This is a genomic window from Egicoccus sp. AB-alg2 (assembly GCF_041821065.1).
Lineage (GTDB): Bacteria > Actinomycetota > Nitriliruptoria > Nitriliruptorales > Nitriliruptoraceae > Egicoccus.
Genome location: NZ_JBGUAX010000005.1, coordinates 1 through 114,008, shown reverse-complemented (window position 1 = coordinate 114,008; position 114,008 = coordinate 1). Strand labels below are relative to the sequence as shown.

Annotated in this window: 102 protein-coding genes and 1 tRNA gene (1 of these 103 running past the window's edge); 54 read left to right on the top strand and 49 right to left on the bottom strand. The window is 73.4% G+C overall.

Annotated features, from left to right (window positions below; genetic code table 11):
- On the bottom strand, positions 1-976 hold the 5' portion of the coding sequence (locus tag ACERM0_RS10450) for a GuaB1 family IMP dehydrogenase-related protein (protein ID WP_373678535.1). Its footprint begins 461 nt before the window's first position; the window shows 976 of its 1,437 coding nt (coding positions 1-976); the start codon lies at positions 974-976; its stop codon lies off the left edge, out of view.
- A gap of 142 nt (positions 977-1,118) precedes the next feature.
- Here ACERM0_RS10450 and ACERM0_RS10445 point away from each other — a divergent pair, with 142 nt between their 5' ends.
- Complete coding sequence (locus ACERM0_RS10445; RefSeq protein WP_373678534.1) at positions 1,119-2,105, top strand: hypothetical protein; 987 nt, start codon at positions 1,119-1,121, stop codon at positions 2,103-2,105.
- A gap of 6 nt (positions 2,106-2,111) precedes the next feature.
- Here the strand turns inward: ACERM0_RS10445 and ACERM0_RS10440 are convergent, their stop codons facing one another.
- The 9 genes from ACERM0_RS10440 to ACERM0_RS10400 form a co-directional block, all read right to left on the bottom strand.
- On the bottom strand, positions 2,112-2,783 hold the full coding sequence (locus tag ACERM0_RS10440) for a hypothetical protein (protein WP_373678533.1): 672 nt from the start codon (positions 2,781-2,783) through the stop codon (positions 2,112-2,114).
- A 58-nt stretch (positions 2,784-2,841) separates the two neighbouring features.
- Positions 2,842-3,438 carry a DUF4126 domain-containing protein gene (locus ACERM0_RS10435; RefSeq protein WP_373678532.1) on the bottom strand — a complete coding sequence of 199 codons (597 nt, stop codon included), beginning with the start codon at positions 3,436-3,438 and terminating at the stop codon, positions 2,842-2,844.
- A gap of 2 nt (positions 3,439-3,440) precedes the next feature.
- The gene (locus ACERM0_RS10430) at positions 3,441-4,313 is read right to left on the bottom strand and encodes a hypothetical protein (protein WP_373678531.1); all 873 of its coding nucleotides are present in this window, start codon (positions 4,311-4,313) and stop codon (positions 3,441-3,443) included.
- A gap of 9 nt (positions 4,314-4,322) precedes the next feature.
- A complete protein-coding gene (locus tag ACERM0_RS10425; RefSeq protein ID WP_373678873.1) occupies positions 4,323-5,693 on the bottom strand; it encodes a flotillin family protein in 1,371 nt (456 codons plus the stop codon).
- Between the two features lie 77 nt (positions 5,694-5,770).
- Entirely contained in the window at positions 5,771-6,310 is a 540-nt protein-coding gene (locus ACERM0_RS10420; protein WP_373678530.1) for an NfeD family protein, read from the bottom strand.
- Positions 6,311-6,380: 70 nt separating this feature from the next.
- Positions 6,381-7,574, bottom strand: coding sequence for a sorbosone dehydrogenase family protein (locus ACERM0_RS10415; RefSeq protein ID WP_373678529.1), 1,194 nt, complete (start codon positions 7,572-7,574; stop codon positions 6,381-6,383).
- A gap of 24 nt (positions 7,575-7,598) precedes the next feature.
- Positions 7,599-8,939 carry a M20/M25/M40 family metallo-hydrolase gene (locus ACERM0_RS10410; RefSeq protein ID WP_373678528.1) on the bottom strand — a complete coding sequence of 447 codons (1,341 nt, stop codon included), beginning with the start codon at positions 8,937-8,939 and terminating at the stop codon, positions 7,599-7,601.
- 131 nt (positions 8,940-9,070) lie between these two features.
- The gene (locus ACERM0_RS10405) at positions 9,071-9,427 is read right to left on the bottom strand and encodes a phage holin family protein (RefSeq protein WP_373678527.1); all 357 of its coding nucleotides are present in this window, start codon (positions 9,425-9,427) and stop codon (positions 9,071-9,073) included.
- Between the two features lie 39 nt (positions 9,428-9,466).
- On the bottom strand, positions 9,467-11,710 hold the full coding sequence (locus ACERM0_RS10400; RefSeq protein WP_373678526.1) for a putative bifunctional diguanylate cyclase/phosphodiesterase: 2,244 nt from the start codon (positions 11,708-11,710) through the stop codon (positions 9,467-9,469).
- A 153-nt stretch (positions 11,711-11,863) separates the two neighbouring features.
- On the opposite strand from ACERM0_RS10400, the gene hrpB reads away from it, so the two are divergent.
- On the top strand, positions 11,864-14,413 hold the full coding sequence (gene hrpB / locus ACERM0_RS10395) for an ATP-dependent helicase HrpB (RefSeq protein ID WP_373678525.1): 2,550 nt from the start codon (positions 11,864-11,866) through the stop codon (positions 14,411-14,413).
- On the opposite strand, the gene ACERM0_RS10390 is transcribed toward hrpB, so the two are convergent.
- The gene (locus ACERM0_RS10390; RefSeq protein ID WP_373678524.1) at positions 14,400-15,659 is read right to left on the bottom strand and encodes an LCP family protein; all 1,260 of its coding nucleotides are present in this window, start codon (positions 15,657-15,659) and stop codon (positions 14,400-14,402) included. The genes hrpB and ACERM0_RS10390 overlap by 14 nt on opposite strands.
- Positions 15,660-15,787: 128 nt before the next feature.
- Positions 15,788-16,465 (bottom strand): histidine phosphatase family protein, encoded by a 678-nt coding sequence (locus ACERM0_RS10385; protein ID WP_373678523.1) that lies wholly within the window; start codon positions 16,463-16,465, stop codon positions 15,788-15,790.
- Between the two features lie 117 nt (positions 16,466-16,582).
- Between ACERM0_RS10385 and ACERM0_RS10380 the strand changes: the two genes are divergently transcribed.
- Both ACERM0_RS10380 and ACERM0_RS10375 read left to right on the top strand, forming a co-directional pair.
- On the top strand, positions 16,583-16,963 hold the full coding sequence (locus tag ACERM0_RS10380) for a response regulator (protein WP_373678522.1): 381 nt from the start codon (positions 16,583-16,585) through the stop codon (positions 16,961-16,963).
- Positions 16,960-17,283 carry an Hpt domain-containing protein gene (locus ACERM0_RS10375; RefSeq protein WP_373678521.1) on the top strand — a complete coding sequence of 108 codons (324 nt, stop codon included), beginning with the start codon at positions 16,960-16,962 and terminating at the stop codon, positions 17,281-17,283. Before ACERM0_RS10380 ends, ACERM0_RS10375 begins: the two co-directional genes overlap by 4 nt.
- Positions 17,284-17,322: 39 nt before the next feature.
- Here ACERM0_RS10375 and ACERM0_RS10370 read toward each other — a convergent pair whose 3' ends face one another.
- The 3 genes from ACERM0_RS10370 to ACERM0_RS10360 are packed head-to-tail and all read right to left on the bottom strand — an operon-like array spanning position 17,323 to position 19,824.
- Entirely contained in the window at positions 17,323-18,387 is a 1,065-nt protein-coding gene (locus ACERM0_RS10370) for a ferrochelatase (protein WP_373678520.1), read from the bottom strand.
- 11 nt (positions 18,388-18,398) lie between these two features.
- Positions 18,399-18,860, bottom strand: coding sequence for a hypothetical protein (locus ACERM0_RS10365; protein WP_373678519.1), 462 nt, complete (start codon positions 18,858-18,860; stop codon positions 18,399-18,401).
- A 31-nt stretch (positions 18,861-18,891) separates the two neighbouring features.
- Positions 18,892-19,824, bottom strand: a complete 933-nt coding sequence (locus ACERM0_RS10360; RefSeq protein ID WP_373678518.1) for a DMT family transporter — start codon at positions 19,822-19,824, stop codon at positions 18,892-18,894.
- A gap of 108 nt (positions 19,825-19,932) precedes the next feature.
- On the opposite strand from ACERM0_RS10360, the gene ACERM0_RS10355 reads away from it, so the two are divergent.
- The 5 genes from ACERM0_RS10355 to ACERM0_RS10335 all read left to right on the top strand — a co-directional run bounded on the left by ACERM0_RS10355 (position 19,933) and on the right by ACERM0_RS10335 (position 26,957).
- Positions 19,933-20,898 (top strand): alpha/beta fold hydrolase, encoded by a 966-nt coding sequence (locus ACERM0_RS10355; protein ID WP_373678517.1) that lies wholly within the window; start codon positions 19,933-19,935, stop codon positions 20,896-20,898.
- A 151-nt stretch (positions 20,899-21,049) separates the two neighbouring features.
- A complete protein-coding gene (locus ACERM0_RS10350; RefSeq protein ID WP_373678516.1) occupies positions 21,050-21,712 on the top strand; it encodes a Crp/Fnr family transcriptional regulator in 663 nt (220 codons plus the stop codon).
- Entirely contained in the window at positions 21,709-23,253 is a 1,545-nt protein-coding gene (locus tag ACERM0_RS10345) for a hypothetical protein (RefSeq protein ID WP_373678515.1), read from the top strand. Before ACERM0_RS10350 ends, ACERM0_RS10345 begins: the two co-directional genes overlap by 4 nt.
- Positions 23,254-23,368: 115 nt before the next feature.
- On the top strand, positions 23,369-24,046 hold the full coding sequence (locus ACERM0_RS10340; protein ID WP_373678514.1) for a response regulator transcription factor: 678 nt from the start codon (positions 23,369-23,371) through the stop codon (positions 24,044-24,046).
- Positions 24,030-26,957 carry an ATP-binding protein gene (locus tag ACERM0_RS10335; RefSeq protein WP_373678513.1) on the top strand — a complete coding sequence of 976 codons (2,928 nt, stop codon included), beginning with the start codon at positions 24,030-24,032 and terminating at the stop codon, positions 26,955-26,957. Before ACERM0_RS10340 ends, ACERM0_RS10335 begins: the two co-directional genes overlap by 17 nt.
- Positions 26,958-26,983: 26 nt before the next feature.
- Here the strand turns inward: ACERM0_RS10335 and ACERM0_RS10330 are convergent, their stop codons facing one another.
- Positions 26,984-27,790, bottom strand: a complete 807-nt coding sequence (locus ACERM0_RS10330) for a hypothetical protein (protein WP_373678512.1) — start codon at positions 27,788-27,790, stop codon at positions 26,984-26,986.
- Positions 27,791-27,965: 175 nt separating this feature from the next.
- Between ACERM0_RS10330 and ACERM0_RS10325 the strand changes: the two genes are divergently transcribed.
- Together ACERM0_RS10325 and ACERM0_RS10320 are read left to right on the top strand one after the other, a co-directional pair.
- A complete protein-coding gene (locus tag ACERM0_RS10325; RefSeq protein WP_373678511.1) occupies positions 27,966-29,117 on the top strand; it encodes a response regulator in 1,152 nt (383 codons plus the stop codon).
- An 85-nt stretch (positions 29,118-29,202) separates the two neighbouring features.
- Positions 29,203-29,595 carry a hypothetical protein gene (locus tag ACERM0_RS10320; protein ID WP_373678510.1) on the top strand — a complete coding sequence of 131 codons (393 nt, stop codon included), beginning with the start codon at positions 29,203-29,205 and terminating at the stop codon, positions 29,593-29,595.
- Between the two features lie 2 nt (positions 29,596-29,597).
- Here the strand turns inward: ACERM0_RS10320 and ACERM0_RS10315 are convergent, their stop codons facing one another.
- The 3 genes from ACERM0_RS10315 to ACERM0_RS10305 are packed head-to-tail and all read right to left on the bottom strand — an operon-like array spanning position 29,598 to position 32,346.
- Positions 29,598-30,536, bottom strand: coding sequence for a DUF58 domain-containing protein (locus tag ACERM0_RS10315; RefSeq protein WP_373678509.1), 939 nt, complete (start codon positions 30,534-30,536; stop codon positions 29,598-29,600).
- Entirely contained in the window at positions 30,533-31,639 is a 1,107-nt protein-coding gene (locus ACERM0_RS10310; RefSeq protein WP_373678508.1) for a hypothetical protein, read from the bottom strand. Before ACERM0_RS10310 ends, ACERM0_RS10315 begins: the two co-directional genes overlap by 4 nt.
- Positions 31,636-32,346 (bottom strand): Crp/Fnr family transcriptional regulator, encoded by a 711-nt coding sequence (locus ACERM0_RS10305; RefSeq protein ID WP_373678507.1) that lies wholly within the window; start codon positions 32,344-32,346, stop codon positions 31,636-31,638. The genes ACERM0_RS10310 and ACERM0_RS10305 overlap by 4 nt, the downstream gene beginning before the upstream one ends.
- Before the next feature lie 327 nt (positions 32,347-32,673).
- Between ACERM0_RS10305 and ACERM0_RS10300 the strand changes: the two genes are divergently transcribed.
- A complete protein-coding gene (locus ACERM0_RS10300; protein WP_373678506.1) occupies positions 32,674-33,723 on the top strand; it encodes an AAA family ATPase in 1,050 nt (349 codons plus the stop codon).
- Complete coding sequence (locus tag ACERM0_RS10295) at positions 33,720-34,688, top strand: VWA domain-containing protein (protein WP_373678505.1); 969 nt, start codon at positions 33,720-33,722, stop codon at positions 34,686-34,688. Before ACERM0_RS10300 ends, ACERM0_RS10295 begins: the two co-directional genes overlap by 4 nt.
- A 25-nt stretch (positions 34,689-34,713) precedes the next feature.
- Here the strand turns inward: ACERM0_RS10295 and ACERM0_RS10290 are convergent, their stop codons facing one another.
- The 3 genes from ACERM0_RS10290 to coaA all read right to left on the bottom strand — a co-directional run bounded on the left by ACERM0_RS10290 (position 34,714) and on the right by coaA (position 39,877).
- Positions 34,714-36,678, bottom strand: a complete 1,965-nt coding sequence (locus ACERM0_RS10290; RefSeq protein WP_373678504.1) for a LysM domain-containing protein — start codon at positions 36,676-36,678, stop codon at positions 34,714-34,716.
- 185 nt (positions 36,679-36,863) lie between these two features.
- Positions 36,864-38,540 carry a hypothetical protein gene (locus ACERM0_RS10285; protein ID WP_373678503.1) on the bottom strand — a complete coding sequence of 559 codons (1,677 nt, stop codon included), beginning with the start codon at positions 38,538-38,540 and terminating at the stop codon, positions 36,864-36,866.
- A gap of 395 nt (positions 38,541-38,935) precedes the next feature.
- Positions 38,936-39,877 carry a type I pantothenate kinase gene (gene coaA, locus ACERM0_RS10280; RefSeq protein ID WP_373678872.1) on the bottom strand — a complete coding sequence of 314 codons (942 nt, stop codon included), beginning with the start codon at positions 39,875-39,877 and terminating at the stop codon, positions 38,936-38,938.
- 251 nt (positions 39,878-40,128) lie between these two features.
- Here coaA and ACERM0_RS10275 point away from each other — a divergent pair, with 251 nt between their 5' ends.
- A complete protein-coding gene (locus ACERM0_RS10275; protein WP_373678502.1) occupies positions 40,129-42,474 on the top strand; it encodes an HD family phosphohydrolase in 2,346 nt (781 codons plus the stop codon).
- On the opposite strand, the gene ACERM0_RS10270 is transcribed toward ACERM0_RS10275, so the two are convergent.
- A complete protein-coding gene (locus ACERM0_RS10270; RefSeq protein WP_373678501.1) occupies positions 42,424-42,708 on the bottom strand; it encodes an Lrp/AsnC family transcriptional regulator in 285 nt (94 codons plus the stop codon). The two genes, ACERM0_RS10275 and ACERM0_RS10270, sit on opposite strands and share 51 nt — an antisense overlap.
- 48 nt (positions 42,709-42,756) lie before the next feature.
- Between ACERM0_RS10270 and ACERM0_RS10265 the strand changes: the two genes are divergently transcribed.
- The 9 genes from ACERM0_RS10265 (at position 42,757) to ACERM0_RS10225 (ending at position 53,365) form a co-directional block, all read left to right on the top strand.
- Complete coding sequence (locus ACERM0_RS10265) at positions 42,757-43,125, top strand: MGMT family protein (protein ID WP_373678500.1); 369 nt, start codon at positions 42,757-42,759, stop codon at positions 43,123-43,125.
- A 94-nt stretch (positions 43,126-43,219) separates the two neighbouring features.
- The gene (locus ACERM0_RS10260; RefSeq protein ID WP_373678871.1) at positions 43,220-43,621 is read left to right on the top strand and encodes a VOC family protein; all 402 of its coding nucleotides are present in this window, start codon (positions 43,220-43,222) and stop codon (positions 43,619-43,621) included.
- 389 nt (positions 43,622-44,010) lie between these two features.
- Positions 44,011-45,168: an RNA polymerase sigma factor RpoD/SigA gene (locus tag ACERM0_RS10255; RefSeq protein WP_373678499.1), complete on the top strand. Its 1,158-nt coding sequence runs from the start codon at positions 44,011-44,013 to the stop codon at positions 45,166-45,168.
- A 159-nt stretch (positions 45,169-45,327) separates the two neighbouring features.
- Positions 45,328-46,653, top strand: a complete 1,326-nt coding sequence (locus ACERM0_RS10250) for a YibE/F family protein (protein WP_373678498.1) — start codon at positions 45,328-45,330, stop codon at positions 46,651-46,653.
- A 132-nt stretch (positions 46,654-46,785) separates the two neighbouring features.
- Positions 46,786-47,676, top strand: coding sequence for a bile acid:sodium symporter family protein (locus ACERM0_RS10245; RefSeq protein WP_373678497.1), 891 nt, complete (start codon positions 46,786-46,788; stop codon positions 47,674-47,676).
- Positions 47,677-47,797: 121 nt separating this feature from the next.
- Positions 47,798-49,153: an acyltransferase gene (locus ACERM0_RS10240; RefSeq protein WP_373678496.1), complete on the top strand. Its 1,356-nt coding sequence runs from the start codon at positions 47,798-47,800 to the stop codon at positions 49,151-49,153.
- 227 nt (positions 49,154-49,380) lie between these two features.
- Complete coding sequence (locus tag ACERM0_RS10235; RefSeq protein WP_373678495.1) at positions 49,381-50,517, top strand: sigma-70 family RNA polymerase sigma factor; 1,137 nt, start codon at positions 49,381-49,383, stop codon at positions 50,515-50,517.
- Positions 50,517-52,220 (top strand): D-alanyl-D-alanine carboxypeptidase/D-alanyl-D-alanine-endopeptidase, encoded by a 1,704-nt coding sequence (gene dacB / locus ACERM0_RS10230; protein WP_373678494.1) that lies wholly within the window; start codon positions 50,517-50,519, stop codon positions 52,218-52,220. Before ACERM0_RS10235 ends, dacB begins: the two co-directional genes overlap by 1 nt.
- A gap of 167 nt (positions 52,221-52,387) precedes the next feature.
- Positions 52,388-53,365: an NAD(P)/FAD-dependent oxidoreductase gene (locus ACERM0_RS10225; protein ID WP_373678493.1), complete on the top strand. Its 978-nt coding sequence runs from the start codon at positions 52,388-52,390 to the stop codon at positions 53,363-53,365.
- 68 nt (positions 53,366-53,433) lie between these two features.
- On the opposite strand, the gene ACERM0_RS10220 is transcribed toward ACERM0_RS10225, so the two are convergent.
- Positions 53,434-53,670 (bottom strand): hypothetical protein, encoded by a 237-nt coding sequence (locus ACERM0_RS10220; protein WP_373678492.1) that lies wholly within the window; start codon positions 53,668-53,670, stop codon positions 53,434-53,436.
- A 145-nt stretch (positions 53,671-53,815) separates the two neighbouring features.
- On the opposite strand from ACERM0_RS10220, the gene ACERM0_RS10215 reads away from it, so the two are divergent.
- Positions 53,816-54,850 (top strand): LacI family DNA-binding transcriptional regulator, encoded by a 1,035-nt coding sequence (locus ACERM0_RS10215; protein WP_373678491.1) that lies wholly within the window; start codon positions 53,816-53,818, stop codon positions 54,848-54,850.
- A 21-nt stretch (positions 54,851-54,871) separates the two neighbouring features.
- On the opposite strand, the gene ACERM0_RS10210 is transcribed toward ACERM0_RS10215, so the two are convergent.
- Entirely contained in the window at positions 54,872-55,768 is an 897-nt protein-coding gene (locus ACERM0_RS10210) for a DNA-3-methyladenine glycosylase (protein WP_373678490.1), read from the bottom strand.
- A gap of 154 nt (positions 55,769-55,922) precedes the next feature.
- Here ACERM0_RS10210 and ACERM0_RS10205 point away from each other — a divergent pair, with 154 nt between their 5' ends.
- Positions 55,923-56,522, top strand: coding sequence for a lytic transglycosylase domain-containing protein (locus ACERM0_RS10205; protein WP_373678489.1), 600 nt, complete (start codon positions 55,923-55,925; stop codon positions 56,520-56,522).
- Positions 56,523-56,588: 66 nt separating this feature from the next.
- On the opposite strand, the gene ACERM0_RS10200 is transcribed toward ACERM0_RS10205, so the two are convergent.
- Complete coding sequence (locus tag ACERM0_RS10200) at positions 56,589-57,221, bottom strand: peroxiredoxin (RefSeq protein WP_373678488.1); 633 nt, start codon at positions 57,219-57,221, stop codon at positions 56,589-56,591.
- A 171-nt stretch (positions 57,222-57,392) separates the two neighbouring features.
- A complete protein-coding gene (locus ACERM0_RS10195; protein WP_373678487.1) occupies positions 57,393-58,400 on the bottom strand; it encodes a 5'-3' exonuclease H3TH domain-containing protein in 1,008 nt (335 codons plus the stop codon).
- A 95-nt stretch (positions 58,401-58,495) separates the two neighbouring features.
- Here ACERM0_RS10195 and ACERM0_RS10190 point away from each other — a divergent pair, with 95 nt between their 5' ends.
- Both ACERM0_RS10190 and ACERM0_RS10185 read left to right on the top strand, forming a co-directional pair.
- Entirely contained in the window at positions 58,496-59,278 is a 783-nt protein-coding gene (locus ACERM0_RS10190; RefSeq protein ID WP_373678486.1) for an SDR family NAD(P)-dependent oxidoreductase, read from the top strand.
- Positions 59,275-59,757, top strand: a complete 483-nt coding sequence (locus ACERM0_RS10185) for a hypothetical protein (protein WP_373678485.1) — start codon at positions 59,275-59,277, stop codon at positions 59,755-59,757. The genes ACERM0_RS10190 and ACERM0_RS10185 overlap by 4 nt, the downstream gene beginning before the upstream one ends.
- Before the next feature lie 69 nt (positions 59,758-59,826).
- On the opposite strand, the gene ACERM0_RS10180 is transcribed toward ACERM0_RS10185, so the two are convergent.
- The 3 genes from ACERM0_RS10180 to ACERM0_RS10170 all read right to left on the bottom strand — a co-directional run bounded on the left by ACERM0_RS10180 (position 59,827) and on the right by ACERM0_RS10170 (position 63,611).
- Entirely contained in the window at positions 59,827-60,342 is a 516-nt protein-coding gene (locus tag ACERM0_RS10180; protein WP_373678484.1) for a GNAT family N-acetyltransferase, read from the bottom strand.
- 58 nt (positions 60,343-60,400) lie between these two features.
- Positions 60,401-62,974: an AAA family ATPase gene (locus tag ACERM0_RS10175; protein ID WP_373678483.1), complete on the bottom strand. Its 2,574-nt coding sequence runs from the start codon at positions 62,972-62,974 to the stop codon at positions 60,401-60,403.
- 67 nt (positions 62,975-63,041) lie between these two features.
- Complete coding sequence (locus tag ACERM0_RS10170; RefSeq protein WP_373678482.1) at positions 63,042-63,611, bottom strand: OsmC family protein; 570 nt, start codon at positions 63,609-63,611, stop codon at positions 63,042-63,044.
- Positions 63,612-63,825: 214 nt separating this feature from the next.
- On the opposite strand from ACERM0_RS10170, the gene ACERM0_RS10165 reads away from it, so the two are divergent.
- A complete protein-coding gene (locus tag ACERM0_RS10165) occupies positions 63,826-64,137 on the top strand; it encodes a hypothetical protein (RefSeq protein ID WP_373678481.1) in 312 nt (103 codons plus the stop codon).
- A 7-nt stretch (positions 64,138-64,144) separates the two neighbouring features.
- On the opposite strand, the gene ACERM0_RS10160 is transcribed toward ACERM0_RS10165, so the two are convergent.
- Positions 64,145-65,104 carry a DMT family transporter gene (locus ACERM0_RS10160; protein ID WP_373678480.1) on the bottom strand — a complete coding sequence of 320 codons (960 nt, stop codon included), beginning with the start codon at positions 65,102-65,104 and terminating at the stop codon, positions 64,145-64,147.
- 33 nt (positions 65,105-65,137) lie between these two features.
- Between ACERM0_RS10160 and ACERM0_RS10155 the strand changes: the two genes are divergently transcribed.
- Entirely contained in the window at positions 65,138-65,680 is a 543-nt protein-coding gene (locus ACERM0_RS10155) for a DUF2087 domain-containing protein (RefSeq protein WP_373678479.1), read from the top strand.
- Between the two features lie 18 nt (positions 65,681-65,698).
- Here the strand turns inward: ACERM0_RS10155 and ACERM0_RS10150 are convergent, their stop codons facing one another.
- From ACERM0_RS10150 to ACERM0_RS10140, 3 genes are all read right to left on the bottom strand, one after another.
- Positions 65,699-66,976 carry a transglycosylase SLT domain-containing protein gene (locus ACERM0_RS10150; RefSeq protein ID WP_373678478.1) on the bottom strand — a complete coding sequence of 426 codons (1,278 nt, stop codon included), beginning with the start codon at positions 66,974-66,976 and terminating at the stop codon, positions 65,699-65,701.
- A gap of 93 nt (positions 66,977-67,069) precedes the next feature.
- A complete protein-coding gene (locus ACERM0_RS10145; RefSeq protein WP_373678477.1) occupies positions 67,070-68,194 on the bottom strand; it encodes a sigma-70 family RNA polymerase sigma factor in 1,125 nt (374 codons plus the stop codon).
- Positions 68,195-68,379: 185 nt separating this feature from the next.
- Positions 68,380-70,131, bottom strand: a complete 1,752-nt coding sequence (locus ACERM0_RS10140) for an ABC-F family ATP-binding cassette domain-containing protein (RefSeq protein WP_373678476.1) — start codon at positions 70,129-70,131, stop codon at positions 68,380-68,382.
- A gap of 53 nt (positions 70,132-70,184) precedes the next feature.
- Between ACERM0_RS10140 and ACERM0_RS10135 the strand changes: the two genes are divergently transcribed.
- The 4 genes from ACERM0_RS10135 (at position 70,185) to ACERM0_RS10120 (ending at position 76,871) form a co-directional block, all read left to right on the top strand.
- Positions 70,185-72,266, top strand: coding sequence for an ABC-F family ATP-binding cassette domain-containing protein (locus ACERM0_RS10135; protein ID WP_373678475.1), 2,082 nt, complete (start codon positions 70,185-70,187; stop codon positions 72,264-72,266).
- A 103-nt stretch (positions 72,267-72,369) separates the two neighbouring features.
- Positions 72,370-73,221, top strand: a complete 852-nt coding sequence (locus ACERM0_RS10130) for a hypothetical protein (RefSeq protein ID WP_373678474.1) — start codon at positions 72,370-72,372, stop codon at positions 73,219-73,221.
- A gap of 322 nt (positions 73,222-73,543) precedes the next feature.
- Positions 73,544-74,725, top strand: a complete 1,182-nt coding sequence (locus ACERM0_RS10125) for an acetyl-CoA C-acyltransferase (protein WP_373678473.1) — start codon at positions 73,544-73,546, stop codon at positions 74,723-74,725.
- A gap of 40 nt (positions 74,726-74,765) precedes the next feature.
- Positions 74,766-76,871, top strand: a complete 2,106-nt coding sequence (locus ACERM0_RS10120; protein ID WP_373678472.1) for a 3-hydroxyacyl-CoA dehydrogenase NAD-binding domain-containing protein — start codon at positions 74,766-74,768, stop codon at positions 76,869-76,871.
- Between the two features lie 69 nt (positions 76,872-76,940).
- Here ACERM0_RS10120 and ACERM0_RS10115 read toward each other — a convergent pair whose 3' ends face one another.
- Positions 76,941-77,855 (bottom strand): hypothetical protein, encoded by a 915-nt coding sequence (locus ACERM0_RS10115; protein ID WP_373678471.1) that lies wholly within the window; start codon positions 77,853-77,855, stop codon positions 76,941-76,943.
- A 272-nt stretch (positions 77,856-78,127) separates the two neighbouring features.
- Positions 78,128-79,420, bottom strand: a complete 1,293-nt coding sequence (locus ACERM0_RS10110; RefSeq protein WP_373678470.1) for a citrate synthase — start codon at positions 79,418-79,420, stop codon at positions 78,128-78,130.
- Between the two features lie 310 nt (positions 79,421-79,730).
- On the opposite strand from ACERM0_RS10110, the gene ACERM0_RS10105 reads away from it, so the two are divergent.
- Positions 79,731-80,285: a YceI family protein gene (locus ACERM0_RS10105; protein ID WP_373678469.1), complete on the top strand. Its 555-nt coding sequence runs from the start codon at positions 79,731-79,733 to the stop codon at positions 80,283-80,285.
- A gap of 100 nt (positions 80,286-80,385) precedes the next feature.
- On the opposite strand, the gene ACERM0_RS10100 is transcribed toward ACERM0_RS10105, so the two are convergent.
- The 4 genes from ACERM0_RS10100 to ACERM0_RS10085 all read right to left on the bottom strand — a co-directional run bounded on the left by ACERM0_RS10100 (position 80,386) and on the right by ACERM0_RS10085 (position 86,948).
- Positions 80,386-80,883, bottom strand: coding sequence for a MarR family winged helix-turn-helix transcriptional regulator (locus tag ACERM0_RS10100; RefSeq protein WP_373678468.1), 498 nt, complete (start codon positions 80,881-80,883; stop codon positions 80,386-80,388).
- Positions 80,884-81,006: 123 nt separating this feature from the next.
- The gene (locus tag ACERM0_RS10095; RefSeq protein ID WP_373678467.1) at positions 81,007-81,852 is read right to left on the bottom strand and encodes an Fpg/Nei family DNA glycosylase; all 846 of its coding nucleotides are present in this window, start codon (positions 81,850-81,852) and stop codon (positions 81,007-81,009) included.
- A gap of 138 nt (positions 81,853-81,990) precedes the next feature.
- Positions 81,991-82,167: a DUF1931 domain-containing protein gene (locus ACERM0_RS10090; protein ID WP_373678466.1), complete on the bottom strand. Its 177-nt coding sequence runs from the start codon at positions 82,165-82,167 to the stop codon at positions 81,991-81,993.
- A gap of 119 nt (positions 82,168-82,286) precedes the next feature.
- Positions 82,287-86,948: a DEAD/DEAH box helicase gene (locus ACERM0_RS10085; protein WP_373678465.1), complete on the bottom strand. Its 4,662-nt coding sequence runs from the start codon at positions 86,946-86,948 to the stop codon at positions 82,287-82,289.
- A gap of 142 nt (positions 86,949-87,090) precedes the next feature.
- Here ACERM0_RS10085 and ACERM0_RS10080 point away from each other — a divergent pair, with 142 nt between their 5' ends.
- From ACERM0_RS10080 to ACERM0_RS10060, 5 genes are all read left to right on the top strand, one after another.
- Positions 87,091-88,458, top strand: coding sequence for a deoxyribodipyrimidine photo-lyase (locus ACERM0_RS10080; protein ID WP_373678464.1), 1,368 nt, complete (start codon positions 87,091-87,093; stop codon positions 88,456-88,458).
- A gap of 49 nt (positions 88,459-88,507) precedes the next feature.
- Positions 88,508-89,224 carry a PIG-L deacetylase family protein gene (locus tag ACERM0_RS10075; RefSeq protein WP_373678463.1) on the top strand — a complete coding sequence of 239 codons (717 nt, stop codon included), beginning with the start codon at positions 88,508-88,510 and terminating at the stop codon, positions 89,222-89,224.
- 196 nt (positions 89,225-89,420) lie between these two features.
- Positions 89,421-90,185: an SDR family NAD(P)-dependent oxidoreductase gene (locus ACERM0_RS10070; protein WP_373678462.1), complete on the top strand. Its 765-nt coding sequence runs from the start codon at positions 89,421-89,423 to the stop codon at positions 90,183-90,185.
- Positions 90,186-90,240: 55 nt separating this feature from the next.
- A complete protein-coding gene (locus ACERM0_RS10065; protein WP_373678461.1) occupies positions 90,241-91,353 on the top strand; it encodes an adenylate cyclase regulatory domain-containing protein in 1,113 nt (370 codons plus the stop codon).
- A 49-nt stretch (positions 91,354-91,402) separates the two neighbouring features.
- Positions 91,403-92,857, top strand: a complete 1,455-nt coding sequence (locus ACERM0_RS10060) for a wax ester/triacylglycerol synthase family O-acyltransferase (protein ID WP_373678460.1) — start codon at positions 91,403-91,405, stop codon at positions 92,855-92,857.
- A 21-nt stretch (positions 92,858-92,878) separates the two neighbouring features.
- On the opposite strand, the gene ACERM0_RS10055 is transcribed toward ACERM0_RS10060, so the two are convergent.
- Positions 92,879-93,823 (bottom strand): hypothetical protein, encoded by a 945-nt coding sequence (locus tag ACERM0_RS10055; RefSeq protein WP_373678459.1) that lies wholly within the window; start codon positions 93,821-93,823, stop codon positions 92,879-92,881.
- Between the two features lie 166 nt (positions 93,824-93,989).
- Here ACERM0_RS10055 and dut point away from each other — a divergent pair, with 166 nt between their 5' ends.
- Entirely contained in the window at positions 93,990-94,445 is a 456-nt protein-coding gene (dut, locus tag ACERM0_RS10050) for a dUTP diphosphatase (protein ID WP_373678458.1), read from the top strand.
- 61 nt (positions 94,446-94,506) lie between these two features.
- A tRNA-Gly gene (locus tag ACERM0_RS10045) sits at positions 94,507-94,583 on the top strand.
- A gap of 55 nt (positions 94,584-94,638) precedes the next feature.
- On the opposite strand, the gene ACERM0_RS10040 is transcribed toward ACERM0_RS10045, so the two are convergent.
- The 4 genes from ACERM0_RS10040 to ACERM0_RS10025 form a co-directional block, all read right to left on the bottom strand.
- The gene (locus ACERM0_RS10040; protein ID WP_373678457.1) at positions 94,639-95,097 is read right to left on the bottom strand and encodes a hypothetical protein; all 459 of its coding nucleotides are present in this window, start codon (positions 95,095-95,097) and stop codon (positions 94,639-94,641) included.
- An 89-nt stretch (positions 95,098-95,186) separates the two neighbouring features.
- The gene (locus tag ACERM0_RS10035; protein WP_373678456.1) at positions 95,187-96,455 is read right to left on the bottom strand and encodes a polysaccharide deacetylase family protein; all 1,269 of its coding nucleotides are present in this window, start codon (positions 96,453-96,455) and stop codon (positions 95,187-95,189) included.
- 184 nt (positions 96,456-96,639) lie between these two features.
- Complete coding sequence (locus ACERM0_RS10030; protein ID WP_373678455.1) at positions 96,640-97,497, bottom strand: LLM class flavin-dependent oxidoreductase; 858 nt, start codon at positions 97,495-97,497, stop codon at positions 96,640-96,642.
- An 80-nt stretch (positions 97,498-97,577) separates the two neighbouring features.
- Positions 97,578-97,991 (bottom strand): TIGR03668 family PPOX class F420-dependent oxidoreductase, encoded by a 414-nt coding sequence (locus ACERM0_RS10025; protein ID WP_373678454.1) that lies wholly within the window; start codon positions 97,989-97,991, stop codon positions 97,578-97,580.
- A gap of 146 nt (positions 97,992-98,137) precedes the next feature.
- Here ACERM0_RS10025 and ACERM0_RS10020 point away from each other — a divergent pair, with 146 nt between their 5' ends.
- The 5 genes from ACERM0_RS10020 (at position 98,138) to ACERM0_RS10000 (ending at position 101,521) form a co-directional block, all read left to right on the top strand.
- Entirely contained in the window at positions 98,138-98,425 is a 288-nt protein-coding gene (locus ACERM0_RS10020) for a hypothetical protein (RefSeq protein ID WP_373678453.1), read from the top strand.
- 138 nt (positions 98,426-98,563) lie between these two features.
- Positions 98,564-98,812, top strand: a complete 249-nt coding sequence (locus ACERM0_RS10015) for a hypothetical protein (RefSeq protein ID WP_373678452.1) — start codon at positions 98,564-98,566, stop codon at positions 98,810-98,812.
- Position 98,813: 1 nt separating this feature from the next.
- Positions 98,814-99,977 carry a cupin domain-containing protein gene (locus tag ACERM0_RS10010; protein WP_373678451.1) on the top strand — a complete coding sequence of 388 codons (1,164 nt, stop codon included), beginning with the start codon at positions 98,814-98,816 and terminating at the stop codon, positions 99,975-99,977.
- Complete coding sequence (locus ACERM0_RS10005; RefSeq protein WP_373678450.1) at positions 99,974-100,867, top strand: sucrase ferredoxin; 894 nt, start codon at positions 99,974-99,976, stop codon at positions 100,865-100,867. The genes ACERM0_RS10010 and ACERM0_RS10005 overlap by 4 nt, the downstream gene beginning before the upstream one ends.
- Positions 100,868-100,909: 42 nt before the next feature.
- Positions 100,910-101,521 (top strand): alpha-ketoglutarate-dependent dioxygenase AlkB, encoded by a 612-nt coding sequence (locus ACERM0_RS10000; RefSeq protein ID WP_373678449.1) that lies wholly within the window; start codon positions 100,910-100,912, stop codon positions 101,519-101,521.
- A 6-nt stretch (positions 101,522-101,527) separates the two neighbouring features.
- Here ACERM0_RS10000 and ACERM0_RS09995 read toward each other — a convergent pair whose 3' ends face one another.
- On the bottom strand, positions 101,528-102,361 hold the full coding sequence (locus ACERM0_RS09995) for a class I SAM-dependent methyltransferase (RefSeq protein WP_373678448.1): 834 nt from the start codon (positions 102,359-102,361) through the stop codon (positions 101,528-101,530).
- Between the two features lie 135 nt (positions 102,362-102,496).
- Here ACERM0_RS09995 and ACERM0_RS09990 point away from each other — a divergent pair, with 135 nt between their 5' ends.
- Genes ACERM0_RS09990 through ACERM0_RS09975 form a run of 4 tightly spaced genes read left to right on the top strand, consistent with a single transcriptional unit; the run spans position 102,497 to position 106,293 of the window.
- Entirely contained in the window at positions 102,497-103,270 is a 774-nt protein-coding gene (locus ACERM0_RS09990) for a hypothetical protein (protein ID WP_373678447.1), read from the top strand.
- Between the two features lie 44 nt (positions 103,271-103,314).
- On the top strand, positions 103,315-104,505 hold the full coding sequence (locus tag ACERM0_RS09985; RefSeq protein ID WP_373678446.1) for an acyl-CoA dehydrogenase family protein: 1,191 nt from the start codon (positions 103,315-103,317) through the stop codon (positions 104,503-104,505).
- Between the two features lie 13 nt (positions 104,506-104,518).
- Positions 104,519-105,676, top strand: a complete 1,158-nt coding sequence (locus ACERM0_RS09980; RefSeq protein WP_373678445.1) for an acyl-CoA dehydrogenase family protein — start codon at positions 104,519-104,521, stop codon at positions 105,674-105,676.
- On the top strand, positions 105,673-106,293 hold the full coding sequence (locus ACERM0_RS09975; RefSeq protein WP_373678444.1) for a TetR/AcrR family transcriptional regulator: 621 nt from the start codon (positions 105,673-105,675) through the stop codon (positions 106,291-106,293). Before ACERM0_RS09980 ends, ACERM0_RS09975 begins: the two co-directional genes overlap by 4 nt.
- A 111-nt stretch (positions 106,294-106,404) precedes the next feature.
- Here ACERM0_RS09975 and ACERM0_RS09970 read toward each other — a convergent pair whose 3' ends face one another.
- From ACERM0_RS09970 to ACERM0_RS09960, 3 genes are all read right to left on the bottom strand, one after another.
- Positions 106,405-108,249, bottom strand: a complete 1,845-nt coding sequence (locus ACERM0_RS09970) for an LVIVD repeat-containing protein (RefSeq protein ID WP_373678443.1) — start codon at positions 108,247-108,249, stop codon at positions 106,405-106,407.
- 303 nt (positions 108,250-108,552) lie between these two features.
- A complete protein-coding gene (locus tag ACERM0_RS09965) occupies positions 108,553-109,107 on the bottom strand; it encodes a hypothetical protein (protein ID WP_373678442.1) in 555 nt (184 codons plus the stop codon).
- 232 nt (positions 109,108-109,339) lie between these two features.
- Positions 109,340-110,140: a helix-turn-helix domain-containing protein gene (locus ACERM0_RS09960; RefSeq protein ID WP_373678441.1), complete on the bottom strand. Its 801-nt coding sequence runs from the start codon at positions 110,138-110,140 to the stop codon at positions 109,340-109,342.
- A gap of 153 nt (positions 110,141-110,293) precedes the next feature.
- Here ACERM0_RS09960 and ACERM0_RS09955 point away from each other — a divergent pair, with 153 nt between their 5' ends.
- From ACERM0_RS09955 to ACERM0_RS09940, 4 genes are all read left to right on the top strand, one after another.
- A complete protein-coding gene (locus ACERM0_RS09955; protein ID WP_373678440.1) occupies positions 110,294-110,551 on the top strand; it encodes a hypothetical protein in 258 nt (85 codons plus the stop codon).
- Between the two features lie 58 nt (positions 110,552-110,609).
- Positions 110,610-112,346: a phospho-sugar mutase gene (locus ACERM0_RS09950; RefSeq protein ID WP_373678439.1), complete on the top strand. Its 1,737-nt coding sequence runs from the start codon at positions 110,610-110,612 to the stop codon at positions 112,344-112,346.
- Positions 112,347-112,442: 96 nt separating this feature from the next.
- Positions 112,443-113,465, top strand: coding sequence for a class II fructose-bisphosphate aldolase (gene fbaA, locus ACERM0_RS09945; RefSeq protein ID WP_373678438.1), 1,023 nt, complete (start codon positions 112,443-112,445; stop codon positions 113,463-113,465).
- A gap of 98 nt (positions 113,466-113,563) precedes the next feature.
- Positions 113,564-113,908, top strand: coding sequence for a metallopeptidase family protein (locus ACERM0_RS09940; protein ID WP_373678437.1), 345 nt, complete (start codon positions 113,564-113,566; stop codon positions 113,906-113,908).
- Positions 113,909-114,008: the final 100 nt, after the last annotated feature.

Sequence of the window (114,008 nt, the reverse complement as noted above, 5' to 3'; positions counted from 1 at the left end):
GCGCTTCGCGGGCGCAGGCGAGCACGGCCGAGAACTGCGGCCGGCCGACGCCGGTCATCATCCGGGTGGTGCACATCGCCCCGGGTCCGACCCCGACCTTGGCGATGTCGGCACCCGCCTCCACCAGGTCGGCGACGCCCTGCTCGGTGACGACGTTGCCGGCGACCACCGGAACCGCCGGGTCCAGCGCACGCACGGCCTTCAGCGCGTCCAGCATGCGGCTCTGGTGGCCGTGGGCCGTGTCCAGCACCAGCACGTCCACCCCGAAGGCGAGCAGCCGGGCCGCCTTGTCGCCCGCGTCCCCGCTGACGCCCACGGCCGCGGCGATGCGCAGCCGCCCGCCGCGGTCGAGGCTGGGGCGGTAGAGGGTGGAACGCAGCGCCCCGGTGCGGGTGAGCAGGCCCACCAGCGCACCACGGCCGTCCACGACCGGAGCGAGCCGGTGGCGTGCCTCCGCCAGCCGGTCGAAGGCGGTCCGGGGATCGACCGTGTCGGGCAGGGTCATCGGTGACGGCGACATCACCCGGCCCACCTGCATGAAGCGGTCGACGTCGTCGAGGTCGACGGCCGTGACGACCCCGACCGGTGCGCCGTCCTCGACGACGATCACCGCACCGTGGGCCCGCTTGTTGATCAGCTGCAGCGCGTCCCCGACCGTGTCGGTGGGCGCCAACGTGATGGGCGTCTCGAGCACGGGGTGACGCGACTTCACCCACGCGACGACGTCCTCCACGATGTCCAGCGGGATGTCCTGGGGCAGCACCGCCAGGCCGCCGCGCCGGGCGAGCGTCTCCGCCATGCGCCGGCCCGACACCGCGGTCATGTTGGCCGCCACCAGCGGCACCGTCGTGCCGGTGCCGTCGGCACTGGCGAGATCGACGTCCAGGCGTGAGCCGACGTCGGAGCGGCCGGGCACGAGGAACACGTCCTCGTAGGTCAGGTCGGTGGTCGGCTCTCGGTCGTCAAGGAAGCGCACGTCGGTTCCCCTCGTCGCGCGTGCTCGCGCCGCGTCGTACGGCCATCCGACGATAGCGGCCGGGACGCACGGCCAGAGGTCGACGCCGCGCCGCCGGCACCGAGCCGCTTGGCTGCCGGTCGCCCCGTTCGCAGGACCGTCGATGCTGATCGCGCTGGGTGCCGCCATGGCGGTGTTCGTGCTGCGCGACGCGATCCGGACCACGATCAACCTCAGTGAGAAGCGGGGGCCGATCGCCACGCTGGTCCTGAAGACGGGTCGTCGGATCACGGAGATGCTGCCTCGCCGCTTCAAGACCACGGCCGGGCTGGCGATCACGATCGCCGTCGTCGTGTCGTGGACGCTGGGACTCTGGCTGGCCTGGTTCGTCGCCCTGCTCGACCCGGCCGTGGAGATCGTCCGCAGCGGCGACGACGCACCGCTGGGCCTCCTCGACACGCTCTACGTGGCCGGCTTCTCCATCTTCACGCTGGGCACCGGCGACCTCGAGGCGGACAACACGGCGGGCCGTCTGGTGACGGTCGTGGCCAGCGGCACGGGCCTGTTCACCGTGACGCTGGAGGTCACCTACCTGTTGTCGCTGACCTCCGCCGCGGCCCACGAGCGCAGCACCGCGCGCCAGACCTACGCGCTGGGGCACGATGCCGCGCAGATCGTCGCGCGCGCTTTCGACGGTCGCACGTTCGCGCAGGTCGAGCCGCTGCTGCAGCAGTTGGCCCGCGACCTGTCGACGCTGGCCGAGCAGCACCGCACCTTCCCGGTCCTGCACGACGTGTTGCCGAGCAGTCGCGAGCTGGCGCTCGGGCCGTCCCTGCTGGCCCTGTCCGACGCGGCGGACGTGATGCACTTCGCCGCACCCGAAGCGTGCGCGATCAACCGGCTCACCTACCAGCAGCTGACCGAGGCCATCGACGGCGTCCTGGCCGGCCTCCCGCCCGGCCGCCGACCCCCGGAGCCGCCCGCCGCCGCCCCGGCCGGTGCGCTGTTGCGGCAGGCCGGCTGTGAGGAATCGCGCCCCATGCCCGACGACGAGGCCGTCGCCGATCGGCGACGCGGCCTGTACGCCCTCGCCAGCGAAGAAGGCTGGGAGTCCGCCGCCGATGACGCCATCGCCATCGACGGCCGGTGAGAACCGTCAGGCGGAGCGACGCATCGTGGCGTACTCGGTCTCCGCCCGGTCGCGCAGGTCGTTCAGCGCCGCGCGCATGATGTGACCGACGAACGGCCTGATCACCGTCCAGTAGCGGCGGAAGCGTCGCGCCGAGTCCGGGTCCGGCGTCGCGGTGCGCGCCTCGTAGGAGGCCAACGTCCGGGTCCGGCCGTAGGGGCGCAGCGAGAAGTTGGCCGCGATCCGGCCCCAGCCCGGCGTCTGGAACGCCGCGAAATCCTCGGGCCGCATCGTCGAGACGTCATACCACTCGATCTCCGGCTGCCAGAAGCGCCCCACGGCCCCGAAGGCGATCTCGCGACCGGCGACCTCGCCGAGCGACAGCCAGCCGTCGAGGTTGCCGACCTCCTCGCCGCGCAGCTTGAGCGACGGCGGTGGCGGCGGCAGGGGCCGCTCGCGGCCGAAGACGGTGGACAGCCGCGCCGGCAGCTCACGGGCCCGGAAGGCGGCGTCCATCAACGGGGTGTGCACCTTCGTCAGGTCGAGTTCGCCCAGCACACGCCACGTCGTCGGCACGTCCGCGTCGACCACCAGGTGCTCGAGGATCGTCGTGTCGAACCGCGGCAACCAGCGGTCGATGAGCAACTCCTCGGGCGGTGGGCCGGCGGCGGCCTCGAAGGGCAGGTCGGCATCGGACATGCGGGTACCTCGCAGCGCTGGGCAGCGCACCCAGCGTCGACCGGCCCCCGTGCCGGCGCTAGGGACGAACTTCCCGGTCCCCACGACGTTGCTCGCGCCAACGCCGCCACGTCCGCCGCGCCAGGCGCAGCACCAGCAGCGCGACGACCGTGCCGACCACCAGCAGCACGCCGACCGTCACCAGCGCCAGCACTGGGTTGGTGACCGCCAGCCAGACCACGAACGCCACGATGCCGTCCTCGCCCAGGCTCACGGCGGTGTTCGTGAAGGGCTCCGGCGAGGTGTTCACCGCCGCGCGGGTCGTCGCCTTCGTGAGGTGGCTGACGGTCGCGAGTCCGCCGGCCGCCACGGCCGAGCCCGCCTGCTGCCACGCCGTCGCGTCCCCGGTCAGCAGCAGCGCGACACCGACCGCGCCCAACGGCCGGATCGCCGTGTGCACGACGTCCCAGGCGTCGTCGAGGTACGGGATCTTGTCGACGACGAACTCCACGAGGAACAGCGCCCCGGCGATGGCCAGCACGTCGGTCCGTAGGAACACCGCCGGGACGTCGGCGCCAGCGAAACGGCCGAAGAGGCCCAGCAGCACGATGACGGCGTAGAGGTTGAGGCCGGACGCGTAGCCGACCCCGGCGACGAGCCCGGCCAGCCCCTCCACGGCTAGGCCCGCCGAGCGGCGCGGCGGGCGAGGCGGCGCGCGGTCGCCGGCGTCAGCGCCGGCCGCACCGCCTCGAGGTCCAGTCGTCCGGCCGCGACCAGCGCCGCCGCGACCCGATCGCGGTCGCCGGGCCGGTCGAAGATCGCCAGCAACGGCTGCGGGTCCACCTCGTCCAGTGCCCCGGCCTCCAGCAGCCGCATGGCGGCGCGCCGCCGTTGCCAGCCGGCGGGGACGGCGGCGACCAGGTGCAAGGCGTCCGTGTCGGTGTCGACGAGGTCCTCGACGCGCCGCAGGCGGGCGAGCGCGTGGCGCGCCTCGTCGAGGGCCGCGACCCGACGGTCCCCGACCACCGACGTCGTCGACAGCGGCTGCGGAGCCGGGAGCGGCTCCGGGGCAGGCAGCGGCTCGGGGGTGGGGAGCGGCTCGGGGGTCGGCAGTGGCTCCGGGGACGGCAACGGTTCGGGCTCGGAGGTGCGGGCGGGCGTGTCGGGCCACGCGTCGGTCGTGTCGCTGACCGGGGCGGCGGCGCGCGGCTGCGACGGCGAGGGAGAACCCGGCGGGGGAGGCGGCAGCTCATCTCCACCCGCCGCGGCCACGCGGGCCAGCACGCCGAGCGTGTCGTCCTGGCCGAGGTCGAGCAGCGCGTCGACCGTCGGCCGCACCGCGGCGTCGCCGCTGGCGGGCAGGTGACCCGTGACCCGGTCGGCGACCGTCACGGCGCCTTGCTGTGCCAGCGCCCGGCCGAGCTCGCGTCGCTCGCCTTCCGACAGTCCGCGCAACAGGACCGCGCCCTCGGCCGCGACCCGGGTCCGGTCGAGCCGACCATCCGTCAGCTGCCAGCGCTGCAGGAGCTCGGCCAGGTCGTCCAGTGGCATCAGGGCGTCCTACATCTCGTCGTCGTGTCGGTCGCCGCCGAGCCGTGCCAGCAGCGCCTTCAGGTCCAGACCGGTCAGGTCCGAGCCGATCTGGATGCCCTGCTCGACGTTGTTGGCCACGTTCTTCGTCAGGTCCGAGGCACCGTCGGTGGAGATGACCGTGATCTTGTCGATCGCGCTGATCGGCTCCGAGGCGGCACTGACCAGGTCCGGCAGGATCTGGGTGAGCAGGTCGATGACGGCCGCGTCGCCGTACTGCTTGAACGCGTCGGCGTTCTTGCGCCGGGCCTCGGCCTCGGCCTCACCCTTGGCGCGGATGGCCTCGGCGTCGGCGCGACCCTCGAGCTCGACCGCCTCGGCCATGCGGGCACGGCGGGCCTTCTCCGCCTCGGCGTCCAGGATGGCGGCGTTCTTGCGGGCCTCGGCGTCCTGCTCGATGCGGTAGCGCTCGGCGTCGGCCGGCTTGCGGATCTCCGCGTCCAGCTGCCGGTCGCGCAGCGTGGCTTCCTGCTCGGCGACCAGCTGCTGCTCCTGGATGACCTCGCGGTTGCGGGCGGCCTCGCGCAGCGGCCCGGCCGCGGCGGCCTGCGCCTGCGCCTCGTCGATCTCGGCCTTGATCTCGGCCTTGCGCAGCTCGAGCTGGCGCTGCTGGACGGCGATGGCCTCGTCGGCGCGCAGGCGCTCCTCCTCGGCGGCCTGGTGGGCGCGTGCCTCGGCGATCTTGGCGTCCTGCTCGACCCGGGCCGCCTCGGGACGACCGAGGTCCTGCAGGTAGTCGCCCTCTGACTGGATGTCCTGGAGCTGGAAGGTGTCCAGCGTGAGACCCTGGTTGGTCAACGACACCTCGGCCTCCTCGGCGACGGCGGAGGCGAACCGGGCGCGGTCCTTGATGATCTCCTCGATCGTCAGACGACCGACGATGGCGCGCAGCGAGCCGGCGAGGACCTCCGTGGTGAAGGTCTCCACCTCCTTCTGCTGCGTCAGGAAGCGCTGCGAGGCCGCCCGGATGGCGTCCTCGTTGCCTCCGACCTTCACGACCGCGACGCCGTCGAGGTCCGCCTTGATGCCCTGCGCCGACACGGCACCGCGGATGCTGACCGAGATGCGGCGGCTGGACAGGTCCATCACGTGCAGGCGCTGCACGAACGGCAGCACGAACACGCTGGCGCCCATGATGACCTTCTGGCCGCTCATGTCGTGGGAGACCTGCCCGGTCTCCGGGTTCTTGACCGGCGAGCCCTTGCGGCCGGTGATGATGTACGCCTCGTTCGGGCCGGCGACCTTGATCCGGCTGACGATCAGGTAGGCGACGAGGATCAGCAGGGTGACGGCGCCGATGATGGCGGCCACCAGCGGTGAGTTGAAGATGAAGTCGAGCATCACGGCCCTCGGAGGGATCGTCGTTGCGGGGGTGGCGTCGGGCGGCGGCGGGCGGGTGGCGCCGGCCGTCGCGATGGTCAGTCGCTGGCGCGCTCGACCTGCACGGCGGAGGCGGAGAGCACGGCGGTGACCCGCACGGGGGAACCCGCCGGGATCGGCTCGAGGGCGCGAGCGTTGTACTTGTGCTGGCTGCCGTGATGGCGCACGGTCACCTCACCGAACCCGTCGGCGGGGATGGCGGTGATGACGACGCCGGCCGAGCCGGCCAGGCCGCTGGTGCTGACCGTGTCGTCGGTGGGCATGTTCACGAGCGAGCGCATCATCGCCAGGGCGATGCCACCGACGACCAGACCGCTCGCGAGCCCGCCGAGGGCCCCCAGCGCGGCCCCGGCGCCCGTCGCGTAGACGATGAGCGCGGCACCGAACCCGAAGCTGGCGAGGAACGAGCCCAGCACCGGCGCGCTGAAGATGCCCCCACCGACGTCGATGTCCAGCCCGCCGAACAGCCCCTCGAACACCTCGCCGAGGAGGAGTGACAGCAGGACCAGCGCCAGCCCCACGGCGCCGATCACGATGAACGCGGTCACCGCGTCCCCCCTCAGTGCGAACTCCAGCATGAGGGCGGACCCTAGCCAGCCCGCCGGCCTCCGTGTCGGCGACGGGCCCGCGGACCCGGACCTCGCGCGGTCAGGGCCCCAGGCGCAGGAGGCGGTCGTCGTCGGGGCCGGGGTCGCCCCGCCCGTCACGGTTGGTCGTCAGGAGCCACACCGCACCGTCCGGGGCGACCACCGCGGTGCGCAGGCGTCCGTACTCGCCGGCGTACAGCTCCTCCGCGTCGGTCACCTCCTCGCCGTCGAGGCCCAACCGCCACAGCCGCTCGCCGCGCAGGGCGGTGACCAGCAGATCGCCCTCCCACTGGGGGATCGCACCGTCGCGCAGCACCGTGGCACCCGACCACGACGCCTCGGGCGGCTGGGCGACGAACGCGGCGTCGACGTAGCCCTCGACGCCGGGGGCGCCGGTGACCTCGGGCCAGCCGTAGTCGGCGCCCGGCTCGATGAGGTTGATCTCGTCGTCGACGTCGGGACCGAGTTCGGCGGCCCACAGCCGCTCGTCCGCGTCGAACGCCAGGCCCTGCACGTTGCGGTGCCCCGACGACCACACGGGGGAGCCATCGTACGGGTTGTCGTCGGGCACCCGGCCCTCGCGGTCGACGCGCAGGATCTTGCCGGCCAGCGAGTCGAGGTCGGGGGCCAGCGCCGGGTCGCCGGCATCGCCCGTGGCGACGTAGAGGAGGCCGTCGGCACCGAGGGCGAGGCGGCCGCCGTTGTGGGTCGCGCCCTTGGGGATGCCGGTGACGACCGGCTGCTCCTCACCGCCGTCGACGTCGTCGAGGCGGACGACCCGGTTGCCGTCGTCGGCGGTGTAGTGGACGAACAGGGCCTCGCCGTCGCTGGCGAGCCCCAGCAGCCCGCCCTCGCCCGTGGGATCAACGTCGAAGGTGCGGACCTCGTCGACACCGCCGTCCTCGCCGACCTCCAGCAGCCGGCCGGTGTCGCGCTCGGTCACCAGGACCCGCCCGTCGTGCGCCACCACGTCCCACGGCGCCTCGAGCCCGGTGGCGACCACCTCGACGGTTATCTCGACCGGTTCCTCGGCGCCCGCCGCGTCGTCCGCCGCCTCGTCGGTGGGCTCGCCGGCCGGCTCGTCCTCGGGCGTGGCGCCGTCGCCGGCGGGCGGGTCGTCGCCGTCGGCCGGGTCGGTCGGCTCGGGCTCGGGCGCTGGTGCTTCCGCGGCCGGAGGCTCGTCGGTGGTGTCGCAGCCCGCCAGCGCCGGCAGCGCGGCGAACAGGACGGCGGCCGTTCGCAGCGGCGCTCGCATGGGAGGCTCCCGTCGAGGCGTTGGTCAGGTGAGCAGGTCCCCGGCGACGTCGAGCCACAGTTGCGTCGACAGCCCGAGCGAGGCCACGTCGACGCGCTCGTCGTGGCCGTGGAAGCGGGACTGGAACTCCTGCAGCGTGGCCTGGGCGCTGAACAGCCCGGCGCCGTAGCTGGGGACCCCGCGGGCCCGGAAGAAGGCCGCGTCCGTGCCGCCGACGATCATCCACGGCAGCACCTCGGCGCCCGGGTGGGCCGCCTCGGCCCGGCGCCGCAACGTGTCCCACATCGGCGTACCGACCGGCGAGGCGGACGCGGGCCGGTCCTTCACGACCGGCGAGACCTCCACCCGGCCGGCGAGGTCACCCAGCGCCTCGGTCAGCATCACGTCGACCTCGTCGCTGGTGACCCCCGGCAGCGTGCGGATGTCGACCTCGAGCTCGACGCGGTCCGGAATGATGTTGGTCTTGTCGCCACCACGGATGACGTTGGGGCTGAACGTGGTGTGGGTCATGGCGTGGCAGTAGCGGGCCAGCTTCGGGTCCATCGCCGCGAGCGCGTCGCGCAGCCGGCCGGGGTCGAGCAGCGCGTCGCGCTGTTCGTCGGGCAGCGCCATCGCCTCGACCAGTCCGCGCCAGAGTTCGCCGAGCTCCGCCGTGGGGGAGTAGGCCTGCAGGCGGCGCACCACCTCGGCGGCCACCAGCAGGGCGTTGTCGGCACCGTAGGGCATCGAGCCATGGCCGGGGGTGCCGCGCACGGTGATCCGCCGCCAGCCGATGCCCTTCTCCGCCACCGTCATGACCACCTTGGTGCCCGACGGCATCGGGGCCGGGATCCCGCCGTTCTCCGTCAGCACGTAGTCGCAGGCGACGTCGTCCCACGCGTTCGCGACGATCCAGTCGGCGCCCCAGGTACCGCCGGCCTCCTCGTCGGCGACACCGAGGTACTTCAGCGTGCCCTTGAGCGGACGTCCGCGGCGGTGCAGCTCGCGGACCGCGACCGCCATCGACGCCGTCAGGTTGAGCATGTCGACGGCGCCGCGGCCCCACACCTCGCCGTCGATGAGCTCGCCGCCGAACGGGTCCTCGCGCCAGTCGTCGGGGGACACCGGCACGACGTCGGTGTGGCCCATCAGCAGCACCGTGGGCGCGGTCGGGTCGCTGCCGGGCAGGGTCGCCAGCACGCTGCGCCGGCCCGGGAAGGGCTCGTAGTGGGCGAGCTCGAGACCGTCGAGGTAGTCGGTCAGCAGGTCGCTGTTGCGGACCTCACCGCCGGAGCTGGGCGCCCCGTCGTTGACGCACGCGTTGCGGATGAGGTGCTGCAGCAGCTCCACCGTCTGCCCGGTGAGGGCCGGATCGACCGACGTCACCTACGGGCCTCCCATGTTCGGCGTGGCCCGAGCCTAGAGGCCGCGGCGGTCGGTCACCGCGGGCCGAGGCGGCCGGCGGGACGGGCCGAAGGGGTCGGCGGGACGGGCGCGGTCGAGGCCGCGGCCCGGCGTCAGCGCGTGCCGGTGACGGTCTCCAGCCCCCAGCTGACCAGCGACACCACCAGGGCGCCGAGGAACGTCCAGCCGAACCCGTCGCTGCTGAGGCCCAGGTCGAGGGCGTCGGACAGCGCGATGACGATGGCGAGCACGGCCGCGTTGACGACCAGCAGGAACAACCCCAGCGTCAGGATCACGAGCGGCAGCGACAGGAGGCTGAGGATCGGCTTCACGATCACGTTGACGACGCCGAGCAGCAGGGCGATCCCGAGCAGCGCCAACCACGTGCCGGTGAACTCCAACCCGTCGAGCAGGGCGACGGCCACCCACAGCGCCGCCGCGTTGATCAGGATCCGCAAGAGCGCGCCCACGGCCGCTTCCCTTCGTCTCGTCCCCGCCGCCCGCGCACGCTAGCGGGCGACCCCGCGGGCGTCTGCGAGAACCGCCGGCTCGGTGCCCGCCGTGCCGACCAGGCCGGCCACGGCGTCCGCCGTCACCGGACGTGAGAACAGGAACCCCTGCCCGTGGGTGCAGTCGAGCTGGCGGAACTGGGTCAGCTCGGCGTCGTGCTCGATGCCCTCGGCGACCGTGAGCAGGTCCAGGGACCGCCCCAGGTCGACGATGGCCCGGGCGAGGGCGGGGCTCTGCCGGCCCGAGGCGACCGAGTTCACGAAGGAGCGGTCGATCTTCAGCACGTCGACCGGGAAGCGGTGCAGGTACGCGAGCGACGAGTAGCCGGTCCCGAAGTCGTCGACCGCGATCCGGATCCCCAGTCCCTTCAGCTGGGTCAGGGTGGCGATGGTCGACTCCGTGTCGGTCACCAGGGCCGATTCGGTGAGCTCCAGCGTCAGCGCCTCGGCCGCCAGTCCGGCGTCCGTCAACGCCTCGCGGACGTCGGCGACGAGGTCGCTGTCGGTGAGCTGGCGCATCGACACGTTCACGCTGACGGTGAGGTCGGCGGCGCCGGGCAGACTGCGGCGCCAGTCGGCCAGCTGCCGGCAGGCCTCGCGGAGCACGAACCGGCCGATCGGGACGATCAGGCCGCTCTGCTCGGCCAGCGGGATGAACCGGTTCGGCGGCACGGGCCCCCGCCGCGGGTGGGTCCACCGCAGCAGGGCCTCGAACCCGCAGATGCGCTGGTCGGACAGCGCGACGATGGGCTGGTAGTGGATCGCCAACTCGTCGCGCTCGACGGCGGCGGCCAGGTCCGCCTCCAGCTCCAGGCGCTCGACCACCCGCACGTGCATGGAGGTCTCGAACACCTCGAAGCGGTCGCGGCCGCTCTCCTTGGCCAGGTGCATCGCGATGTCGGCGTTGCGGAGCACCTCGGCGGGTTGGACGCCGTCCTCGGCGTGGGCGATGCCGATGCTGGCGGTCAGCTGCACGCGACGACCGTCGGCGTCGATCGGCCGGGCGACGGCGGCGAGGATCCGCTGGGCGACCTTGGCGGCGTCGACCGGGCTGTCGTCGTGCTCGAGCAGGACGGCGAACTCGTCGCCGCCCATGCGGGCGACCGTGTCGGCGGCGCGGACCACGTCGAGCAGCCGGTAGGCGACCGTCCGCAGCACGGCGTCGCCGACGACGTGTCCGCGGACGTCGTTGATCGTCTTGAACCCGTCGAGGTCGACGAAGAGCACCGCGAACGAGCCGCCCAGCCGGTTGGCCCGTGCGACGGTGTGGTCCAGCCGGTCGAGCAGCAGGGCCCGATTGGCCAGCCCGGTGAGCGGGTCGTGGATCGTGCGGTGCTCGAGCTGGCGCTCGAGGTCCTTGCGTTCGGACACGTCACGGCTGTTGACCACGAAGCCGCGCACCTGCGGGTCGTCGAGCAGGTTGCGGCAGTTGGACTCGACCGGCACCCAGGACCCGTCGGCGGCGAGCAGGCGGCACTCGACCAGCCCCGACCGTCCCGGGTGGGCGAGCAGGTCGCGGACGAAGTCGACCGTGGTGGCCCGGTCGTCGGGATGGACGAGGTCGAGGTAGCGCCGGCCGAGCAGTTCGCCGGGGCCGTACCCGAAGAGGCGCTCGGCCGACGGGGACTGGTAGACCACCGCGGCGTCGCTGATCACGAGGGTGACGTCGCTGGCGGTCGCCAGCAGGGCACGGACGCGGGCCTCCTCCTCCACGAGGCGCTCGTGGGCCTCCTCGCCGGCGCGGGAGAGCCGCACGATGCGCAGGCCGATCAGCCACGTGGTGAGCAGCCCCAACGCTGCCAGGCCGTGCGCGACGTCGGCCGGCAGCAGCGTGGGGGCCAGGCCCACGGCGACCGCGGCCTGGCCGACCGCGATCGCGAGGCTGGCCCAGGCGAGGACGACCGTGCCGGCCCGGGCACCCGAGTAGCGCACGGTGTCGGCGACCGGTAGCAGCAGCAGCGCGGCGAGCGTGGGACCGGTCCCGGACGCGTACAGCAGCAGCGCGAACGCCGACACCTGCAGCGCCCCTCGCGCGTGCACGCCCCGCATGCCCGCGTCCCGTCCCCAGAACGCGTACGCGCTGACGCTGACGAGCACCGCGCCGGCCAGCAGCACGAGCAGGGCCGGCAGGCTCAGGCGGGTGGCGCCCGACGCGCTCGCCACCGCCACCACCAGCGCAGCCCCCACGAACTCGGGTGCATGGACACGCAGACGTCGTCGGATCCCGTCCGTCGTCGCTCCCACGACGCCTCCTCGGCTGTCGGCTCGTCCGCGTCCCCCGTGGGCGCACCGCAGCCCGGCGCGCGCCCCCTCGCACCCGTCGGCCGGTCGTCCGTGGCACTGAAGTGTTTCGGGACGGCTTTCGATCGCGGCTGTGGCGTGGTTAGCGTCGTGTCGATGTCGTGTGCCCCCGCTCCGTCCGGTGACCTCCCCGTCGAGGCCGTGCTGCCCGCGATCCGTGACGGCCTCCACACCGCCGGTGCCGTGGTGCTGGAGGCGCCGCCCGGGGCCGGCAAGACCACGCGTGTCCCGCTCGACCTGCTGCAGGCGGGGCTCGACGGCCGACTCGTCCTGCTCGAGCCGCGACGGGTGGCCGCGCGGGCAGCGGCGCAGCGTCTGGCCGCGCAACTCGGCGAAGGGGTCGGGGCGACGATCGGGCTCACCACCCGTGACGAGCGCCGCGTGTCACGGGCCACGCGTGTCGAGGTCGTGACCGAGGGGGTGCTGCTGCGCCGCCTCCAGCGCGATCCGGCGCTCGAGGGCGTCGGCACGCTGTTCTTCGACGAGTTCCACGAACGCAACCTGGAGTCGGACCTGGCGCTCGCGTTCGCGCTGGAGTGCCGCGCGGCCCTGCGCGACGACCTGCGGCTGCTGGTCGCCTCGGCCACGCTCGACGGCGGACGGGTCGCGCGCCTGCTGCGTGCCGGCGGCTCGCCCGCGCCGGCCCAGGTGCACACCGAGGGCCGGCAGTATCCCGTCGAGGTCCAGCACCGGCCGCGGCCCGCGCCCGGCGGGCTCGCAGACGCCGTCGCCGACACGGTGGCCGAGGTCCTGAGGGACGCGCCTGGCGACGTGCTGGTGTTCCTCCCCGGCGTCGCGGAGATCCGCCGTACCGCCCGCGCCCTGGCGACGCGCGCCCTGCCCGTCCGTGCCGAGGTCCGCCCCCTGCACGGGCGCCTGCCGCCCGACGAGCAGGACCGGGCGCTTGCGCCGCCCTCCCACGGGACCCGCAAGGTCGTGCTCGCCACCGACCTGGCCGAGTCGAGCCTCACCATCGAGGGCGTCCGCGTCGTCGTCGACGCCGGACTGGCCCGCGAGCCGCGGTTCGACCCACGAACCGGGATGACCGGCCTCGTCACGGTCCCCGCCTCGCGGGCGTCCGCCGACCAGCGGGCGGGCCGGGCCGGGCGGACCGCCCCGGGCCGGTGCGTGCGGCTGTGGGCCGCGTCCGAGCATCCGGGCCGCGACGCCTTCCCACGTCCCGCAATCCGCACCGACGACCTGACCGGCGCCGCGCTGGAGGTGGCCGCCTGGGGCAGCCCCGTCCAGGACCTGGCGCTGCTCGACCAGCCCGACCCCGCCGGCTGGGACCGTGCCCGCGCCACGCTGGCCGACCTCGGCGCCCTCGACGACGACGGGCGGGTGACCGGCCACGGCCGCCGGCTGGTCGCGTTGCCGGTCCACCCGCGGCTGGGGCACCTGCTGGTGCGGGGCCACGCGGCCGGGCTGGGCGCACTGGCCGTCGAGGTGGCGGCCGTCCTGGGCGACCGCGATCCCGTGCGTGTGGAGCCGCCCGCCTCCGTCGTCGACCTGACCGTCCGGCTGGCCGCGCTGCGCGGCGAGGACCTGCCACGCGACGCGCGGCTCCGGGCCGGGGCGCGGGCACGTCTGCGCCGGGAGGTGGCCCGCCTGCGGCGCGCCTGCCGCGACCTGCCGGAACCGGGGGCCGGGCGCTCGGCACGCGCCGGCGGCGACGACGCGGTAGGGGCGCTGTTGGCACTCGGCTGGCCGGACCGGGTCGCCAGCGCCCGGGGCGGGCGCGGCAGCTTCCTGCTCGCCAACGGCCGTGGCGCCCGCCTGCCCGCGGAGGACCTGCTGGCCGGGGAGTCGCTGCTGGCGGTGGCCGCCGTCGACCGGGGCGAGCGGGAGGCGCGGATCCACCTGGCCGCGGCCCTGGACGTCGAGGTGCTGCGGCGGGTGCTGGGCGACGAGTTGCACCACGTCGAGGAGGTCGCCTGGCGCGACGGCGACGTCGTCGCCGAACGCCGCGAGCACCTCGGCGCGCTCGTGCTGGCCAGGCGGCCGCTGCCGGATCCACCTGCCGACGCCGTGCTGGCCGCGCTGCTCGACGGCCTGCGCACCCACGGCCTCGACCTGCTGCCGTGGACGCCGGCCGACCGGCAACTGCAGGCCCGCGCCGGCCTGCTGCACCGCCACCTCGGCGAGCCCTGGCCGGACGTGTCCGACGAGGCGCTGCTCGCCGACCTCGACACGGCCGTCGCACCGTTCCTGCTGGGACTACGGCGGCGCGCCGACCTGCGCCGTGTCCGGCCGGCCGACGTGCTGCGGGCCCGCCTGCCCGCGGGGCACGAGAAGCAACTGGACCGGCTGGCGCCGGCGACCCTGACCGTGCCGTCCGGCTCGCAGGTCCGGCTGGACTACGCGGGGGAGCGGCCGGTGCTCGCCGTGCGCCTGCAGGAACTGTTCGGCGCCACCGCCACACCGACGATCCTGGACGGCCGCGTGCCCGTGCTGCTGCACCTGCTCTCGCCCGCGCGCCGGCCGGTGCAGATCACCGACGACCTCGCCGGGTTCTGGGACCGTGCCTACCCCGAGGTGCGCGCGGAACTGCGCGGCCGCTACCCGAAGCACGCCTGGCCGGAGGACCCGCGGTCCGCAACCCCGCTGCGCGGGACGCGCCGACGCGGGACGGCTACTGGGCGTTGACGACGTCGCGACCCAGGATCAGCGTGATCTGGGCGACGTCGCGCGACTCCTCGAGCTGCGCGCCGCCGGGCACGTCGTTGGCGATCAGCGCGGCACCCGGACGTGCGCCGGGGGGATGGCGGACCACCGTACGCTGCGTCGGGTCGGCGTTGCCGACCTCCGTGACCTCGTAGCCGCGCCCGTCGAGCAGGTCGCCGACCTGGCCGGCGAGGCCGGGCACACCGGCGCCGTTCAGGACGCGGACCGACACCTCGCCCGGGGTGACCTGGGCCGGTCCCGTGTCCAGCACGCTGCCGTCGCGGAAGGCGGCGAAGAGCGGCTCGGCCTCCGACTGGCGCACGTACAGCACGTCGGCACCGCCCGAGGTTCGGCCCGGCTCGGACGGGACGACGTGCATGGTCGCACGCCCGTCGGCCAGCGCCCGCCCACCCCACGCCAGGCGGCCGAGCGAGATCATGCCGAGCCCGCGGTCGGTCGCGACCGCGTCGCCCATCTCGTTGGAGAGCGCGAGCACGCGCCGGGGGTCGAACAGCGTCGAGGGCTGCGCGATCTCGCCGGCGAGGGCCCGCAGGAAGGTCTGCTGCCGGCCGATCCGGCCGAAGTCGTCGTCGATCTTGCGGACGCGGACGTAGCCCAGCGCGTCACGGCCGTCGAGGGTCTGGCAGCCCGCCGGGAGGTCGATGCCCGCGTCGCGGTCGTTGATCGCCTCCTCCAGACACAACTCGACCCCGCCGACGGCGTCGACGACGTCGCGGAAACCGCCGAAGGTGACCTGCAGGTAGTGCTGGACCGGGATGCCGGACAGATCCCGGACGGACCGCACGAGGCAGCTCGGGCCGTCGATGGCCACGGCGGCGTTGATGCGTCCCTCGGAGCCGTCGCACCGACGCACCAGCAGGTCGCGGGGGAAGGCCAGCAGGGCCGCGTCACCACCGCGCACGCTGAGGAGGAAGATCGTGTCGGTGCGCTCGCCTTCCGCGCTGCCGGTCGACAACTCCCGCCGTTCCTCGGGCGAGAGCGCCTCCCGGCTGTCGGAGCCGACGACCAGGACGTGCATCGGCGAGCCGGAGCCCGCCAGCCCGTCGACGTCCAGCTTCGGGATGCGGGAGGTGATCCAGGCGGCCAGCAGCACGACAGCGACTAGGAGCACGAGCAGCACGCCCGCCAGCACGCGCACGAACGGCAGCCGGCGACGCCCGCGGCCACGGACGCTCGGGCCCCAGTCCTGGTCGACGTCGGCGCTCACGGGGTGCTCCTGTACACGGGGGGTGCCTGGCGGCGGGCGGAGTGTGGCATGCCGTGCGCGCGGGGCCACGCAGGCCGGTGCGGGCCGTCACGCAGCGCGCTCGCCGCGATCCGGGCCGCTCGGTGACGTCACGCGGTGACGAGTTCGGGGGGCAGGTGCTCGACGTCGCTGAAGCGTTGCAGGCTGAAGATGTGGCCGCTGGCGATCCGGGTGGTGGACAGCAGCGTCACGGACGCGTGGTCGGAGGAGAACCGCTCCCACTCCCACGGCTCGGGAGAGAGGCCCAGCAGATGCCCCAGCACGACGCTGTTGGTGCCCGCGTGCGCGACCACGACGATCCGTGGCAACAGGTCCGGCAGTTGCCACAGGCCGTGCGGGTCGCGTTCCAGCCCCAGCTTGGCCAGCTCCTCGTCGAGGCCGGCGGTCACCCGGGCGTGGAAGTCGCGGAAGCTCTCGCCGCCCGGGATGCCCTCCCACCAGTCCTGACGGCCGCGCACCCGGGCCTCGCGGAAGACGCGTTCGACCTCCTCCTGCGGGGTGCCCTCCCAGTTGCTGGGCATCCGGATCTCGTGCAGCCAGTCGCGCTCCTCGGCGGGGACCTCGGGCACCAGGTCGCGCAGCGGCGCGGCGGTCTCACGGGCGCGCGTGGCCGTGGAGACGAGCAGGCGGTCGAACGGCTCGCGCGCGAGGCGTCGGGCGACGCGCAGCGCCTGCTGCTGGCCGCGGTCGGTGAGGCCCGGGTCGACACGGGCCGCACGGTCGCGCGACCACTCGGGCTGGGCGTGGCGGACGAGGAGGAGTTCCATGGGGGCCGAACGCTACCGCGTGGCCGCGAGCCGGCACGCCCGGTCACGCCGACGGCCCCGGCCGCACCCGAGCGGGCATACTGCCCCGCCCCGCAGCTCCGACGCGTCGAGACGCCGTTGTCCCCGCACGTCCTGGTCGTCGACGACGAGCACGCGATCCGGATGGTCGCGAGGCTCGGCCTCGAACGCGTCGCGGGCTGGTCGGTGAGCGAGGCCGCGGGCGCCGACGCGGCCGTCGAGGCCGTCGCGGCCCGCCGACCGGACGCCGTGCTCCTGGACGTGATGATGCCCGACCAGGACGGCCTCCGGACGCTCGCCCGGCTACGCGCGCTGCCCGGCGGCGACGAGTTGTCCGTGGTGTTCCTCACCGCCACGGCGCAGCGGACCGAGATCGAGCGCCTGCGCGGGCTCGGTGTCGACGGCGTGATCGGCAAACCGTTCGATCCGCGGTCGTTGGCGGCGGAGGTGTCGGCGCTGCTCGGCTGGTCGCCGGCATGAGCGGGGACCCGCTGGCCGCCGCCATCGCCGCGCTCTGGCGCGAGGTGGCGCCCGAACAGCTCGCGGCGGCCCACGAGCTGGAGGCGGCGGCGACCCGGGTCGTCGCGCAGCCGGCCGACGCCGCCGCCTGGGAGCGGGTGCGTGCGCTGGCCCACCGGCTGGCGGGCACCCTCGGCTCGTTCGGGCAGGTCGAGGCGGGGCAGCTCGCCGAGCGTCTGGAGGCCCGCGTCGCGGGCACCACCGAGCCGGACGCCGCGCTGCGCGAGGAGGCCGCGCAGCTGGCCCGTGAGCTCCGCACGGCGCTGGAGGCCGCCGCCTGACCGGTGCCGGTCACGCGGACGCCGACGGCGGCGGTCGGGTCAGGTGGTCGCGGCAGGGCGCCGGCGCGGTTCGGCCTGCGCCACCGTGGGGCGGGCGTCCTGCCCGGGGGTGAAGCAGCAGTCGACCGGGCACACGTCCCAGTTCGGTCCCCGCGTCCCGAGCGCCCGGGCCGTCGCACCGTCCGTGCGCTCGAGGATCAGGTCCCGGATGCCGCGGACGAACCGCGCGTCGGTGCCGACCGTCGCCGCCCGCGTGAACGCGAGGCCGAGCCGCTGTGCGGTGCCGGCCGCCTCGACGTCGAGGTCGTAGATGACCTCCATGTGGTCGGAGATGAACCCGATCGGCACGACCACGACGGCGCGCACACCCCGCCCGGCGAGGTCCTCGAGGTGGTCGTTGACGTCCGGCTCGAGCCACGGGACGTGCTCGGGACCCGATCGCGAGTTGAACACCAGCTGCCAGGGGCGACCCGGGAACGCGTCCGCCACCAGTCGGCAGGTCTCGTAGTGCTGTGCCTCGTAGTCGCAGTGGCGCGACATCGTCCGCGGGATGGAGTGCGTGGTGAACACCAGGTGGGCCGTGTCGCGCACGTCCTCGGGCAGCGTCGCGAGGGCGTCCTCGATGATCGACACCTGCGGTTCGACGAACCCGGGGTGGTTGTAGTAGACGCGCAGCTTGTCGAGTTCGGGGGCGCCGTCACCGACCTGGGCGCGGGCGGCGGCGAGATCCTCCCGGTACTGCCGGCAGCCCGAGTAGGACGAGTACGCACTGGTCACGAAGCACAATGCGCGCCGCACACCCGCCTCGCGCATCTCGCGCAGCGTGTCGGGCAGCAGCGGGTGCCAGTTGCGGTTGCCGAAGAAGACCGGCAGGTCCGGACCCTCGGCGGCCAGCAACTCCTCGAGTGCGGCCTTCAACGCACGGTTCTGGTCGTTGATGGGGGAGCGGCCGCCGAACTGGAAGTAGTGCTGGCTGACCTCCTCGAGCCGTTCGCGGGGGATGCCGCGACCGGCGGTGACGTTCTCCATGAACGGGAGCACGTCGGCTTCCTGCTCCGGTCCGCCGAAGGAGACGAGCAGGATCGCGTCGTAGGGGGTCGTCATCGGGCGATGTCCTAGAGGTCGGTGACGTCGTGGCCGCCGCCGAGGGTGCCGGGCGGCAGGGCCCACCCCGCTTCGAGGCGGCCGAGGCGGTCGGCTGTGGGGCGTCCGATCGCGAGCGCCGCGAGTGCGGCTGCCGCGCCGGGAACGACCAGCCACGGCGGCCCCAGCACGTACGCCATCGCGACCGCCAGCAGCAGCGGGAACTCGCCGATCGCCAGTTGCAGGTAGGCCTGGGTGCGCACCACGGCCATCGCCTCGCGCGGGCGGGGACGCTGCCGGTGCAGCGCCCGTTCGGCGGCCACGACGCCGGCCACGGCGGCCACGCCCACGAGCACGACCAGCAGCACCGGCAGGGCCGTCGGCACGGTCGAGGTCGCGTCGGCCGTCGCCAGCACGATCCCCGTCAGCACCAGGATGCCGGCGGCCGCCGCCGACCAGATGCGCCGGAGCGAGACCAGGACGTCGTCGGGCACGGAGTTCCTCGAGCGGTGCGGGAGGCGGATGCTAGGTCTTCAGCTCCTCGAGTTGCTCGACGGGCCCGGCCGCGCGCCGCTGCGCGAGCCAGATCCCGAGGCCGATCGCGGCGCCCCCCAGCCATTCGCCGGCGCCCAGCCGCTCGCCGAGCACGAGGGCCCCGGCGACGACCGCCACCAGGGGGATCAGGTAGGTGACCAGCGTCGTGTTCGTCGCGCCCACCCGCGCGATCAGCATGTAGAAGACGAGGTAGGCCAGGCCGGTGCCGAGCACGCCCAGCGCCGTGACCGCCCCGATCACGTCCCACCGCAGCGCTGCCGTCGTCGGGACGCCGTCGAGCACCAGCGCCATCGGGACGGCCGCCAGGAACGCGGTCGCCACCTGGCCGGTGGCGACGACGAGGGGGGCGGCGGCACCCGACACGAACCGCTTGGCGTACACCGCGCCGCCCGCGTACAGCAGCGTGGCGACGACGACCGTGCCGATGGCCGTGACGCGGCCCCGGTCGCCCAGGTCGGGAACCACGATGATCGCGACGCCCGACAGCGCCAGTACCAGGCCGGCCACCCGCGCCACGGTGACGCGCTCCATCCGCAGGGTGGCGGCGACCACGAACGTGCTCGATGGCACCAGCGCCATCAGCAGCGCGGCGAGACCGGACGGGATGGCGCGCTGCGCGGCGGCGACCGCCGCCCACGGCACCGCGTTCGACAGCACGCCCAGCACGGCGACGTGTCCCCACAGCCGCAGCGATCCCGGCAGTCGCTGCCGGCGCACGAGCAGGGCGCCGAGCAGCACCAGCGTGCCGACCAGCGTGCGGCCGGCGACGATCCAGATCGGGCCGAGGCCACGCAGCGCCAGTTCGATGAACAGGAAGGACAGGCCCCACATCCCACCGAGGGCGAGGAGCAGGCCGGTGTCGGCCGGCGCGAAGCCGGACGAACCGCGGGCGGGCGCGTGCACGGGCGGTTCTCGAGGGTGGCGAGACGGGAGGCGGGCCGAGCGACGCTACCGCACGCGGGCGCACGGTTCGGTCCGCATAGGCTCGTGACGTCCCCCGGAAGGAGCCCCATGGATGCCGCCACCGCCGCACCGGCGTGGTTCTCGGCGGCCATGGCCGACGCGCCCGAGGCGCACCACACGACGGTCGAGGGCGCACGCATCGCCTACCTGGCATGGGGACGGGTCGGCGCCCCGGTGCTGGCGCTCGTCCACGGCGGCGCCGCCCACGCCCGGTGGTGGGCCCACCTCGGCCCGCTGCTCGCCGAGGAGCACCGGGTCGTGGCGGTGGACCTGTCGGGTCACGGCGACAGCGACCACCGCCCGCGCTACCGCGCCGAGCAGTGGGCCCGTGAGGTGATGGCCGTCTGCGCGCAGGAGCGGCACGGCGGGGGACCGCCCGTCGTGGTCGGTCACTCCATGGGCGGCTTCGTGACGATCGTCGCGGCAGCCCGCCACGGCGAGGAACTCGCGGGCGCCATCGTGCTGGACTCGCCCGTCCGTCGCGCCGACCCCGAATCGGAGGAGGCGCGACGCCGGGGCCGCAACATGTTCCGCCAGCCCAAGGCCTACCCCGACCTCGCCACCGGCATGGCGCACTTCCACCTGGTACCGCCCCAGCCGACCACGAACGGGTGGCTGGTCGCGGAGGTCGCCCGCCACAGCCTGCGCCGATGGGAGGACGGCAGCTGGCGGTGGAAGTTCGATCCGCGGGTCTTCGTGGAGCGGACGGGCCCGAGCCGACCCAGCGAGTACGCCGCCGACCTGTCCCGGGCGGCCTGCCGGCTCGCGATCGTGTCGGGTGCCCGCTCTGCCATCGTCGACGACGACGTCATCGCACAGATGCGTGCGCTCGTCGCGGGCTCGCCGGCCGCCGCGGCCGGCGTGCCCTTCGTCCGGGTCCCCGAGGCGCACCACCACCTGCTGCTCGACCAGCCGCTGGCGACCGTGACCGCGCTGCGGGCGGTGCTGGCCGCCTGGTGGCCGGTCGGGACCCCGCCCGCACCCGTTCCGGCCCCCGACCGGCACCCCGGCTGAGCCCGGCCGGCGGGCGCCGGTCGCCGGGGCGCGGGTCGCGAGACGGCCACCGTCGTCAGCCCTCCCGAAGAATCCGGTCAGGACACGTACAGCCCCGTGACGGACGCTGCGGAGGACGGCTCCACGGGGGGGCCGAGCGAAGGGGATTGCCGTGGGCATCCAGGCCGATGGGCGCACGGTGGCGGTCCCGCTCGCCGGGCGCGATCCGACCCTGGTCGGGGAGTTGCTGGCCGTGGGGCGCACGCAGACCTATCCGGCCGGCGCGCTCGTCCGGGGCGGCCCGGACCGCGCCGAGGTCCACCTCGTGCTGTGTGGTGCCGTCGAGCTGTCGCTGGGCAGCGGCGCCCGGCGCGTCACGGCCACCGTGGTGCGGCCGGGCGAGGCCTTCAACGACGCCCACGTGTTCTCCGGCCGTCCCGCACGCTTCGAGGCCCGCACGCTCGAGTACACGCAGCTGCTGACCGTCGACGGGCCGGCGCTGGTCGACCTGGTCGCCCGCCACCGACGGGTCGCGCTGGAGTGGCTGCGTGCCAGCGCCGAGCGCTCCTACGAGCTCGAGTCGCGCCTGATCGAACTGCTCGCCCACGACGTCGACACCCGTCTCGCGCTGCTGCTGCTCGACGAAGCGGAGCACGGCGAGGTGGAGTTGAGCCAGTCGGTGCTCGCCCGGCTGCTCGGTGCCCACCGGACCAGCGTCAACCGGGCCCTGAAGGCCTTCGAGGCGGCCGGCACGATCCGGCTCGGCTACCGGCGGATCGAGGTGCTCGACCCCCGCGCCCTGCGTGCCACCGCCGGTCTGGAGCCCGTGCCGTGACGGGGCCGCGGACGCCGTCGTCGCCGCCGCGGTCCCCCGGCGGCGCCCCGAGCATCCGGCGACGCCGCCGCACCCTGGAACTCGGCAGCGCCTGGGCGGCGACGGTGCTGGTCGCGTTCGCCACCGGCCTGCTCGTCGACGGACCCTCGCGCGCACCCACGTCCGCCCCGGACGCACCGGACGTGTCCGCATCCTCGGCGCCGGCGGCGCCCCGCGCACCGTCACGCCCATTCGACGAGGCGACCGACGAGGAGACGGCAGCCGATCGGCCGGCGCCCCCGGCCGGGATCGTCTCGACGGACCTGCGTCCACGAAGGGCGCGGCTCGCCGACGCGGGCAGCGACCGCGCCGCGCGCCAGGTCGAGGTGGCGTTCGGCGACTTCGTGGCTGCCGTGCTCGACCCGGGCGCGTTCGTCGCGCAGGGCCACCGCGCCGAGGAGACCGTCCGCGCCGTCGATGCCCGGCTGGTGCGCGATACGGACGACCGGGTGCTCGTCACGTTCCCGGCCGGTGCGGACCTGCCGCACCGGGTCCGGCTGGTCGTGGAGGAGGGGGCCGTACGTGACGAGTACGGCCTGCCCAACGTCGTGGCCGCGGTGCGCCTGGACGGGGGCGACGGCTTCGGTCGGGTGGCGGGGCCGGAGCTGCTGGACGTCGCGGCACAACCGACCCTGGACCACGTCGTGTTCCGGTTCGACGAACCCGTCCGGCAACCCGTCGCGTCCCGCTTCCTCGCCGTCGCCTCCGACGGGACCGCCGCACGCGGCGAGCGCATCGTGTCCCGCGGCAGCACACAGGTCACCGTCGCCTTCCCGGGGCAGGTGGCGATGGCACGCCGGTTCGTGGCCGAGGAGGGGGCCGTGCGCGGTGGCACCAGTGGACGGCCGGCACCGCTGGGCGTCTCCGGCGGCGACACGGCCGCACCCGACCTGGTCGCCGTCGACCGTGGGCCCGGCGGCGTGCAGTTCGACTTCCGCTACGACGAGGCCGTGGTGGCGGGGCCCGCCGACGGCTTCGTCGCGTACCGGGCCGACGGGCGCGGCGTGCGTGGCCGGTCGGTGCTGCGTCCGACCCCCGAGGTCGTCCGCGTGGCGTTCCCGGCCGACGCCATGGGCGACGAGGTGACGCTGCTGGGCGCCGGTGCGGGCGCCGTGCGCGGTCTCGCGGGCGGCGTGGCAGGGACGGCCGGCACGGCCGCGACGGTCCTCGACCTGCCCGCCGGCGGCGTCACCGCCGGTCCGGATCCGCGCTCCTGGGACGCGGATCCGCGCACCGGCCAGTTCACGGTCCGGTTCGACGGGAACCTGGCCACCACACCGTCACCCGACCCAGCCGGGTTCGTGCTGGTGACCGACGGTGGACGACGGGTCCCGGCACACCGTCTGGTCGAGGTGGCCGGCGACACGGTCCGGCTCGACGCCGACCCGGCCGCGGTGCGGGCGGCCACGGCGCTGGTGGTCGCCGATGGTGCGGTGCACGACGGTGTTGGTGACAAAAGCCCTGTGGACACCCTCACGACACGGCGACACGATGGGCGGTGAAGCTGGGCTGTCAAGGTCGACGGCAGACGCCGTCCGGGTCCCGTGTCGACGGTGGCCATCGGAACCGCTGTGAGGTGACCGACCGGTACCGCTCGACGAGGAACGGGGGTGGACCATGACACCACGCGAGGCCCGCGTGCTCGTGGTCGAGGACGACGATGACACCCGCGACGCCATCACGCTCGCGCTGCAGAGCGACGGATACCGCGTGCACGGCGAGCGGGAAGCCGTCGGCGCCAACCGCGCCGCCATGGCACTGCATCCGGACCTGGTCGTGATCGACGTCCGGCTCGGCGACGGTCCCGACGGCTTCGGGCTCGCACGCGCGTTGCGCACGACCACCGACACTCCGCTGCTGTTCCTGTCCGCGGCCGGATCCCTGGAGAACCGTCTCGCGGGCTTCAGCGTGGGTGGTGACGACTACCTGACCAAGCCCTTCGCCATGGAGGAGTTGCTCTCACGCGTTCGTGCGCTGCTGCGCCGCGCGGGCCGGCGGTCGGCGACCGTCTGGGAGATCGACGACCTCGTCGTGGACGAGGCCGGCCACCGCGTGTCCCGCGGGGGTGTCGAGATCGATCTCACCCCGACCGAGTTCGCCCTGCTGCTGGCGTTCTGCCGCCGTCCGGGCCGCGTCCTGTCCAAGGGGCAGCTGCTCAACGAGGTGTGGGGGGCCGACTGGTACTCGCCGAACGTCGTGGAGGTCCGGATCAGCGATCTGCGGCGCAAGTTGGAGGCGTTGGGGCCGCGCCTGATCCAGACGGTGCGGGGCGTCGGCTATGTCCTCCGCCCCTGACGCCGGGCCGGAACGGATCCAGCGCCACCTGTTGTTCCGGTTCTGGGTGCTCGCGTCGATCGCGATCGGCTCGCTGGCCGTCCTGGCGCTGGTGCCGTTCCTGAACGCCGGCGCCCTGCTGCGCAGCGACGCCTACGAGCAGGCCGAGGTGGTGTCCCGCCTCGCGGGCAGCTTCGTGCAGCAGGAGCTCGAGGGGCTCCGCGAACTGACCGCCAGCTACGGGCCGCGAGCCGTCGGGTCGCTCGCGACCGTCCGCGGGGTGGCCGACTTCGGCGCCCCGGCCGTCCAGGACATGCTGCGCGACCTGTACGGCGCCGCGCCGGGGCTCCGCAGCGTGACCCTGACCGACGCCCAGGGTCGCACCCGCGCGAGCGAGCCGCCGTCGACCGGACAGCTCGGCCACCAGCCGGAGGTCTGGGACTGGTACCGCGAGCAGGCACCCGCATTCCCCGACGGGGTGGTGAGCGGGCTGCTGCGCAACGACGACGCGGGGGTCGTCACCGCGGTCGTGCTGTTGCGCAACCGCAGCGAGGCGGGGGACGAGGCGGAGGTCGTCGGCGTCCTGGCCGCGCACTACGACGCCGGCAAGGCGCTGCAGCGGTTCGTGGACGACCTGCAACAGCGGGCGGGGGTCGCGATCACGGTGACCGACGACGCCGGCCGCGTCGTGGCGGCGCCGGAGGGCATGCCCCGCGCGCCCACCTCCCCGGCGGAGACGGGGCGCCGGGCCCGAGCCCACGCCATCGTGGCGCACGGTGACGTCGTCTCCGGCTACGTCCCGGTCGCCGACGTGGGCTGGAACGTCCGCGCCGACGTGTCGCTCCAGCCGGTGCTCGCGGCCCGCAACCGTCTCGGCAGCCTCGTGCTGGCCGCCTCCCTCGTCGTCGGTGGGCTCGTGATCGGCGGGCTGGCACGCCTGGCCGCGGCCCTACGCGACCAGGCGAGCGCCGAGGCCGACGTCCGGGCCCGGGAGCGGCGGCGTCGGGCGATCCTGGACACTGCCAGCGACGCCTTCCTGTCGGTCGACGACGACGGTCACGTGGTGGACTGGAACCGGCAGGCCGAGGCGGTCTTCGGCTGGCCTCGCGACGAGGCCATCGGCCGGCCGCTGGAGGTGCTGGTCACAGCACCCGAGCACCGGGCCGAACTGCGGGAGTTGCTGCGCAGCTACCTCGATGGTCGACGCGAACCCTGGACCGGCCAGCGCGAGTTCACGGCCGCCGACCGCTCCGGACGGACGTTCCCGGTCGACGTCGCGATCTGGCTGACGGCCGAGCCGGGTGAAGGCGGCGCGCGTCTGCACGCCTTCGTGCGCGACATCACCGAGCGCGTGCACGCGCAGGAGGAGCTGGCCGCCGCGCGTGACGAGGCGATGGAGGCGTCGCAGCTGAAGTCGCGGTTCCTGGCCAACATGAGCCACGAGATCCGGACCCCGCTCAGCGGGGTCATCGGCATGGCCCATCTGCTGCTGGACACGGACCTGTCGCCCGAACAGCGCGAGTACGGCGAGGCGATGGTGGACGCCGGTGAGCACCTGCTGTCGGTGATCGGGGACATCCTCGACCTCAGCAAGCTCGAAGCCGGCAAGCTGACCCTCGAGCCGACCGAGTTCGAACCGGCCGGGGTCGTGCGACGGGTGGCGCGGCTGCTCATGGTCCCGGCCCAGGCACGCGGTCTGCGACTGCGAGTCGTCGTCGGCGACGAGGTACCGCAGCGCGTGTACGGCGACATGAGTCGCCTGCAGCAGATCCTGGTGAACCTGTGCGGCAACGCGGTGAAGTTCACCGAACGCGGCAGCGTCACGCTGCACGTCGAGCGTCGCGACCCAGGTGACGAGCCCATGGCCCGCCTGCGCTTCAGCGTCACCGACACGGGCGTCGGGGTCTCGCAGCCCGACCTCGAGCGCCTGTTCCAGCCGTTCACGCAGGGCGACTCGCCGGCGGTGCGCGCCGGCGGCGGCACGGGGCTGGGCCTGTCGATCGTCCGCCACCTGGTCGCGATGTTCGGTGGCACGCTCGGCGCGGACAGCCGGCCCGGCCGCGGCAGCACGTTCTGGGTGGAGCTGCCTTTCGAGGTGCGCCAGGTACCGGCCGTGGCGCCCGCGTTCGACGGGAGCGGTGCGCCGCGGGACGACGGACGGGTGCGGCGCCGTGGGCGGGTACTGATCGTCGAGGACAATGCCCTCAACCAGCGCGTGGCGGACGCGATGGTCCGCAAGCTCGGTTATCGGACGGCCGTCGCCAGCGGCGGTCGCCAGGCCCTCGCCCTGCTCGAGCAGCGTGAGTTCGACGCCGTCCTCATGGACTGTCAGATGCCGGGCCTCGACGGCTACGAGACGACCCGGCGCCTGCGTCGCCGCGAACAGGGCCGTCGGACTCCGGTCATCGCGATGACCGCGAACGTCCTGCGCGGCGAGCGCCAGCGCTGCCTCGACGCCGGCATGGACGACTACGCCACCAAGCCGGTGCGCTCCGGCGACCTGCGCCGGCTGCTGCACCACTGGATCGACGGGGCGGACGAGCAGGAGCCCGAGGCGGCCGCACCCACGCCCGGCCCGCCCGAGACGCCCGGGTTCGACGACCGGCTGCTCGCCGAACTGCGCGGTGCCCTGGCCCCGTCCACGGTCCGCGACCTCGTCGGCCAGTTCCACACCACGTCCCGGCGACTGATCGACGAGTTGCGCGCCGCCGTGGCGGCGGGGGATCTTCCGACCGCGCAGCGGGCCGCTCACGAACTGAAGGGCATGGCGGCGAGCTTCGGCGCCACCGATCTCGCGGCGTGCTGCCAGCGCGTCGAGGACGAGGCTCGCGCCGGGCGGGTCGTGGCGTCCCGGGTCGACGACGTCGGCGCGGCCGCCGAACGGGCCCAGCGGTCGCTGGACGACCGGCTCGCCGGGGCCGCCCCGGCCTGATGCGCCGGCCGTCGGCGACGTCCGCGTCAACGGACCAGGCGGACCCGGGCGGCGACCTCGTCGATGCGGCAGCGGCCCATGTCGTCGCAGCTGAGCGCGGTCACGGTCACCGGCACCGGACCCTTCGTCGCCGCGCCGCGCGGGACGACCGGGACCGCCCACGAGGCCTGGCCCTCGCAGGCGGTCTCGCCGTAGCCGACGGCGGTCGGCGGCCTGCCCGCGTCGTCGTGCAGACGCACCTCCAGTTGGACCGACGACGCGCGGGCGCACGTCACCGAACCGCTCACCGTGGCGCGCACGCTGCCTCCTGCCCGCTGCATGGTCGGCTGCACCGTGAGCGCCAGGGAGGGCCCGCTTTCCACCTCCGAGGCGTTCAGGGTCAAGGTGCCGGCCGCGCGTCCACAGCAGGCCGCGGCCATCACGTCGTAGACCGCACCGGCGCGAACGTCGACCCGCACTGCGGCCTGCACGCCGCGGGTGTCGTCGGCGCAGGCGAGCAACTCGCCGTCGGCGCCGTAGACCGCCAGGGTGGTGTCGTAGTCGCTGCCGTAGGTGTCGATCGACAGGGTCGCGTTCCGCGTCGGCCGCAACCGGTACCAGACGCTGTGTCCGTTGCCCGAGCAGGACGGGTCGTCCGGTGCCGACGTCGCGCCACGGACGTCCTGTGTCGCCGTGAAGGGCAACTGGTCCACCGCGACCGGCTGCTCGCGCTGGTCGCCCGCCGGAGCCGGCGCCGCCGTCGCCGGCGCCACCGTGAGCAGCGCGAACCCGACGACCGCGCAGGCCAGGCGGGCGACGAACCCGCGGCGGTGGTGGCGGTGCCGGTTGCGCATGGTGCGAGCCTCGGGTCGACGAACCCTCCATCGCCATCGTCGTCGTGGTTCCGGGCGGGTGGCTGACCGGTCCCTGTCGACTTCCGGTGGGTACTTCCCAGCCGCGAACTTGGTCCGTACGTTCGTTCGCGGCCCGCACCGGGGCCGGCGCCCACGACCGAGTCGGAGCCGTGCCGTGACGAGCACCGACGCCGCCACCGAACGTCCTCTGCGGGTCCTGCTCGCCGACGACGCCCCGGACATCGTCACGATCCTGCGCGCGTGGCTGGAGGCGGACGACCGTTTCGAGGTCTGCGGGGAGGCGGACACCCTGGAGCGGGCCGTTCGCGACGCCGTCGACCGGGCCGCCGACGTGGTCGTCCTCGACTGGTCGATGCCGCCCGGCCGGGGCGACGTGACGGACGCGGCCGTCGCCGTGCGGCGTATCGTGGCCCAGCGCCCCGGTCGTCGGGTCGTGGTCCTGTCTGGCACGTCGGACCCGGCCGTCACGTCGGCGGCGCTGGACGCCGGCGCGACGCGTCACCTGCCGAAGGGCACGCCGCTGTCGAGCCTCACCCAGGCGCTGCTCGCACCCCCGGCGGCGACACCCCCCGCGAGGGTGCCGGAGGGTGGGGCCGCCGTGCCGAGGCACCTGGTGCCGGCGAAGGCGCCGTCGGGTGGGGTAGCGGGCACGTGGGACGCCGACGCGCTGCACGACGTGCGTACGCCCCTGACGGCCCTGCAGGGCTATGCCGCCGTGCTGCCGTCGGCCGCCGCGCGCGGCGACGAGGCCCTGCTCGCGCACGCCGCCGACGGTGTCCGGCGCAACGTGCTGCGACTGACCCTCCTCCTCGACGCCCTGGCGCTGGAGGCCGAGGTGATGACCGGGCGGCTGTCGGTCCGCCCGGAAGCGGTCGACGCCGCCCGGACGGTGCAGGAGGTGCTCACGCATCTCGAGCCACTGCTCGCCAGACACCGCGTGACGGCCGACGCGCCGCCGGGCGCGTTGGTCGAGGCGGACCCGGACCGCCTGCGGTCGCTGGTGACGCAGCTGCTGCTGCATGCCGTGCGGACCGGGCCGCCGGACTCGGCCGTCGCCCTCGAGCTCGGCCCCGGGGGTGCGGATGCCGTCGTGCTGCGCTGCACGGACCACGGACCCGGCCTCCCGCCCGAGCTGGTCACGCAGGCGCTGCAGCGGCGCAGCCGTCTGACCCGGAACCAGGGTGGACTGGGCCTCGAGCTCTTCCTCGCCGATGCACTGGCGCGGGCGCAGGGCGGCCGGCTGCAGGCGGTGCGCGAGGACGGCACGACGACGTGGGTCGTCGAGCTCCCCGCCGCACGGACGTGACCGTCAGCGTTTCGGCAGCGATCGCTCAGCCGCCCGTGGGTCGTGCGCGTCATGCTCGATGTGAGCCGTTCGAGGAGGCAGGATCGTGAGCCGCATCCGCGTCGTCTGTCGCCACTGCGGTCACGTCGTCGTCGCCGGTGACGCGATCGACCTCATCATCTGGGTCGACGAGCCGGAGCCGCAGCCGTCGTACTACTCGTTCCGGTGCTCGGCGTGCTCGCTGCGCACCGTCACGCAGCTCGACGAGCCGCAGCTGCAGCTGTTGCGGTCGCACGGGGCACGGCCGCGCCGCTACGGCACCGTCCGGGCCGAGCCGCCACCGCCGCCACCCAGGCCACGGCACCCGAGCTTCCCGCCGCTCACCCGCGACGACCTGCTGGACCTGCACCTGCTGCTGCAGCGGGCCGACTGGTGGGAGCGGTTCCTGGCGGCGGACGGTCGGCCGGCCCACGGTGCACCGGGCGGTCAACTCGGCTGAGGTCATCGCGCGGGTCCTCGGGCTGCGCCGCGGCGGCGGCGGCGCATCTCCACGAAGCTCACCACGTCGGCCAGCCAGTCCCGGTCGGTGCGCAGCTGTAGGTGCTCCGCGCGGCTCCTGCGGATCGTCGCGGCGATGTCCCGCCGCTGAGCCTCGGCGGCCTCGGCGTAGCGGGTGCGGAAGGCCGGGTTCGCGGTGTCGACCATCCGGGTCCGGCCCGTCTCCGGGTCCCGGAGCGGCACCACGCCCACGTCGGGCAGCGCCATCTCGCGCGGGTCGACGACCTCGACGGCGAGCGTGTCGTGCCGCAACCCCAGGCGGGCCAGCGCGCCGCCCCAGTCGGTGGGGGACAGGAAGTCGGAGATCACCACCACGAGTCCGCGGCGCCGGGCGATGCGTTCGACGTGTCGCAGGGCCGCCGCAAGGTCCGAGCCGCGCGCCTCGAACGGCGGGGCGGCCGTGTGACGCAGCAGTGCCTGCAGATGGCGTCGGCCTCGCCGGGCGGGCACCACCTCGAGGACGTCGCCGTGGAGGAGCACGGCACCGATCCGGCTCGCGCCGCCCTGCGTGAGGTAGCCGGCCACGCCGGCGGCGATGACGGCCAGCTCGTGCTTGGTGTGTTCGGCCGTGCCGAAGTCGAGGCTGGCGGACAGGTCGACCACCAGCCACGTCTCCAGTTCGCGGTCGGCGATCGGCATGCGGACGTGCGGCACGCCCGTCCGGGCGGTGACGCTCCAGTCCATGAGTCGCACGTCGTCACCCGGTTCGTACAGCCGGCTCTCGCCCGGCTCGGATCCGGGGCCGGGTCCGAAGCCGCGGTGGTCGCCGTGCAGGAAACCCTCCAGGCGGCGCGTGACCAGCAACTCAAGGCGCCGGAGGGCCGCTTCGGTGCGACTGGTGTGCGACGACGGGTCCGGCCGCCTGCGTCGCGGCCGGTTCACGACGCCGGCGACGGCGCGTCGCGCGTCGTCCCCTCCGGTGTCGCGGGTGGCTGGACCCCGTCGCCGCCCTCGCGCAACCCGTCGCCACCCCAGACCCCATCGGCGCCGAGCCGGCGCAGGGTGAGCAGGCCGGACACGGAGGACGTGCGGAAGTCGTAGAGCGACGCACCCACGGGGTCGAGTTCGGCCAGTGCGGACGCGAAGCGCGCGTAGTCCTCGTCGGACGCCTCGTCGGCGACCCCGCCGACCAGGTGGACCGGCACGCGGTCGTCGGTCAGGCGGGCACGGAGGCGGACGACGTTCTCCACGGTGTAGCGGTAGGCGTCGCGCCAGCCCGACGACTCGGTCCGTCCGGTCCAGTAGTTCATGACGAGCCATGCGCCGTAGTGCGGTGCGAGGTCCGCCCAGGGGAAGTCCGGCCACAACGCCGGGTTGACGTCCTCCAGCAGCACCGGGGCGGGGACGATGGCGCCGACGGGACGCCCGTCGGCCGCCTCGCCGAGCGCGGCGGACAGCGCGGTCAGGCGTTCGTTGCGTTCCTGCGCGTCGGGGACGGCCCGGACGTCCTCGATGTCGACGGCGACCCCGTCGAACTGATGGCCCTCGTACGAGAAGTCCAGGATGGCCTGCAGGCGACCCAGGTCGGCGTCAGGATCCGCGAACGTCGGCAGGTACCACCCCACCACGTTCAGCCCGGCCTCGTGCGCCGCGCGCAGAAAGGCGCCGACGAGTGCCGCGTCGACGACCCCGGGCGCCGATTGGTCCGCGGCCTGCAGGTAGACGGTGCTCACGCCGGCGGCCACCGCCGTCAGCAGGTCCTCGGGACGGATGGGCGGCCGCAGCCCCTCGGCCTGACGCGCTGGTACGTAGTCGTAGACGTCGATCCAGGTGCCGACGCCGCGGTAGACGTCCACACCGGTGTCCGGGCCGGTTCCCGGCAGCGGGGACGGTTCGTCCGCGGCGGGTGCCGTCACGATCCGGGTGACGCCGGTGGCGGCCAGGACCACCACCGTGATCGTCAGCAGCAACCCGGCGAGCAGCAGCAGGCGGGTGCGCAGGGGGCCTGGCGCGTGGTGGCGTCTGCTGAGATCGATCCCGTTCATGGGCGCGGCTGTGGCGAGGCGGTCGGCACCGGTGGCGTGCCGGCCTCCACGACCCGCTCGAGCCCGCTGCGGTCGAGGATGCGGATGCGCCCGTAGCCGGCGGCGATGAGCTGGCGCGCGGCGAGGTGCTTGAGCCCGCGGTTGACGCTGCTGCGGTGGACCCCGAGCAGTCCGCCCAGGGTGGTCTGGGTGAGCGCCACCTCGCCACCACGGCTCTCCTCGAGCAGGATCAGGGCGAGCCGGCCCTCCAGCGTCGCCGTCGAACGCTCGCCCAGGCGCGCGTCCGCCAGCGCGACCCGTTCGGCCAGGTCCAGCAGCCAGCGGAAACTGGCCGTGGTGTTCGTGCTGAGCAGGCGCACGAACGTGCCGACGTCCACCGACAGCAACCGGCTGGGGACGAGCGCGCGGATGTCGGAGGCCCGCTCGCCGCCGGTGAGCACCTCGATGTCGCCGAACGCTTCCCCGGGATGTACGAGGTCGAAGGTGACGCGCCGCGAGGCGACGTGCCGTGACAGCTCGAGGAGCCCGGCCGTGACGACGGACACCTCGGCCGGCCGCGTGCCCTCGCGGGCGATCAACGAGCCGGCCGCGATGGTGCGCTCCTGCGCCTGGCCGGTGGCCGACAGCAGCCCGGCCAGCGATCGCCGGGCCGGTGGCGGCTGTCCGTCCAGTCCGCGCCCGTTGCGGGCGACCGTCTTGACTCTCATCGCGGATCGCTCCCGGACCGGCCGCCACGCGGTTCGTGGGGCTCCACACCGCCGGCAATCGTCGCCCCAGGCACCGTTCACGCAGCGGTGTCCACGAGCGTGGCAGCCGAGCCTGACGGTCGGCTGACGAGACGCTGCAGCGCCCCCGCCGGGATGGTCGCGTCCGCGACGATGCCCGGAGATGGTCGCGCCCGCGACAGTTCGGGTGGCAGGTGGGAAGCGCCTTCGTAGCCTTGCCCAACGGTGTCGCGCCCTGCGGCGCTCCTGCCAGCGCGGACGCGAACCGGGGGGTTGGGGCTCGCGACCGTCCACGCCACTCGAGGTGACATGACCGACGCTCCTCCTCCTCCGCCCCTGCACGCCACGGACCCCGCCCGCTTCCGGGCCGGCGCCGACGCGATCGAGCACGCGCTGTTCGAGGTCAAACGGGTCATCGTCGGCCAGGAACGTGTCTTGGAGCGGGTGCTGGTGTGCCTGCTCGCCCGCGGACACGTCCTGCTCGAGGGGGTTCCCGGATTGGCGAAGACCCTGACGGTGGAGACGCTGGCCGAGGTGGTCGGCGGCACCTTCACCCGTATCCAGTTCACCCCGGACCTGGTGCCCTCCGACATCGTCGGGACCCGCATCTACCGCGCGAGTGCGGAGCGGTTCGACGTCGAACTCGGCCCGGTGTTCGCCAACTTCGTGCTCGCCGACGAGGTCAACCGCGCGCCCGCGAAGGTGCAGTCGGCGCTGCTCGAGGTCATGTCCGAGGCGCAGGTCAGCATCGGCAGCGAGACCCACCGCGTGCCGCGCCCGTTCCTGGTACTCGCGACGGAGAACCCGATCGAGTCCGAAGGCGTGTATCCGCTGCCGGAGGCGCAGCAGGACCGCTTCCTGATGAAGATCGTGATGGGCTACCCGGCACACGAGGAGGAGATCGAGGTCGTCCAGCGGATGACGGTCCGGCCGCCTCACGCCAGCGCGGTCCTCGACCCGCTGCAGCTGCAGGCGCTGCAAGAGCTGACCGACCAGGTCTACGTCGACCGCGCCGAGGTGGAGCACGCGGTGCGCCTCGTCGGCGCCACACGTGACCCGGCCGGTCACGGACTGACGGATCTGGTGCCGCTGCTGGCCCAGGGTGCCAGTCCCCGCGCGAGCATCGGGCTCGTGCGTGCGGCACGGGGACTGGCCCTGCTGCAGGGGCGCGGCTACGTGCTCGCGGAGGACATCCGCGCGTGCGCCCTGGAGATCCTGCGCCATCGCCTCGTGCTCTCCTACGAGGCGCTGGCGCAGGGGGTGACCACGGACGAGCTGATCGTCGAGGTCCTGCGGGCGGTCCGGCCGACCGAGCACGGCCGGCTCACCATGGTGGGCCGCCGCACGGCGACGCGGTGACGGGCCTGCTCGCCATGTCGTTGGTGTTCGGCGCACCGGGGTGGCTGGCCGCCCTCGCAGCGGTGGCCGGGCTGGGGCTGGCCTACGTGTGGGTACAGCGCCGCCGTGCCAAGTACGCCGTCCGGTTCACGAACCTCGACCTCGTCGACGTCGTCATGCCCGACCGCCCCGACTGGCGGCGCCACCTGCCGCCCGTCGTCGTGCTCGTCGCCTTGGTCGCGATGGTGGTCGCACTGGCGCAACCCATGCTGGCGGTGGAGCGCCCCCGCGAGCTCGCGACGATCGTGCTGGCCATCGACGTCTCTCCGTCGATGCAGGCGACCGACGTGCCGCCCTCACGCCTGGCGCAGGCCAGGGAAGCGGCCGACCGCTTCCTCGCCCTGCTGCCGGACACGTTCGACGTCGGCCTCGTGTCGTTCGCGGGCACCGCCGAGGTGCTCGTGCCGCCCACGCAGGAGCACACGGTGGTGCGCGCGTCGCTGGGCACGCTGGACTACCGCTCGGAGACGGCGATCGGGGAGGCCATCCACGCGTCGCTGGAGGCCGTGGAGGCCAGTGGCACGGCCGACGACGAGACCGTGCCCCGCCAGATCCTGCTGCTCTCCGACGGTGCGTCGACGGTCGGCCGCCCGGCGGAGGAGGCGATGCAGGTCGCGGGTGAGGCCGGGGTGCCGGTGTCGACGATCGCGTACGGCACGCCCGACGGGACGGTGGAACTCGGCGGCACGGTCGTGCCGGCGGCACCTGACGAGGACATCCTCCAGCAGATCGCCGAGGAGACCGGCGGCCGGTTCTACCGCGCGGCGACCGGTGAACAGCTCGAGGCCGCCTACGAGCACGTCACGGCGACGATCGGCACGGTGCCCGTGCGCGTGGACGTCACCCGGTGGGTGCTCGCGGCGGCCCTGGTGCTGGTGTTGGTCGGCGGGGCGCTGTCGGTGCGCTGGTTCGGTCGGCTGCCCTGAGCAGCGCCCCGCCGCGGGCAGGTCCTCAGCGCGGGATCACGAAGACCTGCCCGGGGAAGATGAGGTCCGGGTCCGGGATGCCGTTGGCGTCGACGATGGCCTGCACCGTCGTGCCGTAGCGTTGCGAGATGTTCCAGAGCGTGTCGCCACGCACGACCGTGTAGGAGGACGCGTCCGTGGACGAGCCGTCGCCGGATGACGAGGTGCCCGAAGCGTCGCTGTCGTTGCCGTCGCCGTTGCTGTCGTCGTCGTCGTTGCTGTCGTTGTCGTCGTTGTCGTCGTTGTCGTTGTCGCTGTCGTCGTCGTTGCTGTCGTCGTCGTTGCTGTCGCTGTCGTCGTCGCTGTCGTCGTCGTCACGGGTCGAGGACCGATCGCCCGACTCGCTCCGGCGACCGCTCTCGCTCGTGGTGGCCGTCGGGTTCGGCTGGCCGGAGTTGTCCTCGACGGCACCGGCCTCGACCAGGAACCCGTCGGCGGCGTCGACCACGTTGCGGTCGAAGCGGATCACGACCTCGTCGTCGTCGATCTCGATGAAGCTCCGTCCCTGGACGAGGTCACCTTCGACGGTGACCACCTGGAAGGCGGCCGGGTCCGGGCTGAGGTCGTCGTCGACGTCCTCGTCGAAGACGAACGTGACCTCGCCGGTGTCGTCGTCGGCACGGGCCCGTTCGAGGTCCGGTCCCGTCGTCGGGCCGCTCGACCGGTTCGACTTCGAGCCGATCCGTTCTCCGCCGATCGTGTTGCCGCTGTCGGACCCGCTGGCGTCGCGCACCGCGTCGACGTCGACGGCGGCCCACACCAGGTCCTCGTCGAAGTCCTCGATGTCGGAGAACACGATCCGCACGGTCCGCGAGCTGACGCGTGACCAGTCCTCCCCGGTGAAGACGTCACCGGCGTCGGTGTACACCTCGAACCGGTCGGGTTCGATCTCGTCGACGTCCTCCGTGAACCGGTAGTCGAACTGTGTCCGACCGATGCTGTTGACGTCGCTCAACTCGGGAAGTGCCGTGTCGCCGCCGGTGCTGCCGGGTAGCGAGTCGTTGCCGGCCTGGTCGGTGACGGCGCCGCCCTCGGCGTAGAAGCGCTCGCCGTCCTGGACCGCGTCGTCGAACTCGATGACGATCTCGTCGTCGTCGAAGCCGACCACGTCGCTGCCCGTCGTCGTACGGCCGGAGCGGGTACGGAAGCCGAACGCGCTCGCGTCCGCCGAACCGTCCTCGTCATCGAGATCCTCGTCGAAGCGGTAACGCACCCGGTCGAGCGTCTCGTCGGTGTCGACGTCCTCGAGCTCCGGACCGGCAGAGGTGCGGTCACGCCCGCTGGCGCCGGCGAGTTCCACCGTGTCCGGCGGGTTGCCGTCACCACCGGCGTCCCGGACCGTGTCCGTGTCGATGCCCGCGAGTGACAACTGGTCGAGATTCGTGTCCTCGGGGAACTCGACGAGCACCTGGTCGTCCTCGTCGCGCACCAGTCGGGCGGACTCGGACGCGACCTCTTCGTCGGACGTCGAACCACGCACGTAGAAGCCGCTCTCGTCATTGATCTCGACGACGCGGTCCTCGAACTCGTAGACGACGAACTCCTCTTCGTCGTCCTCCAGATCCTCCGACTCGATCTCGGCGCGGCTCAGCCGCAGGTCGAGGGTCAGTCCCGTCGTGCGCCCGTCCTCCTCGCGCGCGCCACCGTCGCGCTCGTCCTCGGTCTCCGGTTCGGTCGTCTCCGGTTCGCCGCCCTGGCCGCCCTCCTGCAGCGGTGCTTCGTCGGAGGGCTGGTCGGCGCCGGTCTCGCCACCGGTCTCGCCGCCGGTCTGGTCGCCGCCGGTCCCGTTGCCGCCGGTCTGTCCGCCGGTGCCCGCACCCGTGTCCCCGTCGGTCTCCTGGGCGAGGCCGGTCGCGGGAAGCGTGCTGGCGACGGCTAGGGCCAGCACGGCGAGCAGCGCCGCGACACGTGACGGTCGCCGGCGGGTTGTGCGTCGTTCGTTGCTGGGCATTGGTGAGCGCTCCTCGATCCCGCGCGCGCCGCACGGTGCGGCGCGCCCTACCCCGGAGGAAACGCCCGATGCGGTGCGGCTCCGGCCCGATGGTCGCAAGGGCCACAGGACGGTCAGGTGCGGCACGGGCCAGGGCCCCGACGCGTGGTCGGGGCCCTGGGGTGCGGGTGTGACGGATGGCGTCGCTAGCGCAGGCCACCCGGGTTGTCGTTGCCCTGGTAGTCGGTCACGGCGCCGGGCTCGACGACGAAGCCGTCCGCCGCCTCGACGATGTTCGGGTCGAAGGCGATCACGACCGTGTCGTCGTCCTCGCCGATCTCGATCATGTGACGGCCCTCGACGAGGTCGCCCTCCTCGGTCAGCGCCATGAACAGCGCCGGGTCCGGGTCGTTGGCGTCGTCGATCGGCTCGTCCCACTCGAAGGTCACCTCACCGGTGTCCGCGTCCACGACGGTGCCCACGAGGTCCGGGCCGTCGGTCAGGCCGGCCGCGTCGCTCAGCGAACCACCGTCGATCCGGCCCGCGGAGAGGGTGTTGGTCACGCCGGCGTTGCTGAAGTCCTCGACCGCACCCTCGTCGACGGAGCCGAGCGAGATCTGGTCGTTGAAGTCACGGGTGTCCGGGAAGTTCAGGCGCACCGTGCTCTTGTCGACCCGCGTCCAGTCCTCCGCGGCGTACTCGTCGCCGGTGGCGTCGTAGACCTTGAAGGCGGCGGGGTCGACGTTGGTCACGGCTTCGTTGAAGGAGAAGTCGTACTGCGTGAGGTCACCGACGCGGGCGATCGTGGTGAGCTCCGGTGCGGTGGTCTGACCACCGACCGAACCCGGCAGGCTCTCGACGCCCTGCTCGTCGCTCGCCGCACCAGGCGAGACGAAGAACCGCACGGCGTCCTGGACCGAGCTGTCGAAGTCCACGGAGACGTTCGCGTCGTCGATGTCGACGACCTCGGCGCCCTCCTCGACACGGCCCGACAGGGTCCGGTAGCCGAAGGAGGCGGCGTCGGCCGACGCCTCGTCGTCGATGTCGGTGTCGAAGGTGTACTGCACCCGGTCGAGGGTGTCGTTGACCGTGACGCTGACCAGGTTCGGTCCGGTGGTCGGGTCGTTCTCGTCCACTTCGGCGCCCGACAGGGCGACGGTCGTCGGCGGGTTGCCCTCGTCGGACTCGTCACGCACGACGTCGGTCTCGACGGACGCGATGCGGTACTCCTCGAGGTTCGTGCCGTCTTCGAAGCCGACCAGCACCTGGTTGTTCTTGTCGCGGACCAGGCGAGCGCTCACGGAGGACAGTTCACCGTCGGAGCTGCGGCCGCGAATGGTGAAGCCACTCTCGTCCTCGATGCTGTTGACGTTGTCCTCGAACGCGAACAGGACGTACTCCTCGTCGGAGGCGTCGAGGTCGAGCGACTCGATGGCGGCCCGCTTCAGCCGCAGGTCCAGGGTCAGCCCGGTGGTGCGACCCGCTTCGCCGCCCTCCTCGCCGGCTTCGGGCTCTTCGCCCTCCTCGGCCTGACCACCCTCGGTGAGTTCGTCATCGGGCTGCGCACCGGTGTCGGCGCCGGTGTCGGCGCCGGTCTCGGCACCAGTGTCGGCGCCGGTCTCGGCGCCGGTGTCAGCACCCGTGTCGGCGCCGGTCTCGGCACCCGTGTCAGCACCCGTGTCGGCGCCGGTGTCGGCACCCGTGTCGGCGCCGGTCTGCCCGCCGGTGTCGCCACCGGTGGCACCGGTCGTCTGTGCGTTGGCGTTCGGCGTCGGCCGGATCGACGCCGCGAGGAACCCCGTCGCGACGGCGATCAGCAACGCCAGGAGAATTGCCATGGTGCGGTACCAGCGTTCGGCCGCACCTTCGGTTCGTCCGCTCATCGTGGTCTGCTCCTGTCCAGGCCCGCCCACCGGGCCGGTGCGACGACGCTACGAAGCGCCCACGACCCGGATCCGGCGACTGTGGAGGGCACTACACGTGCCCAGGGACGCCGAAGATCCCGCCCAGCCCGCCGACAGAGCGCCGTCAGCCGCCGGTCAGGAACGCGTGCCGGTGACGCCGGCAGACGGCGGTGGCGTGCCCTGCCGGCCGGCGGTGACGGCTCACGATCGGGGCGCGTACGGGTCCGGGCCAAGCTCGACGAGGAACCGCCGGCAGCTGCGTGCGGGTCCGAGCCGACGGCGGCGGCGGCTGGGGTTGCCGGCGGTGACCGTTCGGCAGACGCCGTGCGTCCGGGTCCGGCGCAGGGGCGGCGAGGAACCGCCGGCGAAGGAGTTCAGAGCTTGCGCAGGTGGACCCGCTGCACGGCGTGGTCGGCGGCCTTCTGCAGCACCAGGTCGGCCCGGGAACGGGTCGGCAGGACGTTCTCGCGCAGGTTGACGCCGTTGATGCGGGCCCAGATGTCGCGGGCGGTGGCGTCGGCCTCGTCGTCGCTGAGGGCCGCGTAGCGGCGGAAGTACGAGCGGGGGTCCCGGAACGCGGTCGAGCGCAGGGTCCGGAACCGTTCGACGTACCAGCGTTCGACGTCGGCCTCGTCGGCGTCGACGTAGATGGAGAAGTCGAAGAAGTCCGACACGAAGACCCGCCGCTCGTCGGTCGCCGTGCCGGTCTGCAGCACGTTCAGACCCTCGACGATCAGGATGTCGGGCTGGCGGACGACGATGTGCTGGCCGGGAACGATGTCGTAGGTGAGGTGGCTGTAGACGGGCGCCGCCACCGCCGGCTGCCCGGACTTCACCCGCGCGACGAACCGGACCAGGCTCGCGACGTCGTAGGACTCCGGGAAGCCCTTGCGCTCCATCAGCCCCCGCCGTTCGAGTTCGGCGTTGGGCAGCAGGAACCCGTCGGTGGTCACGAGGGCCACTTCGGGGTGGTCGGGCCAGCGCGACAGCAGCGCCTGCAGGATGCGCGAGGTGGTGGACTTGCCGACGGCCACCGATCCCGCGATCCCGATCACGAAGGGCACCTTGGCGGCCAGCGAGCCGAGGAAGGTGTCCGTCGCCCGGTGCAACTCCTGCGTCGCGGCGACGTAGAGGTTGAGCAGGCGCGACAGCGGCAGGTAGACGTCCGCGACCTCGTCCAGGGACACCCGCTCGTTGATGCCGCGGAGCTGGACCAGGTCCTGTTCCGACAGCGTCAGCGGCGTGGCCGACCGCAGTGCCGCCCAGTCGGGCCGGGCCAGTTCGATCCACGGGGTCGCGGCGGCGTCCGGCACCATGGCGAGGCTGGGCCCGCTCCCGGTGACGGGAGCCTGGCCGAGGCGCGGCTGGCGGGTGCGTTCGGGCACGGGTGGTGTCCCTGCTCACGGGCGGCGACCGACCAGCGTAGTGCTCGGTGGGCGGTCGTCAGGAAGTGGCATCCGAGCAGGACGGCCGCCGATGCGCGACACTGTCGGGACGCGGACCGAGCAGTGTCGCCTTCCCCGGCGTCCGGGTCCGCCGTTGTCGACGACGAAGGACTCGTGCGCCGGTGAGCACCGACGGGGCCGTCCGATCACTGCTGTGGCACCGCGTCGCCGCGGTGCTGCTCACCGTGGTCGCGGTCCCCATGGTCGTGGCCGTCGGCGCGGTGGCCGACGAGCAGCCGGTCCGCGAGGGCGAGCCGGCACCGCGCACGGTGTTCGCCGACGAGCGCGTGCGGATCGTGGACGAGCAGGCCACCGAGCAGGCCCGGGCGACCGCGGCGCAGTCCGTCGATCCGGTCGAGGTCAACGATCCCGCGTCGCAGGCGGCCATCGTGGCGGACACCCGACGGATCTTCGCCGCGGTGCGCGACGTCCGCGACCCCGTGGACGACGCGGAGGACGACGACGTCCCCCCACGCACGCTGTCGCGGGAGCAGCAGTTGGGCGAGCTGCAGGGCCTGGAGCTGGAGGTGCCCGAGGAGGTCCTGACCGCACTGCTCGACGTGCCGGAGACGCAGCTGCCGTCGATCGAGTCGGCGACCGTCGCCATCGCGCAGAACTTCGCCCGACAGCCCGTCGCGGACCAGGAGGAGATCGAGCAGCTGCTGGCCGACCGCCTGCCTGTGGAGATCGCCGTCCAGTCCCTGCCGGGGGAGACCGCGCAGACCATCGTCGAACCGGTCATCCGCACCGTCATGCGCCCGACCGTGGTGGTCGACCCCGACGCGACGACGGCACGACGCGAGCGCGCCGCGGAGGAGACCGACGAGGTCGCGCGGTCCTGGAGCGCCGGTCAGGCGATCGTCCGCGAGGGCGAGATCGTGGACGCGATGCAGGCGCGCGCCATCGAGCAACTCGGCCTGGCGGGATCGTCGCCGGCCCGGGCGCTGCTGCGCGCCTTCGCCGCGATGGCGATGGTCACGGCCGTGGCGGCGGTCTACCTGCACCGCATGCAGCCGCGCGTGTGGGTGTCCGGCAAGAAGCTGCTGCTGCTCGGCCTGCTGGTGACGGCGTACGCGGCGTTGGTCGTCGGGGCCTCCGCCCTCACCGGCGCGACCTCCAGCGGCTGGTCGTACGTGGTGCCGGCCGGGGCGCTGGCGATGCTGACGGCGCTGCTGATCCATCCGGTGGTCGGCATCGCGACGATGCTGCCCGCGTCCGTGCTGGTCCTGCTGGTCGAGCCGTCCGTGGCACCGGTCGCGCTGTTCGCGGCGGCCGCGGTGCTGGTCAGCGTCCCGCTGACGACGCGGATCACCTCGCGGTCCGACCTGCGCTCGGCGACGCTCCGGGCCGGGTTGAGCTACCCGGTGCTGGCGGCGGTCCTGGTGCTCGTCTTCGGCCCCCGCGACGAACTGCTCACCGCGATCCTCGCGGGGGCGATCAACGGCCTGGTCACCGCGGTCGCCGTCCAAGGCGCCATGCCGTTCCTGGAGAACCTGTTCCGCCTGCCGACCGTCACCGGGCTGCTGGACCTCGCCGACCGCAACCATCCGCTGCTGCGCGAGCTGGAGGCCAAGGCCCTCGGTTCGTACAACCACTCGGTCATGGTGGCGTCGCTGTGCGAGCGGGCCTGCCGCGCCATCGGCGCCCAGCCGTTGCTGGGCAGCGTCGCCGCGCTCTACCACGACATCGGCAAGGTCCGCCAGCCCCACTTCTTCATCGAGAACCAGCAGGGCATCGCCAACCCGCACGACGACCTCGAGCCCGAGGTGTCCGCCGTGATCATCCAGAACCACGTCGTCGACGGCGTGGAGATGGCGACCGAGTACCGCCTGCCGCCGGAGGTGGTGGCCTGCATCGGCAGCCACCACGGCACGATGCTGGTCAGCTACTTCTTCGACCGGGCGGTCGAGGCGGCCGGCGGCGACGCCAGCGCCGTGGACGAGGACCACTTCCGTTACAAGGGCCACAAGCCGCGCAGCAAGGAGGCCGCGGTCCTGCTGCTCGCCGACTGCTGCGAGGCGGCGACCCGCGCGATGGCGATGTCACGCGGCACGCTCCCGCGCGACGAGATCGAGTCCACCGTCGACAAGCTGCTCCAGGAGCGCATCGACGACGGTCAGTTCGAGGAGTGCGACCTCACGTTCCGCGAGCTCATGACGGCACGCGACACGATCGTCGAGTCGCTGGTGGGCATCTACCACCCGCGCATCGCCTACCCGGGCAAGCAGGCCACGGGCACCGGCGAACCGGCGAGGGCCGCAACGGCCGTGCCCGAGGAGGACCAACCGGTGGCGCCCGTCCCGGCCGGCGAGCCCAGCGAGGACCGCGCCGCGGAGCCGGCGGCGGAGGCGGGTGACGAGGCGAGCCCCGAGCCGACGCCGGCCGCGGAGGCGAGCGCCGACGGCGACGGCAGCCGGCTAGAGCGGGTCCTGCCCGAGCGCGAAACCCGCATCGAGCACACGCGGTGAGTAGCTGCGGAACGCGATGACGGTCTCCGAGTTCGCGACGCCGTGGATCTTGCCGATCCGGCCGGTCACGACGTCCGCGAGGTCCTCGTTGCGGGCGACCTTGACCTTCACGATCAGGTCGTAGCGACCGGTGACGGAGTAGACCTCGACGACACCCTCGACGTCGCACAGCGCCTCGGCGACCTCGGGTACCTGGTCGGTCTGGACGTCGAGCAGGACGAATGCGGTGATCACGCGAGCTCCTGACGGGTGCGGACCGTGGTCACGCTAGCGTCCCCGGGCATGGGATCGGTCGAGCGCAGCGACTTCGGCGCCGCCGTCGTCGCGGTCGTGGCGGGTCTGCCGCCCGGCGAGGTCGTGACCTACGGCGAGGTGGCCGCCGAGGCGGGACGGCCCGGGGCCGCCCGGGCCGTCGGCCGGGTGCTGCGGGACGCCGAGGTGCCGCTGCCGTGGTGGCGGGTCGTGACCGCCACGGGGCGCCTCGTGCCCGGTCTCGAAGAGGAGCACGCGCGTCGCCTCGCCGCGGAGGGCGTGGCGACGCGGGACGGACGGGTGGTCGGGTCGCGGGGCTCGGCACGGCGCTCCACGCCGCCGGGGCCGGCCACCGGCGTCCGTCCGCAGGGCGGCGGCGCGGCGGCGGGGCAGCGGTAGCGTTCGTCTGGTCGGGAGGATGACCATGGGTAGCGGACTCGACGTCTCGGCGACCCTGGGTGGCGCCGCCGTTGCGGCGCGCCCCCGGCCGGGCGTGCTCCACCACGTCGAGCTCTACGTCTCCGACCTCGAACGCAGCGTCGCCTTCTGGGGCTGGCTGCTGCTCGAGCTCGGCTACGAGGTGTTCCAGGAGTGGGACGAGGGCGTGTCCTTCCGCCTCGAGGGCACCTACCTCGTGTTCACCCAGGCGCCGCGCGCCGAGCGGGGGCTCGACCGGCGCGGCGTGGGGCTCAACCACCTCGCCTTCCACGTCGCCGACACCGCGGCGGTCGACCGGCTCACCACGGCGATGCGCGAGCGCGGGGTCCGGGTGCTGTATCCGGACCGGCATCCGTACGCCGGCGGTCGGGATCACTATGCGCTGTTCTGCGAGGATCCCGACGGCCTCAAGGTCGAGTTGGTCGCCGCGGACCACTCGGCCATCGGCACGCGCTGACGGTGTGCCCCCCGAGGCAGTGCAGGCGTTCAGCGCGCAGAACGGCTCGCAGAGCGACCACATCGCCTGGTTCTGCGCACGCAGCGCACGTATCGGGTAGCGAAGGACGCTAACGGCCGATATTGGACGTTGACTCCTCCGAAGGTGCCCTCGGACCGGGACAGATGCGTCCGGAGGGACACCATCGCCCCGCCCCCCTCGCGCTCACCCGTCCCAGCGTCGGCACCGCGGCGTCCGCGGCTCCGAACCAGACGTGCGAGGGTGGGACGAACGCCAGCGACGCCCACGACCGTACCCGTCGGACGCGCCCGACGCCCGGCCGTCGTCGTCTCCCCAGCGTCCCACCCCGCGGACGCGATCACGCCCTCCGACCCGTCGAGGAGGCCCCGGTGAACCCGACCGAACTGCCCACCGCAGAGGTGGCCGTCGAGGAACTGCTCGAGCGCTCGTCCGAGCGCGGCTACGTGCTGCTCTCCGAGCTGCAGGAACTGCACGTCCCCGAACTGCACGGCGACACGTGGCTCGAAGACGTCGTCGCGGAGATCCGCACGCAGGGCACCCAGGTCGTGGACGACGTCGCCGACGACGCGCCCGAGGAGGTGGTCGACCACGGCGCCGCCATGACGACCGACCTGGTGCGTCAGTACCTCAACGACGCCGGTCGCCACGCCCTGCTGACCAAGGAGGACGAGGCCGACCTGGCCAAGCGCTACCAGGCCGGGCTGGCCGCCGACGAGTTCCTCGCGGGCAAGGGCAAGCTCAGCCGGACCGCCAAGGCCAAGCTGCGCCAGATCAGCCGCGACGGGGCCCGCGCCAAGGAGCGCATGGTCCAGGCCAACCTGCGCCTGGTCGTGCCCCAGGCCCGCAAGTTCTCCGGCCGCGACCTCGACTTCATCGAGCTGATCCAGGAGGGCAACCTCGGGCTGCTGCGTGCGGTCGAGAAGTTCGACCACACCAAGGGCTACAAGTTCTCCACCTACGCCGTGTGGTGGATCCGGCAGGCACTGCAGCGCGGCGTGGCCTCCAAGGGCCGCACGATCCGCGTCCCCGCCCACGTCTGGGAGCTGTACGGCAAGCTGCGCTCGGCCGAGCTGCGCCTGCGCCAGGCCAAGGGCGGCGACCCCACCGAGGACGAGATCGCCGAGGAGGTCGGACTGACCGCCCAGCGCGTCCGCGAGGTCCGCGAGGCCATGCAGGAACTGGTCAGCCTCGACCGCCCCATCGGTGAGGACGGCGACGCGACGATGGGGGACCTGATCCCCGACGCCGCCGTCGTCGACCCGGCCGAGACCGCGCTGGAGGGGGACGCGTTCGCCCAGATCGAGGCGGCCCTGGGTGCTCTCGACGAGCGCGAGCGGATCATCCTGGTGCTGCGTTTCGGCCTCCACGGCGAGGAGCCGCAGACCCTGGAGGAGATCGGTGCCCACTTCGGCCTGACCCGCGAGCGCATCCGTCAGATGCAGAACCGGGCCCTCGCCAAGCTGCGCCACCCCTCGCGCGCCCACAACCTGTCCGGCCTGCTCGACGTCCTCGACCGCGCCGCCTGACATCACCCGCACCGTCTCGACGCCCGCCGAGCCTTCGGCGGGCGTCGCTGGTTCCCCGCGAACGACGAGCGGTTCCTGCGCGCGCCGATCTGCCCTCCACGCGGGGGGCGCCGTAGCATCCGGCGACGTCCCCGCCGTACGCCGACCCGTGGTCGACACATGCTCGAGGATCGAACGCACCGGTGGCTGCTCGCCGTCGTCGGTGTCCTGCTCGTCGCGACCGTCGTTGGCATGGTGGCGCTGTGGCCGGCACCCCGCGACGTGCCGGACCAGGCCCCGCTCGAGGACCGCTACACGGCCGTGATCCGCGACCTCGAGGTGGTCCCGGGCGAGATCGATCCGATGCTGGGCATCTCCGGTGACGAGGTGGTCCTGCAGGCCGAGTTGCTCGAGGGGCCCGACGCGGGCACGACCACGACGATCCGCGCCGCCGCGGACGGCTACCCGAACTTCCGGGTCGGCGACCGCATCGAGGTGCAGGTGGCCAACATCGGCGGCGAGGGGGAGAGCGGCTACTTCGTGGCCGACTTCCAGCGGTTGCCGGCGCTCGGCATGCTGCTGGGGCTGTTCGTGCTGGCGGTGCTCGCCATCGGCAGATGGCACGGGCTGCGCTCGCTCGTCGGGCTCGCGCTCAGCCTGCTGATCGTCGTGCGGTTCGTGGTGCCCGCCATCCTGGCCGGCAGCAGCCCGTTCCTGGTCGCGCTGGTCGGCTCGATCGCCGTCATGATCGTCACGCTGTACCTCGCGCACGGGGTCAACCCCATGACGACGGCAGCCATCGTCGGCACCAGCGCCGCGCTGCTGCTGACGATCCTGCTGGGCGTGCTGTTCATCGACCAGGCCAGCATCACCGGTTTCTCCTCCGAGGAAGCCGGCATGGTGCGCTTCACCGTGGAGGGCATCGACCTGCGCGGCCTCGTGCTGGCCGGGCTGATCATCGCGGCACTCGGCGTCCTCGACGACGTCACCGTCAGCCAGGCCTCGACCGTGTTCGCCCTGCACGACACCGACCGCACCCTGCCCTGGCGATCGCTGTTCGGCCGCGCCATGAAGGTCGGGCGCGACCACATCGCCTCGGTCGTGAACACGCTGTTCCTCGCCTACGCCGGAGCGTCGCTGACGCTGCTCGTGCTGTTCTCCACCGGTGGCGTCCCGGTCCTCGAGCTGGTGAATGCGGAGATCCTGGCGGTGGAGATCGTGAAGACGGTCGTGGGCTCGCTCGGGCTGATCGCGGCCGTGCCGATCACGACCGCGCTGGCCGCCACCGTGGCGATCCGGCGGGACGTCGATGCACCGTCGCTCGTCGCCGGCCACGACCATCACCCTCACCACGCCGAGCGTCCGGCCGTGGCTGCACCCGGGACCCCGGCCGAGCGCGTCCCGCCCCGCGACGACCACCGCTCGGAGGACGAGCGTGCCCACGACGCCTGGATGCGCTACCTGCGCGAGGGCCCCGGCGCCGGCGAGCCCGACGAGCGCCGCTGATCCCGGCACCGACGTGACCGGCACCGTCGCGGGCTGCTAGAAGGCCTGCCGCACGCGGCGGCCGTGGAAGCGGCCGTCGTGGACCGGTCCGCGACCCCGGCCGGGATCGCTTCCGACGTGGGAGAGGCGTCGATGGAACAGAACCCGCTGGTGGAGATCGGCCTGCCGATCGCGTTGTTCGTGATCATGGTCGGCATCGGGTTGACCCTGACCACGGGCGACTTCCGGCGCGAGGCCCGCACGCCCCGCGGTGCGGTCGTCGGTTCGCTGGCCCAGTTGCTGGTGATGCCGGCGCTGGGGTTCGCCATCGCCGCACTGCTGGGACTGCCGCCGGCGCTGGCGGTCGGGCTGGTCATCGTGGCCGCCTGCCCCGGCGGGACCAGCTCGAACCTGATCACCTTCCTGGCGCGCGCCAACGTCGCGCTCTCCATCGTCCTCACCGTCGTCGCGAGCGTCGTCACGATCGTGACACTGCCGTTGTTCGCGAACGTCGCGCTGGGTCGCCAGCCGGTGGGGACCGACGTCTCCGTCAGCGTGCCCTTGGGACGCACGATCACCCTGCTGGTCGGGATCGTCCTCGTGCCGGTGGTGCTCGGGATGCTCGTGCGCCGTCGTGCGCCCGCGCGTGCCGCCGCCCTCGAGCGGCGTGTGTCGGCCTTCGGGGCCGCGGTGCTGGTCGTGCTCATCGCCGGGATCGCCCTGTCGCTGCGGGACCGGTTCTTCGAGCTGCTGGCGCAGGCGGGGCCCGCGACCCTGCTGCTCAACCTCGCCGGGCTGGCGGTCGGCTGGCTCGCGGCGCGTGGCGCCGGCCTGCGCCCCGCGGACCGGCTCGCCGTGGCCATCGAGCTCGGCATCAAGAACTCGACGCTGGGGATCCTGATCGCCGTCAACGTCCTGCGCTCGGAGGAGATCGCCGTGCCCGCCGCCGTCTACGGGCTGCTGATGTACCTGTCGGCCGCCGTGCTGGTGGTCGTGGGCCGTCGTGCCGCCGGGATGCGGGTGGAGCCGGCCACGAAGGGCTGAGGCCGGGGGACGCCCCAGGACGGGTGGGGGGCCAGCCCCCAGGGCGTCCGCGGGCCGGCTGACGCAGGCTGCCCTCGAGGAGCGCGCCGATCGGGCGCGCCCCGACGAGGAGCCGAAGAGCGTGACCGCCCCGACGTCGACCCTGAAGCCAACCACCACACCGGCCGCCGCCGGCCGCGACCGCGTCGTCGACCTGCTGCGGGCCGTCAGCCTGCTGGTGGTCGCCCTCGGCCACTGGCTGCTGGCCGGCCTGTGGGTCGCACCCGACGGCGCCGTCCACGTCGAGCACCTGCTGGCCGCGCAACCGTGGACGCAGTGGCTGACCTGGGGCGCGCAGGTCATCGGCCTGTTCATGCTCGCCGGCGCTTACGCCAACGCCACCAGCTGGCGCAACCACGTCGCCCGCGGCGGCGGCTACGGCGCGTGGCTGGCGGGACGCTTCCACCGCCTGCTGGGCCCGACCCTCCCACTGGTCGCCGTCTGGCTGCCACTGGCATGGCTGCTCGGTCGGTCCGGGGTCGTGGCGGCCGACGTCCTGCGCGAGGCGACGCGCGTGGTCGCGGTCCCGCTGTGGTTCCTGGCCGTGTACGTCCTGCTCGTGGCCGCGACGCCACGGCTGCTGGCCTGGCACGACCGCCTCGGCGTCCGCGCCGTGCTGCTCCTGGTCGGGGCCGCCGTCGGCGTCGAGCTGCTCACCCGGGGACTCGGTCTTCCGGTCGTCGGGTGGCTGCAGTTCCCGCTGGTGTGGGGCGCCGTGCACCAGCTCGGCTTCTTCTGGCAGGACGGGCGCCTGCGGGCGGCGGGGCGCCGGTGCTGGTGGGCGCTGACGGTCGGCGGGTTCGGCGGCCTGGTGCTGGTCACCCGCGTCCTTGACCTCTACCCGCTGTCGATGGTGGGGGTGCCGGGCGACGAGCGGAGCAACAACACCCCACCGAGCCTCGCGATCCTGCTGCTGGCCGCGGCCCACCTCGGCGTCGTGATGCTGGCCCACGGGCGGCTGTCGGGCTGGCTGCGTCGGCCACGGGTGTGGCACCCCACGGGGCGGCTCGGTGCGATGGCGATGTCGGTCTACCTGTGGCACCTGACGGCGATGGTCGCCGTGCTGGGCGTCGCCCTGCTCCTGCCGGGTGGTTCGCGCCTGCTGGCCGCCCCGACCGGCACGGCCGCCTGGTGGGCCGCCCGGCCGCTGTGGCTGGCCGCGTTCGCCGTGCCCACGCTGGTGGTCGTGCGGCTCGTCCTCCCGGTCGAGCGGGCCACCGTCGCGGCGGTCGGCAAGCTGCGCGGGCGCCGCGTCGAAGCGGCGCCGGTCGTGGCCGCCACGCTGCTGGCCTGCGCAGCCATGGCGGGCTTCGCGGGTCAGGGCTTCACCGTCCCCGGCGCGCCCGCCGACCTCCCGGTCGTCGCGGCCGGCTGCCTGGCCGGTGGCCTCGTGATCATCGCCAACGCCGTGCGGTCGGCACGGCCGGTGCGCGGCTGAAGCGGCGAGGTTCCCCTCGTGCGCCTGACGGGCCGTGGGCGGCGAACCACCAGCGGTTCGCGCCCGGCGTACAGCCGAGCAGGCCGAAGCCGGGTACCGTCCGCGGCCCTTGGAACCCACACCGGTGACGGGTCGGGAGTCTGCCCGTACCATGACGGGTCGCGGCCTGCCGCCCGCACGCCTGCGCCCATGGCGTCCCGGTTCGCCAGCACGAGACGGAACACCCCTTGAGCGACGTCACTCCCATCTCCGAGCTGTTCGAGCGCGGCGCCTCTCGCGGCTACGTGCTGCTGTCGGAGCTGAACGACCTGTTCGACCCGTTGACGATGCCGGACAACTGGGTCGAGGACACGGCGCAGAAGGCGCGTGACCTCAACATGCAGGTGCTGGACGACCTGGTCGAGGACGCCGACCGCCCGGAGGCGACGCCGCTGTCCGCGTCGTCGGACTCCGTGCGGCAGTACCTCAACGAGATCGGGCGCACCGACCTGCTCACGCCCGAGCAGGAGGTCGACCTCGCCAAGCGCTACCAGGCCGGGCTGGCCGCAGCGGCGCTGCTCGGGTCGGGCCAGAAGCTCACCCCGCGTCGCAAGGCGCAGCTGCGGATGGTCACCCGCGGTGGCGAGCGGGCCAAGGACCACATGATTCGGGCCAACCTGCGGCTGGTCGTGTCGGTCGCCCGCAAGTTCCGCGGCCGCGGCGTCGACCTGCTCTCCTTGATACAGGAGGGCAACCTCGGGCTGATCCGCGGCGTGGAGAAGTTCGACCACACCAAGGGCTACAAGTTCTCCACCTACGCCACGTGGTGGATCCGGCAGGCGTTGCAGCGCGGGCTGGCCAACACGGGCCGAACGGTGCGACTGCCGGTCCACGTCCACGAGCTGATGGGCAAGGTCCGCTACGCGGAGTTCGCGCTGCTGCAGCAGCTGGGTCGCGAGCCCACCGAGCACGAGATCGCCGCCGAGCTCGGCCTGCCGGTCGAACGGCTGCGCGAGGTCAAGCTCGCCGCCCAGGACGTCGCCTCGCTCGACAAGCCGATCGGCGAGGACGGCGACGCCACCATGGGTGAGCTGGTCGCCGACGAGGACGCGATCGACCCGGAGTCGTCGGCCACGGCCGTGCTCGCCAAGCGCGAGGTCGAGCGGGCGCTGGCGGCGCTGACCGATCGCGAACGCACCGTGCTGATGCTGCGCTACGGGCTGATGGACGGCGAGGAGCACACCCTCGAGGACATCGGCGCCCAGTTCGGGCTGACCCGCGAACGTATAAGGCAGATCGAGAAGAAGACGCTCACCAAGCTGCGCCACCCCTCGCGCGGCTTCCAGTTGCGCGGCCTGCTCGATTCCGTCGACGCCCCGAGCTGATGCCCGGGTCGGTGCCGCCGCGGCGGAGTGCCGCGGCGCTGGTGCTGATGGCGCTGCTGGTCGCCGCCTGCTCGCCGGAGGGTGCGCCCGATCCCGAGGAACCCCGGCCGACCGCGGCGCCGACCGACGCCGCGCCCGGCGCCGGGGCCCCGGACCCGAGCCCCGACCCACCGGCCGGGGACTCCGAGGCCGAGCCCGAGCCACCCCCGCTGCCGCCCGAGCCGGCCTCCCGAGCGGCGCTGGTGGCCCACGTGGAGGAGCTGCTGGCGGCGGCCGAGGAGGCGGTCGAGGACGCGACCGTCGCCGTGCTGGTCACCGATGCCTACGGCCGCGAGCTCGGCGGGCTCGCGCCGGACACCCCGGTGCTGCCCGCCAGCACCCTGAAGATCGTGACCGCGGCGGCGACGCTGGTGACCCTGGGTGCCGATGCGCGTCTGACCACCCGGGTGGACGCCACCGCGCCGATCGGCGACGACGGGGTCCTCGATGGTGACCTCACGCTGGTGGGGGTCGGTGACCCGACCCTGGGCACCCCGGAGTACGGCCGCTGGATCTATCCCGCCCGTCCGCGCACCCCGCTCGAGGAACTCGCCGACGAACTGGTCGACGCCGGGCTGACCCGGGTCACCGGTGACGTGCACGGCATGGCGCCGGGCTTCGCGGGCCCCAGCGAGCCCTCCGGGTGGCTGCCGCGCTACTTCGCCGACTTCGACGCGCGCTACGTCAGCGGTCTGACGGTGGACGGGGGTCTGGCCACGTCCATCCGCTGGCCGCAGCTCGAGGAGGAGCGCGCCCTGCAGGTGGACGGGCCCGTCGACGATGCCGCCCCGGACGAGGAGGACGGCGATCCGGAGGCCCAGGTGCCGTCGCCCGAGCGGGTCAGCATCCCGCTGATCGGCACCCGAGACGAGATCGAGGAACGGCTGGCCGGCCTGGACCCACCGCTCGCGCGCGTCGAGGTGGTCCCCGATCCCCGGCTGCAGGCCGCGGACGAGCTGCGGCGACTGCTGATCGAGCGGGGGGTCACGGTCGACGGGCAGGCCACCGTCACGCTGGCCGGTCGGAGCTCCGAGCGGGGACTGGCCAGCGTCGACAGCCCGCCCATGGCCGACGTCCTGCGCTTCGCCGTGCAGCGCAGCGACAACCATCTCACCGACCAGCTGTTCCAGGTCGTGTCGCGCGTGCGCACGGGCGGGGCGAGCTGGCCGCGGGGCGAGCGTGCCGTGAAGGCCATCCTCGACGAGCTCGGGATCGACCACACCGGCAGCCGGTTCGCCGACGGCTCGGGCCTGTCACGTGACGACCGTGTCACCGCCCGCCTGCTGGTCGACCTCGACCGTGCGATGTGGTCCGGCGAACAGGCCGACACGTGGGCGTCGTTCCAGGCCGTGGCGGGGGAGAGCGGCACGTTGCGCCAGCGGCTGACGGGCACGCCCGCGGCGGGCCGCTTCTTCGGCAAGACCGGGACCCTCAGCGACGTCACCGCCGTCACCGGCGCGGTCCTGGGCGACGACGGCGAGCGCTACCACCTCGCCGTCGTGGGCAACGACGCCCCGGGCGCGGACCGCTGGGTCGTGCGGGCGTTGATGGACGAGCTGGTCCTGGCACTGGTCGCCGATCTGCAGGGCTGCGAGCTGCTGGAACCCGACGAGGACGCCGCGGAGGGGCCGCTGGGGCGCCCCCCGGTTCAGGTCGCCTGCTGAAGGACGAAGACCCCGGCACCTCGTGTGTCAGCACCGGCTGGCGGGCGTGCTCGCGCGCGAGCCGCGCATGGATTCGCAACCTCCGCCCTGGCTGATGCCTCGACGGCCGCCGCGACCCTTTACGGTGCCCGGGCGCGGTGGCACGTCGACATGAATCGAGTACGAGCGTGGAACAACGCCACGAGGTGGACCTGACCATCATCGGCGCCGGCCCCGCCGGGCTGTACGCGGCCTACTACGCGGGCTTCCGGGGGATGCGGACGGCAGTCGTCGACTCGCTGCCCGAGCCGGGCGGTCAGGTCGCGGCGCTGTACCCGGAGAAGCTGATCTACGACGTCGCCGGGTTCCCGGCCATCAAGGGCCAGGAACTGATCGAGCAGTGCGTCGAGCAGGCCGCCCAGTACGACCCGCTCTACGTGCTGGGCAACCGTGCGGAGACGCTGACCAAGCACGACGACGGCACGTTCACCATCGGCACCCACAAGGGCGTCGAGGTGGCCACCAAGGCCGTGCTGGTCACCGGCGGGATCGGCACCTTCACGCCGCGGCCGCTGCCCGACGCCGCGGAGTTCGAGGGGCGTGGGCTGGTCTACTTCGTTCGCGAACTGGAGACGATGCGCGACAAGGACGTGCTGATCGTCGGCGGCGGCGACAGCGCCTGCGACTGGGCGCTGAACCTGGAGGGCATCGCACGCTCCATCACGCTCATCCACCGCCGTGACCGCTTCCGCGCCCACGAGGACTCGGTCAACAAACTCTACGAGTCCTCCGTCCGGGTCATGACCTTCACCGAGGTGGCCCAGATCCGCGGCGTCGACCAGGTCGAGGAGGTCACGGTCTTCAGCAACAAGACCGACGAGCGCGAGACCATCAAGGTCCAGGCGGTCGTCGCCGCGCTCGGGTTCACCTCGGATCTGGGGCCACTGAAGTCCTGGGACATCCAGATCGACGGCCGCCACGTGCTGGTCGACACCCGCATGCAGACCTCGATCGAGGGCGTGTTCGCGGCCGGTGACATCACCGAGTACGAGGGCAAGGTGCGCCTGATCGCGGTCGGCTTCGGCGAGGCGGCCACCGCGGTGAACAACGCGGCCGTGTACATCGACCCCTCCGCACGCGTCTTCCCCGGCCACAGCTCCGGATGACCTCGCACGCAGACGCGGGCCGCCCGTGGGGGCGGCCCGCGTCAGCGTGCGGCGTGTCGGCGGCGAGGTCAGCAGGCCGACGTGCGAGCCAGGCGCGGTGCGCCCGGCTGCGTCGGGATCCCGGCGCCGGTGGCCGTGGTGCTGGGGTCCAGGCGCACCGCGAGGCGGCGGAAGCCGCCGGCGAGCGCGGTGCGGACCGGTCCCGGCCGGTCGACGACCTGCGGGGCGTCGGGCATCGCCGACGTCGCGACGTCGTGGGCGACCGTCAGGCGACGGACGAACACGGAGGCGGTCATGGGGTCCATGCGTGGTGCTCCTGCGAGCGTCGGGAGGACGAGCCCGACGCATCGGTCGGGTGCCGTACGGATCGAGGGTCTTGATCGATACAGAAGGCACCTTACGCGGCTGCCCTTGATCGGTCAAGTACCCTGCAGCTGCCGAGGAGAACGCATGGGACGGGTGACGCTGCAGACGATCGCCGACCGCCTCGGCGTGTCCAGGACGACCGTGTCCAACGCGTGGTCGAAGCCCGACCAGCTCTCGCCGGGACTGCGCGAACGCATCCTCGCCGTGGCCGACGAGCTTGGGTATGCCGGGCCCGACCCGGCGGCGCGCTCGCTGCGGCGGGGACGCGCCGGCGCGATCGGGCTGCTGCTGACCGAGTCCCTGCAGTACGCGTTCGACGACCCGTACGCGCAGGCCCTGCTGCGCGGGGTGGCGCAGGCCACCTCGGGCGCCGACGTCGGGTTGCTGCTCGTCCCGCTGCCGCCCGGTGCGGACACGGGGCAGGCGCTGCGCAGCGCCGTCGTCGACAGCTTCATCGTCTACGCCATGCCGTCGGGCCACCCCGCCGTCGACCTGGTGAGCCGGCGCGACGTGCCGCTGGTCGCGATCGACACACCGCGGCTCGCGGGTGTGCCGTTCATCGGCATCGACGACCGCGCCGCCACCCGCGAGCTCACCGAGGCGGTTCTGGCCGACGGCCGGCGGCGTCTGCTCGTCGTGACGTTCCGCGTCCGCGCCGACGACCACACCGGCGAGGTGACCCGCGAGCGCATCGCGGCGGCCACGTTCCTCAACGCCCGGCAGCGACTGCTCGGCATCCTCGACGCCGCCGAGGCCCGGGGGCTCGCGGCCGGCGACGTCCGGATCCGCGAGGTCCGGGTGAACGAGCGGCCCAATGCGCGCGAGCAGGTCGCGGACGTGCTGGCCGAGGGCTGGCGACCCGACGCGATCATCGGCATCTCCGACGAACTCGCCCTGGGCGCCCTGGAGGCGCTGCAGGACCGTGGCCTGCGCGTTCCCGACCAGGTTGCCGTCGCCGGCTTCGACGACCTGCCCGACGCGGCCGCGAACGACCTGACCACCGTGCGCCAACCGGCGACGGAGAAGGGGCGGCGTGCGGCGGCACAGTTGCTCGGCCTGGAACCGACCGGCGACGTCGTCCTGCCGCACGAGCTGGTGCTGCGCGGCACGCACCGCTAGCGCTCGCACCGCCAGCGGTCTTCAGAGGCGTTCGATCGCCACGATGCGTTGGCGTGCCCCGAAGGCGGGGGCGCGAACCCCGGTGGCCAGCAGCAGGCGCACCACCCGGCCGCGGTGACCGGCGAAGGGCGCCAGCAGTTCCAGCATGCGCTCGTCCGTGCCGCGCGGCTCGCCGGCCAGCGCCCACGCGACCTGGTTCTTGACGTGGAAGTCGCCCACCTCGACCTGGTCCGCGTCGCCGGCGGCGATGCGCAGCACCAGCGCGGCCGTCCACGGCCCCAGTCCCCGGACGGCGCACAGCCGCGCGGTCGCTTCCGCCGACGGCAGCGTGAGTGCCTGCTCGAGCCGCCGGGAGCACCGGCTGGCGGCGACGATGGTCTCGGCGCGGGCGCGCTCCACGCCGAACCGGTGGTAGGCCCAGTACGGCAGGGACGCCAGCCGCTCCGGGGCCGGCTGCAGGCGCAGGTCGTAGGGCCCGGGAGCCGGCTCGCCGTGGGCACGGACCAGCCGCGTCCACGACCGCGCGGCCTCTCGCGAGGTGACGCGCTGCGCGAGGATGGTGGGGACCACGGCGTCCCAGGCGACCCCCGAGCGTCCCAGCCGCAGGCCGGGCCGGCCGTGTGCCGCCCGGGCCACGGCCGGGTGCGGTGACGGGTCGAAGTCCGAGCAGTCGTCCTCGCCGCCGACGAGGGCTGGTGCGCCGTCGAGGAGCCAGTCCGCCCCGGGGCCCCAGGCCCGGGCCGTGTACGTGCCCGCGGACTCGCGCACGATCTCGACGGTCCCCGCACCCTCCGGTGTCCTGGACGCGCGCACGACGCCGTCGCGACGGAGCCGGATGGTGGGGTCCTGCGCGGAGTGGACCAGCGGCCGCAGGGTGGCCAGCAGATCGAGTTCACCGGGGACACGGAAGCGACGCACGGGCGAACCCTACCCCGGGTGGCGCCGGCTGCCGGCCCGTACGGCGCGTGCCCCGCCGTGGTTCCGGCCGAGCGTTCGACGCCCGGACGGCTGACTCGGCCGGGGGCCACGACTCGGCTGCCCGCCCGAGGCGGCAGGTACGAGGAGGGGTATCGTGAACGCACGCAGACACCTGGCGGCAGGCGCGGTCGTGGCGCTGGCCTGGACGTCGTCGGCGGCCTACGTCGTCCAGCCCGGCGACGTGCTGTCGGTCATCGCGCAGCGGCACGGGACGTCGGTCGGCGCGCTCGCCGAACACAACGGCATCCGCGACCTCGACCACATCCGGGCCGGCCAGGTGCTGGAGATCCCGGTCCTCGACCGCGACGCGGTCGGCGAGCTGATCGCAACCGTCGCCAGCGAGCACGGCTGGAGTCCCGCGTTCGTCCAGGCCCTCGCGTGGCAGGAGTCGGGCTGGCAGCAGGACCGCGTCTCGTCGGCGGGCGCCATCGGGATCATGCAGGTCATGTCGGACACCGGCAGGTTCGTCTCGCATCATCTCGTCGGGCGCGAACTCGACCTGCACGACCCGCACGACAACGTGGTCGCCGGGGTCGTCTTCCTGCAGCACCTCTGGGAGCTCACCGACGGTGATCCCGAGCTGACGCTCGCCGGCTACTACCAGGGGCTGCGCTCGGTCCGTGAGAACGGCACCTTCGCCGACACGGACCGCTACGTCGCCAACGTCCTCGCGCTGCGCGACCGGTTCCGCTGAGCCGCGCGCCGGGACGCCGCGAGCCCGGCGCGGTGCGCCGGGCTCGGGGGAGTCGGAAGCGGGTCGTCAGGCGGTCGGGTCGTCGACGTAGCGCAGGTAGGGGCGCTGCGCCTCGAAGTCGCCGAAACGCTCCCGGGCCTCGTCGTCGGACACGGCAGGCGTGACGATGACGCGGTCGCCCTTGGTCCAGTTGACCGGCGTCGCCAGGCCCTGGGTGGCGGTGAGCTGCAGCGAGTCGACGACCCGCAGCAGTTCGTCGAAGTTGCGGCCCGTGGCGGCCGGGTAGGTCAGGGTGAGCTTGATCTTGTTGTCGGGGCCGATGACGAAGACCGAGCGCACCGTCGCGGTGTCGTCCGCGTTCGGGTGGATCATGTCGTACAGGTCGGACACCTTGCGGTCCGGGTCGGCGATCAATGGGAAGTTCAGGGCCGCACCCTGGGTCTCCTCGATGTCCTTGCTCCAGCCCTCGTGGTCACCCAGCGGGCTGACGGACAGGCCGATCACCTTGACGCCGCGACGGTCGAACTCGTCCTTGAGCTTGGCGACGGCACCGAGCTCGGTCGTGCAGACCGGCGTGAAGTCCTTGGGGTGGCTGAACAGCACGGCCCAGCTGTCACCCTTCCAGTCGTAGAAGTTGAGCTCGCCCTCGGTGGTGGGAGCGGTGAAGTTCGGGGCGTCGTCTCCGAGTCGGATGGCCACGGTGGTCCTTCCTTGGGTTGCGAACGCGGGGTTCTGGTCGCGTCGACCGGGCGGCCGCGCGCGTCCTCGCCGACGGTACGGAGCGTGCCCGGCGCCGCGCGCCGCAGGGAAGTGCCAACCGTGCAAACCCGGCCGAGTCCGGGCGTGCGGACCTCGCGGCGCCGTCGACCACTAGAAGAGGGTGGCCTGCTCGCCGGAGAGCGGCGCCGCCGTCACCGGCGTCGGGCTGAGGGCGCCGGCCAGCGCAGGCAGCAGGTCGTCCGGTTCCGCCGGCATCGGCGGCATGGGCGGCGGTGGCGGCGCCGTGACGGCCCGGACGAAGCGGCGGGCCGGTCCGAAGAGGCGCAGCTCGTCCAGCGTGCGTTCCAGCCGGCCGCAGTCGACCCCGGCGGCGACGGCGCCGTCCACGTCCACGGACAGGTGGGGGATGGGCGCCATGAGCTCGAGGTTGCGCTCGACGCGGTCGCGGCTGGCGCGCAGCGCCGCCTCGACCTTGGGCGGCAGGTGCTGCAGCGAGGCGTACATGCCCGGCACGCTGCCGTAGTCGCGCAGCAGGCGCGCCGCCATCTTCGGGCCGATGCCGGTGGCGCCGTCCAGTCCGTCGGACGGGTCGCCGCGCAGCGCGGCCAGATCGGTGTACTGCGCCGGCGACACGCCGTACTCGGCCCGGACGGCGGCCTCGTCGTACACCTTGAGGTCGGCGAAGGTGGCCCGCGGACGCAGCAGCCGGGTCGTCGGCCCGACGAGTGCGGTGAGGTCCCGGTCGGAGCTCAGCACGTCGCAGGGCCACGACCGGGCCGCGCAGGCGTCCACCGTGGCGGCCAGCAGGTCGTCGGCCTCCGCGCCCTCCACCTCGACGACCGTGAAGCCGCACTCGCGCAGGTGGCCGCGCAGGGTCTGCAGGTGGCCGGGCAGATCCGGGTGCGTCGCGGCGCGGTGCGCCTTGTACTCGGGGAAGTCGAGCTTGCGCTGGTTGACGGGATGATCGAACCCCACGACGACGGCGTCGTAGGGCCCCTCCACCCAGGCGGATGCCAGCATGCCGACGACCGCCCCGGTCACGAACGGGGCCGTGGTGCCCTCGCGCTCCGCGTCGTGCCGGGCACTGTGGAACCCGCGGTGCCCGAGCGAGTTGCCGTCGACCGCCAGCACACGAGGGGAGGAGGGGACAGTGGGCACGGGCAGGATCCTGGCAGCAGCGGCGTCGAGGCCGACGGTAGCGAACCAGTAGCCTCGACTCCGACCATCGCCGACCGCCGTGGAGAGGAGCGCGCGTGCAGGGACGTGTTCGGCGCGCCCTCGTGACCGGCGCGTCCTCCGGCATCGGGGCGGCGTTCGCGCGCCACCTCGCCGATCGCGGTGTCGGACTGGTTCTCGTGGCCCGGCGCGAGGACCGGCTGCGGCAACTGGCCGACGCCCTGCCCACGCCCGTCGAGGTGCTGCCCGCGGACCTCGGCGACCCGGCGGAGCTCGCCCGGGTCGAGGCACGCCTGGGCACGACCGACGAGCCGGTCGACCTGCTGGTGAACAACGCCGGCGCGGGCGTGTACGGCCCGTTCGCCGCGCAGCCGGTCGACCGCCAGGTCGACCTCGTCGAACTCAACGCGCTGGCGGTGCTGCGGTGCTGCCGCGCGGTGCTGCCTCGACTGCTGGCCCAGGGGGACGGCGGCATCATCAACGTCGGCTCGCTCGCGGGGGTCCAGCCCGACCCGTACGCGGCCACCTACGGGGCGACCAAGGCCTTCGTCCGCAGCCTCAGCCAGGCGCTCCACGAGGAGGTCCGCGACCGCGGGGTCACCGTGACGCTCGTCACTCCCGGCCTGACCGCCACGGCGTTCGCCGACGCGGCGGAAGGTCGCGCTCCCATGGTCTCCGACCGGCTCGTGATGTCCGCCGACGCGGTCGTGACGTCGGCGCTGCGCGACTTCGCCCGCGGCCGGGCCCGTAGCGTCCCCGGTGTCGGCAACCGGATCGTGGCGAGCGCCGCGGCACTGGCTCCCCGGGGCGTGACCCGGCGCGTGTCGGCCACGCTGCACCGCAGGATGGCCGACACATGAGCGACGCCACCTCCGTGAACGCCGCCACACCCGTTCCGGACGCCGTGCACCTGCGGTTCCTGCTGGTGCGCGGGCTGCCCTTGCTGGTCGCCGCCGTCGAGCCTCACGGTCGAGGCCCGCAGTTGCTGGCGGCGCTCGACGAACGCGGCCTGCCGAGCATCGACGGGTTCCTCGGTGTCGACCTGCCTCGTGGCGCCCGCATCGGCTTCATGGTCGAGCCGCGCGAGCTGCGGCTGGTCGACGAACAGGACGCCACCCTGCTGCGCGCCGCTCGCGCCGACGTCGACCACGACTGGTTGCAGGCGGCCCGACGCGTCCGCGGCACGATGCTGGTGGTCTTGCGCGACGCCGTGCTCTCGCCCGACGAGGACCCACGTGACCTCGCGCGTCGTATCGACGAGCGGGCACGTGCCGGTGCGGCCAGCGGCGCCATCGTCGGCGTCGTCGAGGAACGCCCCAAGCTGCCGCTGCTGTTCTGACCGTCTCCACCGCCGCCTGCCAGGACCGCGTGCTCCGACCGCGTGCTCCGACCGTGCGCCGGCCGCGTGTCAGCCGACCGGCCGGCTCAGCACGTGGTCGGTCTGGACCTCGTCGTCGAGGACGAAGGCGATCTGGCCCACGGGCACGAAGCCCCAGCGCCGGTAGAAGCGCTGCGCCGCGCGGTTGTGCTCCCAGACCCCCAACCAGATGCGGTCGTGCGCTCGCGCCCGCGCGTGGGCGAGGACGGCCGCCATCATCCTCGAGCCGATGCCCCGACCGGTCAGCGGCAGCTCGACGTAGAGCCGCGCGAGCTCGACCGGTCGTTCGGCAGGCACCATCGTCGCGGGCGCCGGTCGGACGTGCGCGTACGCCACGACCCGTGCCGTCGTCGGGTCGACGCCCAGCAGGAACGCGGCACCCGGTTGGGCGAGCTGTTCCGCGATCCGCGGCTCGGCGAACGACCGGGCCGCGTAGCGAGCCACCCGCCCGGGGTCGTGCACCCCCATGAACGCCTCGGTGAACGTGCGCGCCCCCAGCGCCGCCAGCAACGCGGTGTCGTCGGCGGTGGCCCGGCGGAGAACCACGGGCAGTCGAGACCTGCGTCCCAGGTCTCCGGTCGGCGCCGCCGCAGGTCGCCCCATGTCAGCGCCAGCCGACGTCGAGCGCCGCGGCGCGGGCGGCGGCCTCACGCCGCGAGTCGACGCCGAGCTTCTGGAGCACGGCCGCGACGTGATGATCGACCGTGCGGACGGAGAGGACGAGCCGGTCGGCGATCTCCACGTTGGTCATGCCCTCGGTCAGCAGCGCGAGCACCTGCGCCTGCCGTTCGGTGAGGCCGGCCGGATGCTCGCGCGTCGTCGCCTGCGGGCCCCGTGGCAGCCGGCGCACCCCGAGCTCGCGTAGCCGGCGTCTCACCAGCCGGGCGGCCGGCGCCGCGCCGAGCCGGTCGAAGATCGTCAACGCCTCGAGCATGGGCTCCGGCTCGCCGGACGCGGACAGCTCGAGCGCGAGCTCGTAGGGCCGCCGGTCGGCGCGCCAGAGCCGAGCGGCCGCCTGCCAGTCGCCGCGCAGTCCCGACGCCCACGGTTCGGCCACCTCGGCGCCCGCCTCGACGGGGACGCCGGCCAGCTGCGCGTAGCGCAACGCCTCGGCGCGCAGGCGTGGGCGCAACCGCTCCAGCGGCAGCGCCGCCAGCCGCGCGTCGGCGTCGCCGGCACCGTGCAGCCAGGCCTGCTCCATGCGCACGACCCCGAGCAGCCCGATGTAGGGCGCGGCGCCGCTGCGGCAGGCCAGCTCCCAGCTGCGCTCCAGCAGTCCGTCGGCGTCCAGGTCCCCGCGGCGCAGGGCGATGCGCGCAAGGCTCTCCAGGGCGATCAGGTCGATGACGCCGTGCTCGTCGGTGCCGTCGCGCAGCCGGTGCAGCGCGGCCTCGGCGTCGGTCCAGTTGCCCTGCGCGACGTCGATGGCCGCCAGCCTGGCCCGGATGTCGAAGGCGTGCGAGGTGAAGTCGTGGTCCACCATGAAGGCGAGCGCCTCGCCGAGCACCTGCCGGGTCGCCTCGCTCGGTTCGCGGGCGACCATGAGCTCGAACGACAGGTTCGTCCAGGCCCGGGCGGCCAACTCGAGGTGGCCACCTTCGAGTGCGAGCCGGATCGCGGCGCGGAAGTCGTCCGGGTCCGGGGTCCGGCCACCGGCGCACTGCGCGACGGCCCGGTAGTTGAGCGCCAGCGACTGCAGGTCGGGACGGGGCAGCTCGGCGGTGCGGGTCACGGCCTCCTGGCCCAACCGCAGCGACAGGTCCGCCGGGTGCTCGGCCAGGGCGTACGTGGACGCCCGTGCGACCAACCCTTCCGCCCGCTGCTCGGCGTCGCCGTGGTCGTCCAGCAGCTTCGCCGCCTGGTCGGCGAGGTCCACCGCGACACCGGGCTCGTTCGCCATGTAGTGCATCCGGCTGCTGACGATGAGCGCCCGCGCCCTGGCCACCGGCTCGCCGAGCTCGGCGCGCCGTTCGACCGCCGTCCGTGCGGCGGCCAGCGCCTCCTCGACCCGGTGGAGGTTGTAGAGCGTCCACGCCTGCTGCTCGAACAGCTCCGCCTGCACCTCGACGGAGAGCAGGTCGGCGTGGCGCAGGACGTTGGCCTGGTGGGCCGCCGCCTCGCGGAACGCGCCGGCACCGAAGGCCACCCGCGCCGCGCGCGGTCCGTGGGTGGCGACGACGTCCCCGCGAGCGGCCGCGGTCGCGTGGTGCAGGATCGCCGCGTCGTCGGCCTCGTGCGCCAGCAGGCAGTCCAGGACGCGTTCGTGGTGGGCGAGCCGGGCCGCCACCGGCAGGCTGGCCTCGACGGCCAGACGGGTCAGCTCGTGCCGGAAGCGGACGGTGGCACCGTCCACCCGCAGCACGCCACGGGCCTCGGCCAGGGCGAGGGCCAGCGGATCGAGCCCGAGGCCGTCACGCATCGCGAGATCGATGCCGTCGGGAACGACCGAGAGCACCTCGACCGCCTCGCGGGCCGCGGGTGGCAGGTGACGGACCCGGGCCTGGATGGCGTCGGTCACGCTGGTCGGCAGGGCACCGCCGTCGTGCACGAGCTCGGTGACGAAGAACGGGTTGCCGCCGGTCAGGGCGGCCACCTGTCGCGGGTCCAGGTCCGTCCCCTCGGTGAGGCGTTGGACGGCTGCCGAGCTCAGCGGCCGCAGCTCGACGCGGTGGACCGTTGGCGTCGGCAGGGACGCCAGCACCCCCCACAGCGGATGGTCCGCGTGGAGGTCACCGTCGCGATAGGACAGCACCAGCAGGGCCGGCCGACGCTCGAGGCGCCGGCCGACGTAGCGGACGACGTCGAGGGTGGCCTCGTCGGCCCAGTGCACGTCCTCCAGGACGAGCACCGTCGGACGCAGCGGGTTGTCCAGTTCGTCCAGCAGCGCGTCGAGGACGGCGTTCGTGTCCCCGCGGGCGACGGCATCGGCCAGGGCCCCGCCGGCACCACGAGCCACGTCGTGGAAGGGGCCGAGGGTGCGGCGGGTCAGGAAGTCGTCGCACCAACCGACCAGCAGGCGGCACTCCTCGCCCGGCGCCGCGGACCACGCGCGCAGCAGGCTGGACTTGCCGATGCCGGGTTCTCCGGACACGAGCACGACGGAGCCCCGACGACGGGCCGCGTCGCCGAGTGCGTCGCGGAGCAGGTCGAGTTCGCCCGCCCGTTCCAGCAGCTCCATCGTCCCGGTTCCGACCGCAGCGGTGCGCTCCCCATCCTCCGGGGAACGCACCGCGTTGTGAAGGGTTTCAGGCGACGACCTCCAATTCGACCGGGATGCCGTTGGTGAGGACGTCGTAGACGGCCGAGCGGGACCGCGACTGCTCGACGATTTCGCGCAACGTCTCCGCCGGCGCGTCGCCCTCGATGGTCAGTCGCATCTGCACCTTCTCGTAACCGTTGCGGACGGCACCGGACATCCCGAAGATGCCCTGCAGGTCGATGTCGCCGACGACGGTGGACTCGACGCGGGTGAGGACGACCCCGCGAGCGGTCGCGATGTTGCCGATCCCGGCCGTGATGCACGAGGCCAGCGCGTAGAGCAGGAACTCGACGGGCGTGGGGCCGTTGTCGCGGCCGACGAGGACGGCCGGGTGGTCGGCGTCGAAGACGAAGGTGCGCTCGTGCTCGCGCTCCTCGCCGGCGCCGTGGAACCCCTGGCTGGTGTTCTGGCTGTGCGTGCCGGAGACCCAGCGGTTCTTCGCGCGGAAGGTGAAGTGCGCGAGGTCCCGCTGGCCCCGGACGGCATCGAGCGTGGCGAACAGGGTGGCGACGTCGACGCCGTTGCGGACGCCGGTCTCGGTCGTGGTCTGGCTCATGGTGGTTCCTGACGAGTCGTGGGGAGGTCGGACGCGACGATCCTCCACCGGAATCGGGCACCGATTCCTCGGTGGGGGCTACCCATGTCGACGGTCGACCTGCCCAGTTCCCAGCGGCGGCGTCCGGCGGCGGAGTTGGGCACCGGTTGCCCAGGCCGGCGCGGCCGTGGCCCGCGACGGTGGCGGCGCACGTTCCACACGAGAGGAGCCTCCGATGACCCACAGCCGCCTCGAAACCGTCCGTACCTCGACGTCCGTCACCGACCGCGCCCCCATCCCCCCGACGGGATGGCGGGTCGAGGCGGCCCGTGCGTCGCTCGCCCGCGTGCTGGCCGCCGCTGCCAGCGCCGACTTCGACGACGCCGCCGGCTGGGCGCGCCTGCGCGCCCAGGCACATGCCGCCACCGCCGTCCTGTGGGCGGCCGGCGTGTTGCCGCCCCACCTGCGCATCCGCCATGGGGATCCGCCGGTCGTCGTGGCGCGCGGCCTGGCGCGGGCATGGCGCCACGCCTCGCTGGCCGCCTGAGCGCGGCTCAGGTCTCCGTCACGGTGGCCTGGGCCGCCTCGCGGGCGCCGCGGCGCCGGGCCGTCGCCACCGCCACCCCGATCAGCACGAGCGGGGCGCCGACGGCGAACCAGGCCGCCGGCAGCTCGTCGAGCAGCAGCCAGGCCAGGATCCCGGCCCCCACCGGCTCGGACAGCACCACGATGGAGACGACCGTGGCCGGCACGCTGGACAGCAGCGTGTTGAAGATCGTGTGGCCCAGCAGCTGTGGCCCCACGACGATGCCCAGGATCGCCAGCCACACCGTCGGCCGGTAGCCGGCCAGCGGCACGCCCGACGCCAGACACACCACCAGCAGCGCCAGTGCGGCCCACGCGTACACGACGCACGAATAGGTGGCCGCCGGCACGTCCCGCCGGGCGACGCGGCCCGCCAGCAGGTAGCCGGTGATCGCGACGGCGCCGCCGAACGCCATGGCGTCGCCGAGCAGTGCCTCCCTGCCGAGGTCGATGGCGGCCGCGTCGCCGAGGCCGATCACGACCGCCCCGACGATCGTGAGCCCCATGCCCACCACGGTCCGGCGACTCGTGCGCTCGTGCAGGAACCACCAGCCCCCGAGCGCCACGAACACCGGGGACATCGTCACGAGGGTGACGGCGCTGGCGACGGTGGTGAGCGCCAGCGCACCCTGGAACAGCGCGAAGTGCAGCGCCAGTGACAGCCCGGACCCGAACAGTTGACGCCGGCGCGTCGCGGTGAGCCGCGTGCCGCGGCGCACCTGGGCCCGCACGGCCAGCGGCGCGAGCGCCAGCGCCCCCAGCGCCGTGCGCCAGAACGCCACGGCCAGCGCCGGTGCCGCCCCGGCCGGGGCCGTGGTCACGCCCGGGTCGTCGCCCATGGCCACGCGCGCCAGGATCGCCGAGGTCGACACCGCGAGGGCACCGACGAGCAGGCCGAGTAGGACGACGGGGCGGGGGAGTGGGCGCACGCGCCGAGCCTAGTGGCGCTACACCTACCCCCCATGAACGCCATGGACCTGCTGCGCACCCTGCTCGAACCGTCGCGCCTGGCGGTGCTCGGCACCATCGCCGTGGGTCCCGCCACCCCGGACGAGATCGAGAAGCTGACCGGCGTCCGGCGGCGCGACGTGCTGCGCACGCTGGGGCCGCTGGTCCAGGCCGGCCTGGTCGTCCGCGACGGGGAGGCCTACGTCGTCGAGGCGGCGACCTGGCGGGCCGTCGCCCAGGAGCTGCCGCAGGCCCCGCCGCCGCACCCGCGCATCGCGTTCGGGATGACCCGCGCCGAGGCCGAGGTGCTGGGGCGGTTCTTCGTCGGGGAACGGCTGACGGAGATCCCGGCGTCGCGCGGCAAGCGCCTCGTGGTGCTCGAGCGGCTGGCCCTCGAGTTCGAGCCCGGCCGGCGCTACACGGAGCCCGAGGTGAACGAGATCCTCGGCCGCTTCAACCCCGACCACGCCAGCCTGCGGCGCTACCTCGTCGACGAAGGACTCCTCGACCGTGACCGTGGCGAGTACTGGCGGTCCGGAGGCCGCGTGCTGCACTGACCCCCGTGCGAGGGGCGGTCAGCCGCCGAGGTGGCCGTAGCGGTCGAGGACCCGCACGACGTAGAGCTGCGTCTCCACGATCGCCGGCACGCCGCCGGCGGCGTGCACCCGACCGGGACCGGCGTTGTAGGCGGCCAGGGCCAGTTCGACGGACCCGAAGGTGTCCAGCTGGGCGGCGAGGTAGCGCGCCCCGCCGTCGAGGTTCTGGACCGGGTCGTGGGGGTCGACGCCCAGGCCGCGCGCGGTGGCGGGCATGAGTTGGGCGAGCCCGATCGCGCCGGCATGGGACCGCGCGTCTGGACGGAAGTTCGACTCGGTCCACACCAGCGCGGCCAGCAGCCGGCCGTCCAGGCCGTACCGGGCGGCGGTGGCGTCGATCAGGGCCGCCCACGGCCGCCCCGCCGGTGGCAACGCGCTCGCCCAGGCGGGCGCGGGACCGTCGACGGGGACGTCGGTGCGCACGGGGACCCGGACCGCGGCCGCGGACCGCTCCAGCGCCTCCACGCGGTCCTGCAGTTCGCGGACGAGCGCGGCGCGGACCTTCGCGTCCGACTCCAGGGAGGCGACCACGTCGGCACGCTCCTGCCGGCGCTGCGCCACCTCGTCGACCAGGCGGTGCTGTTGCTGCTGCAGGGACGCCAGCTCCCGGTGGCGCTCGTCGGCGACCGCCGTGGCCGCCTGCGCCGCCAGCCGGAGCTCGTAGACCTCGCCGCGGCGGTGGGCGGTGTCGTCGACGATCACGACCGCGGCGGCCGAGGCCTCCCGGTCGTCGCTCACGAGCCGGCCGACGGTCTGGATCGCCACCGCCACCTCGTGCAGGTCCGACGCGCCGCCGACGCCGCGGATCACCAGGTCCGGCGGGAGGCGGCTGCCGAGCTTGTACGCCTCGATCGCGCGCTGCTCCACCTGTGACCGCCGGTCACGCAGGTCGTCGACGGCGGCCTCGAGCTCCTCGCTGGCAGCGGCCAGCTCAGCCGCGCCGTGCTGCTGCTCCTCGCGGGCCCGCTCGGCGGCGTCGGACGCCACGCGGACCTCGTCGTTCAGCTGGGTGAGGCGGGTGGAAGCGGCCGACAACCGGTCGTCGAGCACGGCCAGCTCGTCGGCCGCGGCCCGGACGGCGGCGCGGGCGTCGTCGAGGCCGCGTTCGGCATCGGTCAGCCGGTCCCGCGTCCGGTCGAGGTCGTCGACGGGTGCGGCCGTGGCCTCGGTCGCCGCCGTGGCCGCCGTGAACGGCAGCAGCAGGCCGGTGGCCACGAGCACGGCCACGACCGGCCGCGCTGGTCTGCCCCGCGGCATCACACGCCCCTCGACGAACCCCGTGGGCGTGCGACGCCCACCTCGTCCCCGAGCTATCGGCACGCGGCCGCGCCGACTTCAGTGCGCGGGCGCCTACAGGTCGTCGGCGAAGCCGCGCAGACGGTGCGCGTGCGACGGATGGCGCAGCTTGGCGAGGGTCTTCTTCTCGATCTGCCGGATCCGCTCCCGCGTGACCCCGTAGAGCGCACCGATCTCCTCGAGCGTTCGCGGTTCCTCGCCCGACAACCCGTAGCGCAGTTCCAGCACGCCGCGTTCGCGCTCGTGCAGCGACTCCAGGGCGAGGACCACCTCGCGGCGGGCGATGCCGGCGGTGGCGACCGCCTCGGGGTCCTCCGCCTCGTCGTCGGGCACGAGGTCGCCCAGCGTCGCGTCGCTGTCCTCGCCGACGCTGCGGTCCAGCGAGGTGATCTCCCGCCCCGCCAGCCGCAGTTCGCGCAGCCGTTCCAGGGTGAGACCGAGGTCGTCCGCGACCTCCTCGTCGGTCGCCTCGCGACCGAGGACCTGCAGCAGCTCGAACTCCGTGCGCCGGACCTTGGCGACCAGTTCGTGGACGTGCACCGGCAACCGCACCGAGCGGGCCTTGTTTGCGGTGCCGCGCGTCAGCGCCTGGCGGATCCACCACGTGGCGTAGGTGGAGAACTTGTAGCCCTTGGTGTGGTCGAACTTCTCCACCCCGCGCATGAGGCCGAGGTTGCCCTCCTGCACCAGTTCCAGCAGGGACAGTCCGCGCCCGAGGTAACGGCGTGCGACCGACACGACAAGCCGCAGGTTGGCCGTCACCAGCCGCTCCTGGGCCCGCGCGCCCTCGGCCGTCAGGCGCCGCAGGCGTGCCCGTTGCGCGCGGGTGAGCCGCTCGTCCTGCAGCGCCTGCTTGGCGGCCAGACCGGCGTGGTAGCGCTTGGCGAGGTCGACCTCCTCCTCGGCGCTCAGCAGCGCGACCCGGCCGATGGCGTTGAGGTACTGGCGCACCCCGTCGGTCGTCGCGGTCAGCACGGACGCCGGTGGCGGTGCGACGTCGTCGGTGAGGTCGTCGACCACCTCGAGGCCCGCGTCACGGGCGGCGTTGGCCACCTCGTCGGGCCAGTCGGCCGCATCCTCCAACGGGTCGTGGAGGTCGTGGATCTCGCTGAGGAGCACGTAGCCGCGCCCGGTGGCACGGGACCACAGTTCCTGCAGTCCGGATCGGTCGACCATCATGCCCGTACCGGCCACGCTCACCCCCCGGTCATGGCCGCTTCCTCGACCACGCCCCTCTCGGCGACAGATCGCGACCCTAGCGGCATCGTGCCCGAATCGGGCCGAGCCGCCACCCGTCCGGCACGTCCCGACACCGAACCTTCAGCGGTGCTTCAGGGCCCGTCCGACGGACGCGCGACCAGGACTCAGTCGACGGTCAACTCGAGCCAGCGGTCCTCCGCCGCGCTCAGCTCGCCCTCCAGGCGCTGCAGGTCGGACTGCAACGCCGTGAGGCGTGCCACGTCGGTCGCCGCGGCGGCCATGTCGGCTTGCAGTTCGTCGCGGCGGGCCGTGAGCCGCTCGACCTGCTGCTCCAGCCGGCGGGCCTCCTTACGTGCCGCCTGCCGGGCCCGGTTGTCCTGTGCCGACGCCCGCGTCGCGCGGCTGGTCTCGGCGGCGCGCTGCTCGTCGGCCGCGGTCCGGACGCGGTGTGCCGCGCGGTAGGCCTCCCAGTCGAGGTGCTCGGTCAGCCGCCCGTTCTCGACGGCGACGATCCGGTCGGTGAGCCGGTCGAGCACGTAGCGGTCGTGGGAGGCGACGACCAGCGTGCCCTTGAAGCCGTCGAGGTGGTCCTCCAGGACGGTCAGCGTGTCGAGGTCGAGGTCGTTGGTCGGCTCGTCCAGCACCAGCACGTTGGGGGCGGCGACCAGCAGGTGCAGCAGCGCCACGCGGCGGCGCTCGCCCCCGCTCAGCAGCGACAGCGGCGTGCGCTGCAGTTGCCCGTCGAACCCGAACCGCTCGGCGAGCCGGTGGGCGGGCAGCGTCTCGCCGTTGGCCAGCGGCACGAACGCGGCGATGTCCAGCACCGTCTCCAGCACGGTGCGCTCCTCGCCGGCCGCGTCCGCGGCGGTGCCGTGCTCCTGCTCGTAGAGGCCGAGCTCCACGGTGGTGCCGGTGCGGACCTCGCCGGCGTCGGGAGCGAGGCGGCCCGCCAGCACGTGCAGCAGCGTGGTCTTGCCGGCGCCGTTCGGGCCGACGATCCCGACCCGCTCACCGGGACCGATGCCGAGGTCGACGCGGCCCAGGACGGTGCGCCCGCCACGCGCCACGCTGACCTCACGCAGGTCGAGCACGTCGTTGCCCAGCCGGGTCCGGCCGGTGCCCAGATCCAGCGGCGTGGCCTCGGTGTCACCGGCAGCGGCGTCGCGGAGCACCTCGACCTGCTCGACGCGGAACCTCGGCTTCGAGGTGCGGGCCTTCGGGCCGCGGCGCAACCAGGCGATCTCCTTGCGCAGCAGGTTGCGGGCCCGGGCCGTCGAGCGCTCGCGCATGGCCGCACGCTCGGCGCGGGCCTCCAGCAGCGAGGAATACGACCCCTCGTGCCAGTGGACGCGCTGGTCCGCGAGGTCGAGCATGCGGTTGGCGAGCCGCTCCAGCACGTAGCGGTCGTGGGTCACCAGCAGCAGCCCGCTTCCGCGGCGGTGTAGCTCACCCTCGAGCCAGTCGATCGTGTCCACGTCGAGGTGGTTGGTCGGTTCGTCGAGGATCAGCAGGTCGGAGGGCGCCAGCAGGGTCTGCGCGACGGCCACGCGGCGGCGCTGGCCGCCGGACATCTGCGCGGTCGACTGCCCGGGGTCGACGCCCAGCACGTCGAGCAGGCGCTCGGCCTCGTGCGCCGCGGCCGTCGGGTCGCCGGCCAGCACCACGTCCAGGGCCTGCCGGTCGTCGAACCTCGGCTCCTGGGCGAGGAACCCGATCCGCAGGCCGCTGCGGGGGATCACGCTGCCCACGTCGGGGGCGCGCTGACCGGCGACGATCCGGAGCAGCGTGGTCTTGCCGGAGCCGTTGGGACCGACCACGCCGACCCGGTCGTCGGAGGTCAGGCCGAAGGAGGCGTCGGCGAAGAGGATCCGGCCCTCGACGGACGCCGTCACGGAATCGACGGACACCAGGTGCATGGCGGCGCAGGGTAGGCTCGCCGGCTCGCCACCGCCGTTTCCGTGAGGCCCGCGTGATCAGCCTGTCCGGTGTCGGCGTCACCATCGGCGCGCGCACTCTGTTCGCCGACGTGTCGCTGCGCTTCCCGCCCGGCCGACGGGTCGCGCTCGTCGGTGGCAACGGGGCGGGCAAGACCACGCTGCTCAACGTGGTGGTGGGCAACCGCGAGCCGGACCAGGGCACCGTCAGCCGGCCCAAGGACCTGCGCATCGGCTGGCTGCCGCAGGACGTCGTCGACGCCGTGGGGGAGTCGGGGACCGTCCTGGAACACGTGCTCGAGGGCGCGTCGCACATCCTGCGCTTCGAGACGGAACTGCGGGACCTGGAACGCCGGATCGAGACCACCGTCGACGAGGGCCGACAGGAACGGCTGCTGGTCCGCCACGCCGAGGTACAGGACCGCTTCCAGCAACTCGGCGGCTACGAGGTCGAGGCGGAGGCACACCGGGTCCTGGCGGGGCTCGGTTTCGCGGCCGACGACGCGGAGCGCCCCACGGGGGAGCTGTCGGGTGGCTGGCGGGTGCGCGTGGCGCTGGCGCGCCTGCTGCTGGCCAGACCCGACCTGCTGGTGCTCGACGAGCCGACCAACCACCTCGACCTCGACACCATCGCCTGGTTGGAGCAGACGCTGGCCGAACTGCCCGGCGGGCTGCTGTTCGTGAGCCACGACCGCGACTTCATCGACGCGGTGGCCGACCGCATCGTGGAGGTCGCCGCCGGGACGGCCACCGAGTACGTGGTCCGGGGCGGGACCACCGCCGCCGAGCAGGGCGGGTTCGAGTCGTTCGTGCTGCAGCGCGAGGAGCGGCTGGCCCAGCTGCGCGCCGCCAAGGCGCAGCAGGACCGCCAACTCGCCCAGACCGAACGGTTCATCGAGCGCTTCCGCTACAAGGCCAGCAAGGCCCGGCAGGTCCAGTCGCGGATCAAGGCGCTCGACCGGGTGCAGCGCGTCGACATCCCGGACCACCGCCAGCTCGTCGCCCGGTTCCAGTTCCCGGCGCCGAGACGCTCCGGCCGGGTCGTGGCCGAGTTGAGCAGCGTGCGAGTGGCCTACGGCGACACGGTCGTGCTCGACGGTGTGGACCTGGCGGTCGAGCGCGGCCGCAAGGTGGCGATGATCGGCCCGAACGGTGCCGGCAAGACCACGCTGCTGCGCCTGCTGGCCGGGACGTTGGACGCGGACGCCGGCGAGGTGACGCTCGGGCACAACGTCGACGTGGCGGTCGTCGACCAGCACCAGGCCGAGGTGCTCGACCTGTCGCGCACGGTCCTGGAGGAGTTCCGCACGGCGCTGGGCGAGCGGCACCGGCAGCTCAACCACCGCTCGATGCTGGGGGCGTTCGGGTTCCCCGGCGACCTCGCGGATCGCCGGGTCGGGGAGCTGTCCGGCGGCGAGCGCACCCGGCTGGGGCTGGCCAAGGCGATGACCTCGCCGGTCAACCTGCTGCTGCTCGACGAGCCGACCAACCACCTCGACCTCGCCAGCCGCGACGTGCTCGAGGACGCGTTGCTGGCCTACCCGGGCACGGTGCTGCTGATCACCCACGACCGGCACGTGATTCGCGGTGTCGCCGACGCGATCGTCGAGGTCGGCCACGGCCGGGCACGCTGGTTCGACGGCACCTACGAGGAACTGCAGTGGCGGCGCGACGGTGGCGAGGGCGCCGCTGCCACGCCGACCAGCCGCCGTGCCGACGGTGCGGCCGGTGCCGGGCGTGCGGGCGGTCCGGGCGGTGTCGGCGGTGCAGGCGGTGTCGGTGGTGCGGGCGGTCCGGGCGGCGACAAGCGCCGGAATGCGGACGGCAAGCGCCGCGAGGCCGAACGCCGCAACGCCCGGCACCGCGCCACGAAGGACCTTCGCCGTGAGGTGACGAAGCTCGAGGACGAGCTGTCGACGGTCGAGGCACGGATCGCGGAGCTCACCCGTGAGCTGGCCGACCCCGACGTCTACGGCGATGGCGAGCGCGTCAAGCAGCTGGTGACCGAGCACGGCGAGGCCAAGGACCGCGCCGCCACGCTGCTGACGGCGTGGGAGCGGGCGCAACTGCGCCTCGAGGCGGCCGAGGCGGAGGTCGAGGCCGCCTTCGACGCCTGACCGTCCGTCCCAGGGGACGCGTAACCGCCGCGTGTCCGCCTCGTTGGTCCCGAAGAGCGCCCGGGGTGCCTTCCTCTCGCCCGGGCGGGAGAGCGGGAGCGACATGGGACGTAGGCGGCTCTTGGCGGTGCTGACGGCGATGGTCGTCGCGACCGGTCTGCACGTCGTGCCGGCGTCGGCACAGACGGTCGGCCTGCCCGGCCTCGGCGAGGTGAAGGTCGACACGTCGGATGGTGTGAAGGTCGGCGTCGACCTCGACGTGGAGCTCACCGACGACGCGAAGCTGGACCCGGAGGTCGGCGTCGGGGTCGGCAAGGACGGCCCCGAGGTGGACGTCGGTGGCGGCGTCGCCGTCGGTGAACGCAAGGTCGACCTCGGTCGGTCCAAAGCGCCCGAGCCCTCGCCGAAGCCGTCGCCGTCGCCCGAGTCGCCACCTCCGCCGTCGCCACGCGACACCGACCGTGGCGAGCGTCCCCGCGCGGATGAGGGCGCGGCGGCCGCGGCCGGGCCGGGTTCCAAGGCGGACGGCGGCCGCGTCGTCGCTGCCGGGGACGCCGAGGGATGGACGCCGCGCCGCGCCGCCCAGTTCGAGGCGTTCCGCGCGATCCGGGGTCAGGACGTGGACCTGGGTGTCGCCGGCGGCTCGGCCGTCCTGCCCGGGGTCGAGCTCGCGCCCCGGCGGGCCCAGGCACCGGGCAGTGCGCACGACACCGGGCACCCGTTCGACGCGCCGGAGATCGCTCCCGGACTCGCGCCGGGCGTGACGGCGGCCGGGCCGGACGCGGCCACCGGCGCCACGTTGGCCGCCTCGCCGGTCGCGGGCGGCCCGGTCGCGCAGGTCCCGCTCGCGTTGCAGGTGCTCACCGGCATGCTGGTGGCCGGGACCGCCCTGGCCTGGCACGTCACCCGCCGCGAGCTCGGCTGGGCACTGTCGGGGCTGCGCCGAGTCCGCTGACCGGTCCGCGCCCACCCGCCCTGCGCCGACCCGCGCCCCACCCACCGGCCCCGCCTCACTCACCGCCCACACCCACCGGCCCTGCCTGACCGCTCGGCACCGACGCGCTCCCACCAGCCGCCGTCCCGCCCACGCGCTCGCGGCACGTCCGCGGGACGGCCACGTCGGAACCCGCCCCTCCGCTCCCGGGGGCGGGTTCTGACGTTCGTGTCACGTTGCGACGCCCGGAACGGATGCGCGAACATCGTTCCGTCGTGGGAGGCGGCATCGCGGCCGCGTCCCGCACCTGGCCCGCTTCCTTCCGCGAGAGAAAGCCGCTGACGTGCCCGAGCTCGACGACGCCTACTACGTCGATGGCGTCCGCCTGCCCATCGGCCGCGCGAAGGACACCGGCTACTACGCCGGCACCCGCGCCGACGACCTGTCCGTGCGTGCGATCCGAGCCCTGCTCGACCGCAACCCGTCCGTGCCGCCCGACCGCATCGACGACGTCGTGTGGGCCGCAACGGCGCAGGTGGGGGACCAGGGCCTGACACTCGGTCGCTCCCTGGCGATCCTGGCGGGCCTCGGCAAGCAGGTGCCCGGCTACGCGCTCGACCGCATGTGCGCCGGGGCGCTGACCGCCATCGTCAACGCCGGCAACGCCATCCGGGTCGGCGCGCAGGACCTGGTGCTGGCCGGCGGTGTCGAGCACATGGGCCACCACCCGATGGGCGCCGAGGTGGACCCCAATCCGCGCTTCCTGTCGGACAAGCTGGTCGACCCGTCCGCCCTGGTGATGGGCAACACGGCCGAGAACCTGCACGACGAATTCCCCCACGTGACGCGCGAGCGCTGCGACGCGTACGCGCTGGGGTCCCAGGAGCGGGTCGGCAAGGCGCAGGCGGACGGCGTCTTCGACACCCACGTCGTCCCGGCGACGGTGTGGTCGGTCGAGGAGGGCTGGAAGGTCGTCCGCGTCGACGAGCACCCGCGCCCCGGTACGACCATGGACGACCTCGCCAAGCTGCGTTCGCCGTTCCGTGCCGGCGGGTACGTCACGGCCGGCAACGCCGCCGGGCTGAACGACGGGGCCGGTGGCGTGCTACTCGCGTCGGGCGCCGCGGTCGCCGAGTACGGGCTCACGCCCACGATGCGCCTGCGCGACTACGCCTTCGTCGGGGTGGAGCCGGAGACGATGGGGTCCGGGCCGATCCCCGCCACCGAGAAGCTGCTGGCGCGCACCGGGCTGTCCATCGACGACCTCGACGTCATCGACATGAACGAGGCGTTCGCGGTCCAGTGCGTCGCGTTCCTCGACCACTTCGGACTCCCGCTGGACGCCGCGCACGTCAATCCCTACGGCGGGGCCATCGCGATGGGGCACCCGCTGGCCTTCTCCGGCGCGCGGCTGGCGATGGAGGTGGCGACCTGGTTCCAGCGCAACCCCGACGCGCGCCTCGGGCTGACCACCATGTGCGTCGGCCTGGGCATGGGCGCGGCCGTCCTGTGGGAGCGGGTGTGACGCGGGTCACACCGACGACGACGATTCCAGGAGTGACCCGATGAGCGACACCTACACCCGTTTCAAGCTGACGTACACCCCTCTCGGCGCTCGATCCGCGTACGACGACTCGCCTGCCGCCGGGCGCCTGGCGATCCTGACCATGGACAACGGCCGGGACTACAAGAAGCCCAACACGTTCGGCGAGCAGGCGCTCAACTCGCTGTCCGAGGCCTTGGACGAGCTCGAGTCCCAGACCGACGTGAAGGGGCTGCTGCTCACCGGCAAGCAGTTCATCTTCGCGGTCGGTGCGGACCTCACCAGCTTCGCCGGCATGGACGCCGACGGCGCCCGCGCCGGCGGTCAGGGCGGGCACGCCGTCTTCGCCCGCATCATGGACCTGCCGTTCCCGACGCTGGCCGCCATCAACGGTGCCTGCATGGGCGGCGGGCTGGAGATCGCGCTGCACTGCGACTACCGCACCGTGTCGACCGGCGCGGCGGCGATCGCGTTCCCCGAGGTGTTCCTGTCGATCTTCCCGGCCTGGGGCGGTACCCAGCTGGCGCCGCGTGTGGCCGGGGCGAAGAACGCGATCGACGCGATCGTGGTCGACGCGCTCAACAACAACCGCATGATGAAGCCGCAGCAGGCCTTCGAGCGTGGCTTCGCGGACCGGCTGATCGACTCGGCCGTCTTCCTCGACGAGTCGGTGGCCCTGCTCGAGCGGCTGGTCACGGGCGAGGAGACGATCGAGCGTCCGGCGGGCGGGGAGGGTGGAGATCCGGCCGAGGGGTTGGACGAGGCGCTGGCCAACGCGCGCGCCTTCGCCGACGCCAAGGTGCACGGCGCGACCCGGGCGCCGTACGTGGCGCTGGACCTCATCGAGTTCGCCGCCCGTGGCGGTGATCTGGCCGAGGGCCGTCGGCGCGAGCAGGACGGCCTGGCCGAACTGCTGCCGGCCCCGCAGGCCCAGGCGTCGGTCTACGCCTTCGACCTGGTGCAGAACCGGGCCAAGAAGCAGCCCTGGCGTCCAGAGGCGGCACCTCGCCGTCTGCAGAAGGTCGCCGTGGTCGGCGCCGGCCTGATGGGTGCACAGCTCGGTGCGCTCCACCTGCAACGGCTCGAGCTGCCGCTGGTCATGAAGGACATCGACGAGGGCGTGCTCGGCCGCTGCCGCGAGCACATCGAGGGCGAGCTCGACAAGCTCGTGCAGAAGGGTCGGCTGAAGCCCGGCAAGGCCGCCTTCCTCAAGGGCCTGGTCACCTACACGACCTCCTACGAGGACGTGCGCGGGGCCGACTGGGTGATCGAGGCCGTGTTGGAACGCATGGACCTCAAGCAGGCCATCTTCGCCGACCTGGAGGAGGTCGTCGAAGAGAGCGCGATCCTGGCGACCAACACCTCGTCGCTGTCGGTGGCCGAGATGGCGCAGAAGCTGTCGCACCCGGAGCGGGTCGTCGGCTTCCACTTCTTCAACCCGGTCGCGGTCCTGCCGCTGGTCGAGGTGATCCGGCCCGAGGGGGTGTCCGACGAGGCCATGGCGACCGCGTTCGACGTCGCCAAGAAGCTCAAGAAGACCGGCGTGCAGTGCGCCGACCGGCCGGCGTTCATCGTCAACCGACTGCTGAGCCGCTTCAACGGCACCGCGGTGCGGGCGCTGCGGCGCGGCAACGACTTCAAGGAGATCGACGAGGCCATCAAGGGACTCGGCCTGCCGATGGGCCCGTTCGAGCTGTTCGGCCTGGTCGGGCTGAAGGTCGCGCTCCACACGGCACAGACGCTGGCCGAGGCGTTCCCGGACCGGTTCGTCATCGACGACAACTTCCGCGCCATCGCCGACGCGGACGCCCCGGGCGTCTACGACTGGTCGGCCGGCGGCGAGGTCCACGCGCAGATCCGCGACCTCGTACAGGTCGACGAGGACGCGACCCCGATGACCGCCGACGAGATCCGCCGGGTCGCGCTGGAAGCAGCCGCCGACGAGTGCGCCCGCATGCTCGACGACGGCACCGTCGCGGACGCGCGCGACATCGACACCGGGATGATCCTGGGGGCGGGGTTCCCGTTCTTCATGGGTGGGCTGTGCCGGCACCTCGACCAGACGGGCATCAGCCAGCAGGTCGCCGGCCGCGACCTCGTCACCTCGACCGACCACGCCCAGTCCTGACCGCGCCGGGCGTCCGCGTTGCTTCCTGCACTGACCCAGTCACAGCCAGCGACGTGCAGGAAGCAACGCTCAGAACCTGACGCCGCGGCTGGCGAGGCAGTGGCGGAGCTGCGCCTCGAAGGGGTCCCAGCGTAGGTAGAACATCCGGAACGTGAGCCGCAGCAACAACCAGCGGTCCATCGCCGCGATCTCGTTGTCCCGAACCGCATCGGACTCGAGGTCCGCCGGACTCGCGTGATGGCGCAAACTCTGGCAGTCGATGCCGACCTCACCGTCGAACGCGATGTCGATGCGCCGTGAGGAGCGCCCCGTCGGGAGCACGGGCTGATCCGCTCGCGGCGGCAGCCCACGCCTGCGCAGGCGGTCACGGGCGCTGAACTCGAACCCCGACTCGGATCCATCGCCGGTGAGGTCGTGGACGAGTCGGCGCAGGTCGGCACGGCCGGCGAAGCGTCCCCGCAGGTCGAGTTCGCGCTGGATGTCCGTCGGCGTCAGCAGTCTTCGACTGACCGCATCGAATGCGATGCCGCGCAGACCGTGCAGCTGTAGGCGGCCGCCGAGCAACGCCAGGCTGCGGGCCACGTCGGTCACCGCGACCGCGTGCTCGTCTTCTTCGACCAGCGGCGGTGGCCACGCGCTTGTCCAGCGGACGTTGACCCGATCGAGTCTCGGCCGGCGCCGATTCGCGGGCACGGCCACGTCGATGACGGAAGGGAAGGCGGGGAGCAGGCCGAGGTAGGCGAGGGCGGTCAGACCGGTCAGCGCCACCTCGCCGCCGATGGACGCCGCGGCGGCCGTCGCGCGGGCGGCCGGCGTGACGTCGAAGCCGGGAAGGACCCAGGCGCCCGGGTAGGGCTGCGCCCAGTCCTCCGCGGAGGCGCGTCGGCGCAGCTGGCTGCGGCGGACATCGACGCTCGCCGCGAGATCGGCGGTCACGACGCCGTCACGGCGCGCGCAGAGTTCGTACAGGGCAGCAAACGTCATGCGCCGCAGCCTCGCAGCAGATGACGTGTTCCGCTGCCTCGGCGCTGCCGAGGCTGTGGACGACGCCCGCGATCGAATGGCTCGCCCGTTGCTTCCTTCCTCCGACCAGAACTGAATCGATTCAGTGCAGGAAGCAACCGGATGACGGGAAGGGGGCAGTCAGCGCTGGGGGTGGAGGTGGCGGGGCCGGGAGGGGGACGCGGGGACGCCGACGGCCGGGCGCGTTCGCGCCCGGCCGTCGAGATGTGGGGTGCGCGGGGTCGCGCCGGTGGTCAGCGGTCGGTGACCTTGACGTAGTCGCGCTCGCCCTCGCCGACGTAGAGCTGGCGCGGGCGGACGATGGCCTGCTCGTCGTCCAGCAGGTTCTCCTGCCAGTGCGCGAGCCAGCCCGGGATGCGCCCCATCGCGAACAGCACCGGGAACATCGACGTCGGGAAGCCCATCGCCTGGTAGATGATCCCCGAGTAGAAGTCGACGTTGGGGTAGAGCTTGCGCTGGACGAAGTAGTCGTCCTCCAGCGCAATCTTCTCGAGCTCGACCGCGATGTCGAGCAGTTCGTTCTTGCCGGTGACCTCGAACACCTCGTGCGCGAGTTGGCGGATCACCTTCGCCCGCGGGTCGTAGTTCTTGTAGACCCGGTGGCCGAAGCCCATGAGGCGGAACTTGCCCTCCTTGGCGGCCTCGACGTACTCCGGGATCTGGTCGACCGAGCCGATCTCCTGCAGCATCGTCAACACGGCCTCGTTGGCGCCGCCGTGCTTGGGGCCGTACAGCGCCGCGGTCGCGCCGGCCGCGGCCGAGTAGGGGTCGGCGTCGGACGAGCCGATGGCGCGCATCGTGGTGGTCGAGCAGTTCTGTTCGTGGTCGGCGTGCAGGATCAGCAGGACGTCCATGGCCCGCTCGAGGACCGGGTCGGGCTCGTACTTCAGCTCGGTCGTCTTCCACATCATGTTGAGGAAGTTGCCGGCGAAGCTGAGGTCGTTGTCCGGGTACGCGTAGCGCATCCCGATCGAGTGGCGGTACGCGAACGCGGCCAGCGTGGGGAACTTGGCGATCAACCGCACGATCTGCTTGTGGCGGTTGTCGGCGTCCTTGATGTCCTTGGCCTCGGGATAGAACGTCGAGAGCGCCCCCACCGTCGACACGAGCATCCCCATCGGGTGCGCGTCGTGGTGGAACCCGTCCATGAACTGCTTGATGTTCTCGTGGATGAACGTGTGGTGGGTGATCTCGTACACCCAGGCGTCGAGCTGGTCCTGGTTCGGCAGCTGGCCGTGGATCAGCAGGTAGGCGACCTCGAGGAACGAGGACTGCTCGGCGAGCTGCTCGATCGGGTAACCGCGGTAGCGCAGGATCCCGGCGTCGCCGTCGATGAAGGTGATGTCGCTGCGGACGTTGGCGGTGTTCTTGAAGGCCGGGTCGTACGCCAGCAGGCCGAAGTCGTCGTCCGCCACCTTGATCTGGCGCAGGTCCATCGACCGGATCGCGCCGTCCTCGACCGGGACCTCGTAGGTGCGCCCGGTGCGGTTGTCGGTGATGGTGAGCGTGTCCTTGGTGTCGCTCATCGGGCAGGGGTCTCCTGGTCGGACGCGAGCGCTGGATGTACCTCCCACGCTAGCGGGCGAGCCGCCGACCCGCGTTGGCCGACGCCGGCCCGCCGGGCCCCCGACCACGGCCGTGTCGTGCGGCGAGCGCACATCTAGTCGCGCAACTCGGGAGGCTTGGAAGGTTGTCACTTCAACCTTCGTTGTGCTTGCATACGCAACTACCGTCGGGTCCGAACCGGCGGGGAACCACCACCGGTCCGTCGCCGCTGCGGCCTCGGGCCACCCGCAACGCGGCTCCCGCGCCGCAACGCCACCACGAGGAGTACCGATGTCCACCTCCACCGTCACCACGTTGCCCGCCACCGGGACCTGGGTCATCGACGCGTCGCACTCCAGCGTCGAGGCCGTCGCCAAGCACCTGGTCGTCAGCAAGGTCCGCGGCCGCTTCACCCGCTTCGAGGGCACGATCGTCATCGCCGACCAGCTCGAGGACTCCACCGTCGACGTCACCATCGACGCCGCCTCGATCGACACGAACGACGCCCAGCGCGACGGCCACCTGCGTAGCGGCGACTTCCTCGACGTGGAGAACCACCCGAGCCTCACCTTCCGCTCCAGCCGGTTGAAGGAGGCCGGTGACCACTACGTGATCCCGGGCGAGCTGACCATCCGCGGTGTCACGCGACCGGTCGAGCTCGAGGTCGAGTACCTCGGCCTCATCAAGGACCCGTGGGGCAACGACAAGGCCGGCTTCACCGCCGCCACCACGATCGACCGCGAGGAGTTCGGCATCACCTGGAACGCGGCGCTGGAGACCGGCGGCGTCCTCGTGGGCAAGAGCCTGAAGATCGAGATCGACCTGCAGCTGCAGCAGCAGGCCTGACGCCTCCCTGGTCAGGGAAGCCGCGCGCCCCGGTCCACCGCCCGAACGGTGGCCGGGGCGCGTCGCGTGTCTGCCGGCGTCGGCCCCGCGTCGCCTTCGCTCAGGCGTCGGCTTCGACCTCGCGGGCGTGCTGGGCGATGCGCTGCAGGGCCCGGGCCAGCACCTCGGCCTCGTGGTCGTCGAGCAGCGAGGTGAAGTGCTCCTCGACACCGCGCAGGTGGGTCGGCGCGGTGCGGCGCAGCGTCTCGTAGCCCTCGTCGGTGAGCTCGGCGAAGGTCCCGCGACGGTCGTCCGCGCAGGCGGTGCGCCGGACGAGGCCCTCGGCCTCCATGCGGTCGACCAGTCGGGTCAGGCCGCTCTTGGACAGCAGCACGGCCGCCGCGAGCTCTTGCATGCGCAGCCGGTGACCGTCGGCCTCCTGCAACTGCACCAGCACGTCGTACCACGCCAGCGGGAGCCGGACCTCGTCGCGCAGTTCGCGGGCGAGGACGTCGGTGACCCGGGCGTGCGCCTCCAGGAAGCCGCGCCAGGCGGCAAGGCGCTCCGCCGCGATGCGCGGCGGACGACCGGTGGGCGTGGGTGCGGTGCTCGTGGACATGCCCGAAGGGTAGCGCCGGCGACATACCGTTTCCCGTCCGACCGTTGCATCACGAACAGCCCTGCCAGCCCTTACACGAACGTCGCGACCGCCCTTGCTGCCGGGGCCACGGCTCCCCGCCGGTCAGGCCGGCACGTCGCCCTCGCGGTCGCCGACCCGGTAGGCGTGCGGCGCACCCGTGCCACCGGTGGGCTGGCACGTCGGGCACCAGTACAGGACCCGCTGCTGGTCGCCGAGGAATCCCTGCTCGATCGGCGTCGTGCAGCGGCGGCACGGCTGCCCACCGCGGCCGTAGACCCACAGTGTGCCGGCCGGCGCGCCCGTCACGGTCGTGCGGGCGGCGAGATCGAGGTTGGCCCGCAGCAGCGCGCCCGCGGTGGTGAACAACGCCGCGCGGACGTCGTAGGCGACGCGGCCGACGGGCACGTGCGGGTCGACCTCGTGGAGGAAGGCCACGTCGCAGCGGTAGACGTTGCCGATGCCGCTGGCGACGGTCTGGTCGAGCAGGACTTCGCCGACCGGGCGGGCCGGGTCCTGGCGCGCCACCCGCGCCAGCACGTCGTCGAGGTCGGGCGCCGGCTCGCACAGGTCCGGCCCCAGCCGTCGCAGCGACGGATGCCGCTGCAGCGCCCGCTGGTCGAGCACCTCGACGACGGGGGCGGCGAAGCAGACCGCCACGGCGCCCGGCACCGCGAGCACGACGCGCGCCGCACGCGGCGACTTCCGCCAGCGCTCGCCCGGCCGGTAGACGTGCCACGAGCCGGTCATCCGTTGATGCGTGTGCACGACCAGCCCGTCGGAGACGTGGATCAGCAGGTGCTTGCCGCGCGCCTCGACGCGTTCCACGTGGGCACCGACGGCGGGCAGGGGCGGACGGTGGCGTGGGACCTCGACGCGCGTGAGCGGCTTGCCGACCAGCACCGGCCGCAAGGCGGCGGCGGCGCGGTGGATCGTGTCTCCCTCGGGCATGTCACGAGCCTACGGGCGATCCACACCCTGGAACGCGACGAGCCTCCCGCGTTCGGCGGGAGGCTCGAGTCCTGCCGGCCGAGACGGCCGGCCGCGTGGCGAGGCGGCGACGAGAACGCGCCGGCCCCGCCGGGTCGATCACAGGTCGTACGGGCGAAGGGTGCCGCGACCGTTCTCCTTGGCACGCTTGGCAGCGTCCTGGAGCAGCGCGTTGATCTTCTCGTTCAGCGCGTCCGGGAGGCTCGAGTCCATACGCAGCTCGAGGCCCTTGACGGCCTCCTTCACCTTGCTCTGCACGATCAGCGATTCCGCCATGACGGTCTCCTTCTGTGTGAATCCGGGAGCGGACCGGCGGAGCACCATAGAACCCACGCCCGACGGATTGCGAACACCCACCCCGCGCCGAAGGCGGCAGTCCGCCCGACGCACGTGGGTTAGGCACGCAGCGTCAACCCCCGGTATCCGCGGGTGAATCCGACCCCTTCGAGCCCGGCGGCCCACGCCGGCTGCTCGTGGACCGGCACCCCGTCGACCTTGGTGACCTCGAGCTTGCGCAGCCGCCCAGAGCGCACCAGCCAGGTCAGGGCCGCCAGCCAGCGGTCCATGGGCTGCGGGTGGGAGAAGCTCGCCAGGCTGCGTCCGCCCCGCTCGACGAAGAGGGCCGGGGTGCCGTCGACGAGCACCACGAACGCCCCGGCCGCACGGGCCGGCCGGCCCGGGCTGTCGGGCCACGGCAGCGCGGCGCCGTAGGGCTGGGCGGGGTCGGTGGCGGCGAGCAGCACGACCCGGCCCTCGCCGGTGCCGAGACCGTCGAGCCGCAGCTCGTCCTCGGGTGGCTCGCGATGGCCGCGAAGGCGGTCTATGGCGCCAGAAGCGGCGAATTGTGCCGCTCCGAGGCCCGCAACGACGTAGCCACGCCGAACCTGTCCGGCCTCCTCCATCGCTTTCAGCACCGGATACACGGCGCTGAAGCCGCCCGCGACCGCCTCGATGCGCAGCGCCTCGCGGGTCAGCACGCCGTGGCGCTCGAGCAGTTGCTCGGCCAGCGCGTGCGCGCGTTCGGTCGGGGCGGCCGCGGGCGTGAGCAGGTCGGCGGTCAGCGACCAGCGTCCCTGCGCCGACGGCGGTCCGAGCCGGGTGAGGCGCCCGGGCCGCGGTCGGCCGCCCGCCCGGCTCGCGGCGCGCCGGCCGGTCCCGAGCGCCCGGACCGGGGCGTAGGTGTCGTTCGTGACCTCGCCGGCCCACACGAGGTCCCAAAGGGCCGACAGCACGAGGTCCTGGTCGGCGATGCCCGAGGCGCGCAGCAGCTCCGGCCAGAACGATGCGCCACGGTCACGCAGGTGTGCACGCAGCGCATGGTGGACGTCGACGTCGGGCGGTTCGCCGACCGGTTCGGGGGCCAACAGGTGCACCTGGTCGCGGAAGCACAGCACCAGCCGGCCGTCGGCGGCGCCCAGCGGTTCCACCCCGAGCCACACCACCTCGCCGGCGGCGATCAGCTGGTCGAGGTCACCCGGGCGGTAGCCGTCGAGGCGGGCCGGCAGCACGTCGGCCTCCAGCACGGACGCAGGGACCGGCACGCCCTGCAGTTGCGCGACGGTCTCGACCAGCGCCTCGAGGCCGCGCCGCTGCCGCCCGGACGCGGTGCGGACCTGCTGCCACACCGGCAGGAAACGACCGAGCGCCGCGGCGTCGACCGGTTCGACCTCGGCCCGCAACGCCGCCAGCGAGCGGCGCTTGAGCCGCCGCAACACCTCGCGGTCGACCCATTCGCGCTGCACCCCGCCGGGGCGGAACTCGCCGGGCAGGACCCGGTCCTGCCGTTGCAGCCACCGCAGCGTGGCCTCGACACGTTCGACCGGGACGGCGAGGCGGGCCGCGCATTCGTGCGACGTGAACGGGCCGTGGGTACGGGCGTGGCGGGCGACCAGGTCGCCGAGCGGGTCGTCGACCGGGTCGGTGAAGGCCTGCGGCAGGCCCGGCGGCAGTGCCACGCCAATGGCGTCGCGCAGGCGGCTGGCGTCCTCGGCGGCGGCGTAGCGCGCCTCGCCACCGATGCGCACCTCGATGGCGCGGCGTTCGACGACCAGCGTGTCGAGCCAGGCCTTGGGTTCGGCACGCGACCGCTCGCGCAGCTCGTCGAGGGTGAGGTCACCGAGCCGGCGCAGCACGTCGTGCAGTTCGTCGGCGTCGCGGGCGCGCCGGTCGAGGGCGCCCTCCGCATCGGCGGCGTGGTCGAGCGGGGCCAGATGCTGCAGCTCCCGCTCCAGCGCCGCGAGCACGTCGGCGTCGAGCAGGTCGCGCAGCTCGTCGCCGCCCAGCAGCTCGCGCAACAGGTCGGCGTCCAGGGCGAGCGCGGCGGCCCGCCGTTCGGCCAGCGGCGCGTCGTACTCGTACATGTACTGGCCGACCCAGCCGAACAGCAGCGACTGGGCGAAGGGCGACGCCGAGGCGGTCTCCACCGTCACCAGCCGCACCTTGCGTGCGCGCAGGTCGGTCAGCAGCTCACGCAGACCCGGCAGGTCGAAGACGTCCTGCAGGCACTCGCGGGTGGCTTCCAACAGGATCGGGAAGCTGGGGTAGCGCGACGCCACCTGTAGCAGGTCGGCCGCCCGCTGCCGCTGCTGCCACAGGGCGGTGCGCTGGCCCGGGCGGCGCTTGGGCAGCAGCAGCGCGCGACCGGCACCCTCGCGGAAGACGGTCGTGAACAGTGCCGTGCCGGCCAGCTGGTCGACGACCAGCGACTCCACCTCGTCCGGGTCGACCAGCAACTCGTCGAGGGGGACCTCCTCCTCGGCCTCCTGCAGCCGCACGACGATGCCGTCGTCGGCCCACAGGATCTCCGGGTCGAGGCCGACCGCGCGCAGCCGCCGTTCGATCGCCATCGCCCACGGCGCGTGGACCTGGGCGCCGAAGGGGGACAGCAGACAGACCCGCCAGTCGCCGAGCTCGTCACGGAAGCGCTCGACCACCACCGTGCGGTCGTCGGGCAGGGCACCGGTGACCTGCGCCTGTTCCTCGAGGTAGGCGACGAGGTTGTCCGCCGCCCAGGCGTCGAGGTCGGCCTGGGCCTGCAGCCGGGCCACCTCGCCGTCCCGGTCGGCCTGCGACGCGGCCACCACCTCGCGATGGAAGGTGCCGATGGCGCGACCGAGCTCCAGCGGGCGCCCCGGACCATCGCCGTGCCAGAACGGCAGCTTTCCGGGCTCGCCGGGCGCCGGCGTGACGACCACGCGTTCGTGGGTGATGTCCTCGATCCGCCACGTCGAGGCGCCAAGCACGAACGTCTCGCCGGGCCGCGACTCGTGGACCATCTCCTCGTCGAGCTCGCCCACGCGCGTGCCGTCGGGCAGGAACACCCCGAACAGCCCGCGGTCCGGGATCGTGCCCGGGTTGGTGACCGCCAGCCGTTGCGCGCCGGCACGCGCCCGAACGACGCCGGCGATCCGGTCCCACACGATCCGGGGACGCAGCTCGCTGAACTCCTCCGACGGGTAGCGGCCGGCCAGCAGGTCCAGCACGGCGTGCAGGACGTCCTCGGACAGCTCGGCGAACGGGGCTGCCCGCCGCACGAGCGCGGCGACGTCGGCGACGGCCCACTCGTCGAGCGCGACCATCGCCACGATCTGCTGGGCGAGCACGTCGAGGGGGTTGCGCGGGTAGCGCGTCGCCTCGATGGCGCCCTCGTGCATGCGCTGCACGACGACGGCCGTCTCCACCAGGTCGCCGCGGTACTTCGGGAACAGCACGCCGCGCGACGGCTGGCCGACCTGGTGGCCCGCCCGCCCGATGCGCTGCAGGCCGCGGCTGACCGCGCCGGGGGAGGCGACCTGGACGACCAGGTCGACGGCGCCCATGTCGATCCCGAGCTCCAACGACGAGGTCGCCACCAGCCCGCGCAGCCGGCCGGACTTGAGCTCGTCCTCGATCGCCAGCCGGCGCTCGCGCGACAGCGACCCGTGGTGGGCCTTGACCAGCTCCGGTGCGGGACCGTCCGCCCCGCGGGCGTGCTCCTCCAGGGCGGCCTCCAGCTCCACGCCCTGCAGCCCCTCGGCGCGCAGCGCCGCCTCGCGCACACGCAGGGCGTGCAGTTCGTTGAGCTTGGCGGCCAGCCGTTCGGCGAGGCGCCGGGCGTTGACGAAGATCAGCGTGGAGCGGTGCTCCAGCACGAAGTCGAGCAGCCGCGGGTGCACGGCCGGCCAGATCGAACGGCGCGCCGGCCCCGCCGCCGCGGGGCCACCCGACAGCGGCAGGGCGTCCTCGGCCGGCAGCTCCGCGCCGAGGTCGCCCATGTCCTGCACGGGCACGACGACCTGCAACTCCAGCGGCTTGCGCACGCCGGCGTCCACGATGGTGACCGGGCGGGGGCGGCCGTCCTCCTGCCCCCCGAGGAACCGCGCGATCTCCTCCAGTGGCCGCTGGGTCGCCGACAGCGCGACCCGCTGCGGCGCCGGGCGCGACACCTCGTCGTCCTCCAGTCCGCCGCGGCGGACCTCGTGCTCGAGTCGCTCCAGCGTCAAGGCCAGGTGGCTGCCACGCTTGGTCGGTGCCAGCGCGTGGATCTCGTCGACGATCACCGTCTCCACGCTGCGCAGCGACTCACGCGCCCGGGACGTCAGCATCAGGTACAGCGACTCCGGCGTGGTGATCAGCACGTCCGGTGGCGTGCGTCGCATCCGCTCGCGTTCGGCGGTCGGCGTGTCACCGGTCCGTACCCCGACCTCCGGGCGGTGGACGGTGTCGCCGAGCCGTTCCGCCGCCAGGCGGATGCCCTCGATCGGCGCGCGAAGGTTGCGGTCCACGTCCACGGCCAGGGCCCGCAGCGGGGAGACGTAGACGACCCGCAGGCGCTGCTCCTTGGGCGGCACCGGGGCGGTCATGAGCCGGTCGATGGCCCACAGGAACGCGGTCAGGGTCTTGCCGGAACCGGTAGGCGCGAGGATGAGGGTGTGCTCGCCCGACGAGATCGCCGGCCAGCCCTGCGCCTGCGCACCGGTCGGCGCCGCGAACGTCGTGGAGAACCACGTGCGGACGGGGGCGCTGAACGGCGCGAGCACGTCGTCCATGGGCGCGGCAGCGGAGTCGGCGTCGGTCATCGCGGCAACGGTAGCCCCGACCCGGGACCGCACCGGTCCGCGATCCGCCGCCCCTCGGCCTCGTCACGCGTCGGCACCGGACGTCCGGCCATCGCGCCGGCCTCGTATCCCTGGCGATCCTTCGTCACGTCCGAGGCAGCGCGTGTCCACCACCGTCGTCCTGTTCACCCGCGACCTGCGCGTCCACGATCACCCCGCGCTGGCCGCCGCGGTCGCGGAGGCCGACCGCGTGGTGCCACTGTTCGTGCTCGACGACGCCATCCTCGGCTCGCGGTACGCGGCGCCGAACCGGGTCGGGTTCCTGCTCGAGGCGCTGACCGACCTGCGCGCCGCGCTGCGCGAGCGCGATGGACAACTCGTCGTCCGCCGCGGCGACGTGGTCGCCGAGGTGGCCGCCGTCTGCACCGAGGTGGGCGCCGACCGGGTGCGGCTGTCCGCGGACCACAGCCGCTTCGCCCGCCGTCGCCTGCGGCGGCTGCGTGAGGCGGGCCAGCAACGCGGGTTCGCGGTCGAGGAACACCTCGCCATCACGGTGGTCGCCCCGACCGCCGTCCGCCCGGCCAGCGGTGACCACTTCCGCGTCTTCACGCCCTACTGGCGCCGGTGGGAACAGGCGCCACGACGCGACCTCGCCCGGACCCCGGAGCGGGTGCCGGTTCCGAGCTCCCTCGACGCCGGCGCGATCCCCGCCTGGCACGACCTCGTCGCCGGGGAGCGCTCGCCCGAGGTCATCCCGGGCGGCGAGACCGCCGCGCGCCGGCGGCTGGCGGCCTGGTTCGACGACCAGGACGTCGACCAGTACGACGACACCCGCGACCGGCTCGCGGCCCAGACCTCACGGTTGTCGGCCGACCTGCACTTCGGCTGTCTGTCGCCCGCGGAGATCGACGCGCGCGCGGATCGCCGCCGCCGCGGCCACGACGCGTTCGTCCGGCAGCTGTGTTGGCGCGAGTTCAACACCCAGCTGCTGGCCGCCAACCCGGACCTGCCCGCGGCCGAGCTGCGAGGCCAGGGTGACCGGTGGCGCGACGACCCGGACGCCTTCGAGGCCTGGAAGGCGGGGGAGACCGGCTACCCGGTCGTCGACGCCGGGATGCGCCAGCTGCGGACCGAGGGCTGGATGCACAACCGGGTCCGGCTGCTCACGGCATCGTTCCTGACCAAGCACCTGTACGTCGACTGGCGCCTGGGCGCCTGGCACTTCATGGACTGGCTGGTGGACGGCGACCTGGCCAACAACTTCGCCCAGTGGCAGTGGGTGGCGGGCACGGGCACGGACTCGCGGCCCAACCGGATGTTCAACCCCGTCACCCAGGGTCGCCGCTACGACCCGGACGGGGTGTACGTCCGCCGGCACGTGCCCGAGCTCGCCGACGTCGAGGGCGGTGCGGTGCACGAGCCGTGGACCCGCGAGGGCACCCTGTTCGAGCCGGAGGACAACGCGTATCCGGGCCCGCTGGTGGACCACGGCGAGGCACGTGAGCGCTTCCTCGCCGCCCGGGGCCGGTGACGCGACGGAGCGCCGCCTACGGTGCCGCTCCCGTTGCGAGGAGGCGACGATGGGTGAACGGCTCGAGGATCTGCCCGAGGACTGGCAGCGGGCGCTGGCGATCGTGGCCCACCCCGACGACATGGAGTACGGGGCCGCCAGCGCGGTGGCCCGCTGGACGTCGCAGGGCAAGGACGTGCGCTACCTGCTGGTCACCCGCGGCGAGGCGGGGATCGCCACCCGCCCGCCGGCCGAGGTGGCGCCCCTGCGCGAACGCGAGCAGCAGGCCAGCTGCGAGGAAGTCGGCGTCACCGCCCTGGAGTTCCTGGACCACCCCGACGGGCTGGTCGAGTACGGCGTCGCCCTACGCCGCGACCTCGCCGCCGCCATCCGGCGGCACCGGCCCGACGTGCTGATCGGAATCAGCTACCGCGACTCGTGGGGCGGGACGAGCTGGAACCACGCCGACCACCGGGCCGTGGGCCTGGCCGTGCTCGACGCGGCCCGTGACGCCGCCAACCCGTGGGTGTTCCAGGACGCTGGTGAGGCATGCGACCCGGTCGCGTTCGTGGCCTTCGCCGGCTCGACCCACCCCACCCACGCCGTGGACGTCACCGACCACCTCGAGGCCGGCATCGCGTCCCTGCGACACCACGCGGTCTACCTCGAGGAACTGGGCGATCCCGGCGGGCGCGACACGAGCGCGCAGCTGCGGTCGTGGGCACGACAGGCCGGCGAGGACGTCGGCGTCGAGGCCGCGGTCACCTTCGAGCTGCGCAACCCGTAACCCCAGTGACACTCTGGCCGGGCTGGAGATGACCGTCGCCCACCGCAAGGAGGCGGGCGACGACGATCCCACCGGCGAGACCGAGGGCCCCCGACGTCGAACAGGCGGCGGGTGGCGACCACGCCTGACCGCATCGGCGGGCGCGGGTGTGGCACTAGCCTGCACCGGCGACCGTCATCCTCGCCAGGAGAGCCCGTTGCAGCTGACCGACCGTTCCGTCGCGCTCGTCACCGGAGGCGCGTCCGGGCTGGGCAACGCCGCGGCCCGTGCCCTGCACGCCGCCGGTGCCAGCGTCCTCCTGCTCGACCTGCCCACCGCCGATGGCGACGCCGCGGCGAAGGAGGTCGGTGACCGGGCCCGCTTCGTCCCGACCGACGTGACGGACGCGGACGCGGTCGCCGAGGCGGTCGCCCAGGCGCGCGAACTCGGCGAGGTACGCGTCGCCGTCCACTGCGCTGGTGTCGGCTGGGCGGCGCGCGTGCTCGGCCGCGAGGGCCCCCACGACCTCGACCTGTTCCGAAAGGTCGTCGAGGTCAACCTCGTCGGCACCTTCAACGTGCTGCGGCTGGCGGCCGAGGCCATGGCCGCCAACGAGCCGGTCGGCGACGACCGCGGCGTCGTCGTCAACACCGCCTCGATCGCCGCCTTCGACGGCCAGATCGGCCAGGCCGCCTACAGCGCCTCCAAGGGCGGGGTCGTCGGGCTGACGCTGCCGGTCGCGCGCGACCTCGCCCGCCACCAGATCCGGGTGTGCACCATCGCGCCGGGCACGTTCGACACCCCGATGCTGGCCGGGCTGCCCGAAGAGGCGCGAACGGCACTGGCGGAGAACATCCCGCACCCGCACCGCCTCGGCCGGGCGGACGAGTACGGGCTGCTGGTGACGCAGATCGTCGCGAACCCCTACCTCAACGGCGAGGTGATCCGCCTCGACGGCGCGCTCCGCATGGCGCCGCGTTGAGAGCAACGGCGCCGCCTGACCGGCGCGCCGCCGCGTCGACCAGGATGGCATCGAGGTGGCCGACTCCTCGCAGGACCTGACCGGCGAACTGCCGCAGTTCGTCCGGGACGTGCTGGGTCGGCCGCGTCCGCTGACCGACGAGGACCGCGCCACGGAGCAGGCGCTGCTCGAACTGGGGGTGCCCGCCGACCAGGCCCGCGCGGCCGTGGCCGAGGGCCGCGTGCCGCTGGTCCTGGCCCAGCGCGTGCTGGGCGACGAGCCGCGCTACGACCTGCAGGAGCTCTCGCAGCGAGCCGACGTTCCCGCCGAGCTCCTCCAGCGGGTGCGCGTCGCCAGCGGGCTGCCGCTGCCGGACCGCTATTCGGACACGGACCTGCGCTGGGCACGCCACCTGCGCGCCCTGCTGCAGCTGCTGCCGGTCGAGGCGGTCGTGCGCTCCGCACGGGCGCGCGGTACCGCGCTCAGCACGGTGGCCCGCAGTGACCTCGGCGTCGTGCGCGACGAGGTGCTGCTGCCCATGCGCCAGGCTGGTGCCGACGACCTCGCCGTCGCCTCGGGACTGGCGGAGACGGCGCGCCGCCTCGACGAGGTCGCCCGCGACGTGCTCACCATCACGTACGGCCTGCAGCTGGAGCACCAGCTCAGCACGGAACTGGCCGCCATGCTGACACGCACCGAGGATGCCGAGGTCGAGTTGGCGGTCGGCTTCGTCGACGTCGTCGGGTGGACGTCGCTGTCGTCGCGGGTGGATCCGTCCGGCCTCGACGACGTGCTCGACGCCTTCGAGGAGCGGGTGGTCGACGTCACCTCGCCGGACCGCCAGGTCACGGTGGTCAAGTACCTCGGCGACGCGGCCATGCTGGTGGCGGCCGACCCGGCGTTGCTGATCGGTGCGATGGTGGAGTTGACCACGCCCGTCCCGGAGCTCGAGGACGTGCCGCTTCGCGGCGGGATGGCCGCCGGGGCGGCGCTGGTCCGCGAGGGCGACATCTACGGGCCGCCGGTGAACCGGGCCGCGCGGCTGACCGACCTCGCACGGCCGTGGAGTCTGCTGATCGACGACGACCTGCACGACGTCGTGCCCGAGGAGCTCTCGCCGCGCCGGCTGCGGCCCGTACGGCTGCGGGGCATCGGCGTGCGCCGGCCGGTGGCGGTGCGGGCTCGCTGAGACGCCCCGGCGGACGACAGTAGGCTGGCTCACGGTGGGAAGGACCGGCGTGGACGAGCGCACCCAGGCACATGGCGACCGACTGACGGCACTGGACGCGGCCTTCCTGAACATGGAGGGTCCGACCCGCCACATGCACGTCGGGGGCCTGTTCGTCTTCGACCCGCCCGGCAAGGAACAGGGCAGCCCGCACGACTTCGACTACGCCCGCTTCCTGGACCTCGTCCGCTCGCGCCTGCACCTGGTCCCGCGCTACCGGCAGAAGCTCGCCCACCCGCCCTTGCAGCTGGGCAATCCGGTGTGGGTCGACGACGCCCACTTCGACCTGTCCTACCACGTGCGTCACGCGGCGCTGCCGAAGCCGGGGACGATCACCCAGCTGACCGAGTACTGCGCCCGGATCCTCTCGCGCCCGCTGGACCGCGACCGGCCGCTGTGGGAGCTCTACGTCATCGAGGGGCTCGAGGACGGACGGTTCGCGTTGCTGGGCAAGAACCACCACGCCATGATCGACGGGCTGGCGGGCATCGACATCGCGACCGTCATGCTGGACGTCAGCCCCGAGGCCGACGCGTCGCTGCCCGAGCCCGAGCCGTGGACGCCGGCCCCGCCACCCGGGACGGCCCAGCTGTTCGGTGACGCGGTACGCGACGCGGTGACCAGCCCCGCGCAGCTGCTCGCCTCCGGGCGGAGGCTGCTGGACGCGCCGACCAAGTCGGCGCGCCGGGCGCTGTCGGTCACCCGGGCGGCGGCGTCGATGGCCCGTTCGACGCTGATCCGGACCGCCCCGCGTTCGCTGCTCAACCAGGCGCCGGGACCGCACCGCCGCTTCGCGATCCAGCGCATCGCGCTGGACGACGCCAAGCGGATCAAGAACGCGTTCGGCACCACGGTCAACGACGTCGTGCTCGCGGCGGTCGCCGACGCGACCGGCCGCTATCTGCGCGACCATGGCGCCGTCACCGACGGGCTGTGGCTGCGTGCGATGGTGCCCGTCAGCACCCGCGCCGGCTCCGAGTCCCACGTTCTGGGCAACCGCGTGGTCGCCGTGTTCGTGGACCTGCCGGTCTTCGAGATGGACCCGATCGAACGCCTGCGGGTCTGCCACGAGGCGATGCGCGAGGTCAAGTCCAGCCATCACGCCGTGGGTGCCGGCTTCCTCATCGGCCTGTCGGAGTTCGCGCCGCCGACGCTGCACGCGATGGCGTCGCGTGCGGCCGTGAGCAGCCGGCTGTTCAACTTCCTCGTCACCAACGTGCCCGGCCCGCAGCTACCGGTCTACTGCCTCGGTGCGCGCCTGCTCGGGGCCTTCCCGTTCACGCCGCTGGCCGCGACCCAGTCGTACGCGGTCGGGCTGACGTCGATCGACGGGTGGCTCAACTTCGGGTTCACGGCCGACTACGACGCGCTGCCCGACGTCGAGCGCGTGACCGGCCACCTGCGCGACGCGTTCGCGGAACTGCTGCGCTGTGCCGACGCGGTGGACGCCGTCGAGGCGTCTTGACCGCGTCGGCGCCGCGGCCGGTCAACCGAGGGCGAGCGTGCCGTTGGAGCTGCGCCGCACGTTGTCCAGCTCCTTGATGAGGCCCAGGGTCAGCGCCCGCGAACGCTCCAGGTGGCGAAGCGGTGCCGCCTCGAGCGCCTGCTCGGCGCCCGAACGCAGCTCCTCGCGCCAGGTCTCCAGCGCGTCGTCACCGATCCCGTCGGCGACGCGGTCGTTGTAGGCGTCCACGTCGTCGTCGTCGAGTGCCGCCAGCGCGTCGGCCGCCAGTTCCTCGAGCGCGTCGAGCAGGTGGCCGTGCGCGGCCGCGAGCTGGTGCAGGCCCTCCACGTCGGCGGCTTCCTCGACGGCCTCGCGGTACGCCGCCAGCCGCTCACGCTCCTGGCGCCAGGCACGCGCGTGGACGTCCGGGTCGTCGCCCTCGGGCAGGTCGTCGGTCGCGGCCGCGTAGGTGGCGGCGGCCTCCTGCAGCGCGGTGGCCGCCGTGGTCAGCGCCAGGACTTCGTTCGCCGAGGCGCGCAGGTGCTCGGCGACCGTGAGGGTCTGGTCGTCCAGTGGCTGCAGCCGGGCGAAGAGGGGGTCGGCGCTCTCCACGGGCAGCGCGGCCGGTCGCGAGGGCAGCGGATGGTCGGCGGCGTCCTCGAGCCGGTCGGCCTGGCGTGCCAGGTCGTCGGTCAGCCGCTGGGCGTCCTCGGCGACCCGGTCGGCGTCACGCTCGGAGCCGGTCACGGCCTCTGCGGCGACGACCTGCAGCGCTGCCGCGGTCTGCTGGGCGTCGTGGGCGGGCGAGGAGAGGGTCGCGCGCAGGGCCGCGAGGTCGCGGTTCAGTTCGCCGCGCGCCGCCGCCAGTTCGGCGCGCTGCGCCTCGGCGGTGGTGTTGCGGGCGTCGAGGACGGCGCCGGTGGCACCGACGGCGAGCAGCACGCCGACGAGTCCGGCGGTGGCGCGCCCGGGTCGGGAAGCAGGCATGGAAACCTCGGGGGAAGTGGGACAAAGCAAACGCGCCCCCGTGAGGGCGCGGTCGGTGGTCGAGGGTACGGTCCCGAGCGCGACGTCCCGGCCGGCACCTGTCCGCCCGGCCGGCGCCACATGGACGGGTCGCTGGGCGCGTGGCGCACCCAGGAGAGGAACACGCATGGACGACGAGGTGCCCCTGCGGGTCCGCCGACTGCACCCGGATGCGGTGCTCCCCGCGTACGCGCATCCCGGCGACGCGGGACTCGACCTCACCAGCGTCGAGGAGGTGACCCTGCCGCCCGGCGGTCGCGCCGCGGTGCCGACGGGGTTGGCGGTGGCGATCCCGACGGGCTGGGTCGGGCTGGTGCACCCGCGGTCCGGCCTCGCGCGACGGCACGGCGTCACCGTGGCCAACGCGCCGGGCACCATCGACGCGGGCTATCGCGGCGAGGTGCTCGTGCTGCTGTGCAACCTCGGCGACCGGACGGTCACGCTGGGGCAGGGGGAGCGGGTGGCCCAGTTGCTCCTCCAGCGGGTGGGTCGCGCCGTGGTGCAGGAAGTGGACGAATTGGACGACACGATGCGCGGTAGCGGCGGCTTCGGATCCACGGGACGCGGCGCGGTGCTCGCCTGACGCACCGGCGCCGAACGGTTTTGCTCGGTCGGGCCCGAGCGGTTACCTTCCCGGACCGCACGCGGATGTAGCTCAGTTGGCTAGAGCGCCACCTTGCCAAGGTGGAGGTCGCGAGTTCGAATCTCGTCATCCGCTCCAGAACGACGACAGAACCCCGCTCCGGCGGGGTTTCGTCGTTTCTCGGGTAGGTGCGTCACGTGTCGCTGGCGCCGCCGAGGCCGCAGCGGACGAGGCGGACGAGGTTCACGACGATGGCGATCGTGCCGCCGACGATGCCGACGGCCAGGCCGACGCGGACCAGCCAGGACCAGTCCTGCGGGTAGCCCGCGAAGTCGAACGGGAAGACGTCCCAGAGCCGGACGGCGACGGCCAGACCCACCGTGGTCGTCACGAGGTCGGCGAGCGCTCGGAAGGCCCCGCGGTCGCGGACGAGGAACGCGGCGTTGGCGAGCATGCCGGCGACCAACGACACGGTCAGCAGCGGCAGCACCTCGGTGAAGTCTTCGGTCAGGAACCCGGGCCAGCCCCAGTCGAGCAGCCGGCCGGCGACCCACAGCAGCAATCCGTTGACGGCGATGGCGACGACGTAACCGGCGCGGTTCGCGGCGGTGGGGTGTCGGCGCGTGAGTTCCGGTACGCGTGTCGTGGTCATGGCACCCTCCTCCGGCCTCTCCTCCAGCGAACGACGCCGTGGCATCGCCTGCCAGGGGAGGAGGGCCTCGGAGGAGGCCACCGGACGGCCTACGGGTCGCCGCCCGTGCCGGCGTCACTCGCCTCGGTCGCCGGTCCGGTCGGAGCTCCGCTGTCGTCGTCCGCCTCCTGCACGTCCTCCTCGGCGGTGGCCCCGGTCGCGGCGTCGCCGTCCTCCGTCGGCGCGCCGGTCGGTACGTCGGCGTCGGCCGGGGCGTCAGGCGTCTGGGCGGTGTCGGCGGCCCCCTCGCCGGCGTCGCGCTCGGCGGAGGCGTCGGCCTTCGTGCTGGCCGCGGGCGGATCATCGTCGAGGATGGTGACGCGGGCCTTGGCGCGGGCGAGCGTCACGCCGGCGGGCGAGCGCAGCCGGATGGTGAAGCGTTCGTTCGGTTCGTCGAGGTCGTCGCCACGGACGGTCACCTTGATGGTGCCGCGGGTCGCGCCCCGCGGGATCGTCAGGGTGCCGCTCGCCGCCTTGTAGTCCTCACCGGCGACGGCGCTGCCGTCGACCGTGGTCCAGTCGATGCTGACCGCGCGGCTCGTCGGCTCCGACAGTCGCACCGTCAGCACGGCGGAACGTTTCGTGCCGGCCGCTCCCTCGGTCACCTCGACGTCATCGATCCGCGCGGCCGGGACCGGCGGCACCACCCGGCCCGCCTGGTCGAGCGTGCCGAGGCAGTACCCCCGGCTGCGGGCGCCGTCGATGATGGCCGGCAGAGCGGCGATGCTGCGGTCGACGTTCGCGGACGCGTCGTGCAACAACACGACGGCGCCGTCGCGCAGACCTCGCAGCACGAGGTCCCGGATCGTGGCGGCCGAACGTCCGGAACGCCAGTCCTGCGGGTCGACGTCCCACAGCAGCTGTCGCATGCCCATGCCGCTGATCACGTCACGGACGCGGGTCGAGGTGGCGCCGTAGGGTGGTCGGACGAGGGTCGGCTTCGGCGCGCCGATACCGACGATGGCGCGGTTGGTCCGGTCGATCGTGCGCCGGATGTCGGCATTGCCCAGCCGGGTCAGGTTCTCGTGCCGATAGGTGTGGTTGGCCAGCACGTGCCCGTCGGCGTGCACCCGCCGAGCGACGGCGGGGTTGGCCGCCACCATCGAACCGACCTGGAAGAAGGTCGCCTTGACGCGGCGGCCCGCGAGCACGTCCAGCACCCGCGGCGTGGAGCGCGCGTGCGGTCCGTCGTCGAACGTCAGCGCGACCGTCCCGCGCGAGCACGGTGTGACGGCCGCGTGCGCGGGCGGCGTCGGCAGCGCCCAGCCGGCCGTGAGCGTGACGACCAGTGTCACCGTCGCGGCGGTGCGTCGGAGCATCCCGACGCACGGCAGGCGCCGGCCCCCCGTTGCGACCATTCCCCGTCCTTCGTCCTCGACGTCCACGATGACGCCGACGACGCAGGTATGTGGCCGAACGTTGCCGCTGGCTCGGCGACGTGCGACGCCAGCGCGCGCCTACGCCACCTGGTCGGGCCGGCCGGGCGAAAGGGACGATCCGTCGTCAGAGGACGACGTCGGCCAACCGGTCCACCTGGTCCGGGTCCGCCACCGTCGGGTCGAGGATCACCTCGTGGATGCCGACATCGGCGAACGCCGCGAGGGCGTCGCGGATCGCCTCGGGGGAGCGCAGCGCGCCGTCGGCGACGACGGCAGCCATGTCGCCCATGGGCGCGTAGTAGTCCAGCAGGTAAGCGCGCGAGCGCTCGAGCGTGTCGCCGAGGCCGAAGTAGGCCAGCGCCACGAACCTCGGCTCCCCGTCCCGGCCCGCTCGTTGCCATGCCGTGCGGACGCGGTCGATCATCGCCTTGGTGGCCTCGATCGGGGCGCCGCCGGCGCTCCAGCCCGCGCCGAACTCCACCACGCGGCGGACCGCGGCGTCCGAGGTGCCGCCGATGACGATGGGGATCGGCGCCTGGACGGACGGTGGCACGACGGGGCGCGACCCGCCGTCGAATGGCTCGCCGTCCAGTGCGGCGCGAAGGTCACGCAACTGCGCGTCGAATCGCCGCCCCCGCGAGCGGTAGTCGCGCTCGGCGAGGGCGTAGTCGCTGGCGCGCCAGCCGATCGACAGCCCGAGCGTCAGCCGTCCGCCCGTCAACTGGTCCACGCTCGCGGCCTGCTTGGCCAGCTCCGCGGCGCTGCGCAAGGGGGCGATCAGCACGTTGCTCATGAAGCGGATGCGCTCCGTGACGGCGCCGGCCGCCGCGAACAGTGTCAGCTCCTCGTAGCCGGGGTAGTCGAGTGCGCCGATCGTCGCCAGGCTGGAGAACCCGGCCCGGTCGGCGCGTCGGGCCCAGTCCAACAGGCTGGCGCCGGTCGCACCCGGGACCGTGTTGGGGAGCCCGATCCCGATGTCCATGCCGTTGCCGTTCCCTCGGCGTTCCCGACGGCGGGCGGTCCGACCGGCCGGAGCCGGTCGGACCGGCCCGCCGTCGCTTCTCAAGGGGACGCGAGCCACCCGCTCCAGCGCCGCACGGTCACCACGACGAGGGGGCCGGGCGGCACGCTCTCACGGTACGCCCGATATCGCTGCACGAGAAGGGACAATCCGGGGTGGTCGGCCGCGGGGGCGTCGACGATCTCCGCCGACCCGTCCGCGCGCACCCACCACAGCCGCGACCAGTCCTCGTCGTAGTGGTCGACCAGCAGCGCGCAGCGGGGGTCGTGACGCAGGTTCTCGAGGCGGCGCAGGCGCGTGGTGCGCTTGCGTTTGTGGTCCACGACGAAATGGACACGGTCGCCCTCGACCGCATGCACGACCGGGACGAGGTGCGGCATGCCGTCGGGGGCCACGGTCGCCAGGCGTGCGACCCGGGCGGCGGCGAAGCGTCGGCGCGCCTCCTCGGCCTCCATTGGCGACCTCGTTCGGGGCGGGATGGTGCGCCTCGCAACCGCCTATCACGGTCATTGCGCGGTGTCCACTTCGGCGGTACGGTCTTCTGGTCGGGTGTCGAGACCACGGGGACCTGGCGACGTCGAAGCGCGACATCGAGGCCGCCATGCTGCTCCCACCACCACCCGCCACCCCACCGCCCACCGAGGCGGACCTCGACGCCCTCGAGCTCACGGGGTGCGTGGTGTGCGGGGACGAGGCGCCCGCGGGCACGGTCTGCTCGCGGGCCTGCGCGGTGGAAGCCGAGCGGCAGGTGTCTGCCAACGTGGCCGAACTCCGTCTGCTCCCCGCCGGGGCGGATGCGCGTGCCCGCCGCCAGTTCCTCACCGCACGCAACGGCCGGCTCACCGACGCCATGTTGAGCTGGCGCCCGGGCGACGGCAACGGCAGCTGAGCCGGTCACGCGACCTGTCGGCAGTGCCCGTTTCGCACGCGCAATGCGTCCATCTCCGGCCTGCCCGGACGGCCCCGACCCCGGTGGTCGGCTGCCGCCTACGCTCGCGACACGACGTTTCGAGCCCGGAGGACGAGCATGCGCGTTGAAGGCCTGACGGACGCCGACATGGAGACGGTCGGCACCGCGACCGCCACGACCACCACCGCCGACGTGCAGGACGGCGACGCGACCGACGTGCGTGACGGCGACGCGGCGGACGCCGACGGCACCGACGCGGACGGCACCGACGCGGACGGCACCGATGCCGACGGCGCGGACGCCGACGGGGACGCCACCGACGCCGCCGACGGCGACGGGGCCGACGTGGACGGCACCGACGCCTGACATGCCGACCTCGTCCCTGACACGACTGGTCGGGGACGCGAGGGCCTTCCTGGACACCACGTTCGGGAAGGCCCCGTTGCACGTCCCGGCCAGCGCTCCCGACGCCTACGACGACGTCCTTTCGCTTGCGCACGTCGACGACCTGGTGGCCGGCTCGGGGCTCCGCGCGCCGGCGTTCCGGCTGGTCGAGGACGGCGTGACGCTGCCCGCGGGGCAGGTCACCCGCCGGGTCCGAATCGGCTCTCGCCAGGTCGACGACCTGATCGACGTCGCGGCCGTGCACGCCGCGTTCGACGACGGCGCCAGCATCGTGCTGCAGGGTCTGCACCGCTCCTGGCCGCCGGTCGCGGAGCTGTGCCGCGCCCTGGAGGCGGAACTGACCCATCCCGTGCAGGCCAACGCCTACCTGACGCCGCCAGTCGCACAGGGGCTGCACCTGCACGAGGACCCGCACGACGTCTTCGCCGTGCAGACCCACGGTGTCAAGCGGTGGGTCGTGCACCCGCCCGGCCAGTCGGAGCCCTGGGACCTCGAGCTCAAGCCCGGAGACGTGCTGTACCTGCCGGCCGGCACCCGCCACGCCGCCCAGACCCTCGAGCAGCCGTCGCTCCACCTCACGATCGGGGTGCGCACGGTGCGATGGTCGTCGCTCGTCCGGCGCGCCGTCGACACGGCCCTCGCCAGCGCCGACCTCGACCAGACCCTGCCCGGCGGCTGGGCCGGCGACCCGCTCGTCCACCGCGAGCAGTTGGCCGAGCACCTCGACCGGCTCGCGATCGCGCTGCGCGGCGCCGACGTCGACGCGGCCCTCGAGGCGTCCGCGGCGTCCTTCTGGTCGGCGCGGGTGCCCGACCGCAGCGGTGGCCTGCGCGACCTGCTCGCACTGGACCACCTCGACGACGCGACCCCGCTCCGGGTGCGGCCGTACCTCGGCGCCCGCCTGGTGGACGCCGGGGAGGTCGTCGAACTCGTGCTGCCCGATCGACGGCTCCGTCTGCCGGCGCCGCTGCGGCCGGCCCTCGAACAGGTGCTGCAGGACGGCCGCTTCCGGCCGGCGGACCTCGATGCGCACCTGGATCCGAACAGCCGCCTGGTGCTCTGCCGCCGGCTGCTGCGTGAGGGACTGCTGACCGTCGACCGGGGGACCGGTGGCGAGCCGGCGTGACCGATCTGTGCGCGCTGGACTCGCGGACACGTGCGGAACCTCCGCTGGGAACCGCGTCGCGCGCCCGCCGCTGGATCCTGCTGGAACAACCCGGACCGTGGGGCGCCGAGGCACTCCAGGACTCCGACCTCCCGCCGGCCGTCCGCGACCGGCTGCTGGACTGGTCACGAGCCCTGCCGGCCCGGGTGCTGCTGCTCCGGCGCCCCGGCGGCCAGCGACCGCTGGGCACGGAACGGACGTTGTACGCCGGCACCAGCCAGGGCATCGGTGGCTGGCTGGAGTCGTTCGCGCTCGAGCACGTCCAGCAGGTGCTCGACCTCGACCTGGATGCCCTGCGCGAAGGACAGACCGTTGGTGGGCTGCGGGTGCTCGACCCGCTGTACCTGGTGTGTACCAACGGCAAGCACGACCCCTGCTGCGCCAAGTTCGGTCTCCCGGTGGCGCAGGCGCTGCTCGAGCAGGTGGGCGAGCGGGTGTGGGAGTGCTCGCACGTCGGCGGTGACCGGTTCGCCGGCAACGTGGTGTGCCTGCCGGACGGCTTGTTCTACGGTCAGCTGGACGCCGACACCGCCCGGGTCGTCGTGGCTGCGCACGAGGGTGGGCGGATCACCCTCGAGCACTTCCGCGGGCGTTCCGCCCACCCCTTCGCCGTCCAGGCCGCGGAAGTACTGGTCCGCGAGCGGCTGGGCATCCAGGGCGCCGACGCGCTGCGTGTCGTCTCGGTCGATCGTCAGGACGACCGCCACCGGGTGCGGTTTCGCCGCCTTGCCGGCCCCGACGTGGTCGTCGAGGTGCGCACGCGCCGGGACGGCACGCCCGCACGGCTCACGTGCGCGGGCGCCACCGCCGTGGCGCCGCGCTACGAACTACTCGAATTGCGCGAGGAGTGAGCACCCACTGGTGATCGAACGGATGTTCGGTACCGTGGTGGCATGACGGAGCTCGCGTGGCAGGGATCACTCCTCGGCGGACGATCGCCGACCTTCGACCCCGCCATGCCCGGCCTCCTCCGCCACGAGCTCGCGGCCGGTGCCTGGGTCGACCACCTGCCGGGCTGGCTGGCCGGCGCCGACGAGGTCTTCGCGACCGCGTTGGCGTCGCTGCCGTGGGGCCAGCGCACCGAGCGCCTGCACGGGCAGGAACTCCTGCAGCCCCGACTCACGGCATCGATCCCGGTCGCGGAGCCGCCCGCAGGTCTGGAGGTGCTGGCCGAGCTCGGACGGGTGCTCGACGCCCGCTACGGCCGCCACTTCGAGCGCATCGGCGCGAATCTCTACCGCGACGGTCGTGACTCGGTGGCCTGGCACGGCGACCGCATCGCACGTGACCTGCCCGAGGCGGTCATCGCGATCGTCTCCGTCGGCGCCGCGCGGACGTTCCGGCTGCGTCCGCGGGGCGGCGGAGCGAGCCTCGGCTTCTCGCTGGGCAACGGCGACCTGCTGGTCATGGGCGGCAGCTGCCAGCGCACGTGGCAGCACACCGTGCCGAAGGTGGCCGACGCCGGGCCGCGGATCAGCCTCACCTACCGGCACGCCTACCCGTGACCTCCATCAGCCGGCGTGGTCTCGAGTTCTGACGGCCTCGAGCGTGTACATCAGCGGCAGGCGTTCGCGTCCGTTCGGCAGCTCGTAGCGCCCGGCCTCGTTGCGCCGCATCCAGTCGAAGAACGCCCACTCCAACTCGGCGTGCTCGGCGAGGCGCGTGAGCCGCAGCCCCGCGTCCAGCACGGCTTGCACTGTCTCGCCGAGCCCGTGGGCCCACTCGCGCGTCACCGGTGCCGACACCGGCGTGTCGTCACCGGTGTAGGTCGTCGGCGTCACCCATTCGGTGGGCGCCGGCTGCTCGAAGTAGGGATGGGCCACCACCAGCAGTTCGTCGTCGCGCTCGTCGTCGAGCGCGTTCAGCATCGGATGCCCCTCGCGCAGGTAGAGCCGACCGCCGGGCGCGAGCAGACCCGCCACGATCCGCGCCCACCGCGACACCGACGGCAGCCAGTTCAACGCGCCGACGCCCGTGTAGACGACGTCGAACGTCTCCGGCAATGCCTCGGGCACCTCGTCGACCGACGCCTGGACGTACCGGACCGGGGGACCGGCCCGCTCCGCGAGGTCGCGCGCCACCGCGATCGCGGACGGCGAGAAGTCGACCCCCGTCACCTCGCCCCCCAGACGTGCCAGCGACAGCGTGTCCGTGCCGATGTGACACTGCAGGTGCACGACCCGCAGCCCCGTCAGGTCCCCGAGGAACGGCGCGTCGTGGGCGACCACGTCGGACAGGCGGCTCGGGTCGTCGACGTAGCGCTGCAGGCCGTAGGCCTCGCTGGCCGCATGGATGGGCGTCCGCGCCTCCCAGTTGGCGAGGTTGGTGCGGGCATGTTCGTCCACGCTGGCGCTCCTGGCCGACGGCAGCCGACCCACGCTAGTCCAGGACGGTGACGTGCGCCCCGGCGACCCGGCACGCGACCGGGGCCGGCGCGGCGCCCGCGGCCACCGTGCGGTACGCCCGCCAGGCGATGCCCGATGCAGCCCGCGGAGGCCGACATGCCGGTGCTGGTGACGTTGTTCCGCGTCGCCTCCTGGCTGCGCGGGGCACGGGCCTTCCATCCCCACGGCCTGGTCTACGCCGCGCGCTGGGAACCGACGGCGGCCGCGGCCGACGAACTGCCGGGCTCGTCCCTGGCGGCGGGCCACCGGCCGGCACGCCTGCGCATCTCCCACGGCATCGGACTGCCCGCGACGCTGCCCGACGTCCTCGGACTGGCCGTGAAGGTGCTGGACGTCCATGGCCCCGGACGCGACCAGGACCTGCTGCTGGCCTCCGGTGGCCGTGGCCGGATCGGTCGACATCTGCTGCGCCTGGCACGGGACGTGGCCGGCGGCGCGTTCACGAGCCTGCTCCCGTATCGGCTCCCGGGCGGGACACGCCGACCCGTCCTGGCCCGAGCGCTCGACGGGTCGGCGCCGGTCACCTACGCCGCGCTCGCCTCCGGGCGTGTCGCCCGGCCGCCGGACTTCGAGGTGCGTCTGGGCACGGCGGACGGGGTGGTCCTCGGGGTCCTTCGAGCGGGGCCGCCCACGCGGCCGACACACGCGGATTCAGCAGCCCCGACAGCCTCGCCCGGGCCGGCGGCCGTCCCCGTGGTGCCCGGTGACGACGAGCACCTCGACTTCGATCCCTGGCACACCGGGCCGGAACTGCGGCCGGTCGGGTGGCTCAACCGGCTGCGCCGGCCCACTTACGGCGCCAGCCGCGCCGGCCGCGCCAGTCGCACGACGTCGCGAAGGGCGCGCTAGCCTTTCCTGTTAGTGATCGTTCACTTTCGGGAGGGAGCCGGCGCGTGAGCACGGACGAACGCGAGCAGGTCGAAGCGCAACTCCAGGCCTTGTTCGCCGCACATCCGCCGGCGGACACGCCGGAACCGGAGTTCTGGGGCGCCCAGTTCGACCACGGCCTGGCCTGGGTCCAGTTCCCCGAGGGGGTGGGCGGCCTGGGCGTCAGTCCGCGCTGGCAGGCCGAGGTCAACCGGCGCATCGAGGCGGCCGGCGGCTCGATCCGCAACCGGTACCTGAACATCCTCGGCATCGGCATGGGCGCCGGCACGCTGCTGGCGCACGGCACCGAGGAGCAGCAGCGGCGCTTCCTGCGCCCGATGTTCACGACCGAGGAGATCTGGTGTCAGCTCTTCTCGGAGCCGGGCGCCGGATCCGACCTGGCGGCACTGTCGACGACCGCCGTGCGCGAGGGCGACACGTGGATCGTCAACGGCCAGAAGGTGTGGAACACGCTCGCGCACCTCGCCAAGTGGGGTCTGCTCGTCACCCGCACCGATCCGGACGTGCCGAAGCACGCCGGGCTCACCTACTTCGTGGTCGACATGGAGGCCGAGGGCGTCGACGTCCGGCCGCTGTACCAGATCACCGGTGAGGCGGAGTTCAACGAGGTCTACTTCGACGACGTCCACATCCCCGACTCCATGCGGATCGGTGCCGTCGGCGAGGGCTGGACCGTCGCGATGACCACACTGATGAACGAGCGGGTCGCCATCGGCGGGAACGTCGCCCCGCGCGGCAGCGGCGCGATCGCCCACGCCGTGGAGGCGTGGAAGCGCACCGACGGGTCCGACCCCGTCGCGCGCGACCAGTTGCTGGGCTACTGGATCGAGGCCGAGGCGCTGCGGCTCACGGCCATCCGGGCCGGCGAGGCCGCCCGCCGCGGCACGCCCGGCCCCGAGGGTTCGACCGCGAAGCTGCACTGGGCGGACCTCAACAAGGCCATCACCTCGTTCGCCATCGACCTCATGGGGCCCGAGGGGGTGACCTACCCGGGCGGTTACGAGTTCGTGCGCCCGGAGCTGACCGCCACCCGCACCGAGGACCCGCACAAGGCGTTCCTGCGGGCACGGGCCAACTCCATCGAGGGCGGCACCAGCGAGATCATGAAGAACATCCTGGGGGAGCGCGTGCTGGGTCTGCCCGGCGAGCCGCGCGTCGACAAGAACGTCGCCTGGCGCGACGTCCCGCGCAGCTGACGAGGAGTACGCCATGACGACCCAGACCACGCCCCACGAGGGCGAGATGACCGTCACGTTCGTGGAGACCGACGAGCAGCAACAGCTGCGGGGGATGCTGCGCGACTTCCTCGGCTCACGAGCCACCTCGGAACGCGTCCGCGAGGTGATGCAGACCGACGCCGGCGTCGACGACGCCGCCTGGAAGGAGCTGGGCGAGTACGGGCTGCTCGGCCTGACGGTCCCCGAGGCGCACGGGGGTGCCGGCTCGACGTTCGTGGAGCTCGCCATCGTGGTCGAGGAGGCGGGCAAGCGGCTGCTGCCCGTGCCGCTGCTGTCGTCGGCGGTGCTGGGCACGACCGTGCTGCAACGGGCCGGCACGTCCCAGCAGCTCCAGCGCTGGCTGCCCGACGTGGCGACCGGCGCGACCCGCCTGGCCCTGGCCCACCTCGACGAGCGCGGTCGCCTGACCGCTGATCCCGGTGTCCGGGCCACCCGCGACGGCGATGGCTGGCGCCTGACGGGCACTGCCGGGTACGTGATCGACGGGCACACCGCGGACCTGCTGCTCACGGCCGCCGTCACCGACGACGGCCTGGCACTGTTCGCCGTCCCGGGCGACGCCGCCGGATTGAGCCGTGAGCCGCTGCCCGCCCTCGACCTCACGCGCCCGCTCGCGACGCTGCGCTTCGACGGCGTGCACGTGGACGCCGAGGCGGCGCTCACCGGCGGTGATCCCATCACGGCCCTGCACGACGGCATCGCGGCCGGCGTGGTGGCGCTGGCCTGCGAGCAGGTCGGCGGCGCCCAGGAGGTGCTGTCCACGACCACGGCCTACGCCCGCGAGCGCATCCAGTTCGGTCGTGCCATCGGCTCGTTCCAGGCGGTCAAGCACCGCCTCGCCGAGGACCTCGTCAAGCTCGAGGCCGCACGATCGGCCGCCCTGCACGCCGCCCGCGCGATCGCCGCGGGGGATCGGCAGGAGATCGCCATCGCGGCGCCGATGGCCAAGGCGCTGTGCAGCGAGGTGTACGAGACGATCGCCGCCGACGGCATCCAGTTGGCCGGCGGCATCGGCTTCACCTGGGAGCACGACGCACACCTGTACTTCAAGCGGGCCAAGGCCACGAAGCTGCTCCTGGGCGACCCGCACCTGCACCGCCGCCTGCTGGGCGACGTGCTCAGCCTGTGAACGAGCCGGCAGCGGCGTCCGTCCCGGCCCCGACGTCGGGGCGGACGTCGACCACGCGCGGCCAGCGCCGTCGCGAAGCCGTCCTGGACGCCGCCGAGCAGTTGTTCCTCGAACACGGCTTCCACGGCACTAGCGTCGACGACCTGGGCGCCGCCGCCGGCATCACCGGTCCGGGTCTGTACCGCCACTTCGCGTCCAAGGACGCGCTGCTGATGGCGGTGCTCGACCGGATCTGGGAGCAGCTGCGACCGGCCATCGACCGGGCCGCGGCCCAGCCGCCCGGCGAGGCCGTGCGGACCCTCCTGGACGCCCAGCTGGAGCTCGCACTCGGTCAGCCGTCGGCGCTGGTGCTGCTGGTACGCGAGTTGCGTCACCTGCCGGCGGACTACCGGCGGCTGGCGGCCCGCAACCACCGTCGCTACGTCGACGCGTGGGTCGACGCGCTCCGACGGGGCGCGCCCGCGCTGTCCGACGAGGACGCCCGCACCGCGGTCCTGGCCGTGCACGGCCTGATCGACTCGGCCGCGCTCAACCCCGAGGCACAGCGCGTGCCGCAACGGCGTGAGCTGTTGCGTTCGCTCGCGGACGCGGTGCTCGACCGTGCCGTGGCCCGCTGAGGCGACCGGCGAACTCGGGTACCCGCTGCACGGCGGGAAGCGCCCGGCCCGGACGCGCACCGCTCGAGCGGGTGCGGTCGGGCCGGGCGCTTCGTTGCCCGGACGCGATGGCTACAGGGTGGCCATCACGTCGTTGATGGCGTCGATCAGCCGCTGGTGGTCCGCGCTGTTCAACTGCTTCAGCGCGTTCTGCAGCTGCGGCTTGGCCGCGTTGCGCTGCGGACCGTCGGCGAACCGCTCGGCGCGCTCCACGAAGCCGTAAACCTGCTTCGCCTTGTTGGCCGCCAGTGAACCGTCACGGGCGAGCTGGTCGATGGTCGCGCGGATCAGCGGGAAGCTGGGCTCCCACGTGATCATGCGCATCGACATCGCGTTGTGCTCGTCGAGTTGGACCGTCTTGGCGGCCTCGATCTCGTTCGCGGTCAGGTCGTCCGTCGGCGTCAGGTCGAGGACGTCCAGGCCGCGGGCGATCTCCGCGCCGAAGACGTTGCCGTTGTACCAGTAGCCCGACCAGTGCCCACCGAGGATCATCACTTCCTCGTCGATCGGGCCGCGGTCGAAGTAACCGATCTCGAACGGGTTCTTCGGGTCGGTCCAGTCGAACATGGAGATGCCGCCCTGGTACCAGGCCTGGACGATGACGTCACGGCCGGGCACGGGCACGATGTTCGCCTGGTGGGCGACGCAGTTCTCCGTGTTCGTCTGGGGAGCCGGCAGCTTGTAGTAGCTGGCGAACTCGAGCTTGCCGTCCACGATCTCGAACAGGGCATTCGCGCCCCAGGACAGCTGGTGGTTCGCCGCGCACCGGGGACCGGTGCCGCCGCCCCACTCGTCGGTGAACAGCACCTTCGTGCCGTCGTTGCTGAAGTTCGCCGAGTGCCAGTACGAGAAGTTCGGGTCCGCGACGGCGTCGATCCGCACGGGGTCGGCCGGGTCGGAGATGTCGATCAGGATGCCGTTGCCCTGGCAGGCGCCGGCGGCCAGGCCGATCTCCGGGTAGGCCGTGATGTCGTGGCAGGTGTTGGTGTTCGGAAGCGGCGAGTAGGCGGCACCGGCCGGTGCACACGAACCCTCGGCAGCGGTTGCGCACGGATGCAGCGCACCGGACTGCGTGTTGTTGAGCCCGTTCAGCGCCCCGGTTTCCTCGTCGGCGAACAGCCTGGCCTCGTTGACGATCCGGGCTGCCGCCGGGTTGGCCAGAGGCACCTCGATGACCTCGATCTGCCAGCGGTCGACGTTCTCGTCGGTCACCGGGTCGGTGGTCAGCGGGTGGTCGGTGCAGCCCGGCTCCTCGTCGGGGTGCCGGAACGTGGAGGTGCCGTTGTTGTAGATGTAGACCCGCGTCGGGTCGTTCGGGTCCTCGACCAGGCGGTTCGTGTGCGACCCGCGGCACGTCTGCACGGCCGCCACTTGGAACGGATTGTCGAGGTCGCTGATGTCCCAGATGCGCACACCACGGAACCGTTCGGGGTCGGGCTGGTCCCCGGGCAGCGTGCCCTGCGCGCCGCAGTCGACGCGAGCGGTGGCTTGCTCCACCGAGTGGAAGAGCAGGTTGCCGTGGACGTTGACGTCACCCTGGCCGCCGGGGCAGAGGACCTCCGTGCGCAGCGTCGGGTTGCTCGGGTCGGAGATGTCGTAGATCTGGAAGCCGCGCCAGTTGCCGTGGATGACGTGGTCGCCGGTGAACGCCATGTCCGAGTTGGCCGTCCCGATCGCGGCCGCAACGTTGGGACTCAGACTGGTCGCGGGGTCGAAGAACGGACTCTCACGCTTGTCGAAGAACCCGGTCTGCTCCATGCCCAGCGTCGCGGTCTCGGCGTCGAAGGCGCCACCGCCGAGCCCGACGCGTGGGTCGTCGGTCGAAGGAAGCTGCGCGAAGGCCGCCGTCGGCAGGGCCCCCGCCAGCAGTGCTACCGAGGCCGTGATCGCCAGCGAGCGACGTCCGGCCCTGGGCATCCGTCCCATGCGACGGAACGTGAATCTCATACGTACACCCTCCCAGGTCACGTGAGGCCTCCCATGGCGCCGCTCTCCGACGGCGATCCCGGCGGCGCTCCCGTGCCGTCCGGGATTGGAGGCGCGACGACAATATTCGTGTGGGCGACAATTGCGACCAATTGGGTCGACGCGCGCCCACGACGGCCGATCGGCCGAGGGCGCAAGGCATGCGCAAGGGCCGGCGGTCTGGGAAGACCACCGGCCCTTGCCGACCCCACCCCTGGGAGTCGGAGCCTCTGCGAGAGAGGCGAGCTGGGTTCGTCAGGCGAAGGCGACGGCGTCGCGGCGGAGCTTGAGGACGACCAGGCCGAGGCCGAGCAGGGTCAGGCCGACCACGAAGGCGAAGGCGGAGAAGGCGTAGGACAGGATTCCGAGGGCGAGCACGGTGGTGAGCGAGGTGGCGGTGATCCAGCTCATGCGGGCGTCGTTGGGGACCATGACGGGTTCGCCGGCCTCGTCGAGCACGACCTCGCCGGTGGCTTCGTCGATCTGGGGGACCATGCGTTCCATCTCGGCGTAGCGCAGCCCTTCGGTGGACTCGAGCTGGTGGTGGGTGATGATGTCGGACTGGACCCACATGGAGATCGGGCCGCGCACGGCGATGCCGGGGATGGCGGCGTCGTCGGGGGTGACGATGTTCTCCACGGCGGCGGTGCGGTAGGTGTAGATGGCGCCGCCGATGCCGCCGAGGGCGGAGAAGGCGCCGATGATGATGGCGGCGAAGGCGACGAGGGTGAACAGCCGGTTGGGGCGCAGGTGGAGTTCGATCTTGGGGGCGGTGCCCTGGGCGCGGCCGGTGGTGAGGTCGGTGCTCATGTGGGTCTCGCTTGTTCGGTGGGTGGTGGCGCCGGTGTCGGTGCCGTTGGAAGGGAGTGTCGACGGTGCGACGGTTCGTATCGCCGGTCGCAAGGCCTGACCTGGCGCGCGGAAGGTCCCGACCCGGCCGGGACCTTTGCGCCCCACCCGGGCGCGTCCACCGCCTCGGCCCCACACACCCCGCACACCGACGCGGCCACCTACCCGCCGGGCGGTCACGTCCCAGGCAGCGTCACGCCGGGACGAGTTCGCGGAGGCGTGCCGCCGTCGTCGCGTCGAACGGGAAGAACGTCTCGATCGCGAGCTCGGCCACCGTCACGTCCACCGGCGTGCCGAAGGTCGTCATGGTCGTGAAGAAGGCCAACTCGCCCGCCGGGTGCCGCAGGCGGACCGGCAGCACCACCTCGGCGGGGACGTCGAGGTGGCGCGGCAGCGCGCGGACGGTCGGGTAGCGCTCGACCTCGGCGAGCAGGTCGGCCAGCGCCTTGTCCCCGGACAGTTCCACCTCGCGGCGGAGCCGCCCGAGCAGGTGATGGGCCACCTCGTCGAGGTTGCGGATCCGCGGCGCGATGCCGTCCGGGTGCAGGGTGGCCCGATAGACGTTCGCCGGCGGCTCCAGCAGGTGTGCGGCGACGCCGTCGACCAGGACGGCGACGGCCGCGTTCATGTCGACGAGGTTCCACCGGCCGTCGACCGCCAGCGCCGGGTTCGGCAGGTGCCCGCGCAGCACCGTGTCGACGGCCTGCCGCACCGCCGACAACTCCGGCGCCTGCAGCGGCCGGTGCCCGTAGGACGGCGCGAACCCCGCCGCGGTCAGGAGCCGGTTGCGCTCGCGCAGCGGGACGTCCAGCGCGTCGGCGAGGGTCAGGACCATGTCGCGGCTCGGCCGCGACCGGCCGGTCTCCAGGAACGAGAGGTGGCGTGTGGAGACGCCGGTCGCCAGGGAGAGGTCCAGCTGTGTGCACCGGCGCCGCTCGCGCCAGTCCCGCAACCGGTCACCGAAGCTCTCGACGACTCGCTCGGCGCTGCTCACGCGGATCCTCCGGTCTCGCCCTGGCTACGTCGGCACCGTACGTCCGGGCCGCACCGGCGTCCGTTACCTCCCAGGTCATCGACGGTGTGACGTGGCGACCGCAGGGTGGCAGGACCCGCCGGCGAACCGCCGGCACGTCGAGGAGGAAGCCTCATGACCAGCACCGTCCGTCCCACCACCGCGGCCGCCACCGGGCAGGCACCGCGTCGTCTGCCGACTGCCGCCGTCGTCGACCTCGTCGCCGGCGTGGTGCTGCTCGCGCTGGCGGTGGCCGATCCGTTCGGTGCGCCGACGTGGCTGCGCTGGACGCTCGCCGGCGTGGGCGACGTCCTGCTGATCCTGGCCGCGGTCGGTCTGGTCCGGGCACGGCGGTCCGGAGCGCGAAGCCGGATGGCCGGCGCGCGGCGGTGACCAGGCGCAGGGCCGACGGGGTGGGCCGATCCGCGCGCGGCCCCTAGGCTCTGCGCGCATGAGCGAACACGTCACGGAATCCGGCCCGACCCTCGGCGACCTCCAGGCGCGTGCCAGTGCCTGGATCGCGGGGGACCCCGACGAGTCCACCCGCGCGGAGCTGCAGGCGTTGCTCGACGCGGGCGACCAGGCAGAGCTGCTCGAGCGCGTCGGTGTCGGCCTGGAGTTCGGCACGGCCGGGCTCCGGGGGATCGTCGGCGCGGGCACCAACCGCATGAACCGCGCCGTGGTCCGGCGCACGAGTCGCGGGCTGGCCGACCACTTGCTCGCGACGGTGCCCGGCGCCGCCGAGCGCGGAGTCGTCGTCGGCTTCGACGCCCGCGTCGACTCCGAGGAGTTCGCGCGCGAGGCGGTGGCGGTGTTCGCGGGCGCCGGGCTGAAGGTGCGGTGGTTCCCGTCGCCGCGGCCGACCCCGCTGGTCGCCTACGCGCAGCGCGTCCTGGACGCCGCGGCCGCCGTGGTCATCACCGCCAGCCACAACCCGCCCGAGTACAACGGCTACAAGGTGTATGCCGAGGGTGCGGCGCAGATCGTGCCGCCGACGGACGCCGCCATCGCGGCGGCCATCGAGGCCGCGGGTCCGGCGGTCGACATCCCGCTGGCGGACCCGCTGGCCAGCGAACTGGTGGCGCCGGTCCCCGCCGAGGTCGTCGACCGCTACCTCGGCGAGCTCGCTGCCGCGCGGCCCGACACGCCCGGTCCCGACCTGACCATCGTCTACACCCCCCTCCACGGCGTCGGTGGTGAGTTGGTCCAGCGCGCCATGGGCGAGGCCGGGTTCCACGACCTGCACCTGGTGCCCTCGCAGGCGGAGCCCGACGGCCGGTTCCCGACCGTCCGGTTCCCGAACCCCGAGGAGCCGGGCGCCATGGACGCGGCGCTGGAGCTGGCCCGGGAGGTGGATGCGACGCTCGTCCTCGCCAACGACCCGGACGCCGACCGCCTGGCGGCGGCGGTGCCCGACGGCAACGGCGGCTACCGGCTGCTGACCGGCAACCAGATCGGCGTGCTGCTCACCGACCACCTGCTGGCCGGCACGGACGCGGACCGGCCGCTGGTGGTTGCCTCGATCGTGTCCACGCCCATGTTCCGCGACGTCGCCGCCAAGTACGGCGCGCACGCGGAATTCACGCTGACCGGGTTCAAGTGGATTTGCGCCGCCGCACGGGACCTGGAGCGGGCCGAGGGCCGCTCGTTCGTGTACGGCTTCGAGGAAGCGCTCGGCTCCTCGGTCGGGACCGTCGTGCGCGACAAGGACGGCATCGGCGCTGCCGTCGCGTTCGCCGGGCTGGCCCGTTCGCTGGCGGCGGAGGGCCGCACCGTCCGCGACCGGCTCGAGGAGCTCTACCGGCGCCACGGCCTGTGGGTCAGCCACCAGCACTCGATCACGCGTCCCGGAAGCGCCGGCCTCGCGGAGATCGCGCAGGCGATGGCCGTGCTGGAGACGCAGGTTCCCGAGGAACTGGCCGGACAGCAGGTCCTGTCGAGCCTCGACTACCGCGTCGGCGCCGAGGAGCGTCCGCCCTGGCTCGAGGCGCACGACATGGTGGCGCTCGAGCTCACCGACGGGCGAGCCCTCATCCGCCCGTCGGGTACCGAACCCAAGCTGAAGATCTACGTCGACCTCCGCGGCGAGCTGCGCCCCGACGAGGACCTCGACACCCGCGCCGAGGAACTGCTGCAGCGCGCCGCCGCGGTCGCCACCGACCTGGCCGCGTTCGTCGGTCTGAACTGATTGGATCCTGCCCGCCAGCCTGACCGCCCCGGTCGCCGAGGCTCGCCGTCCGATTCGTCGCCCACCCACCAACCTCGATCCACCGCAGGAGATCCCATGCCGATCGCGACCCCCGAGGCCTACGAGGAGATGCTCGACCGCGCCAAGCGCGGCGCGTTCGCCTACCCGGCGATCAACGTCACCTCGTCCATGACCCTGAACGCGGCGCTGCAGGGCTTCGCCGAGGCCGAGAGCGACGGCATCGTCCAGGTCTCCACCGGCGGCGCCGCCTTCTGGTCCGGCTCGTCGAAGAAGCACATGGTCGTCGGTGCGACCGCGTTCGCGGAGTACGCCCGGGTCGTCGCCGAGCAGTACCCGGTGAACATCGCGCTGCACACCGACCACTGCCCGAAGGACAAGCTCGACGACTTCATGCGGCCGCTGGTCGAGATCTCCCGCGAGCGGGTCGCCCGCGGTGAGCAGCCGCTGTTCCAGTCCCACATGTGGGACGGCTCGGCCGTCGAACTCGAGGAGAACCTGTCCATTGCCAAGGAACTGCTCGCGGCCTGCCGTGACGCCCGGGCCATCATGGAGATGGAGATCGGCGTGGTCGGCGGCGAGGAGGACGGCATCGTCGGCGAGATGAACGACAAGCTGTACTCCACGCCGGGCGACGCGATGCGGGTCGCCGAGGAACTCGGCACGGGAGAGCACGGCCGCTACCTGCTGGCGGCGACGTTCGGCAACGTCCACGGCGTCTACAAGCCGGGCCACGTGCAGTTGCGACCCTCGATCCTCAAGGACCTCCAGGACGCCGTCGCCGGCAAGACCGGCGTCGAGCAGCCGTTCGACCTCGTCTTCCACGGCGGGTCCGGTTCGACCCTCGACGAGATCCACGAGGCGCTCGACCACGGTGTGGTGAAGATGAACATCGACACCGACACGCAGTACGCCTTCACGCGGCCGGTCGCCGACCACATGTTCCGCAACTACGACGGCGTGCTGAAGGTCGACGGCGAGGTCGGCAACAAGAAGGTCTACGACCCGCGCGGGTGGGGCGCTTCCGCGGAAGCGGCGATGGCCCGCCGCGTGGTCGAGGCCTGCGAGATGCTGCGGTCGACCGGCACCAAGGTCCGCTGACACGCGCTGCCGACGGGCCGCGCCCCAGCGTGGGCCGGCCCGTCGGCGGCCGTGGCCAGCCGGCGACGACGCCCCGCGCGGGCGGGCAGGGCAGACGCGTGGACCCGATCCCCGAGCAGCGCTTCGAGGAACTGGTGGGGAAGGCGCTCGACGACGTCCCCGACGAACTCTGGGAACAGTTCGACAACGTGGTCGTCCTGGTCGAGGACCGCCACGAGGACGAACCCGACCTGCTCGGCATCTACGAGGGCATCCCGCTGACCGAGCGCGAGGAGTACGCCGGTGCCATGCCCGACGTGATCCGGATCTTCCGCCTCGCGCTGTGCGACTACTGCGACGACGAGGAAGACCTCGTCGAGGAGATCTACGTCACGGTCGTGCACGAGTTCGCCCACCACCTGGGCATCGACGACGACCGTCTCCACGACCTCGGCTGGGCCTAGGCCAGCTGCGGCAGCCGGCGCCGCCAGCCCACAAGCTGACGCTGGTCAGGTTTCGGGTATGCGGTTTGAGCGGATGGGGCCGCGCGGCGACCCACCACCT

What these genes read in the sequence shown, in the direction of transcription:
- ACERM0_RS10445 (WP_373678534.1), top strand. Translation starts at nt 1,119, where the DNA reads ATGCTGATCGCGCTGGGTGCCGCCATGGCGGTGTTCGTGCTGCGCGAC.
- ACERM0_RS10440 (WP_373678533.1), bottom strand. Translation starts at nt 2,783, where the DNA reads ATGTCCGATGCCGACCTGCCCTTCGAGGCCGCCGCCGGCCCACCGCCC.
- ACERM0_RS10430 (WP_373678531.1), bottom strand. Translation starts at nt 4,313, where the DNA reads ATGCCACTGGACGACCTGGCCGAGCTCCTGCAGCGCTGGCAGCTGACG.
- ACERM0_RS10425 (WP_373678873.1), bottom strand. Translation starts at nt 5,693, where the DNA reads ATGCTCGACTTCATCTTCAACTCACCGCTGGTGGCCGCCATCATCGGC.
- ACERM0_RS10420 (WP_373678530.1), bottom strand. Translation starts at nt 6,310, where the DNA reads ATGCTGGAGTTCGCACTGAGGGGGGACGCGGTGACCGCGTTCATCGTG.
- ACERM0_RS10415 (WP_373678529.1), bottom strand. Translation starts at nt 7,574, where the DNA reads ATGCGAGCGCCGCTGCGAACGGCCGCCGTCCTGTTCGCCGCGCTGCCG.
- hrpB (WP_373678525.1), top strand. Translation starts at nt 11,864, where the DNA reads ATGTCGTGTGCCCCCGCTCCGTCCGGTGACCTCCCCGTCGAGGCCGTG.
- ACERM0_RS10385 (WP_373678523.1), bottom strand. Translation starts at nt 16,465, where the DNA reads ATGGAACTCCTCCTCGTCCGCCACGCCCAGCCCGAGTGGTCGCGCGAC.
- ACERM0_RS10375 (WP_373678521.1), top strand. Translation starts at nt 16,960, where the DNA reads ATGAGCGGGGACCCGCTGGCCGCCGCCATCGCCGCGCTCTGGCGCGAG.
- ACERM0_RS10370 (WP_373678520.1), bottom strand. Translation starts at nt 18,387, where the DNA reads ATGACGACCCCCTACGACGCGATCCTGCTCGTCTCCTTCGGCGGACCG.
- ACERM0_RS10355 (WP_373678517.1), top strand. Translation starts at nt 19,933, where the DNA reads ATGGATGCCGCCACCGCCGCACCGGCGTGGTTCTCGGCGGCCATGGCC.
- ACERM0_RS10340 (WP_373678514.1), top strand. Translation starts at nt 23,369, where the DNA reads ATGACACCACGCGAGGCCCGCGTGCTCGTGGTCGAGGACGACGATGAC.
- ACERM0_RS10335 (WP_373678513.1), top strand. Translation starts at nt 24,030, where the DNA reads ATGTCCTCCGCCCCTGACGCCGGGCCGGAACGGATCCAGCGCCACCTG.
- ACERM0_RS10330 (WP_373678512.1), bottom strand. Translation starts at nt 27,790, where the DNA reads ATGCGCAACCGGCACCGCCACCACCGCCGCGGGTTCGTCGCCCGCCTG.
- ACERM0_RS10310 (WP_373678508.1), bottom strand. Translation starts at nt 31,639, where the DNA reads ATGAACGGGATCGATCTCAGCAGACGCCACCACGCGCCAGGCCCCCTG.
- ACERM0_RS10305 (WP_373678507.1), bottom strand. Translation starts at nt 32,346, where the DNA reads ATGAGAGTCAAGACGGTCGCCCGCAACGGGCGCGGACTGGACGGACAG.
- ACERM0_RS10300 (WP_373678506.1), top strand. Translation starts at nt 32,674, where the DNA reads ATGACCGACGCTCCTCCTCCTCCGCCCCTGCACGCCACGGACCCCGCC.
- ACERM0_RS10290 (WP_373678504.1), bottom strand. Translation starts at nt 36,678, where the DNA reads ATGCCCAGCAACGAACGACGCACAACCCGCCGGCGACCGTCACGTGTC.
- ACERM0_RS10285 (WP_373678503.1), bottom strand. Translation starts at nt 38,540, where the DNA reads ATGAGCGGACGAACCGAAGGTGCGGCCGAACGCTGGTACCGCACCATG.
- coaA (WP_373678872.1), bottom strand. Translation starts at nt 39,877, where the DNA reads ATGGTGCCGGACGCCGCCGCGACCCCGTGGATCGAACTGGCCCGGCCC.
- ACERM0_RS10265 (WP_373678500.1), top strand. Translation starts at nt 42,757, where the DNA reads ATGGGATCGGTCGAGCGCAGCGACTTCGGCGCCGCCGTCGTCGCGGTC.
- ACERM0_RS10250 (WP_373678498.1), top strand. Translation starts at nt 45,328, where the DNA reads ATGCTCGAGGATCGAACGCACCGGTGGCTGCTCGCCGTCGTCGGTGTC.
- ACERM0_RS10245 (WP_373678497.1), top strand. Translation starts at nt 46,786, where the DNA reads ATGGAACAGAACCCGCTGGTGGAGATCGGCCTGCCGATCGCGTTGTTC.
- dacB (WP_373678494.1), top strand. Translation starts at nt 50,517, where the DNA reads ATGCCCGGGTCGGTGCCGCCGCGGCGGAGTGCCGCGGCGCTGGTGCTG.
- ACERM0_RS10220 (WP_373678492.1), bottom strand. Translation starts at nt 53,670, where the DNA reads ATGGACCCCATGACCGCCTCCGTGTTCGTCCGTCGCCTGACGGTCGCC.
- ACERM0_RS10215 (WP_373678491.1), top strand. Translation starts at nt 53,816, where the DNA reads ATGGGACGGGTGACGCTGCAGACGATCGCCGACCGCCTCGGCGTGTCC.
- ACERM0_RS10185 (WP_373678485.1), top strand. Translation starts at nt 59,275, where the DNA reads ATGAGCGACGCCACCTCCGTGAACGCCGCCACACCCGTTCCGGACGCC.
- ACERM0_RS10175 (WP_373678483.1), bottom strand. Translation starts at nt 62,974, where the DNA reads ATGGAGCTGCTGGAACGGGCGGGCGAACTCGACCTGCTCCGCGACGCA.
- ACERM0_RS10170 (WP_373678482.1), bottom strand. Translation starts at nt 63,611, where the DNA reads ATGAGCCAGACCACGACCGAGACCGGCGTCCGCAACGGCGTCGACGTC.
- ACERM0_RS10165 (WP_373678481.1), top strand. Translation starts at nt 63,826, where the DNA reads ATGACCCACAGCCGCCTCGAAACCGTCCGTACCTCGACGTCCGTCACC.
- ACERM0_RS10155 (WP_373678479.1), top strand. Translation starts at nt 65,138, where the DNA reads ATGAACGCCATGGACCTGCTGCGCACCCTGCTCGAACCGTCGCGCCTG.
- ACERM0_RS10150 (WP_373678478.1), bottom strand. Translation starts at nt 66,976, where the DNA reads ATGCCGCGGGGCAGACCAGCGCGGCCGGTCGTGGCCGTGCTCGTGGCC.
- ACERM0_RS10145 (WP_373678477.1), bottom strand. Translation starts at nt 68,194, where the DNA reads ATGATGGTCGACCGATCCGGACTGCAGGAACTGTGGTCCCGTGCCACC.
- ACERM0_RS10140 (WP_373678476.1), bottom strand. Translation starts at nt 70,131, where the DNA reads ATGCACCTGGTGTCCGTCGATTCCGTGACGGCGTCCGTCGAGGGCCGG.
- ACERM0_RS10130 (WP_373678474.1), top strand. Translation starts at nt 72,370, where the DNA reads ATGGGACGTAGGCGGCTCTTGGCGGTGCTGACGGCGATGGTCGTCGCG.
- ACERM0_RS10120 (WP_373678472.1), top strand. Translation starts at nt 74,766, where the DNA reads ATGAGCGACACCTACACCCGTTTCAAGCTGACGTACACCCCTCTCGGC.
- ACERM0_RS10115 (WP_373678471.1), bottom strand. Translation starts at nt 77,855, where the DNA reads ATGACGTTTGCTGCCCTGTACGAACTCTGCGCGCGCCGTGACGGCGTC.
- ACERM0_RS10110 (WP_373678470.1), bottom strand. Translation starts at nt 79,420, where the DNA reads ATGAGCGACACCAAGGACACGCTCACCATCACCGACAACCGCACCGGG.
- ACERM0_RS10105 (WP_373678469.1), top strand. Translation starts at nt 79,731, where the DNA reads ATGTCCACCTCCACCGTCACCACGTTGCCCGCCACCGGGACCTGGGTC.
- ACERM0_RS10100 (WP_373678468.1), bottom strand. Translation starts at nt 80,883, where the DNA reads ATGTCCACGAGCACCGCACCCACGCCCACCGGTCGTCCGCCGCGCATC.
- ACERM0_RS10095 (WP_373678467.1), bottom strand. Translation starts at nt 81,852, where the DNA reads ATGCCCGAGGGAGACACGATCCACCGCGCCGCCGCCGCCTTGCGGCCG.
- ACERM0_RS10090 (WP_373678466.1), bottom strand. Translation starts at nt 82,167, where the DNA reads ATGGCGGAATCGCTGATCGTGCAGAGCAAGGTGAAGGAGGCCGTCAAG.
- ACERM0_RS10085 (WP_373678465.1), bottom strand. Translation starts at nt 86,948, where the DNA reads ATGACCGACGCCGACTCCGCTGCCGCGCCCATGGACGACGTGCTCGCG.
- ACERM0_RS10075 (WP_373678463.1), top strand. Translation starts at nt 88,508, where the DNA reads ATGGGTGAACGGCTCGAGGATCTGCCCGAGGACTGGCAGCGGGCGCTG.
- ACERM0_RS10055 (WP_373678459.1), bottom strand. Translation starts at nt 93,823, where the DNA reads ATGCCTGCTTCCCGACCCGGGCGCGCCACCGCCGGACTCGTCGGCGTG.
- dut (WP_373678458.1), top strand. Translation starts at nt 93,990, where the DNA reads ATGGACGACGAGGTGCCCCTGCGGGTCCGCCGACTGCACCCGGATGCG.
- ACERM0_RS10040 (WP_373678457.1), bottom strand. Translation starts at nt 95,097, where the DNA reads ATGACCACGACACGCGTACCGGAACTCACGCGCCGACACCCCACCGCC.
- ACERM0_RS10035 (WP_373678456.1), bottom strand. Translation starts at nt 96,455, where the DNA reads ATGCTCCGACGCACCGCCGCGACGGTGACACTGGTCGTCACGCTCACG.
- ACERM0_RS10030 (WP_373678455.1), bottom strand. Translation starts at nt 97,497, where the DNA reads ATGGACATCGGGATCGGGCTCCCCAACACGGTCCCGGGTGCGACCGGC.
- ACERM0_RS10025 (WP_373678454.1), bottom strand. Translation starts at nt 97,991, where the DNA reads ATGGAGGCCGAGGAGGCGCGCCGACGCTTCGCCGCCGCCCGGGTCGCA.
- ACERM0_RS10020 (WP_373678453.1), top strand. Translation starts at nt 98,138, where the DNA reads ATGCTGCTCCCACCACCACCCGCCACCCCACCGCCCACCGAGGCGGAC.
- ACERM0_RS10015 (WP_373678452.1), top strand. Translation starts at nt 98,564, where the DNA reads ATGCGCGTTGAAGGCCTGACGGACGCCGACATGGAGACGGTCGGCACC.
- ACERM0_RS10010 (WP_373678451.1), top strand. Translation starts at nt 98,814, where the DNA reads ATGCCGACCTCGTCCCTGACACGACTGGTCGGGGACGCGAGGGCCTTC.
- ACERM0_RS10000 (WP_373678449.1), top strand. Translation starts at nt 100,910, where the DNA reads ATGACGGAGCTCGCGTGGCAGGGATCACTCCTCGGCGGACGATCGCCG.
- ACERM0_RS09990 (WP_373678447.1), top strand. Translation starts at nt 102,497, where the DNA reads ATGCAGCCCGCGGAGGCCGACATGCCGGTGCTGGTGACGTTGTTCCGC.
- ACERM0_RS09980 (WP_373678445.1), top strand. Translation starts at nt 104,519, where the DNA reads ATGACGACCCAGACCACGCCCCACGAGGGCGAGATGACCGTCACGTTC.
- ACERM0_RS09970 (WP_373678443.1), bottom strand. Translation starts at nt 108,249, where the DNA reads ATGCCCAGGGCCGGACGTCGCTCGCTGGCGATCACGGCCTCGGTAGCA.
- ACERM0_RS09965 (WP_373678442.1), bottom strand. Translation starts at nt 109,107, where the DNA reads ATGAGCACCGACCTCACCACCGGCCGCGCCCAGGGCACCGCCCCCAAG.
- ACERM0_RS09955 (WP_373678440.1), top strand. Translation starts at nt 110,294, where the DNA reads ATGACCAGCACCGTCCGTCCCACCACCGCGGCCGCCACCGGGCAGGCA.
- ACERM0_RS09950 (WP_373678439.1), top strand. Translation starts at nt 110,610, where the DNA reads ATGAGCGAACACGTCACGGAATCCGGCCCGACCCTCGGCGACCTCCAG.
- fbaA (WP_373678438.1), top strand. Translation starts at nt 112,443, where the DNA reads ATGCCGATCGCGACCCCCGAGGCCTACGAGGAGATGCTCGACCGCGCC.